Origin of the sequence: Bacteroides sp. 51 (assembly GCF_010500965.1) — a bacterium.
Lineage (GTDB): Bacteria > Bacteroidota > Bacteroidia > Bacteroidales > Bacteroidaceae > Bacteroides.
Map to the genome: position 1 here is coordinate 419,456 of NZ_QVMI01000001.1, position 100,451 is coordinate 519,906.

Consider the following 100,451-nt stretch of genomic DNA (forward strand, 5'->3'; position numbering starts at 1 on the left):
CCGGTGCCGATGTTCCGAAAGCGACAATAGTCAGACCGATAACGATAGAGGGGATTTTGAAACGCTTCGCAGTTGATGCAGCGCCATCAGTAAGTCCGTTGGCTCCAAGTAGTATGAGGACCAATCCTCCCAGCAACAATAATATATCCATATCGATAGTATATATAAAGAATCGCGCAAAGATAATGATTCCAATGATGTTATTTCGAAAATATTATGTATGTTTGACAGATTTATTATATTAAACTGTGTAAACAAGTATTATCCGGAGTTTCTATGTTTATGAGAAAAAGCGTATTACTCGCCACCCTGGCGTTTCTGTTTTTCTACAATAGCCATGCTAACGCACAATTAAGCAACATCATCAATGCCGTTACGGCAAATCGCGACAGCATACACCAAGATACACTTGCCGTATCTAAAGACTCAGTAAAAATCCTCGAGATGCAACAGGCTTTGGAGGAGGCCCGTATCAATGAGATGAATTTGCGTATGGAAATGGAGCAGCTCCGTTTCGCTACGGTGATAACCGACTCGCTGAGAAAAGCCGAAAGTAAACAGCGGATTGATTCTTTACGGAGTATTACCGTAGCAACTCCGGTAGTCGTAGAAGGAGATACATTATATTATATCTATTCCAGACGCGGGGGTGTCTCTCCAAGGGAAAGAGCCGCGAGTGTAACGAAGATGGTATTATCACTTGGGAAGCAATTCTCCCTGAATCCTGATTCTGTTTATATTGAAAGCACAGATATCACTACGGAATTAATGTATAAAGACAAGGTTATCGCTTCCTTTACTGACCTTGATGGCTTATGGGAGAATACAACACGCGATGAACTGGCAAGCGAAAGGCGCCTCATTATTGTAAACAAACTATATGAACTGCAAAAGGAATATGGATTGATGCAATTACTGAAAAGGGTATTCTTTTTTGTCCTGGTTATTGCTATACAAATACTACTTATTTGGGGAACAGTCTGGCTTTACAGACGGGGAAAGTTACAGATACTTCGTTTGAGAGATTCCAGATTAAAGGCTATTTCGATCCGTGATTATGAATTGTTTGATACACAAAAGCAGGTACGTATTCTAACCTTTTTTGCTAATCTGGTAAAATACGTTCTTATTTTTATTCAGCTTATCTTCTCAATACCTATTATCTTTTCCATATTTCCGCAGACTGAAGATTTGGCTTACAAGATCTTCTCATATATATGGAATCCGATTAAGAAAATAGGGATCAGTGTTATTGATTATATTCCTAATTTATTCACGATTATAATAATCTGGCTAGCTATCCGATATCTGGTTAAAGGTGTTGGTTATCTGGCTAATGAGATACAATCGGAGAAGTTAAAGATTAGCGGGTTTTATCCAGACTGGGCGCACCCAACCTATCAGATCGTACGCTTTCTTTTGTATGCGTTTATGATAGCTATGGTATACCAATACCTACCTGGTTCGGACTCGGGTATTTTCCAGGGGGTATCGGTATTTGTCGGGTTGATCGTATCGTTGGGGTCGAGTTCGGTGATCGGTAATATTATGGCGGGACTGGTGATTACTTATATGCGACCGTTCAAGATCGGCGACCGCATTAAGTTGAATGACACAGTGGGTAATGTAATGGAGAAAACGCCGTTTGTTACCCGCATTAAGACTCCGAAGAATGAGATTGTAACGATACCGAATTCATTTATCATGTCTTCGCATACAGTGAACTATAGTTCGTCTGCTCGTGATTATGGGCTGATTATTCATTCGGAGGTGAGTTTTGGTTTCGAGATTCATTGGAAGATTGTACATGATTTGCTTATCGCGGCGGCATTAAAAACGCCTGGTGTTAGCGAAGAGCCTAAACCGTTTGTTCTGGAGACTTCGTTGCATGACTTCTATGTGATGTATCAGATCAATGCGTATATTAAGGATGCCAATAAACTGGCACAGATTTACTCTGATCTCCACCAGAATATTATGGATGGGGCAAATGAAGCGGGAATAGAGTTATTGTCGCCCCATTATTATGCAAAACGGGATGGTAGTGAGACTACGATTCCCAAGGAGTATCAGGAGAAGGAGATTAATAAATAATGATTACCGCTTACATTTAATCAACACTTTCTTATCATCGTTCAGGGTCGTAGCGAAAAGGTAAACTTCTCCTCCGTCTTTTAGTTTTGTGCGTTTGCGCAGTTCGGCTACGGACATGGGGAAGTTGCGGACGGTTATATTGGCTTGGGATAACCCTGCTAGTAGTGTTTTATCTTTGACTGATCCGATAGCAAGAACTTCGAAGCAGCGGCCGGGAAAGTTTTCGACCTTTTGATCTGAGGTATAAAGGTGGCTGTTCCGATGGAGCTTTTTCAATCCGAAACGGGAGGCAACTGCGCGGAATGCTCCGGCTTTCAGGATGGAAGCATTGGGTTCGTATAGGTAGGTTGCTACTTGATTGGTATATGGGGTAATTGCACTTGCTTCTTCATTGTGGGTAAAGGCAAATGTCTGGGTGCCTTTATGGGTGAAATTGACGCAATGAATGGAGGCGTCTTTATCTGCGTTTTCTAGGATCAGCAATAGCTCTTTGCATTCGTTTTGCACGGAGATTACATGTACTTCGGTGGTGTGTTTTAAGGCGCGGAGTGCTAATGAGAGGTCGAGCATGGGGGAGAGCTTGATCATTACCCGGCTGGCTTTGCGGAGTAATAGTTCTTCTAATGCTTCTACATCGGGTTCGCAATCGGATATTAGTACGGTTTTGCCGCCGTGTTCATTGCGGCGGGCGGGGTCAATAAAGATGCAATCTACGGGGGAGGTTTCATTGAGTGCCTCAACGCTGTCTTTGTTTGAAACGATAATATGGTGAAGGCCGAGGAGATTGAAGTTGTGGGTGGCGATATGGCACAACTCTGTTTGGCGTTCGATATAGGTTGCGTATTTGAAGCCGGCGGACAGGAAGGCGCAATCAATGCCGAAGCCTCCGGTAAGGTCGATAAGGGTTTCGCCGCTGAAAAGGCTGGCTTTATATTGGGCGGTTAGCTCGGAGGAGCATTGTTCCAGAGATAGATGCACGGGGTAGATGATGCCTTCGGTTGCGTACCAGGAGGGGATTTTATGCTCGGCAGTTTGTCGCCCGGCAATTTGATTGATGATGAAGGGCATGTCCATCCCGGGGTACTTCTTTGCCTGAAGCGCCAGTGTACGAACATCATCGTGTTGATGATCGCGGATGAATTGGATTGTTTCGGGAGTGAATTGCACGAATAATTACTCTATCAACAATGAGGTATGCGACATATCTCTAACAATAATGCCGTCGTCGAAGACTTCATACGCAAAGATCCAGTCTTTTTCAAATACCGCACATCTATAACCCATTACCCGCCATCTTTTAAAACGACATAAGGGATAATCCGCCTCACCAGCAAGAGATAACAGAAAACCATCTATCCTATCGGTTCTCTTATGTGCAGCTTCTCTCGATAGTTTCAAATCCTCAATAAGGTAATCTCTTAAATCGACAACCTTATTCATAACAGTTTCAGAAACAAGAACCTCACGCATTTTTGTCGAAATATTCATCAATCTGATGATGCAACTCACCAACAAAAGCACTTACCGGAACAGCATTACATTCTGCGGCAGCTTCGCGGAAACTTTTCTTTTTTTCCTCGACAACTGTAGCATAGGGTAGCGTCTTGATATATTCAAGGAGCTGCTTTGCTTGTAGGTTATTGTTATCTTCAATAATGATTGTTGTCATAATCACTTTCGCCATTAGTCTTTCACAAAGATAGAGAGAATAAATAAACTAAATGTATTTTCGGGGGTTAATTTACTGTAACAATAGCCAAGGGGCTTTCACTATTCTATTAGTTTATAATTCCTTTTGGCTACTTCGCGGCTATACAGATTGAAGTGCCACCACTCGCTATGCAAGGCACGGAAGCCGGCGTTGCGCATAACTTCACGCAGGAGTTCACGGTTTTCTTTTTCTTGCTGGGTGATGATGCCATTCTTTACCAATTGGGCTTCGTTGGTGGTGTGCGCTTCAGGTCCCAGGTGATCGACTTCTGTACCCATAGGTAAAGGGATTCCGTCGGCATCAAGAATGCTGAGGTCTACTGCGAGGCCATAGTTGTGCAGGCCGCCGCCGCGGGCGGGGTTGGATACGTATATGTTCTTTGAGGTGCCTTTCACCAGGTTCCACATTTTTCGTTGAGCGGACATGGGACGGGTGGCATCGTATATGATCAGGGTGTAATCGGGGTGTTTTGCTTTCAGGAGCCGCTGGGCTTTCAGCAGGGCTTCTGCAGCTTCGGGGTGCAGATAGGCTTCTGTGAGGTCATCGTACATGATCTCGCCTACGAAGTTATTGGGGGTTGCATAGAGTAGGGAGACGGCGATGGAAGGGTTCAGTTGGGATATGTCGACTAAACCGAGGGAGTCGAAGCGTGCCGCTGTCGCCGACAAGGTGGTGGGAGCCTCATCAGGCACCAAAACGCTAGATGCCTGCTCTTTGTCCGCATGGAAATCTGGCTGCGGCACCTTGCCGCTGCCGCCGCTACATGCCACCAGCAGCAAGGCAGGAAGCAGGAACAACCCGATATACTGTTTTATACCTCTATTCAAAACTTCTCCTTTCTATCAAATTTGCCCTCGGCGGTATAATATTTCCATGTACCTTTGGGTTTGTTTTTGCTATATTTACCTCTCACCCTAAGCGTACCATCTTCATAATACTCGCGGTAACGCCCATGTCGGCGACCATCTTTCACTTCGGATTCGCTTTTCAATGCCCCATCGGGATGGAACTCGCGCAATACATTGCCTTCGAACTTCTCTACATAGAAGCGTTTCAACTCACTCATGAGTTCTTTTTCCGTCTCGGCGTCTTCGTTCATTGCTTTGTCTTCCTTGTCGATTTCGTCTTCCGGTACTTCGGCAACAAGCTCTTTTGCGTAAGGCTTGAAATCCATGATGTAATGCAGGGAAACTTGTTGTTTGTTGCCAACAATCTGCATGGTCCAGTAAGGGAAGGAGTAAAGCACGTCCTGATTGGTTTGCATGTCCTTCCAGGTTTCGGCGCTCACCATCGTTTTCAATTGCGGGAAGAATTTATGGATATCGGTATAGACAAAGGCCGTGGAAGCGGAGTGGAAGTAAGAGTACGCGTTCTTGAATCCCGGATTGTTCTTCAGCAGGTTCTTTTGCTCGTAGTCTTCGATAAAGGAAAGCAGGCTTGAGGATTTGTTGCTGAACACCACATAATCGTCAATATACGTATAGTAGGGTTTCTCGAACTTATCGAACAGTCCACCGAAGAAGAGGCGGAAGAAGCCTTTCATTTCGAGATATTTCACCTCAAAGTCTTTGTAGTTGGTGGTTTTGATCTTTATCGGAGTACGGTTTTTGACTTTCTTTTCGATGAAATCCATCTTCTCGTGGGCGTCTTTGATGCTTTTGGCCCGGATGGCGAGTATCAGTTCCGGTTCGCGCCCAAGCAGTCCCGGCTCGGATTGCGACATGGCGAATTCGCCGGACATCCAGCTCAGGAAGTGTTCTTCGAGGGAGATGCCGAACAGGCTTTCTATCTTCTTGCGGGAGCTTTGATAGGCGTCGTACGTTGTTTTATCGGTTGCGGAGAGGGTGTTTTCGAGCTCTTTCACGAAAGTCACCGGATCGTCGAAGCCGATGTTGGTATAGAAGGCCGTGCGGCCGGACATGATTTCGTGGGCTTTCATCCGGTGCTTGCCCGAGCTTAATAGGGCGGAGACGTAGGGGTCGGCCACTTCTTTACGCATGGTGTAGCCTTTGATCTCCATCTTATCGCGGTCGGTGTTGAAGAAGAGGCCGGCAAAGTCCATTGAGTTGCTGAACATGTCGATGTACTCGTTGCGCCCGCCCAGGTAGATGGACATGAACTGTGGCAGGTTGGCGTAGTTGATGTAGAGCCTGACCAGCCCTTTGCCGGCAACGAGTTTCTCGGCTTCGATGAACGCGTGGTTAAGCCCGATCTTGGGGATTTTGCGGCAATCGATAGAGGCTTGCAGCAGTTGCGATTTGTAGGACATGACGAGGTGATTATCCACAAAAGCCATATAAAGGATGTCGCGGGTTTCGGGGTCGCGCATTTCGTGGATGGTAACGCCGCCGTAGGCGCGTTGGGTAACTTCGCCTCCGGCTAGTTTCAGTACGGTTTCAATCTGGTCTTTGAGCATCTCCATTTTCGAGGCTTTTTGCATGTCGACCACCGCCAGGAAGTCCCACTCGGTGGTGCGCGTTTTGTGGAGGGAGATCAGCATATCGCGCTTGCCGACGAGCGAAAGCAGGGTTTTGTTACTTTGTATAATGGAGTCGACCGACTCGATGGTGGTCGTAATCTCGGCAATGGAGCGGGCTTGCTTCAGGGTTTGCCAGGTTTCGCTTTTGCTGAACCGTCGCCAATCGTTAACCGGGTCGGAGGTTTCGATGATAAACGCGGCGTCTTCGGGCACGAGGTAGATCTGCCGGATGTTGCGGTCGGGCGAGAACAGAACGTACACCGCGTTATATGCCATGTAGCCGGCAACGACCAATACAGCCGTCAACAAAACTCTTCTCACAAACTTCGGATTGAGTTTTCTTCTGGGCTTTCGCGGCGGCTCCGGGTGCTCATTCGTTTCGGGAATAGAGGGCTGTTCCTGGTTTACGGGAACTTGTTCGTGCTCTTGATCTTGTGTGTTAATCTGTTCATCCATAACTCGTTCTTAATTAATTTGAATGCGGAACAAAGGTACAAAAAAAGATATATCGGGCGGTGTGGCCGACGGGTAAAAATGATCCAGTGCCTCAGCGATGTTCATCCACTGGCTGAGGCGGGCTGAGGCACTGGCTCAATCTACCTGAGCCAGTGGATGAATCTGGCTGAGCCAGTGGCTCAATCTCCCTGAAGTTGTGGCTCAAACAGATTAGCATACCGGGTGAAACAGATTCATCTACTGAATAAACCCCATTCGCCCACCGGCTGAGCGAGATTCAGCCTATGGCTCAGCGACATTGACCCACTGCCCGAAGTTTACGAAAGCAGTATTAAATTATACCGCACGCAGGGTATAGATTTATATCTTTTTCGTACCTTTGCACATATTTATATAGCTTAGGATTAAATGAGTCCAGTAAACTTCACTCACATTTTGACACAGGCAGTCGACGAGCTTTCGGATAGCGAGTCATACAAAGGACTGTTCCACCAACATAGAGACGGCGATCCATTGCCCTCTGCATCGGCTCTACGCGAAATCATCGAGCTGGCACGCTCTATACTCTTCCCCGGTTATTTCGGCAATTCAACCGTCAACAGTCGCACCATAAAATACCACATTGGCGTAGATGTTGAGAAGCTCTTCGAGCTGCTTATCGAGCAAATCATGGCAGGGCTGTGCTTTTGTGAGGACGAAGATTGTCAGGAGTGCACCGACTCAAAACGCGATACGGCCACCAAACTGGCTGCCGATTTCATCAGTCGGCTACCCGAGATGCGCCGCATGCTGGCCACAGACGTCGAGGCGGCATACAACGGCGACCCGGCAGCAGAAAGCTACGGCGAGGTAATCAGTTGCTACCCGGCCATTCGCGCCATCAGCAACTACCGCATAGCCCACGAACTGCTGGTATTGGGCGTGCAACTCATTCCGCGGATCATCACCGAAATGGCGCACAGCGAAACCGGTATCGACATACACCCCAGCGCCCAGATCGGATCGCACTTCACGATCGACCACGGAACGGGAGTCGTTATCGGCGCCACCACCATCATCGGCAACAACGTAAAACTATACCAAGGCGTCACACTGGGAGCCAAAAGCTTCCCACTGGACGAAGACGGCAACCCGATCAAAGGCATCATCCGCCACCCGATCATTGAGGACGACGTTATCATCTACTCCAACGCCACCATCCTGGGACGCATCGTCATTGGCAAAGGAGCCACCATCGGAGGCAATATCTGGGTAACCGAAGATGTGCCAGCGGGAGGAAGAGTAGTGCAACAGCCTCACCCCAGCCCTCTCCAAAGGAGAGGGGGCAAGGAAGACAGCTTTGTAAAGTAAAGATCAGAAACTGCTACATAATAAATTAACAAATTCATTATTAATGAGTAAAACAAATAACGAGATAGACGGAAGTAACCCCGCCTCCTTCTCCTTTGGAGAGGGCCGGGGTGAGGCTACAAGTTTTGAAATGATTGCCAAAACCTTCCAGGGACTGGAAGAAGTACTGGCAACGGAACTTATTAACCTGGGGGCCAATGATGTTCAGATAGGACGGCGCATGGTATCTTTCAGCGGAGACAAAGCCATGATGTACAAAGCCAACTTCTGCCTGCGTACAGCCATTCGCATCCTGAAACCCATCAAACACTTCAAGGCCAACAACGCCGACGAGGTTTACGAGCAAATCAAAGCCATCAAGTGGGAAGGCATACTTGATGTCGAAAAAACATTCGCCGTAGACGCCACCGTGTTCAGCGATGAGTTCCGTCACTCCAAGTTCGTTTCGTACAAAGTAAAAGATGCCATCGTCGACTATTTCCGCGACCTGAACGGCAAACGCCCATCCGTCCGTATCAATAAGCCCGACGTATTCCTCAATATCCACATCGCACAGACCACCTGCACGCTGTCACTCGACTCCTCGGGCGAATCCCTTCACCGCCGTGGCTACCGCCAGGAAGCCGTAGAAGCTCCCCTCAACGAAGTGCTCGCAGCAGGCATGATCCTGATGACAGGCTGGAAAGGCGAATGCGACCTGATAGACCCCATGTGTGGCTCGGGAACCATTCCAATCGAAGCCGCCCTCATCGCCCGCAACATCGCTCCGGGCGTATTCCGCAAAGAATTTGCTTTCGAGAAATGGGTAGACTTCGACCAAAACCTCTTCGACTCCATCTACAACGACGATACGCAGGAACGCGATTTTACCCACAAGATATACGGCTACGATAACAACAACCAGGCCAACGAAATTGCCACCCGCAACATCAAAGCCGCTGGGGTATCGAAAGACGTTGTACTGAAACTACAACCCTTCCAGCAATTCGAGAAGCCGGCAGAGAAGTCAGTCATGATCACCAACCCACCCTACGGCGAACGTATATCCACCCGCGACCTGCTCGGACTATACCAAATGATCGGCGAACGCCTGAAACATGCTTTCAGCGGAAACGATGCCTGGATACTGAGCTACCGCGAAGAATGCTTCGAGCAAATCGCCCTGAAACCCAGCGCCAAGATCCCATTGTTCAATGGTGCACTGGAATGCGAGTTCCGCAAGTACGAACTATTTGATGGTAAATACAAAGCCTTTCGGCAAGGTGCCGATTCCAAGTCTCCATCCGGCGAGCGGCGAGAGCAGCGAGGCACTGCGCCCAGCCGGCAAGACGCCGGTGCCAGATCTCCTTACAGGGAAAAACCTGCTGATAACGACCGTCCGAGAAGTTCAAGACCTTACGATAGAGAATCCGGAAAGAGGGAATTCCCTAAGAAAGACTCCGGGAAGAAAGAGTTTCCCGCCAGGAAAGAAGCACCGAAGGGAGAGTTCGTAGAAACCTATCGCGCGGAAAAGCCGCAAACGGGCAAGCGCGAAAGGATAAAGAAAGAGGAGTAAAACGGAAAGGAAAGAAGTATATTTTAGCTCCCACCACCCCGGGGTGGTGGGAGTAGTTCAAATAACACATCAATCAACATAATGAAAACATTCGTAATGACCCTGTGTACAACACTCCTGATGAGTACCCCCGGCGTAGCGCAAAAACCAGCGCCTACGATAAACGACCTCATTCCGGGTGGAGCAACATACCGCTTTGCCGAAAACCTGTATGGTGTACAATGGTGGGGAGATTCCTGTGTTAAACCAGACATCGACCATCTGTTCATTGTGAATACCCGTACCGGGCAACAAAGCCTCATGATCACCCGCGAACAGCTCAATAAAACATTAGAAGCAGAAGGACTACCCAAACTACCATACCTCAACACAGTAGAATTTCCTTGGGCGGATTCCGGCGAAATGCTGATCTTCCTAAAGAAGAAATACATCATCTTTAACCTCAAAGAAAACAAAGCCACCCTTCTGCATACACTCCCCGACAAAGCAGCCAACATTGACTTCTGCAACGAAAACCGTCAGGTAGCCTATACCGTAGACAACAACCTCTACATCGACGACCGCCAGATTACCCAAGAGCCAGACGGCATCATCTGCGGACAATCCGTACACCGCAGCGAGTTCGGCATTAACAAAGGCACATTCTGGAGTCCCAAAGGAAACCTTATGGCATTCTACCGCATGGACGAAAGCATGGTTACCCAATACCCGTTGGTAGATATCACCACCCGCATTGCCGAAGTCAACAACATCCGCTACCCTATGGCAGGCATGACAAGTCACAAGGTAACCGTAGGCATATACGACACCAATACCCAAACCACCATCTACCTGAACGCAGGCGACCCAACCGACCGCTACTTCACCAACATCTCATGGTCGCCCGACGAGAAGTCTGTTTACCTGATAGAACTCAACCGCGATCAGAACCATTCCAAACTTTGCCAATACGATGCAACAACCGGAAGTCTGATGGCCACTCTCATCGAAGAGAAGCATCCCAAATACGTAGAGCCTCAGCACCCCATCACCTTCCTGCCTTGGGATGCCACAAAGTTCATCTACCAAAGCCAGCAAGACGGCTACAACCATCTTTATCTATACAACACCGAAGGAAAGCTGATCAAACAACTCACCTCGGGGGCTTGGTTGGTAAAAGACCTCATCGGTTTCAACAAGAAAAGCAAATGCGCATTCATTCAAACCACAGAGCTTTCGCCACTGCAAAGCAACATCTACCGATTGGACATTCCAAGCGGTAAACGGACACTGTTGGGAACAGATACCGGTGTACACCAAGCTAAACTAAGCCCATCCGGCACGTATTTCATCGACACCTATACAGCACCCGATGTTCCCCGCAGCATCAACATCATTGATACCCAAAAAGGCAAAAGCATCAACCTGCTCACCGCCGAAAACCCATTCAAGGATTTCGAGATGCCAACCATCGAGACAGGAACCATCAAAGCTGCCGACGGCGTAACCGACCTCTACTACCGCATGGTTAAACCCGCCGACTTCGATCCTAACAAAAAGTACCCTACCGTTGTTTATGTATACGGAGGTCCCCACGCCCAGATGATTACCAATGGTTTCCAATACGGTGCCCGCGGATGGGATCTCTACATGCCGACTCAAGGTTTCATCATGTTCACGCTCGACAATCGCGGAAGCAGTAACCGCGGACTGGAATTTGAGAACTGTACATTCCGCAACCTCGGCATTGAAGAATGCAAAGACCAAGTCAAAGGCATTGAATATCTGAAAACCCTTCCTTATATAGATGCCGAACGCATAGGCGTACACGGCTGGAGCTACGGTGGACACATGACCACCGCCCTGTTATTACGCCATCCCGATATATTCAAAGTGGGCGTTGCCGGCGGACCGGTAATCGATTGGAAATATTACGAAATCATGTATGGCGAACGCTATATGGATACCCCGGAAAGCAACCCGGAAGGTTACGAACAAGGAAACCTGAATAATCTGGCAGGAAACCTGAAAGGACACTTGCTCATTATTCACGATGACCATGACGATACTTGCGTACCGCAACACACGCTATCATTTATGAAAGCCTGTGTAGATGCCGGCACATATCCCGATCTGTTTATCTATCCGGGACATAAGCACAACGTCATCGGTCGCGACCGCGTACACCTGCATGAGAAAATAACAAGATACTTTGCGGAAAGATTGCGGTGAACGGTGAGGCGCCGTACCCAGGTTTTAAATGCTGGTAAAAGTAAACAGTTAACAATAAAGAAGAAATATATAAAACAGAATATACAATGAATATTTTACTCCTTGGTTCAGGAGGTCGCGAGCACGCACTAGCCTGGAAAATAGCCCAAAGCCCTAAAGTAGAGAAACTATATATTGCTCCCGGCAATGCCGGAACAGCATCAGTAGGCGAAAACGTAGATATCAAAGCAACCGACTTTGAAGCACTGAAAACCTTCGCCCTCGAAAGAAGCATCGACATGATCGTGGTAGGCCCGGAAGACCCGCTGGTACAAGGAATCTACGACTTCTTCACCGGAGATATCACCACACGCCATATCGCCATTATCGGTCCGTCCGCACAAGGCGCACTATTGGAAGGCAGCAAAGAATTCGCTAAAGAATTCATGCAACGCCACAACATACCAACCGCCCGATACCTGAGCGTAACCAACGAAAATATAGAAGAAGGTTTCGCTTTCCTCGAAACACTCGAAGCCCCATATGTGCTAAAAGCCGACGGACTTTGTGCAGGAAAAGGCGTGCTCATCCTTCCGACGCTTGAAGACGCTAAGTTTGAACTCAAAGCCATGCTCGATGGCATGTTCGGACAAGCAAGCTGCACAGTAGTAATCGAACAATTCCTTAGCGGTATAGAATGCTCTGTATTCGTCCTGACCGATGGTGATAACTACAAAATCCTACCCGTTGCCAAAGACTACAAACGTATCGGCGAGGGCGATACCGGACTGAATACCGGAGGTATGGGAAGCGTAACCCCCGTTCCATTTGCAGACGAAGAGTTCATGCAAAAGGTATGCGAGCGCATTGTGGAACCAACCATCAACGGTCTGAAAGAAGAAGGTATCGTCTACAAAGGCTTCATCTTCCTCGGCCTGATGAATGTAAAAGGCGACCCAATGACCATTGAATACAATGTACGTATGGGCGATCCTGAAACAGAAAGCGTCATGCTCCGCATCGAAAGCGACCTGGTCGAACTATTCGAAGGCGTAAACACCGGCGAACTGAATGAAAAAGAACTAATCATCGACCCACGCACAGCAGCCTGTGTAATCCTGGTAAGCGGTGGTTATCCCGAAAGCTACGAAAAAGGTTATCCCATTACGGGCCTGAACCTGGCCGAAGCATCGGACAGCATCATCTTCCATGCCGGAACCAAAATGAAAGACGGACATGTGGTAACCGACGGAGGACGCGTAATAGCCATCTCTTCGTATGGCGAAAACAAGGAAGAAGCCTTGAAGCAGTGCTATAAGGTGGCCAATATGATCGGGTTCGAAGATAAATATTATCGCAAAGATATTGGGTTCGACCTCTAAACCAACCAACGTTCAGTGAGAGGAAAATACATACAAACAACCATAACAACAGGGAGGCTTACCCTTCCTGTTGCCATACTTATCACCATTGCATGTTGGGTGACGGTTTATTTCCTTGTCCCTGATGTGCCCAAAGAAGACACCACGCATTCTTTCTGGAAGCTACTGGAAAACTTTTCCATTCCCGGTTGGGCAAACAAACTAGCTTGTCTGCTCATTTATGTTGGAATAGGATATCTCCTTATCCAGATGAACAATACCTTTGGGCTGGTTCGGGTAAGGGCATCGGTGCAGACATCTATTTATTTATTGCTTATCGCCGTTTGTCCGCCCTTGCAGCAACTCTGCCCCGGTGATATAGCGACGCTGTTTTTTGTAGTTGCCATCTATTTGCTCTTTAGCACCTATCAGCGGATGCGATCATCAGGATACATATTCCATGCCTTCCTGTTTGTTGGGATCAGCAGCCTGATATTTCCACAGATCACACTGTTAACACCGATTCTATTGATTGGTGCCTTTACCTTCCAGTCGCTTAATATACGTAGTTTCTTTGCCGCTATCATTGGTTGGAGCTTTCCATACTGGTTCCTTTTCGGGCATGCGTACTTCTACGATAACGTGGAGTTGTTCTATGGCCCATTCGTAGAACTGGCAACTTTCTATCCTATAGATTTCACAGCCTTCGGGAACTGGGAGATCGCTATGCTGGGATACACCTTCGTCTTGTTTCTGGTAAGTTCCATCCATTGTTTCGTGCAAAGTTATAAAGACAAGATACGGACACGGGTACACCTGCGCTTCTTTATTCTGTTGAATGTTTGTATTTATATACTCATTGCTCTACAACCCATTCATTGTATGAACCTGCTTCCATTGTTATTGATAGGAGTAAGCATTCTTACAAGCCATATGTTTGTACTAACGAATAGTAAGGCATCGAATGTCTTTTTCGTCAGCACAATCATTGGTTTAATTCTCTTATTCGCCTATAACCTATGGACGCTTTTATAAACTTTCTCATTGAGTGGGGGTATGTCGGTATGTTCCTTTCGGCATTATTGGCCGGGAGTGCCGTACCATTCAGCTCAGAGGCCGTGCTGGCCGCATTGCTTCACCCATCTACAGGATTAAACCCGGTGCTCGTTATCTTATCGGCATCTGTAGGAAACCTGCTGGGAAGCCTGACGTGCTACTGGTTGGGGCATTTGGGAAAGATGGAGTGGCTGGTGAAGTATTTCCACATGAAAGAGGAGAAAATTATTCGCATGCAGAACTACCTGAACGGCCGGAGCGCATTCATGGCTTTCTTTGCGTTCCTACCCATCATAGGTACACTCATTGCCGTGGCCTTGGGGTTCCTGAGAAGTAATATATACGTTGTAAGTATCAGCATGTTTATTGGCAAAGTATTGCGATACATCGCAGTAGCTTATGCTGCCATAGAAGCATACAGTGCCATCGGATAAAGATGATGAAAAGAATTATTGAACATACAGACGACGGAAGTGCAACACTTTATGTTCCGGAAATGAACGAACATTACCACAGTGTAAAAGGCGCACGGACCGAATCACAGCATATCTTCATTGATATGGGTCTGAAACATGTTCAAACCGCACAGCCACATGTACTGGAAATCGGATTCGGCACAGGCTTAAATGCGTACCTGACTCTTCTTGCTGCCAATGAAACCGGAAAGAAAGTACACTATACCGGCCTGGAATTATATCCGTTGGAGTGGGATATGATCGCCGAACTGAATTACAGTGATGATCCGCTCTTCAAGCAAATCCACACCGCAGCATGGGAGGAAGAGGTAGAGATCAGCCCCAACTTTACACTACAAAAAAAGAAAACCGATTTTACGACCATCCATAAGGAAAACCACCCTCACCGCTACGATGTGGTGTATTTCGATGCCTTTGCACCCGAGAAACAACCGGAGATGTGGGAACAGCAACTCTTTAACCACATTTATTCCATTACGAATAGCGGAGGGGTATTGACAACTTATTGCGCCAAAGGAAGCATACGGCGTATGTTACAAGCAGCCGGATTCGTCGTTGAACGTCTGCCTGGTCCTCCGGGAGGCAAACGTGAAATATTAAGAGGCAGCAACGTGCCGCTGCAAAGTATTTAGAACCCTATACCTATAATATAACCGATGTATGAAAACAATAATCAAATTAACTGCCGTATTACTTATTATATCTTTCTCTGCCTGTACCGGACAAAGTAAAAAGGAAACCAAAGAGCGGGTGATTACCGTTACCATTGAACCCCAGCGTTATTTTACCGAGGCAATTGCCGGCGACCGCTTTACCGTTGTCAGTATGGTACCCAAAGGTAGCAGTCCGGAGACATACGATCCTACGCCCAAACAACTTGTCTCACTGGGAGAAAGTGAGGCTTATTTCCGCATCGGACATATTGGCTTTGAAGTGGCATGGATGGAAAGGTTAATGAAGAATGCACCACATACCCAGGTCTTTGACCTATCAAAAGGTATAGAGTTTATCCACGGACCCGGACATGCGCATGGCGACCATTACCATGTAGGAGGGGTAGACCCGCATACATGGAACTCGGCCATCAATGCCAAGATCATGGCAAATAATATCTTCCAGGCTCTATGTACACTCGATAAAGAAAATGAAGCTCACTATCTGGCACGCTACGACTCTCTGGTACATCGCATAGAAAGAACAGACAGTGTCGTGTTCCACATGCTGAAAGAAAATGATGAGGCCGATCATGCCTTTATGATCTACCATCCTGCTCTTTCTTACTTTGCCCGCGACTATGGCTTACATCAGATTTGCATAGAAGAGGGAGGTAAAGAACCATCCCCCGCCCACTTGAAAGAATTGATTGAGATTAGTAAGTTCGAGGATGTACGTGTTATCTTTGTACAACCCGAGTTTGACCAGCGCAATGCTGAGATTATAGCTAAAGAAACCGGAACAAAGATCGTTTCCATCAATCCGTTGTCTTACGACTGGGAGGAGGAGATGATACATATAGCAAAGAGTCTTGTGCCGTAGGGGCGGTTCACGAACCGCCCCTACAGTAAAAACAGTACTTCAATGACTAAACATTGCGAACATACACACCACAGTAACTCCAACTCGAGGCTAGAGCACCGGGATGGGGCTGAGATTCTTCTCTCCCTCCACGGAATCGCCGCTGCATACGATAACAAAACCGTCTTGCACGATATAAACCTCAATATCTACAAGAACGATTTTTTAGGTATCATCGGTCCGAATGGTGGTGGAAAGACTACCCTTATCAAAGTCATCTTAGGTCTGCTGAAACCTACAGCGGGAAGTATGCAATTCTTTGAGAACGGAAAGCCTGTAAACAGCCTGACTATGGGATACCTGCCTCAATATAATAGCATTGATAAGAAATTCCCGATTTCTATAGAGGAAGTCATCCTTTCCGGCCTCAGTTCAAAGAAATCCTTAACCAGCCGATTCACCAAACAGCAAAAGGATAAAGTACAAGATACCATCATCCGCATGGGATTAAAAGGATTAGAGAAGCGAGCCATAGGCCAGTTAAGCGGTGGACAACTTCAAAGAGCTTTACTCGGTCGGGCAATTATCTCCGATCCTCATTTGCTTATTCTTGATGAGCCAAGCACTTACATCGACAAGCAATTCGAAGCACGCCTATACGAATTGCTAACCGAAATAAACAAAGAATGTGCCATTATACTGGTTAGCCATGACATTGGTACGGTACTACAAAATGTAAAATCTATTGCCTGCGTTAATGAAACGCTGGACTATCATCCGGATACCGGCATCACAAGCGAATGGCTTGAAAAGAACTTCCACTGCCCTATAGAGGTGTTAGGACATGGAACAATACCGCACCGGGTGTTGGGTAAGCATGAACATTGATGTATTATCAAAGTTTCTTAATTCCTTATTCTCAACCCTATATTTTTACATTAAAATCGTATCTTTGCGCCCGTATATCGTTTTATGCCAACAAATAAACCCATATAAATGAAACAGTACAAGACCGTAAACACCCTGATGGGTTGGTTTACCTTTCTGATTGCTGCAATAGTTTACTGTATGACAGTAGAACCCACCGCAAGTTTCTGGGACTGCGGAGAGTTTATCACTTCAGCCTATAAACTGGAAGTAGGGCATCCCCCCGGAGCACCTTTCTTCATGCTCACAGCCAACTTCTTTACGCTCTTCACTAATGATACCACCCTGGTAGCCAAAATGGTTAACTACATGAGCGCCCTGATGAGTGCCGCATGTATCCTTTTCCTTTTCTGGAGTATCACCCATCTGGTTAAAAGGCTGGTTGTTGGGGTAACCAACACAACTAATACAGAAGCCGGAGAAGGATTAACTGTTGGAAAGAAAGAAGAAATGTCACTCGGCCAGATGATCACTATTATAGGCTCAGGACTTGTGGGTGCATTGGTATATACATTCAGCGATACATTCTGGTTCAGTGCTGTTGAAGGCGAAGTTTACGCATTCTCATCACTCTTTACCGCCGTGGTATTCTGGCTTATCCTGAAATGGGAAGAAGTAGCCGACCAACCACACTCTGACCGCTGGATTATTTTAATTGCATATCTTACCGGATTAAGTATCGGCGTTCACTTGCTGAACCTACTTTGTTTACCTGCCATTGTACTTGTTTACTACTATAAAAAGAAACCCGATGCCAACCTTAAAGGAAGCCTCCTTGCACTACTAGGTTCGGCTGTACTTGTGGCTGCTGTGCTCTACGGTATTGTACCGGGCGTTGTAAAAGTAGGCGGATGGTTCGAACTACTGTTTGTAAACGGACTAGGCATGTCATTCAACAGTGGTGTTATTATCTATGTCATTGTATTGGCTGCTGCCATTATCTGGGGTGTATACGAAAGTTACAACGAAACCAGCCGTCAGCGAATGAATATTTCTTTCCTTGTAACGGTTGCCTTGCTTGGTATTCCTTTCTATGGACATGGCACAAGCAGTGTAATTATCGGATTACTTGTATTGGGAGCGCTTGCAGCTTATCTGTTCGCTAAGAAAATAAACACTAAATACCAGATCAGTGCACGTACTATGAATACCGCTTTATTGAGTATCATGATGATCATGATCGGGTATTCATCGTATGCACTTATCGTTATCCGTTCCGTAGCCAACACGCCAATGGACCAGAACTCACCAGAAGACATTTTCACACTAGGCGATTATCTGGGACGTGAGCAATACGGAACACGCCCATTGTTCTACGGACAGGCATTCTCTTCGCGTGTTGCCCTTGATGTAAAAGACGGCTACTGCGAACCGCGTCAGACAAGCGAACGGGTGAAATATATCCGCAAAGAAAAGACCAGTCCGGAGGAGAAAGACAGCTATGTAGCCATCCCCGGCCGTGTGGAATATGCTTATGCACAGAACATGCTGTTTCCACGTATGTACAGTAGTGCACATACCGATCAATACCGCAATTGGGTAAATATCACAGGACGGGATGTGCCTTACGACCAATGTGGAGAGATGATCACTGTAAATATCCCCACGCAATGGGAAAACATAAAATTCTTCTTTTCCTACCAACTTGACTTTATGTACTGGCGCTACTTTATGTGGAACTTCGTAGGCCGCCAGAATGATATTCAGGGAAGTGGAGAGATTGAAAACGGTAACTGGATTACAGGAATTAAGTTCATCGACAACTTCCTTGTAGGCGATCAGGACCTGCTTCCACAAGAACTAAGGGAAAACAAAGGCCGAAACGTATTCTTTGGGATACCCCTCTTGCTGGGAATTATTGGCCTTGTTTGGCAGGCTTGCCGCGGGCAAAGAGGTGTTCAGCAGTTCTGGGTGGTATTCTTCCTGTTCTTTATGACAGGTATTGCTATTGTCCTTTACCTGAACCAAACACCGGGACAACCTCGCGAGCGTGACTATGCCTATGCCGGTTCGTTCTATGCCTTTGCCATCTGGATTGGTATGGGTGTAGCCGGAATTGTCCGTTTCTTACAAGATCACTTGAAGATGAAAGAACTCCCTGCGGCTGCCTTAACCTCAGCGCTTTGTGTTCTTGTTCCTATTCAAATGGTCGGACAAACGTGGGACGACCACGACCGCAGCGGACGTTATGTTTGCCGCGACTTCGGACAAAACTATCTGATGTCTCTTCAGGAAACCGGACATCCGATTATCTATACCAATGGTGACAACGATACATTCCCGCTGTGGTACAACCAGGAAACAGAAGGCTTCCGCACAGACGCCCGTACCTGTAACCTGAGCTATTTGCAGACTGACTGGTACATTGACCAGATGAAGCGTCCTGCATACGATTCTCCATCATTGCCCATCACCTGGGACCGTGTAGAATACGTAGAAGGAACAAACGAATACATTCAGGTTCGTCCTGACCTGATGAAACAGGTGGAACAGCTTTATACACAAGCCGATAATAATCCTGAGGTAAACTACGATGTTCGCAAGGAATTTGGTGACAACCCTTACGAGTTGAAGAATATCCTTAAGAATTGGGTACGCTCAGACAAAGAAGGACTTCGTGTTATTCCAACAGACAGTATAGTCGTTAAGGTGGATAAAGAAGCCGTACGCTGTTCGGGAATGACAATACCGGCTGCATTAGGCGATTCTATTCCGGATTATATGCACATCTCACTCAAAGGCAAACGTGTATTATACAAGAGTGAATTGATGATGCTGGAAATGCTTTCGAATGCCAACTGGGAGCGTCCTATCTATATGGCTATCACCGTAGGTTCTGAGAACAGGTTGAATATGGACAAGCATTTCGTACAGGAAGGTCTGGCTTACCGTTTCACCCCGTTCGATACCAAAGCGTTGGGTGCAACTATCGATACTGAAAAGATGTACGACAACCTGATGAACAAGTTCAAGTTTGGCGGTATTGATAAAGAAGGCATATACATTGACGAGAACGTAATGCGCATGTGCTATACGCACCGTCGTGTTTTCATGCAGTTAGTCAGCCAGCTATTGAAAGAAGGTAAGAATGATAAGGCACTAAAAGCGCTTGACTATTGCGAGCAGATGATACCTGCCTCTAATGTTCCTTACGACTTCCAGAACAGTTCGCTGGATATGGCCGAAGCTTACTACAAACTAGGTGAGACAGAAAAAGCAGATAAGATTATCGATGCTTTGGCAAATAAGTCGGTAGAATATACCACATGGTATTTGTCTATGAACGACTATAATATGACCATTTCATCAAGAGAAATACAAACTCATTTTGCCGTGTTGGATGAATGTGTACGCATCATGGAAGACAACAAGTCGTCGCTCCACGAGAACTACTCAAAACGCTTCCAGGAGTTGTACAGTATGTACGTGATGCGCGTTAAGGGCAAACAACCGGCTCAATAGTTATTAGTAAAGCATGTTTATTGAACAACCTTCGATAATACTCCGGGCGTTATACCCGAAAGCTATTTGGCGGATGGACCCTAAGGAGAAAGCTGTTTACCTGACTTTTGACGATGGACCCATCCCGGAAATAACTCCCTGGGTGCTTGATTTATTGGATAAATACGAGATTAAAGCTACCTTCTTTATGGTAGGCGATAATATACGCAAGCACCCTGAAACATTCCGCATGGTGGTTGAACGTGGTCATCGCATAGGAAACCACACCTTCAACCACATACGAGGATTTGAATTTCTGAGTAAGAATTACCTGGCCAATACGGATAAGGCCAATGAAATGATGAAAACGGACCTATTTCGTCCACCTCATGGGCATATGCGCTGGGCACAGTACCATGTGCTTAAGAAGTATTATAAGATTGTGATGTGGGATCTTGTTACCCGCGATTACAGTAAAAGGAAGAATGGTAAACAGGTATTCGAGATTGTGAAGAAATACGTGCGTAATGGCTCCATTATCACATTCCACGATTCGTTGAAAGCCGAGAATAACATGAAGTATGCTTTACCTCGTTCTATTGAATGGTTGAAGGAACAGGGGTATGAATTTAAGCTACTATAATAAAGAGTCTAATCCTCTTCCTGCCCCCTCCGAGGCTGTGTAAAAACTCCCATTCGTCATTGCGAACCGTAGGTGAAGCAATGACGAATGGGAGTTTTTACACAGCTTCCTCCAAAGGGGAGGAATTAAATTCTTATATTAATCTAATCCTATTTAACCGTAACCGTAAGCGGGTTACGTACTTTCTGAGCATATTCCGAAACATATTTGTCCCAGCTTGCAGCGTCTTTGATTGCTGCTTTTTCCCATGCCGAACCAAAGTAATAGATGTAGTCTGATCCTGGTTCATAATCGCTGATAGCAAGTACATGACCATCGGCTCCACCTCTTTCTTTTTCTCTTTCTTCCTGAGAGAAATATACCGCTTTAGCCTCTTTCACTGTACCCGGTACGGCTACACCAACGAAGATCTTTCCGTTACCTGCTGTTGCGTTATCCGTAGGATCTACATAAGTGGTGTATCCATTAGCAGCATCGGCAGCAATTACGGCAGTTCCGTCGGGTTCGTGAAGAACAAGACCCGCAGCAATTTGTACAGGTTCGGTTAAACCCGAGTAAGATACGATAGCTTTATTCAGGTAAGAGCCTGCATCAAGGCTGATTACGCGTGTTTCAATAACGTTAGCATTGTCCTTTACCGTCAATGGGTTATACTGCAATTGCAGAGTAAAACGCAACGGACCGTTGTCAAGGATCTCATATGTTTTGTAGCAGTATGGATATACGATTTGACCATCAACCATCAAAGCAGCTGTACCACCACCTAGTGTTGGGCCTACTTTATAGCAATCCAAACCGTTGCCATGATCGTTGTGATAGGATGTTGCTGCACGCAACTCCTGAGCAGCCTTAGGATCAACTTTCTTCAAGCTGTCGATCTTGGCCAATGTTTCAGGATTCAGTTCCATAGCATAGCGGGCTTCTACAACGGGTTCGGTGGTGTTGTATTTCGTCCACACATCATAGCCGAAAGCTCTCTCACCGTTAGCTTGCAAAGCGGGGCCATAGGTACGGAAAGCAACCACGTCGTTTTCCCATGCAATATCGTCTACACGTTCGGGGTAGTGTCTTCCACAGGCTACAACCGGTACATCGGCAGGAGTTCCGGTTTTAATAGTATAAACAGCCGACTTGCCGGCAGGTACATTGGCCTGGAAGATTATTTTTTCATCAAATGTAATTTGATAAGGGATTTCTGTTCCTTCAGCGTCATTGATAATGATCTGTCCGTCGTTAGGGAGCTGCAATAAGGTTGATACTTCGTCCATAGACACTTCAACCATTTCGTTAGCTCTGTCTAGCGCCATGTCGTTGGTTACAGTTACTGTAACTGTTTTGCTTTCATTACAAGCTGTCATAACGAAAGCGGTCATCAATATAAAAAGAATCTTTTTCATTTGCTTCTTTATTGTAGGGGCGGTTCGTGAACCGCCCACTGTTTAATTTTGACTATATTGGGCGGTTCGCGAACCGCCCCTACAGCTATATCACAGCCTGGATACAGCGGCTTGCCGCACCTGGGTGCAGCGCCTCGCTGCTTAAGGTTGTTTACCGATATAAGCTAAGATACCGCCGTCAACGTATAATACGTGACCATTCACGAAGTTAGAAGCTTCAGAAGCCAGGAACACAGCAGGACCTACCAGGTCTTCCGGATTTCCCCAACGGGCAGCCGGTGTTTTAGCAATGATGAATTGATCGAAGGGGTGACGAGATCCATCGGCTTGTGGTTCTCTCAACGGAGCTGTTTGCGGAGTAGCGATGTAACCCGGGCCAAGGCCGTTACATTGGATGTTGTATTCGCCATATTCAGAAGCAATATTGCGGGTCAACATCTTCAAACCACCTTTAGCGGCAGCGTAAGCCGATACGGTTTCACGTCCCAATTCGCTCATCATAGAGCAGATGTTGATGATTTTACCGCTATTTTGTTTCATCATAGAAGGAAGAACTGCCTTAGCCATGATAAACGGACCATTCAGGTCGATATCAATTACCTGACGGAATTCGGCTGCTTTCATTTCGTGCATAGGGATACGTTTGATGATACCGGCGTTGTTTACCAATATATCAATTACGCCTACTTCTTTTTCAATCTGGGCAATCACAGCGTTCACTTGATCTTCGTTTGTTACGTCACAAACATATCCGTGAGCTTTAATGCCTTCTGCTTCGTAGGCAGCAAGACCTTTATTTACCAAATCCTGATTAATATCGTTGAATACAACTGTTGCGCCTGCTTTAGCAAATCCGCTGGCAATAGCGAGGCCAATACCATAAGAAGCACCTGTTACGAGTGCAATTTTACCTTCTAATGAAAAGTTTGCCATTTTATAAGAGTTAGTGGCTAGTAGCCGGAGCTAGTAGCCAGGTTAATGAATTATTATTATAATAGTAGTTAGAAGTCAGAAGCTAGTAGTTAGGCTATAAACAACAATAAAGAAAATATATAAGACCTGGCTACTTACTTCTAGCTTCTAGCTACTGTTTCTAGCTACTGTAAATCTGTAATAAGCGAGAAGTCCTGATCGCCATAGTCGAGGTTTTCGCCACCCATACCCCAGATGAAAGTATAGTTGTGGGTTGCCGCTGCCGAGTGGATAGACCATTCGGGAGACAGTACAGCCTGGTCGCCCTTCATCCACAGGTGACGGGTTTCGTCTACTTCGCCCATGAAGTGGCATACGGCATGTTCTTCGGGTACTTCAAAGTAGAAGTATGCTTCCATACGGCGTGAGTGTACGTGAGCCGGCATGGTGTTCCATACGCTGCCCGGAGCCAATTCCGTCATACCCATCTGTAGCTGGCATGTAGGCAGTACCTGATTAACCAACATTTTGTTGATGTTACGGTGGTTGGAGCCTTCCAAAGATCCCATCTCTGCAACTACGGCATCGGCTTTCGTTACCTTCTTGTCGGGATAGTTTCTATGGGCGGGAAGCGAGTTGAAGTAAAACTTAGCGGGTTTAGAAGCATCTTTGCTTTCGAAAGTCACTTCTCTGTCGCCCGAACCCAGGTATAGGGCTTCTTTGTAGTCCAACTCGAATACAGCGTCGCCGGCTTTTACTACACCGGCACCTCCTACATTATAAATACCCATTTCGCGACGGGTCAGGAAGAAGGGAGCCTTCAACGGATCAATAGCTTCCAATGACAATGTTTCGCCTACCGGCATAGCACCGCCTACAACCATACGGTCGTACATGGAATATACCATATTTACTTCGTTCTTCGAGAAAACGGTTTCGATAAGGAAGTCTCTACGAATTCGCTTCGTATCATAACTTTTCGCATCTTCGGGATGCGCCGCATAGCGGATTTCATAATTTGTTTTCATAATGCATATAGTTTATTTGTTTCTATCGTTTGCGCACACGGTACAAAAATAATAAAAGAAATGGTTATTTACAATAAAACGGTTGTTATTATCGTTTTATAGAAATTCCCTGCAAACTTTTCAATAGTTTAACACTATATTTACGAACGAAACGAGCGTTATACCTAGCTATAATATCGTTCTATATCCGCATAGGCAAAGACAGGGTTACGGTGGTGCCTCCTCTTAATTTGCTTTCGGCAGTGATTTCTCCTTTAAGCAGGCGTGCAAACTCGCAGGATAGGATCAACCCAATGCCTGTTCCGGATTCATTGTTTGTGCCCAGCGAGGAGTGAGCCGTTCCAAGGTCGAAGACATCATGTATGACTTTTTCGGACATACCGACGCCGTTATCCTGAACAGATATGTAATAGGAGCGATGGTCTTTCCGTATCGAAATCGCCACGCGTCCATGCTCGGGGGTGTATTTAATGGCGTTGTCGAGAAGGTTTCTCAGTATGGCATTCAGCATACTGGTATCTGTACGTATCGGATAGTCGGTCGAGTCATCAAAATGGATGGTAATGTCTTTCAGGTATGCAGCCGAATGGGCCATACGGACGGCGCCGAGAAGGATGGACTTTAGGTTTATCTCCTCGGGCGAAACAACGATTCCGTCTTGCAACCGCGACCATTCGAGCAGGTTCATCAGTAGGTCGTATATCCGGAAGGATGAGGAGTTGATCATTTCGGCGCACTCTTTTATTTTTTTATCATCGCGGCTGTCTACTGCGTGCATTAGCATTTCGCTGAATTCCATAACGACATTAAAAGGATTGCGCAGGTCATGGGCGATGATGGAAAGCAGCTTGTTTTTGGTTTGGTTTGACTCTTCCAGCTTGGCCGTTAATGCCTGGCGCTCGCGCAGGGCGAGGACCATTTTGTTGATGGCATAGGAGAACTCGCCGGAGAAAAATACGCGCTGGTCGTAAACGCCATCTCCGATTTGCTGGATTTGCCAGGTGAGATAGCGCAGTTCGGATTGCAACTGCTTGTATGGGTTAATAAACGGGTTTCTTTCGGGGGTTTCTGTGTTGAGTTTGCCACGAGAAAGATCGAGTATAAACTGATAGCTATCGCTGTATTGGTTGTTTAGCTTGCAAAGTTTATCAGAGAGTTCGTTCAGAAGTGGATTATCCGAAGCCTTCATTTCATCCTTCGAGATCTTCGCCGGCTTATTGCCGGACGAGATCTCATCTACCATCTTTATCAACCGGGTGATTATTTCACTTTCCTCCATAGTTACAAGGGATGAACGTTTATCTTGGATTAATGGTAAACCGGCAGGTTCTTTCGCCTGTAGTCCAGCAATCTATTTCTTTCACAATGAAGTCGCGACCGGTATATACGTGGAATATTCCTTCGATAAATCCTTCGTCATAATCGCAAACGGTGACTCCTTTTATAGGCAGGCCGGAGCAGTCGAGGTCTTCGGATACGGTAACGGTAAATCTGAGGTTTTCGGGGTCGGATTTTTCTACCCTCAATATGCCTATGGACAGATCGACCAGCGCTTTATCGAGCTGGGCAATAAATTTATTCAGAGGCAGAGTGGTGTCGAGCACGTTCTTACAGAATTCGCGACCGGCAAGCCGACCGGCCATTACCAATAGTTCGCGCGTACGTTCATCGCCGTATTCTTTCTCGAGAACGGCTCTCATCGTGTACTGCATCAGGCGGTAAACCGCAACATTTGTTTTGTTTCCAAGATTAGGGCGTCCTTCTGCAATATCGCCCAGTTGGTTCCATGAAAAGTTGTATTCTTCCATTTGTTCTTAGCACTGTTGTTAAGTGGTTAATAGGACTTTGTTTGCTAAAAATAAGACAAATTTTCTCAATTCCAAAGGTAAAGGTGATTTTTAATAGATTGGAGCAAACTTTGAGAGAAGCGATGCACGCCTGCAAGTAGTGTGAGGGTTTGCTTAAAAGACCGTTTGGTTTTCGATAAAGAGGTGGATTTCTTTCGGTCTGAAAGTAGCATTGGTTTTCAAACACCCGGGTCTTTCGGTCAGGAAGACCCGGGTCTTTCACATCCATACACCCGGGTCTTTTGAACTGATACACCCGGGTGTATGCAAGGTTGATCCGGTTGCTTATGACCTCTATAGTAGTTTCTTTGCACAGTTTCTCTTATGGTAGAAGACATAAAAGGTAGTTGTTTTTGCTGCTCACCGCGTGATACTTGTGACATTAGCGTGTGACTTTTGTGCTAAAACAAAGAATCGTTCTCCTCTGAATATCAGCACATTGCATGGCTTTGTGTGATTTGTGACACATCTTTGGAATAAAAATCGCATGTATAGCCGGTAAAGGCAATGTCCGTAGGTCAGAGCGGACGCTCATTATAAGCATAGAGAAGAATTATATCAATAAATGAAAGATATTGCATAATAAATGCAATATTCTTCAATTTATTGTCCCCATTATCATTTTTATATCTATCTTCGCACCAGTTTACCTATTTAGCATTTATAGTACAAAGCAACAAATTTAGACAACTATTTTAATTTATGAGAGCAGTAAAACAAGCATTTATTTGGTGTTTGGGTGGAGTATTATTATGGAGTTTACAGAGCTGTCAGGACAAAGACCTGTACGATAAACCCACCGATCCTGAGAAACCTTCGAAAGAAGACTATTTTGATTTCTCTATCAACAGCGACGTTCAGTTAAACATTGACTACGGATTCAGCAATTATCATGTTGTTTTTGAAGTATACCCGGAGAATCCTCTGACCGAGGACCAATACGGTAATGCCATTAAGACAACCGAAGAACCTTTGCTGCGTGCATACACCGACAACAATGGTAAGTACGACAATGGAATTACAATCCCGGCGTATTTAGAGAATGTATACCTGTATTCGGATTACATCGGAACGATAAGTCCGGTTAAGTTGAGCGTCTCGTCCGATGGCGTGATCAGTTATAATCAAAAAGCCTACATTGCCGGTATGTCATCTGCCGGTACCCGTGGCACGACTGGCAACAACAGATCCTATCCCGATGGTTACCTTGTATTGGGCGACTGGGATGCCAAAGGCCGTCCCGACTATCTGAAAGAAAGCAGATATGATGTGCCCGCTAACTTTGTGAATGCCATCAAAAAGTATTTTGATAATGCCGGCGATGATCCTTATGGTAGTGGATTCCCGGGACTACATCCGCATCTGTTTGGAGCAAATGCCGATATGGATATACATGTAATAAAGGACACCGAAGTTAATCTGGTGATGTTGCACAGTGGTGCTGCTTATCATAATACGGTAGGTTATTATACATACCCAACAAACACTCCGCCTACCAGCCGCGACGATATCAAGAATCCCGTGATTGCTTTCCCACGTATTACCGCAACCTGGCAAACAGGCGATAATACCCCGGGCGCATTCTATGGCGATCAGGTTCAGCTTAAATACTGGAATGCTGCAACCGGTACGTTTGAGAATAAATTCCCTGCCGGTACAAGCATCGGTTGGTTCATTATATCGGATGCGACGAACAATGCCAACAGAAATGTAATGGATAATGTAACTGGTGGTAGCACAAAAGCCACATTCTACTCTACCAGCGCAGATTTTGCATATTACAGTCAGGCAAATGAATTCCTGGTTGGCGACCAATACAAGCAACGCGTAGCAGGGTTATTGTATGATCAGGATACAAAGCACTTGATCTCGTTGACATTTGAAGATCGTATGAGCAAGACCTTAACCAACAACTACTACGACGCAGGATTCTTCGTACATATCGTCGAAGCAAATGCCATCGACCCTCTTCCTGAACTTCCTCCCGGTAACGGTGGCGATGATCCGGTTTACACTTCTTATCGTGGCCGCCTGGCATTCGAAGATATGTGGCCCGAGAAGGGCGACTATGATATGAATGACATGGTTATTGATTACGAAAGCAAGCAATACACCGCTTTCGGTTCCTATAACCTAGTGAAGATTGTAGATACATTTACTCCGATACATAATGGTGCAAAATACACAAACGGATTCGGGTATCAGCTTATGGGACGTTTCACAGAAAATGGAAAACCTGTCGACCGCTTCGTGGAAGCTTCTGCTATTAAATCCATAACCATTGAGCCTAAAGAATATACATCGAAGTTCATGAAGGGTAACACGCTTGAGCCGGGGCAAAGTTCTCCAACGATTGTTCTGTTTGATGACTTGAAAGATGTATTGGCTAAAGGAATTCAATTTACCGTAACGACCGAACTGAGTGGCAATGGTGTTTATGACCGCTATGCAAGACCACCATATAATCCTTTCGTTATTATAGAAACAGGCAATGGCAGAGGACGTGAGGTGCACATGGTTAATTACCCGCCAACATCTTTGGCCGATATGAGCCTCTTTGGAACAAAGAATGATGAGTCTGATCCGGAACAGGGATTATATTATGTATCAAGCCTGGATTATCCTTTCGCCCTTCTATGTCCAAATGGTTTCCGTTGGCCGGTTGAATCTACTCCAATCAGCGAAGCCTATCCAAAGTTCTCAAAATGGGTAGAAAGCAATGGAACTCAAGAACAAAATTGGTATAACTCGCCTACCGCAGGTAAGGTGCAATAATAATCATATGCTAACACACAAAAAAGGTGCTTCCGGAATGGAAGCACCTTTTTCATTCTATCAGAGGTTGATTATTTCGAATACTTACCCCAGTCAATATTTCTCATATCACCTGTTTCATTGAAAACAGCATGCATACCAAGTGCAGCCTGAATGCAATGAGGCGTCTGTCCTTTACCTGCCAGTTTCACATAATCCCAAAGGATTTGCTTGTAGTCAGGATGTGCACAATTCTCGATGATAGCACGTGAACGTTCTACCGGACTCTTTCCGCGCAGGTCGGCGATACCTTGTTCGGTGATAACCACATTTACCGAGTGCTCGTTGTGGTCGTGGTGCGATACCATCGGAACAATAGAACTGATCATGCCACCTTTAGCCACAGAAGGACAAGAGAAGATAGAGATAAAGGCATTGCGGGTGAAATCGCCCGAACCACCAATACCATTCATCATCTTCGTTCCTGTGATATGCGTAGAGTTAATATTACCATAAATATCAGCTTCAATTGCTGTATTCATAGCAATGATTCCCAAACGACGAACGACTTCGGGATTATTAGAGATTTCCGAAGGGCGAAGCACCAACTTGTCGCGGAAGAAGTCCATATCGTTATAGATCTCATCCAAACAACCATTGGTAACGGACAATGAACAAGTACTACCAAACTTGATACGTCCTTCTCTCATCAACTTAATCACTGAGTCTTGAATAACTTCAGTATACATCTCAAAAGCAGGGATCGTCTTATCGCGTCCCAACGCTCCTAATACTGCATTGGCGATATTGCCTACACCCGATTGCAGAGGAAGGAAGGTAGATGGAATAATACCACGTTTCATATCCGCAGCCAGGAAGTTGGCTACATTAATACCGATCTGATCGGTGATAGGATCTGGTTCGGTAAAATCGCGCGCTTCATCACACAGGTTTACTTCTACCACGCCTACAATCTTCTTAGGATCTACCTGAACGTAAGGCTTACCGATGCGGTCGTTGGGTTTATAGATTGGAATTTCGCGACGGTAAGGAGGATCAAGTGGTTCGTACACATCGTGCAATCCCATCATGCTCTTGCTATGCGCGCTGTTTAATTCCACAATAATCTGATCGGCCAGGCGGCAGATAGACGGGCTGATACCCCCGGCGGCAGTCAGGTAGATTTTACCATCTGCTGTCAGTTCGCAAGCCTCAATGATAGCTACGTTTACCTTTCCAAGGAAACCGAAGCGCACTTCCTGAGCCATTTGTGAGAGGTGAATATCGTTGTATGCAATTTCTCCGCTGTTCACCGCCTTGCGGAAATCTCCGTTCGTGGTATAAGGAGCGCGGTAGCGTAGGGCTTTAGCGCGTGACAACACTCCGTCGCAAGAGTCACCTGTCGATGCACCGCTCAGGATGTCAATCTGAAAAGGGTTGCCCTTGGCATGTTCTTCTTCTGCAATTTTAGCAATCTCAGGGGTTACGGCTTTGGGTGTTCCTGCAGGGGTAAATCCGCTAACTCCCACCACATAGCCATGTTTTACAATACTCGCAGCTTCTGCTGCAGTCAAGATTTTAAATGACATAATGATTATAGTATATTTTCGTGATTAGATTATCATTTAATATTTCCTGTTTAGGATCTCGGACCAAATGATGCCCCGTCGCACCTCTTCGGCAGATTCGATATTAAACTCTTGATTGCCACTGGACTCTTCCTGAATAGGCGGTGGCGGTGGTATTTCCGATTTTTGGGTTTGTCTTCGCGGAGTATGTTCTGCGGTCTTTGGAGCAGAAGGGGGTAAGTCATAGTCATAGGAAAGAAATGGCGCAGGATTGGTTCTTTCGTATTCCATATCCTCCATTTCCCTGTCTCTCTGGGGTATATTCATCTTGGGGCGCTGCTGCTTCCCTTCTTCACCGTTGCCAATAGCTTTCCTTACAACAGCGAAGATAATGATACCAATGACGATGAGTACTTGAACAATATCTCCCATACAATTTCGGAATTGATTGCCAAAGATATGGATTTAATCTGATAGAAACTAAGAATATAGCATGAAAAAAGGGCAGCTTCACAGCTCCCCTTAATTTTTTTAACCTAAACCTTAACTATGAAAAAATCTAATGTTTCTTTCATTTCACAAATATGTGAATTATTATAAAAGAGGCAAAATAGTTCTCAAAAAAATATGCACCCCCTTAACATTTATTATATATTTTGTCCCCAAAATGGCCTTTTTAACGGTATTTCTAGCCGGATTTACCCTACTACTATTGCAAAGTGAATATGGTGTCACTGAAGATATTCCATTTTGAAACGATGTAAGTTATGCAGTATTTTGTATTTTTTGCGTTTATTATGTATTGGCAACACCCGAATCTAAATTATAACTAAACTTAAATTGCATTGATTATGAAAACTAACCTATTCTACCTATTCCTGATAACCTCTTTATTGATGGGCTTAAGCGCTTGTGACGACAATGATGAACGGCACAACAAAGAGATGGTCGTAACTATTGCTTCGGAAAAAAAGATATTTGATGGCGATTTTTTGTTTTCGCCTTATTGGGCAAAGGAAGCAGGTGATGATAAATGGAGCGCTATTGATGCTATTGGAGGTTTTGAACATGAAGACGGTTATGAGTGCGTATTGAGAATTTGGCGTGAGAAATGGCACGACGGTGAAGTTGCAGATGCCAGTATATACAGATATAAACTTCTGGAAACTCTGTCTAAGGTAAAGAAAGACTCCGAGAATATTCCTTCTCAACATCTTTTCATTCAAATAGCTTCCCGGAAAACAGGAGATCCCGATATGCCATATTATGCCAGATTGGGCGGGGAGAATTGGAAACCATTTCCCAATATTGAGGGTTTTGTCCATGAAGTAGGGCATGAATACCGTTTGATTATATCCAGAAATTTTCAAGGTAGTGATGCTCCTGCTAAATTCACTTACTCTTATGTGAGCACTAGTGAAGATAAAGAGATAGATACGAGTGGTTTACCTCAATAATTACCTCCGATGCATGGCTTGAAAGCCTTTTTACGCTACTTTTCAGTTTTCTAAAGCATATTTTGCGTTTTTGCGATTATCTTTGTACCCGAATTTAAATCGTAAGAACATGAAGGAATTAGCGGGAGCAGACTTTAAATCTGCAACTGTAGATGACAACAAGAAGTTGTTCATCGAAACCTACGGCTGCCAAATGAATGTGGCTGATAGTGAAGTTATTGCATCGGTTATGCAGATGGCGGGTTATTCGCCGGCAGAACGATTGGAAGATGCCGATGCAGTGTTTCTAAACACCTGTTCCATTCGCGACAACGCGGAACAGAAGATTCTTAATCGCCTGGAGTTCTTCCATGCGATGCGTAAGAAGCGCAAAAAACTGATTGTCGGTGTATTGGGTTGTATGGCCGAGCGTGTGAAGGACGACCTGATCGAACATCACCATGTGGATTTGGTAGTTGGTCCCGATGCCTATCTTACTTTGCCCGAGTTGATTGCTGCTGTTGAGGCTGGCGAAAAGGCGATCAATGTAGCACTGTCTACTACGGAAACTTACCGGGATATAATCCCCTCGCGAATCTGTGGGAATCATATATCGGGTTTTGTATCTATTATGAGGGGTTGCAATAATTTCTGCACCTATTGTATTGTGCCTTACACGCGTGGACGCGAAAGAAGCCGTGATGTGGAAAGCATCCTCAATGAAGTAAAAGACCTGATGTCTAAAGGCTACAAGGAAATAACCTTACTGGGACAAAATGTAAACTCTTATCGCTTTGAAAAGGGCGAGAGCGTAATCACGTTCCCTATGCTGCTACGTACGGTAGCCGAAGCTGCTCCGGGCGTCCGCATTCGCTTTAGTACATCTCACCCAAAAGATATGAGTGATGAGACGATCAAGGTAATTGCTGAAGTGCCTAATGTATGTAAGCACATTCACTTGCCGGTGCAGAGTGGCAGCTCGGAAGTACTGAAGAAGATGAACCGTAAATATACCCGCGAATGGTATTTGGAACGAGTAGATGCTATTCGTCGCATGATTCCGGATTGCGGATTAAGTACAGATATTTTCTCGGGTTTCCACTCCGAAACCGAAGAGGACCACAAGCAGTCTCTCTCCTTGATGGAGATTTGTGGATTTGATTCTGCTTTTATGTTTAAATACTCTGAGCGTCCCGGTACCTATGCATCAAAACATCTGAAAGATGATATACCTGAGGAGGTGAAAGTAGCCCGGTTGAATGAAATTATCGCATTACAAAACCGCCTATCCGCCGAATCGAACAATCGTTGTATTGGAAATGTATATGAGGTATTGGTAGAAGGAACCTCCAAACGCTCGCGCGAACAACTCGTAGGACGAACCGAACAAAACCGTGTGGTGGTGTTCGACCGGGGTAATCACAAAATCGGCGATTATGTCAATGTGAAGATTACCGAGGCCAGTTCGGCTACTCTAAAAGGCGAAGCCTTTTAGAGTAGAAAATTGAAAGTTGAAAGTTGAAAGTGATCCATGCGGCATCGCAACTTTCAACTTTCAACTTTCAATTTTCAACTCTAAAAGACTACCTGTCCGGCATAATAATCCAAAGAATTATATAAATTGGTATTCCTGCGAAGGCAGTGAAGATAGTGAGTAGTGCATACACCAGGCGGGCTATTGTATAATCCATTCCGAAGTACTCGGCAATTCCGCCACATACTCCGGCTATTACTTTGTTCTTCGATTTCACTAATCGTTTCGTCATATTCTTATTGCTATTGGTTTGGCAACAAAAATAGCGATAAATGGAGGCTTCCTACCTTAATATATTATTAAAAGACCTTAAAGAATAATACCTACATCACATTTTATTTGTTTCTTTGCACCATATTTGGGTAAACTGTACCTTGTTTTCGATAACATTTCAGTACTGTAAAGAGAACGAATGGATAAATTCATTGTAAAAGCCTGTCCGCAGTGTAGCGGTACGCACCTAAAGCACGTCATGACTTGTACGGATTTTTATGCTTCAGGCGAGCAGTTCGAGTTACATTCCTGTGAAGATTGTCAGTTTACATTTACCCAAGGGTTTCCTACCGGAGCTGCAATGGATAGATATTATGAAAGCTCCGATTACATTTCCCACTCCGATACCAAAAAAGGAATGATGAACAGTGTTTATCACCGGGTGCGTGCGTACATGCTCGGTAGAAAAGCGCGTTTGGTAGCGAAGGAGGCACGCCGTACTTCCGGTAAATTGCTGGACATAGGTACGGGTACCGGATATTTCGCGTCTACTATGGTAAAGAAGGGCTGGGAAGTTGAGGCTATTGAAAAGAATGCTCAGGCACGGGCGTTCGCCAAAGAAAGATTTGACCTGGATGTGCGGCCGGAAACGGATTTAAGTACTTTTGCGCCAAATACCTTTGATGTAATCACGCTTTGGCATGTAATGGAGCACCTGGAAAACCTGAACGAAACCTGGGACCGGTTATTTGAATTACTGACCGATAAGGGTATCCTGATCATTGCAGTGCCCAACCGTGCATCTTATGATGCCGAAAAGTATGGTGCTAACTGGGCGGCTTATGACGTGCCCAGGCATCTTTGGCATTTTACGCCGGGAACCATTCAACAATTTGGTTCCAAGCATGGTTTTATTATGGCAGAGCGCTATCCGATGCCCTTTGATGCCTTTTACGTATCCATGTTGAGCGAAAAGAACATGAAAAAGGGGTTTACCTTTTTGCGTGGTATGTATGCAGGTATGATGGCTTGGTTCAGCGCATTGGCAAGGAAAGAAAGAAGCAGTTCGATGATTTACGTATTTAGAAAGAAACGCAATGAAAAATAAACAGAGTAACGCGCCTTCTTATTTTGATATGCAATTTATCACCTCAAGTATCAGTACCATGCTGGTGTTGCTGTTGCTTGGGCTTGTGGTGTTCTTTGTGTTGGCGGCGAATAATCTGTCGGTTTATGTGCGTGAGAATCTGACGTTTGCTGTGCTTATCAGCGATGATATGAAGGAGGCTGATATCCTGAATCTGCAAAAGAAGCTCAATAAGGAGGCTTTCGTCAAAGAATCTGTTTATATATCCAAGAAGCAGGCGTTGAAGGAACAGACCGAGGCTATGGGTACTGATCCGCAGGAGTTCTTAGGTTATAATCCTTTTAAGGCGTCTATTGAGATCAGGTTGAACTCTGCGTATGCCAATTCGGATAGTATTGCCAAGATAGAGAAGTTTATTAAACAGAACAATAATATACAAGAAGTGCTGTACCAGAAGGAGTTGATTGATGCGGTGAATGATAATATTCAAGCCATTAGCCTTGTGCTTCTGATCTTAGCACTTGTATTGACGCTTATATCTTTTGCATTGATCAATAATACAATACGCCTGACGATTTATTCCAAGCGTTTCCTGATTCATACCATGAAGTTGGTTGGGGCAAGTTGGGGCTTCATCCGCAAGCCTTTCCTGCAACGGAATATATGGAGTGGGGTATTGGCGGCTATCCTGGCAAACGCTATATTGATGGGTGTTGCCTATTGGTTGGTGTCTTATGAGCCGGAGTTGCTTCGGGTGATTACGCCGGAGGTGATGCTCTATGTTATGATTGCCGTATTGGCATTCGGAATAATTATCACTTTCTTATGTGCTTATATATCAATCAATAGGTACCTGAGGATGAAAGCGAATACATTATATTATATATAGGGTTTTGAGTTTTGAGTTATGAGTTTTGAGTGCCTGCGGTAGACAAACTTATAACCCAAAACTCATAACTCAAAACTTAAAACTTATAACTTAAATGGATAAACAGAAATTCGCCTTTGACAAAACGAACTTTATCCTTCTGGCAATCGGAATGGCGGTTGTTATTCTGGGATTTGTTCTGATGTCGGGCCCTGCATCAACAGAAACTACTTTTGAGCCTGATATTTTTAGTGTACGTAGAATCAAGGTTGCGCCGGCAGTTTGTTTTTTCGGCTTTGTATCTATGATATTTGCCGTATTACGTAAGCCTAAAGCGAAGAATTAAGGATGGAGTGGTTTGAGGCGCTTATCCTTGGGTTGATCCAGGGATTAACGGAATATCTTCCGGTGAGTAGTAGTGGACACCTGGCCATTGGTGCTGCTTTGTTTGGACATACTGGAGAGGAGAATCTGACGTTTGCTGTGGCTGTACACGCGGCTACGGTACTGAGTACGATAGTTGTGCTTTGGAAGGAGATAGAATGGATTGTGAAAGGCGTATTTAAATTCCAGTGGAATGAAGAAATGCGCTACGCGGTGAACATCGTCGTTTCCATGATACCTATCGGTATTGTAGGCGTATTCTTCAAGGATGAAGTGGCGGCTATTTTTGGCGAAGGATTGCTGCTGGTAGGCTGCATGTTGTTACTGACGGCCGTTTTGCTTACTTTCTCTTATTATGCAAAACCCAAACAGAAGGATAAAATATCGGTGAGAGATGCCTTTATAATAGGTCTGTCTCAGGCATTTGCTATCTTTCCGGGGTTGTCCCGTTCGGGCACAACGATTGCTACCGGATTGCTTTTAGGAAACAAGAAAGAAAGCATTGCTCAGTTCTCATTCCTGATGGTGCTTATCCCGATCATGGGCGAGGCGTTGCTGGATTTGATGAAGGGAGGGTTTAGTCCTGCCGAGTCGGGTATTCCAACCTTGTCGCTGGTGATTGGATTCCTTGCGGCTTTTGTTTCGGGTTGCGTGGCTTGCCGTTGGATGATTAATATCGTGAAGAAAGGAAAACTTATATATTTTGCCATTTATTGTGCCATTGCAGGAGCGGTCACAATCGGGCTAACGCTTTTATAAGTTATAAGTTTTGAGTTTGGAGTTTTGAGTTGCCATGCGGTACATTGGCTCATAACGCTAACTCATAACTCAAAACTCATAACTCAAAACTGAATATGAATTTTAAAAAAGGAGAAGTACTTTACTTTGATAAACCGCTGACGTGGACGTCGTTCAATTTGGTGTCTCGTGTGCGGTATCATTTAAGCAGGAAACTGGGAGTAAAGAAGTTGAAGGTTGGTCATGCCGGTACGTTAGACCCCCTGGCAACGGGGGTAATGATTATTTGTACGGGCAAGGCAACCAAACGGATAGAAGAGTTTCAATATCATACCAAAGAGTACGTGGCTACCATACAGCTTGGTGCAACCACGCCATCGTATGATTTGGAGAAAGAGATAGACGCTACCTACCCTACGGAGCATATTACCGAAGAAATGGTGGCAGAGATGTTGAAGAAGTTTATAGGCGAAATCTGGCAAACGCCGCCGGCTTTTTCGGCCTGTAAAGTAGATGGAACCCGCGCCTATGACCTGGCTAGGAAGGGAAAGGAAGTAGACCTGAAACCCAAACTGCTGGTCATCGACGAGATAGAGCTGTTGGAGTGTAATCTGCCGGAGATTAAGATCCGTGTAGTGTGTAGTAAAGGAACCTATATCCGCGCCTTGGCTCGCGATATTGGAGAGGCGCTCGGTAGCGGCGCTCACCTCACCGGACTGATCCGCACCCGTATTGGGGAGATCACACTCGATAAATGTATGGATGTTGACACCTTCCCTGAGTGGTTGGAGCAGCAGACGATTGAAATGGAAGAAGATAAGATTTAAAAAGAAAGAATATGAAACTATCGCAATTCAAGTTTAAACTACCGGAGGATAAGATTGCCCTGCATCCGGCGAAGTACAGAGACGAGTCTCGCTTAATGGTTCTTCATCGCGAAACCGGAGAGATTGAGCACAAAGTGTTTAAGGACATCATGGATTATTTTGATGATAAAGACGTGTTTATCTTCAACGACACCAAGGTATTCCCCGCCCGCCTGTATGGAAACAAAGAAAAAACCGGCGCTCGCATTGAGGTATTCCTGCTTCGTGAGTTGAACGAAGAGCTGCGGTTGTGGGATGTATTGGTTGACCCGGCACGTAAAATCCGTATCGGCAACAAGCTTTACTTTGGCGATGACGATTCGATGGTGGCCGAGGTAATCGACAACACCACCTCGCGCGGTCGTACGCTTCGTTTCTTGTATGATGGTCCGCACGACGAGTTTAAGAAAGCCTTGTATGCGCTGGGCGAAACACCACTGCCGCATACCATCGTTAACCGTCCGGTAGAACCCGAAGATGCCGAACGTTTCCAGTCTATCTTCGCGAAAAACGAAGGCGCTGTAACTGCTCCTACTGCCAGTCTGCACTTTAGCCGCGAACTGCTGAAACGCTTGGAAATCAAAGGTATTAACTTTGCATACGTCACGCTTCATGCTGGTTTGGGTAACTTCCGCGATATTGATGTGGAAGACCTGACCAAGCACAAAATGGACTCCGAACAAATGGTGGTTAACGATGAAGCTGTGCGCATTGTGAACAACGCCAAAGACCTGCGCCGCAATGTTTGCGCCGTTGGAACAACCGTGATGCGTGCCATTGAAAGCACCGTAAGCACCGACGGGCATCTGAAAACTTACGAAGGCTGGACCAATAAGTTCATCTTCCCTCCTTACGATTTCACCGTGGCCAACAGCATGGTGTCTAACTTCCACATGCCACTATCGACCTTGTTGATGATTGTTGCAGCGTTTGGTGGTTACGATCAGGTGATGAACGCATACCAGGTAGCTTTGAAAGAAGATTATCGCTTTGGTACATATGGCGATGCTATGCTTATCGTAAAATAAAAACCGATGGCGAGGGTATATCTTGGACTTGGCACCAATCTGGGCGATAAGGAAAAGAATCTTCGCGAAGCCATACAAAAAATAGAAGAGCGGGTAGGGGATATACATTCCTTATCCGCTTTTTATGCAACCGCACCCTGGGGGTTTGAGTCGGAAAACACTTTCTTGAATGCTGCCGCTTGTGTAGAAACCCTTCTCTCTCCCCGTGAGCTGTTGACCGTAACCCAACAAATAGAACGGGAAATCGGCAGGACTACGAAGTCCGTAAACCACGCCTATGCCGACAGGTTAATTGATGTTGACCTGCTGATGTATGACGATCTGATTATCAATGAACCTGATCTCGTTCTTCCACACCCTTTGATGCACGAACGCCGGTTTGTTATGGAACCGCTTGCAGAAATTGCTCCCGATCTGGTACATCCTGTTTTGACCACCGGCAAAGCACCCGGGTCAAGACCCATCACAATGAGAGAACTGTTTGAAGCTATATAATAGAGCAGTTCCGGGCTATATAGCAGAGCGACTTTGAGAAACTTTCTCATTGTTCGTGAGAAACTTTCTCAGCATGAATGAGGTACTTTCTCAAGATGAATGAGAAACTTTCTCGCCGAACAAATGCTTTGGCTAAACCTGGCGCAATGCCTCGCTGCTTAAAACTCCTTAAATATTGCTCACCTTTATAATATAATCCTTATCTTTGTATCGAAATCGAAATGTGGAAAGATTTGAGTAGCTTGCAACCACAGAAAAAAATGCTAAAACAACATTCCTTTCTGTGCCGTCCGCATATCTCTACTCATTTGACTTCCCGATTATAAAACTTAATTCTCAATTAAATGAGTTATTTATTCACATCCGAATCGGTGTCCGAAGGACACCCCGACAAAGTGGCCGATCAAATATCGGACGCTGTACTGGACGAGCTGTTGGCATACGACCCCAGCTCCAAGGTAGCTTGCGAAACCCTGGTAACTACCGGACAGGTAGTACTGGCTGGAGAAGTGAAATCCGAAGCCTATGTAGACCTCCAAGAAGTAGCCCGCCAAGTAATCAAGCGCATTGGTTACACCAAAGGCGAGTACATGTTCGAAGGAAACTCTTGCGGTGTTTTCTCTGCCATACACGAGCAGAGCGCAGATATTAACCGCGGTGTAGAGCGCAAAGATCCTATGGAACAAGGCGCAGGCGACCAAGGTATGATGTTCGGTTACGCAACCAACGAAACCGAAAACTACATGCCACTCTCACTCGATCTCTCGCACCGCATTCTGCAAGTTCTGGCAGACATCCGCCGCGAAGAAAAAGTGATGACCTATCTGCGTCCCGATGCCAAGAGCCAGGTGACGATCGAATATGACGACAGCGGTAAACCGGTACGTATAGACACCATCGTAGTCTCTACCCAGCACGATGACTTTATCCAACCCGCCGACGATTCGGTAGAAGCCCAGTTGAAAGCAGATGAAGAAATGCTGGCCGTTATCCGCAAAGACGTCATTGACATCCTGATGCCCCGCGTTATTGCTTCAATCAATCACCCCGAAGTATTGGCGTTGTTCAATGATCAGATCACGTACCACGTCAATCCAACCGGCAAATTCGTAATCGGTGGTCCTCACGGCGATACCGGGCTGACCGGCCGTAAAATCATCGTAGATACTTACGGCGGCAAAGGCGCTCATGGCGGTGGAGCTTTCTCGGGCAAAGACCCTAGCAAGGTAGACCGCAGCGCAGCATATGCCGTACGCCATATCGCCAAAAACCTTGTAGCCGCCGGTGTGGCCGACGAGATACTGGTGCAGGTATCATACGCCATCGGCGTAGCCCGCCCTATCAACATCTATGTGAACACCTACGGACGTAGCTGTGTAACATTGAGCGACGGCGATATCGCCCGGAAGATCGAAGAACTATTCGATCTTCGTCCCAAAGCGATCGAAGACCGCTTGAAACTGCGTAACCCGATTTACAGCGAAACAGCTGCCTACGGACACATGGGCCGCGAACCCCGTACCGTAACCAAACGTTTCAGCTCCCGCTATCAGGCAGATAAAGTGCTGGAGGTAGAACTCTTCACCTGGGAAAAACTGGATTATGTAGACAAGGTGAAAGCCGCCTTTGGTTTGTAATCAGCGTAGCTTTACAGCTATTTATTATAGAAAGGCCATACTCCACAAAATGGAAGTCTGGCCTTTCTTCTTTATGAATTTTGAAACACAGATTAACGCAGATTCTCACAGATTATTATATTATCAAATTAATCTGTGAGAATCTGCGTTTCAAAATCAATAATCCTCTTCCTGTTGCGAGAATCCCTAAAGTTTCCGTATTTTTGTACTTCTAAAAACCATACTCCGATGAACAACATACAATCCGTCTGCGTATACTGCGCTTCAAGTACAAAAATAGATAAAGCATACTTCGATGCCGCCGAAGAATTGGGGCACCTTTTAGGCGAAAAACACATTCGTTTAATCAACGGAGCCGGAAGTATGGGTCTGATGCGTACCGTATCTGATGCCACCCTCGCAGCAGGCGGCGAAGTGACCGGTGTTATCCCCCGGTTTATGGTAGAGCAAGGCTGGCAACACAATGGGCTGACCGAACTGATAGAAGTAGAAGACATGCACGAGCGCAAGCAAACAATGGCCACTCTGAGCGATGCTGTTATTGCCCTGCCCGGAGGCATTGGTACGCTCGAAGAACTGCTGGAAATCATTACCTGGAAACAGCTCGGGCTTTACCTGAACCCCATTGTCATTCTCAACATAAACGGCTATTTTGATCTCCTTCTCGATATGCTGGAAAAGGCCATAGACGAAAACTTCATGCGCCGCCAGCATGGCGATATCTGGATGGTGGCAAATACTCCGGCAGACGCCATTGAAGCTATACATAACACACCGGTATGGGATGAATCTATCCGTAAATTTGCGGCAATATGATGAATATTCCTATTCCCTATACCCCGAAAGCTGACGATGGCATTGCAATTATCCTGCTATGCTGCTTCTTCCTTTCCGCTTTTGTGCTGGCAAAGACCAAGAAGTTCCTCTGGCAACAGGGTAATAACTTTATTCTACATAAAGACAGGACCAGCATCTTCTCCTCGTCAACCGCAACTGATGTCCACTATTTGTTATTGTTGGTACTACAAACATGCATTCTTTCGGGGATATGTTTCTTCAATTATTTTGATAATGACAACCCGCTTTTGGTGCAACAAATTCATCCCTATTTGTTACTAGGAACCTACACAGGTGTCTGTCTTGTTTATATTATTTTGAAGTGGTTAATGTACTCCTTTCTGGGGTGGGTTTTCCTTGACCGGGGAGTCACCGACATGTGGCTGGAGTCCTATTCTACTATCATTTACTATCTTGGATTCGCCCTTTTCCCCTTTGTTCTCTTCCTTGTATATTTCGACTTAAACACCGATATAATGGTCATAATCGGCCTCGGTTTCATAATTTTAGCTAAATTATTGATTTTCTACAAATGGTTAAAGTTTTTTTTCAATAATATCTATGGGCTTCTGCTATTAATTTTGTACTTTTGTGCCCTTGAAATTATACCCTGTTTTATATATTATCAGGTGTTGATCAAGATCAATAGTTTATTGTTATTAAAAATTTAGGAAGTTGAAAATTAAAAAAGTACTAGTGTCACAGCCAAAGCCTGCGTCCGAGAAATCTCCTTATTACGATATCGCAGAGAAATACGGAGTAAAAATAAATTTCCGCCCTTTCATTAAGGTTGAGGCTCTTCCTGCAAAAGAGTTCAGACAACAAAAAATCACGATCCTGGATCATACCGCCGTTATCTTTACGTCGCGTCATGCCATTGATCATTTTTTCAATCTGTGTACTGAGATGCGCATTACGATCCCTGAAACCATGAAGTATTTTTGTGTGACAGAGGCAGTGGCGCTTTACATACAGAAGTATGTGCAATATCGCAAACGCAAGATATTCTTCGGGCAAACCGGAAAGATCGAAGATCTGGCTCCAGCTATCACCAAACATAGTGGAGAAACATTCCTGACTCCAATGTCTGATGTGCACAACGACGATGTGAAGAATCTGCTGGACAAGTTGAAGGTGAAACATAACGAAGTGGTTATGTATCGTACCGTAAGCAATGATTTTGGTCAGGACGAAGAATTCGATTATGATATGTTGGTGTTCTTTAGCCCTGCCGGAGTAACATCGCTACAAAAGAATTTCCCCGACTTTGATCAAAAAGATATAAAGATCGGTACTTTCGGATCGACCACTGCACAAGCCGTTCGCGATGCAGGATTACGTCTGGATCTTGAAGCTCCTACCGTACAGGCTCCCTCTATGACAGCCGCGCTCGATATGTTTATTAAGGAAAACAACAAGGAAAAATAAACAAAGAGGTTTAAAAACGAATTAACGGTTAGTGGTTAGCTTGGGAGTTGATTACTAACCGTTTTTTAGTTTTCTCAACGATATGGATAAAAACACGCTGTGTAAAGCCGAACGACTCTGTAGTAAAATACAGATAGAAAAACTGTTTGCCGGTGGATCGAAGTCTTTCTCGGTCTATCCGCTACGTGTAGTATTCATGCCTATGGAAAAGACGGAAGGAAGTTTGGCCTCCATATTAATAAGCGTCCCCAAGAAGCGCTTTAAGCGAGCGGTAAAACGCAACCGTGTGAAACGTCAGATCCGAGAGGCTTATCGTAAGAACAAACATGAACTTCTGCACTTCCTCGATGAGAAAGCGGAGGGAATGGCCGTCGCTTTTATCTATCTGTCCGATGAACTGGTCTTGACGGACGAAATAGAGAAGAAAATGAAAGTACTGCTGGCGCGAATCATAGAGAAGTCAGTATGAAAAGGCTGATATCCTACATATTGCTTGCGCCAATTTACTTCTACCGGGCGTGTATCTCACCTCTTACGCCTCCATCCTGTAGGTTCACTCCTACTTGCTCTCAGTATGCCATAGAAGCGATTAAGAAGCATGGGCCGTTTAAGGGACTCTATTTGGCAGTTCGAAGGATTTTGCGTTGCCATCCCTGGGGTGGCTCAGGCTATGACCCGGTACCCTAAAGGGTAATACTTGTAGGGGCGATTCGCGAACCGTCCAATATACAGGAAACCATTTCCGGGCGCTTCACGATGCGCCCCTACAGCGATATCAAAACTATATGGAATTATTAGATATACATACGCATCATCTTTCAACTGAACCAGGGCAGGCTATACAAAACGTTTTCCCTGCGGACTTTGCACCCCGGCCTAATCAATATTATTCAGTGGGGTATCATCCTTGGTATCTATCTAAAGACGGTTCAGAAGATTGGCAATTATTGAATGAAATCATAGCAAATCCTCAAGTTCTGGCTGTAGGTGAAGCAGGTCTGGATAAAGTAACCGAGGTAGACTATTCAATACAACATATCGCTTTTGAACGGCAAGTCGCAATGGCTATCCAAGTTCATAAACCACTTGTTATCCATTGCGTGCGCAGCTACAACGAGGTTGTGGAACTGAAGAAAGCGCTAAAGCCTACCAACCCTTGGATCATTCATGGTTTCCGTGGAAAGAAAGAACTGGCTAAGCAGTTGACCGATCATGGTATATATCTTTCTTACGGTTTCAAATTCCAGGAAGAAGCCCTTCGTACTACCCCATTGAATATGTTATTCCTGGAAACGGATGAGAGCGATCTGGATATTCATCTCCTATACCAACAGGTTGCCGATCATTTATCTCTTTCTGTCAGTGAATTAACAGAAAGGGTGCAGGAAAACATCAGCAACGTCTTTTTTAGTAACAAGAGTTGCTTGTTCAAATAAAGAGTCGTACTTTTGTACACACCCCTTAAGGGGCATAGTATTTTAATTTAATAATTTAAAAACTCGCAGCGGCACGTTGCCGCTATCATTCGATGAATTTTGTAGAAGAATTAAGATGGAGGGGCATGGTTCAAGACATGATGCCCGGAACTGAAGAGAAGTTACAAAAAGGAATGACTTCCGCTTATGTAGGAATTGACCCTACAGCCGATTCATTACATATCGGCCATTTGGTGAGTGTAATGATGCTAAAGCACTTTCAACGCGCAGGACACCGTCCTATTGCTTTGATCGGTGGTGCTACCGGTATGATTGGTGATCCTTCAATGAAGTCGGCCGAACGTAACTTATTGGACGAAGCAACTCTCCGTCACAACCAGGACAGTATCGGAAAGCAGTTGGCGAAGTTTCTGGACTTTGATTCAGACGCTCCTAACGCCGCTAAGTTGGTGAACAACTACGACTGGATGAAGGGTTATTCCTTCCTGGAATTTATTCGTGACATTGGGAAGCACCTGACCGTCAATTACATGATGGCTAAAGACTCGGTTAAGAAGCGTCTTAGCGGTGAGTCAAGTACTGGACTTTCTTTTACTGAATTTTCTTATCAACTCCTGCAAGGATACGACTACCTGTATTTGTATCAAAACGAAGGTGTACGCCTGCAAATGGGTGGTTCCGATCAATGGGGTAACATTACTACCGGTACGGAATTAATCCGCCGTAAGTTGGGTAGCGAAGCCGAGGCTTATGCGCTGGTATGCCCATTGATCACAAAGGCCGATGGTGGCAAGTTTGGTAAGACAGAAACAGGAAATGTATGGTTAGACCGTCGTTATACTTCTCCATATAAGTTCTATCAATTCTGGTTGAATGTAAGCGATGCCGATGCCGCTAAATATATCCGCATATTCACTGCTTTAAGCCAGGAAGAGATTCAGGCTATTGAAGAAGAACAGGCTGCTGCTCCTCACATGCGTGCTTTGCAGAAGAGACTGGCAAAAGAGATCACCGTAATGGTGCATTCGGTGGAAGATTATGAAGCAGCTGTAGAAGCATCCAATATCCTTTTTGGTAATGCAACTTCTGATGCGTTGAAGAAACTGGACGAAGATACCTTACTGGCAGTATTCGAAGGCGTGCCTCAATTTGAGGTATCAAAAGATGCTTTGGTTGCTGGGATAAAAGCCGTCGACTTGTTCGTTGAAAATGCTGCCGTATTCCCATCGAAAGGTGAGATGCGTAAGCTGGTTCAAGGTGGTGGCGTATCTATGAATAAAGAAAAGCTGGAAGCCTTTGAACAGGTAGTTACAACTGCCGATTTACTAAACGATAAGTATCTGTTAGTGCAAAGAGGCAAGAAAAACTATTATTTGATTATCGCCAAATAAAAAAGTAAGCTAAATATTTGCAAATGTATAGATAGAACCTTATCTTTGCACCGCTTTTTAACGAAAGCGCCATCAGTTTGTCTCATGGTGTAATGGTAGCACAACAGTTTTTGGTTCTGTTTGTCTAGGTTCGAATCCTGGTGAGACAACAAGAAGAAAAGTCCTTAAGAATGAATGTTCTTGAGGACTTTTTTGTTAAACACAAACTGAATTGAAAGAATAATTAATTCTATGCTGCCTTCAATGTCCACCCCCTGCCCCCGCCAGCGGGGGATACCTTGCAGAGACACTGTGTAGCGCAGCCTATCCCCCGCTGGCGGGGGCAGGGGGTGGATGGTTGAGATAACGTATAACCAGACAAAAAGGGTGTGAAACTCTATAAAGGATATTGTTTATACAATGATTAGCAGCCTATTTTTCTACTTGATCCCTTGTTTGAATCATCCTAATCCCATATATTTGTTCATTATTGGTATGGAAAGGGAGACAATGGCATCAGATGAAAATAGAAATAGTTTTGAGGAAGTATATATATCTTATTTCTCAAAAATGAAGCATTTTGCCAGGGAGTATGTGGTTTCTGATGAAGATGCAGAGAATATAGTCCAGGATGTTTTTCTTGAGTTATGGGAGAGGAAAGAGCTGTTGAACATGCCAATAAACCTGATAGCCTACCTTTTTACTGCAATAAAGAACAGATGCATTGATCTGTTGCGTCGTAAAGTTATGATCAGGGAAACTGCCGATAAATTGCAGGAAGAACACCTTCTTACTTTACGAATGAAATATTATTCTTTGGAGGCTTTTGACCAAAATCTTTTCCAGGAAAAAGATATAGAACAAATCCTTTCAGAGGCCATTAATAACCTTCCCGAAAAGTGCAGAGAGATCTTTGTGAAAAGCAAGATTGAGGGCAAGAAACAAAAAGAAATTGCAGCCGAACTAAATGTTTCGATTAACACGATCGAAACGCAAATGGGCATTGCTTATAAAAAGCTTAAAACAGAACTAAAAGACTATCTTCCTCTATTTATCTTCCTCATTAATCTGTAACAGGCAAAAAAACTTTGTTAGCCTTTAGCGGATTTTATCTTCTGATTCGTTTACCTAATAAATATAAGCAGAAGTATGAACGAACGTATTCAACAATACTTTCAGGGCACCCTGAACTCAACCGAAAGACTCGAACTCTTAAAAGAAATTGAGATGGATGATTCATTAAAAGAGCAATTCATTCAATTTCAAAACCTGTATGCGCTTATGCACATTTCTCCCCAGGCAGAGAATAGACTGGAGGGAGAAAAAGGATACAGCCGATTTATAAACAGGAGGAAGAAACATCTGTGGAGTAAACGAATGAAGTCGGTTATGAAATATGCTGCGGTTATTGCTCTGGCCATCTTTTCTACCTATTGGATAACCGATTACCTGTCCGTACAAGAACCTTTGCTGGCAGAAACCAATACGCTTTATGTACCGGCAGGACAACGGGCGCAGATAACCCTTCAGGATGGAACAACGGTATGGCTTAACGCACAGTCAACGATGACTTATCCTTCTCACTTTATGGGAGATGAAAGAAGAGTTTCTATTAGTGGGGAGGCTTATTTCAATGTAGCCAGGAACGAGCGTAACCCATTTATCGTATCTGCATCGGATATAGAAATGAAAGTATTGGGAACCGAGTTTAATGTCTACTGTTATCCGGACGCGGAAGTGATTCAGACGAGCCTCATCAGCGGTTCGGTCAAAGTTTCTAAGCTGAACCAACCCCATTCGGGCGTCATATTGAAACCCAATGAGCAGATCACAATTAAGGGAAATCAGATGCAGGTTAACACCATCAAACAGCAGGATGCCTTTCTTTGGAAAGAAGGTATATATTCTTTCGAAGATGAAAGGTTGGAACAGATCATGAAGAAACTGGAACTATATTATGATGTAACTATCGTTATAAAGAATGAATCTTTGAAGAACCGCAAGTACACCTGTAAGTTCCGTCAGCGCGACAGTATAGATGAGATCCTGGAGATTATTTGTAGAATTCACCGCTTTAAAGTAGTAAGAGACAGAGAAAAGAATATAATAACCATAAGCTAAATGGCCATAAGCAGAGTGGAAACAAAAGAATGTTGAACCTTAAAAACAGATACTATGATAAGAGAAACATGAAGAAAAATATAAAGTAAGCGACAGATGCACCACCATCTGTCGCCGAATGAAAAGTAAACACGAGAATTAATTTAGTATTCACTTTACAAAGCAAAGATATGAAAAAAAAACCTTTGTTAAGACTCTTTGTTGCATCAAATGAATGTGTTAGAGATTATTTTAGAATCATGAAAATATCGCTTTTCCTATTATTTACTTGCGCGTTTCAACTGATGGCTATTACCTCCGAAGCGCAGAATGCAATGATATCGATAAAAACGAACCCTCTCACTGTTGGACAGTTAATATCAGAGATTGAAAAGCAAACCGACTATCTGGTGGTGTACAGCACCCAGGAGGTCGACATCAATCGGAATATCCATGTAAGGAAAACCTCTGATAAAGTCGCAACCTATCTGGATGAAGCATTCAATGAAACCCCTATCGGATATGAGTTCAGGAAAGACTATATCTTGCTCACCACTTCCAAGAATCTTCTCTCGGCCGACAACAGGCAGCAAGTACCCCAAATAACGGGCGTTGTGGTTGATGAAAAAGGCGAGCCTGTTATCGGGGCAAATGTGAGTGTGATAGGCGAGAATGTGGGTTCTATTACGGACCTGAACGGATACTTTGCTCTTCAATCCCAACAGGGCAAGACCTTGCAGGTTTCTTTTATTGGATATGTCACCCAAAAAGTAACGGTCAAAGGTACACAGCTACAGATCGTACTTATAGAAGACAATAAAACGCTGGACGAGGTTGTCGTAGTGGGATATGGTACACAAAAGAAAGTAAACCTTACCGGAGCAGTCGGCATTGTAGCCTCTCATGATCTGACTATTAAGCCGGTGGGACAGACCTCTGCTGCTTTGCAAGGTGTAGTTCCGGGTATGACGATTACACAGCGTTCGGGAGAACCGGGCAATGACAGTGGGTCGATCAGAATCCGTGGTATCGGAACCTTAAGCGATGCTAACCCATTGGTGCTGATTGACGGAATTGAAGGTTCAATCAACAATGTCGATCCGAATACCATTGAATCTATTTCTGTATTAAAGGATGCGGCTTCAGCTTCCATCTATGGTTCGCGTGCGGCAAATGGTGTACTTCTTGTCACTACCAAACGAGGTAAAGAAGGAAAGTTCTCTATCTCTTACAGCAACTACCTGGGATGGCAGGAGCCAACCAATCTGCCCGATCTGGTAGATGCAATAGATTATATGGAACTGTTGAATACGGCTTATAGTAATGTAGGTCGCCAGCCGTTATACAGTGATGAGCTAATTGGCGAATACAGAAAACAGAATGGAGTAAGTTCAGACTTGTATCCGAATACAGACTGGCAGAAGCTGACTCTGACAAAGTCGGGCTTCCAGCAGAATCATTTCCTGAATGTATCGGGCGGAACAGATAGATTAAAGATGTTCACTTCGATTGGATACTTCTCTCAGGATGGTTTAATTGAGAATTCCAGCTTTGACCGCCTCAACATACGCAACAATATGGACTGGCAGCTGACTTCTAAACTGAAAGCCAAGGTAGACCTTCAGTTTACGAACACCAAGAGAATTAACCCGTCTTCGGGTGCAGCAAATATTTTCCAATGGATGAATAGTATCCCTGCCAATCAGATTGCTGTAAACTCCGATGGTAGCTGGGGTGTGGGATGGAGTGGTATAAATCCGGTGGCCCGTGCCAAAGAGGGTGGAGAATCTGTAGGTAAAACAACCTGGGGCAGCGCCAATGCTTCTCTTATTTATTCTCCTTTTTCCTGGCTGACAGGGGAAGTGAACGTAGCACCCAAATACACAGTTACGGGTTCCCATAATCTGACTAAAGCCATTCAGACTTATTTGCCCGATGGTACTCCAAGCTATATGAGTCCGGTGAAAAGTGAACTGACCGATTCCAGCCGCAAAACGCTGAATAATAATGTAAGGGCAACGGTTACGGCAGAAAAGGAATTCGGTAAACACGACTTTAAGGCTCTTCTCGGGGCTTCACAAGAGGAATATAAGTCGGATGTGTTCAGCGCTTACCGGGATTCCATAGATGTGAATTATCCGGTATTGAATACCGGTTCGGCTAAAAACCAAACGGTAAGCGGAAATGCAGAGAAGTGGGTACTTCGCTCATTCTTTGCGAGGGTTAATTATAACTACAAGCAGAAGTATCTGTTTGAGTTCAACGTCAGGCACGATGGTTCATCCCGCTTTGCAAAAGGCAACAAGTGGGCTACCTTCCCTTCCATGTCTGCCGGATGGCGTATATCGGAAGAGAGTTTCATGAAACCCCTGAAAGAATCTTTCCTGGACGATTTAAAGATCAGAGTTTCCTGGGGGAAGCTGGGTAACCAAAGCATTGGCACTACCTACTATCCTTTTACCACTCAAATGGGATTCGGGGTTACGGCCATGGATGGCAATGTGGTTAATACATCCCGCTTCGGTACCATGCCGAACAGCGAGATTAAATGGGAAACCACAGAAACAACCGATGTGGGTCTGGACTTCACGCTTTTCGGTAAATTGAATGTTACAGCCGATTATTATTATAAAAAAACAAGCGATATCCTGTTGAGTCTGCCCATTCCACATACCATAGGGCTAAACCCGCCGATTCAGAATGCCGGAGTTGTAGAAAACAAGGGTTGGGAGCTGAGTATCGGGTATAGAGACAGGATTGGCGATTTCGCTTATAACGTAAATTTCAACCTGAGCGACGTCAAGAATAAGATTCTCGATTATAAAGGACAAGATGAAACCGGCTTCATTGCCAACAGAGAAGGGTACCCCATTGGGTCTTTATACGGATATATAGCCGAAGGTTATTTCCAGAGCGACGATGAGGTGGCGAACGCTCCGAAGCAATTCGGAACGGTTAAAGCCGGTGACATTAAGTATAAGAACATGAACGACGACGACAAGATCGACAGTTCGGACAAGGTTGTTATCGGTAGTACCATTCCGCGTTACACGTTCGGTATGAACCTGGGAGGAAGTTATAAAGGTTTCGATTGCTCCATGTTCTTCCAGGGTGTGGGTAAGGCCGATGGTTATCTGGATGGTGCGGGAATTATTCCGTTTGTAAACGGTGGAGGCGTTGGTGGTACGGTTCTGGAAAGCTTCAAAGATTACTGGACGGAAGATAACCGAAGTGCGGCTTACCCAAGGCTTACGTTTAATGAAACAAACAACAGTCAGAACTCTACTTTCTGGTTGAAGGACGCTTCGTATCTACGCCTGAAGAATCTACAGATAGGATATACTCTTCCTGCTGTTATCACCAAGAAGGCAGGCATCAGCAAGTTGAGAATCTTTGCCAATGGAACAAACCTGTTTACTCTGGATAAGTTCTGGGATGGCTATAATGTAGAATCTCCAATCGGGTCTGTGGTCTTTTATCCCCAGGTAAAGGTTTATAGTTTTGGAGTTGAGGTTAATTTTTAATGTTCTATTTCAATACGTATACAATGAAAAATATTACATACATAATTGCAGGCACCTTGCTGATTTTGATCGCAGCCTGTAGCAGCTTGGATCAATATCCTTTGAATGGTCCGTCATCTGATACCTATTTAACCAATGAGTCGGAATTGAAGGAGGCATTATACGAAATATATGATGCTAATTCCTACGAAGGTCCTAACTCCACCCGAATGGCGCATAATATCGTTCTCGATGCACTTTCCGATATTGGCTTCGAGCGCAACAGCAGTGGTATACCCGCCTTTGTTTTAGGAAATGCCAACCCGAACAACACCTATTCCAGAGATATGTGGAAGTCGGCATACGTAGTAATCAGCCGGTGCAATTATCTGCTTACCAATATGCACCGGGCAGAGAACAATGTAAATCCGAAAACCTATGGGGAGATTGCTGCCCAGGCACGTGTAGTCAGGGCATATACGTACATCACGCTGACTGAGCTTTGGGGCGACGTACCTTTGGTGACTACGATGATCAACCTGTCCGAGTCTATCATGCCGAGAACACCCAAATCGGAAGTTTGCGATTTTATCCTGAAAGAACTGGACGAGGCCGCTGCCGTACTTCCTGATGATTATGCAGGTACCGGGCAGGTATCGGCGTCTACCGCTTTAGCGCTCAAAGCCCGCGCGGCGTTATATAATAAAAGATGGGATGTAGCCATTCAGGCGGCAAAAGCAGTGATGGATATGGGAGTCCATGAACTGCACAACGACTTTGCAGAGTTGTTTATGTATGCCGGCGCCGGTTCTAAAGAAATCCTCTGGTCTTTCCAGTATCTGAAATCGGCAAAGAAAGTGCATGGAACCTGCCGTAATTTTGGTTCCAGGAATGGACAAGGGCACTCCAATAAAGTTCCTTCCCAATCATTGGTCGATGCATACCAGTGTACAGACGGTAAGGATATTGATAAATCGTCCTTGTACGATCCTAAGAAACCGTTTGAGAATAGGGACCCCCGAATGGCATATACGCTGGCGCTTCCCGGTTCAATCTTTATGGGCTATCAGTTCGAAACGCATAAAGACAGCGTAAACTGCTGGAATTATAGAGGAGCAACCCCCACGAGAGTGAAGAATGAAGATGCAACCAATGCGTACGCCACGTTTACCGGATATTGCTGGAGGAAGTATGTTGATCCGCTGGATTATGCCAACCCTGTCGATTCGGAGCTTAACCAAATCGCTATCCGATATGCTGAGGTGCTGTTAATATACGCCGAGGCTAAGATTGAGGCCAATCAGATTGACGAATCTGTATCTGCCGCCATCAATGAGGTAAGACAAAGGCCAACGGTAAACATGCCTGCCCTGCCTTCGGGACTGAATCAGTCGCAACTCCGTTCGGCCGTCCGCAAAGAGCGGTTGTATGAGTTTGCTGGTGAGGGTTTGCGCCTGTTCGACATTCGTCGGTGGAGAATTGCAGAGTATGCAATTAACGGACCTTTCTATGGAAGGGTTCCCAAAGGATATCTGCAATCGGCTCCACAGATTGACGAGAACGGCATACCCGATTATTCGAATGTTCCGAATAAAGATGAGATGCGCGTGGTTGAGGTTCGTAAGTTTGTGAAAGAAGACGACCGCGATTACCTGTGGCCAATACCGGAAAGAGAAATGTCTGCAAACCCTGCACTGGTACAGAACCCGGGTTTCTGAGCTAACCTACCGGGAGTATAAGCGTAAAGGACTTAACTTATACTCCTGTTGTGGTTAACTTAAGCACTTATTAAAGCTCATTTAGTTCGTCCCACAGCTGCGGGACGAATAGCCCCCAATTGAGGGCCGAATAGCCCGCATCTGTGGGACGATCAGCCCGCAGCTGCGGGACGAACTAAATGAATCGCTACAAGAGGTTAATTGCAGCGTAAAAAGTGATAAAGAAAGACGCTTCTTTGCAATAAAGGAACTGTTTCATCCATCGCAAGATACCTGCAATCGTTTTTTAACACCATTATTTTAACTCCAAAAGTATGAAGAAACTGATCTTGTATATACTACTCACCGTAGTATATATCATCCCCTCTGTTGTCCATGCCCAGCAGCCATTGGCGTCGTACATTGACCCATTCATCGGTACATCCAATGACCACGGGCAAACCGACCCGTCGGCCAATGTGCCTTTCGGGATGATAAAACCCGGTCCGGACACCAAACCCGGCGGACAGTCGGGTTACAATTTCCTGGCCGATGCCATCAGCGGGTTTTCACAAACCAGAGTATCCGGTGTGGGCTGTACCGGCGCGGGAGGAAATCTGCGGCTACTTCCTTTTATCGACACCACCGGCGGCATTGAAAAAATAGACAAAAGCACCGAGGTGGCACAAGCCGGATATTACAGTGTAAAGCTAATGAACGGAATAAAGGCAGAGATCACTGCCAGCCGCACGTCTGCTATTTATCATTTTACCTATCCCGCGGCGAAGAAGGCAGGGCTGAGCCTTGACCTCACTTCGGCACTGGCCACGTTTAAGGAAGAAAACCATGAATTCGTCGGCAATAATACCATTCAAGGATGGGTACAGGCCACAAACACCTGCGATATGGGTATGTACACCTTCTACTATCACATAGAAATAAACAAAGACGAAGTAGAAGTTACGGAAGATAACGGACGCGTTTGCTGGAACTTCCCCTCGGGCAAGAACGAAACTGTGATGGTAAAGATTGGATTATCTACAGTTAGCCAACAGCATGCGAAGGAGAATAAAGCGATAGAAATCGGAGGAAAAACCTTCGCTCAGGTAAGAGAAGCCGCCACCGAAAGCTGGGAACAGGCACTCCGTGCCATCCGGGTCGAAACAACGGACGGTGAACTGAAGAAGTCTTTCTATACCCGCATGTACCATGCCTGCCAGACTCCATTCAACATAACCGATTGCGATGCGCAATACCGGGGTAGCGACGGGCGGGTATATTATACAGCCGGAAACTACTACCACGGTTGGTCTATATGGGACACCTTCCGTACCAAAGAACCCCTGATGAGCCTCATTTATCCCGACAAATACAGGGACATGATGTTTTCATTGGCCAAATTGTACCGGCAAGGCAAGGCAGATTGGGCTACGGATACGGAACCATTCCCCACCGTCCGCACGGAACACTCCATCATCCTACTGCTGGATGCGCTCCGGAAGGGGTTAATCAGCAAAGAAACCATCGAACTTGTATTCGACCGGATACTCGCCGAAGCAGAAAATATCCCATTCAATTCTCCCGACAAAATGTTGGAAAGATGTTACGACCTTTGGGCCATATCGCAAATAGCCCGTGAGCTTAACCTACCTGTCGTTGCGCAGAAATTCCTGAATCAGTCCGGAGAGTACCGTCCGGTATGGAATGATAAATTCAAACTCATGGGCCCCTCGGCAGATATTATGCACGGCGATGGCCTATACGAAGGTACCCTGTGGCAGTACCGTTGGTTTGTTCCGCACGATTTAGATTGGCTGATCAATGCCATCGGAAGCAAAGAAAAGACGATAGCCGAACTGGATTATTTCTTTCAGAACCATCTCTTCAATATCGGCAACCAACCCGACATTCATGTTCCGTACCTGTATTACAACCTCGGGCAACCCTGGAAAGCGCAAAAGCTGGTACGGGATATCCTGCTGGAACCAACCGTCAATTGTTACGGTACGCACGACAAATGGAAAAAACCCTACGTCGGTAAAGTATTCAAAACAACCCCCGACGGGTATTTAAAAGAAATGGATGATGATGCCGGAACGATGTCTTCCTGGTTTATCCTGTCATCCATCGGGCTATACCCCGTCTGTTCCGGTACTCCATATTATTGGATATCATCTCCGGTCTTTGACTCGGTAACCATACAATTAAATACCGGAAAGACCTTTCGGATGATAGCCGTAAAGGAATCTGGTGAAGACACATACATACAATCCGCCAGCTTAAATGGAAAAATGATAGAGAACAGTTGGATAAGTTACGAAGAGATCATGGCGGGAGGAGAATTAATAATTCAGTTAGGCGCACACCCAAACAAGGAATGGGGCGCAGAAGTCAGGTTAAATCAATAGGTATTCAGACAATATATAAAATCATTAATTAATTATGAAACGAGTTATCATCATTCTATATGTTATACTTTCTTGTTTTACGTCCTACGCCGGTGAACGGTATGATGTGGTGATCGTTGGAGGTACACCCGGAGGAATTATGACAGCCATATCGGCAGCAAGGGAAGGAAAGAAAATACTTCTCCTGGAACGAACCGCATACATCGGCGGGCTACCGGCAAACGGATTGGGAGCAACCGACTTAGCTACCCGTGGCGCCACTACCGGCTTATTTCAAGAGTTCCTCGATAGGAACCTAAAACATTATACAGATAAATACGGAGCCGGTTCCCAACAAGTTAAAGATTGCAACGGAGGCTTCTATTTTGAACCATCGGTAGCCTATAACACGTTGCAAACCATGCTCAATGAACGCAATGACCTGATTACCGTTCTTACGATGAGGCAGTTTGATTCAGACCCCAGGCATGTACAATTGGAAAACGATAGAATTACGTCCATCCAAATACTGAACCGAAACAATCAGGAAACAGAAACGTACCGGGGTAAGGTCTTTGTCGATGCCACCTACGAGGGAGATCTGGCTGCCGCTGCCGGAGTACGCTTCAGAGTCGGCAGAGAAGGAAAGAGCGAGTTCGATGAACCGGGAGCAGGAAAAGTCTACAAATACTGGGGTGGAAAAGAGCAGGATTGCAGCACCTTTATAGGCGATAATGCCATTCAGGCGTACAACTACCGGTTGTGCCTGACCGACGATCCTTCGAATATGATTCCCATACAAAAGCCTTCCAACTACAACCGGGAAGATTATCAATCATTAATTGAAGATATCTGGACAGGCAGGCATACAGGTGTGCAAATGGAACAGGTAACCCCGGAAATACTTGAGGAAAACCGGAAGCATATAGCAAAGGGCAACCCTACCAAGCTCCCGGGCGACCGATGGGGCATACACAAAATCACCAACATGAAGAGAATGCCCAACGCAAAAACAGATGCAAACAATCAACACCTGTCTTTTGTCTCGACCGATTTGCCCGAAGAGAACTGGCCCTGGCCTACTTCCGGGTGGGAATGGCGAGATAAGTATGCAGAAAGGCTAAAGGAATACACATTGGGCTTGTTGTGGTTTGTACAGAATGATAAAGAACTACCGGCTCATTTCCGTAAGGCCACCCGGAAGTGGGGACTGGCTAAAGATGAATATGCCGATAATGCTAATTTCCCCCGGCAGGTATATGTCAGGGAGGGTCGGCGCTTTGAAGGAGAACACTTCTTTACGGCTCACGATGCATTGCCTGTATCCAGAGGACAAAGACCACCTGTTTACGCTACCAGTATTACAAGTAGCGATTATGCTTTAGACTCCCACGCTGTTCGCAAGCGCGAACCGGGAAAGATTAATCTGGAAGGATTCATTAGCTATGGGGCAGCTCCATACACGGTGCCTTATGGAGTAATCGTTCCTAAAGGAGTTGACAATCTGCTGATCCCGGTTCCGGCTTCCGGTAGTCACATCGGGTTCTCTACTTTACGGATGGAACCATGCTGGATGGCGCTTGGCCAGGCAGCGGGTTTAGCCGCTTCAATAGGCATTGATAAAAACATGAAGATGAAGAATGTGGATGTGTCGCTGATACAAGAAAAGCTGATTGCCCAACATGCCACCCTGATCTACTTCCGCGATCTGCCTGCAAACGACCCGGATTACGCATTAGCCCAATACATGGGCATTCGCGGGTACCTTCCCGAATGGAACGCCCAACTGGATGGTACGGTAGATAAAAAAACAGCCACCTTATGGTCTGCTCTTTCCCGGACGAAGGTTGAGGAAGGGGGAATACGTAGAACTAAACTGCAAGAAATTTATGAGAAGATTAAATAAGATAGTGACGAACATTTCATTATCCCGTATAAGGAGCATGGCAACAGTTCTTCTTTCATCGCTGTTGATATATTCCTGCGCAGTGAATAATTCCGAAGAGGATTTGACGAAGTATGTAGACCCATTTATCGGGAATGCAGATAACGGACATACATTCCCGGGGGCCTGCCTGCCTTTTGGAATGATACAGGCAAGCCCGGAGTCGGGTAACAGAAGCTGGCGGTACTGCTCCGGCTATAATTATGATGATGAGTTTATTTACGGATTTGCCCAAACCCACCTTAACGGAACCGGGGTTCCCGATCTGGGCGATATACTGATGTTTCCTTTCTGCAAGAATACCGGTCAGGATTTTAAAAGCAGATACAACAAAGAAAACCGGAAAGCATCTCCGGGGTATTATGCTGTGGAGTTGACCGATGCCGGTGTAGCTGTGGAACTAACAGCCACCCATCGTACCGCATTCCATAAATACACCTTTCATGGCGATTCTCCGGCACAGGTCTATATAGATTTAACCGGCGGATTAACAGATAAGTCGATCTCTCACCCCCGGACAAGGAAGATATTTGCTTCTCAGGTTGAGATGCCGGACAATAAAACCATAACCGGATTCAACCGGGTAAAAGCATGGGTGGAACGTGATGTTTATTACGCTATACAATTTGACCGGCCCTATACCATCGTTGAGGAAATATCCGGGCAGGATACCAATGCAAAGCAGGTCATCCTTGCGTTTGATATTCAAAAGGGCGAGTCTGTACAGGCAAAGATTGGTTTATCTACCGTGAGCATAGATGGCGCTAAGGCTTCTTTGGAGAAAGAGAACCCCGGGTGGGACTTCGCACAGGTAAAGAAAAAGGCGGCACTGACATGGAATGAGTTACTCTCCCGGGTTCGGGTGCAAGGCACGGAAGAGCAGAAGACGGTGTTTTACACTTCCCTATATCATTTGTACATACAGCCTAATGACATCACAGATACAGACGGGCGGTATAGGGGCGTTAATGATAGCGTTTTCCATGCTGCACGCGGAAGCTATTATTCAACTCTATCGCTGTGGGACACCTATCGGGCAGCTCATCCCCTCTATACCATTCTGACTCCCGAACGAGTAGACGATATGGTTCAGAGTATGCTCGATCATGCTAAAGTGCAAGGCTTTCTACCTATATGGACACTGTGGGGTAAAGAGAATTTCTGTATGATTGGCAATCATGCTATCCCTGTTATGGTTGATGCATACCTGAAAGGATTTACCGGTTTTGATGCCGGAGAAGCTTTCCAGGCTATAAAGAATTCATCAACCACAAGTCACATGAAGTCCAACTGGGAAATATATATGCAATATGGGTACTATCCGTTCGACCTGGTTAAAGAGGAGTCTGTATCGCGTACACTGGAAAGCTGTTACGATGATTATTGTGTGGCACAAATGGCCAAAGCCTTAGGCAAGGAAGATGATTATATTTGTTTTACCAAACGAGCCGGATTCTATAAAAACCTTTTTGATACCGAAACCCGCCTCATGAGAGGCAGAGATAGTAACGGCAACTGGCGGACTCCTTTTCAAACCTTTTCCTTATCCCATGCCGGAACAGCCGGAGGAGATTATACCGAAGGTAACGCCTGGCAATATACCTGGCATGTGCAACATGACATTAACGGCTTGATTGAACTGATGAACGGCAAAGAAAACTTTGTTTCAAAGCTCGATTCATTATTCTTTCTGGATACACGGGCCGAGAACAGAGGGTTCACCGGAGATGTTACCGGACTGATCGGGCAATACGCCCACGGAAATGAGCCCAGCCATCATGTGGCTTATATGTATAGTTATGCGGATAGAAAAGATAAAACCGAGGAACTGATTCGGGAGATATTCGACCGCTTCTACCTGCCCGAACCCGATGGTTTATGTGGAAATGATGACTGTGGGCAGATGTCTGCATGGTATATCTTTTCGGCTATGGGCTTTTATCCTGTCGATCCGATAAGTGGCGAATATGTTTTGGGAGCACCCCAGATAGAGCAAATCACACTTTCATTGCCTGGCAACAAAACGTTTACGGTTGAAGCGAAGAACCTGACGAAGGAAAACAAATATGTAGAGTCTGTAGTGTTGAACGGTAAATCGCTTACGGGATTAACCATTAAACACCAGGATATAATGAATGGTGGCAGTCTTGTCTTTACAATGAAAGGAAAATAAGAACGCTAAATTAATTATAATGAAAATAAGTATTAAAAACCCCAAACTACAGTTCTGGTTGGCTCTGCTTGTATGTACAGTACTATCACAAACTGTAGTTTGCCAATCCCAAAGATTCCGCACCGGTTTTGATTTTGACTGGAAGTTTACCCTCGGCGACCCTCGTAATGCCATGTCTCCGGCGTACAACGATGCCGGATGGACTGAAGTCCAGTTACCGCACGATTGGAGCATATCCTTGCCCGTAGAGAAAAGTAAGGGAGTAAACATGGGCTTCTTCCCCGGAGGAATAGGCTGGTACCGGAAAACCTTTGAAGTTCCGGTCGAATACAAAGGCAAGAAAGTTTCCATTCACTTTGATGGGGTGTACCATCAGAGTGATGTGTACATTAACGGAAAGCATCTGGGCTTTTACCCATACGGGTACATTGGCTTTGAATATGACCTTACGCCTTATTTAAAATACGGCGAGGAGAATACAATTGCTGTACGTGTAAACCATTCGGATTCGCCCTCATCGCGCTGGTATTCCGGTTCCGGCATGTATCGGCACGTATGGCTCACTGTGACCGCCCCGGTGCATATTTCCACATGGGGCACGTACGTTACCACTCCTCATATCGGAGCAAATACGGCCGATGTGCATATCGTTACCTCTATGGAGAACCACTCAAAAGCAATAGCAAACGTAGTTCTTGAAAGTAGGGTTAAGGATGCGACGGGAACAATCCTTGCGTCCACCCGCAATGCCGTAGTTTTGAAGAAGAACGCCTCGCAGGATGTTGAGCAACGTGTACAAATAAATGCACCCATATTATGGTCGGTAGATTCTCCTTATCTATACGCACTGGAATCTGTTGTTTGGTCCGGAGATAAAGTGGTAGATGTGTATCACACTCCATTCGGTGTCCGTTCTTTTAAGTTTGACCCTGATACGGGCTTCTTCCTGAATGGACAACCTTTAAAGATGAAGGGCGTAAACCTGCACCAGGACGCAGGCGCACTGGGCACCGCCGTACCCGACAAAGTATACGAGCGTAGACTAAAAATACTCAAGGCGTACGGATGTAATGCCATCCGGTGCAGCCACAACCCGCCTGGTCCCGAGTTTCTGGACTTGTGCGACCAGTTGGGATTCCTCGTTATCGATGAGGCTTTTGATAAATGGAAAAGCGGATATTATGCACAGTACTTTGACCGGTGGTGGCAAAAGGACCTGGATGGCATGTTGCGACGCGATAGGAATCACCCTTCCATTATTATGTGGAGCGTAGGCAATGAAGTCGTGGAACAAGATTATACCACCACTGAAGGTTGCGACCGGGCTAAGATGTTGCAGGATTATGTACATCGCATCGAACCCACCCGTCCGGTTATGCTTGCCATAGCCCCCGGCAAGCTGGACGAAAGGAACTACAACAAAACGGGCTTCACGGAGGTTATGGACATCGTGGGCTATAACTATCAGGAGCCTTTGTATCTGGACGATAAGAGGGATTTTCCCGGACGGATCATGTTCGGATCGGAGGTCTTTCCTTTCTTCCGGGGGCGGAAAGAGAATATCCGGGGGTACTTCCCTGTTAATCCGTGGTACGATACGGAGAAAGACTTCATATTCGGGCAGTTCATCTGGGCGGGTATTGATTACCTGGGCGAAAGTAGCGGATGGCCAAGCAAGGGTTGGGCAACCAGTCCGTTCAATACCTGCATGTTCGATAAACCCTTTGCTGCCTTCTTCCGTTCGGTTTGGAGCGATGAGCCGGTAGTCAGTATAGCGGTTGTGGACCAGTCGTTGAATATCGACCCGGGGAAAGACCATTGGAGCTGGCCTTTTATGGCATCGCACTGGAATTTCCCGCAGTACAAGGGTCATATCATTCAGGTTCAGACCATAACGAATTGTGATAGTGTGGAATTACTGATTAACAATCAGTCTATGGGGAAGAGGTGCAGAGCTGACTATGCCAATAATACGATCACCTGGTATGTGCCTTACAAGGAAGGCAAGATTGAGGCGAAGGGATATAACGATGGAATGGAGGCAGCGAATTATATGTTGCAAACATCGGGTAAACCTGCCCGGATTGTACTTTCTGCCGACGTCAACCGGTTGAAAAGCGATGGGCAAGATGTATCCCACATTACCATTTGCGTGGTCGATGAAAGGGGTATCCTTGTTCCCGATGCTGATGTGCCACTTACGGTTGAGGTCGAGGGAGAAGGCCGGTTGTTGGGACTTGACAATGGTGATCTGCGGAACCACGAGTCTTATACCGGTAATAAACTGACTACTTATTGGGGCAAAATGCTCGCCATTATTCAATCTTCGCGTTTGCCAGGCAATATCAAAGTCAGCGTAGCAGCCGAGGGGCTAAACAAAGAAGAACTAACTATAAAAGCAAAACACCATGAATAAATACATCTTACTAATTATCATATCTTTTAGTCTGTTACAGGTAAACGCAAACAGATACCCTGCTTCTTTATTCGATATCCGTTCGGATGGAACCACATTGAATACCAATTCCATACAAAAGGCTATTGATTATATACATGAAAAGGGTGGCGGCACGCTGGTATTCAGTGTAGGTCGTTACCTCACGGGCACCCTTTACCTGAAATCTAACGTTACTTTGCACCTGGAAGGTGGTGCCGTACTGTTGGGTTCCACCAATCCTTTCGACTATATAAAAGATACGTATATCGGAAGAACATCCTTACTGTTTGCCGTAAAGCAAGACAACATCGGCATCACCGGTTCGGGTATGATTGATGGGCAGGGGTTTATTACCGCAAACAATCTGGTATCTCTTATCCATCGGAAACTCGTAGACGATCCGCTTAGCCTGGATAGGCCGAATGAGGTAAACCGTCCGCATAACATCTACTTCCGCGAGTGCAGGAATGTACGGATAACAGGGGTGACGCTGAAAGATCCCGCTAGCTGGACACAGGCCTACGACCAGTGCAAGGGGGTGTATATTGATAAAATAACAGTCAACTGCAAATCGTACTGGAACAACGACGGACTGGATATTGTAGACTGCGACAGCGTGGTCATTAAAAACTCCTTCTTCGATGCGGCCGACGATGCTATTTGTTTCAAGTCGCACGAAGTAGGCAAAATGAACCAGAACGTATGGGTAGAGAACTGTGTTACCCGTTCCAGCGCCAGCGCCATCAAGTTTGGTACAGCCTCGAAAGGCGGTTTCCGCAATTTCACGATCAAGAACATAAAGGTGTACGACACTTACCGGTCGGCCATCACCTTTGCCGCTGTCGATGGCGGCACGGTTGAGAATATCCGGGTCGACAGTATCCATGCCGTCAACATAGGCAATGTCCTTTACCTGCGCATAGGCGACCGCTGGAGGCAGGGCAAACAACCTGTCATGCGAAACATCACCATCTCCAATGTATATGCCGAAGTTTCCCCGTCCAAACCCGATGCCGGATACAATTACGAAGGACCCATCGAGCACCTTCCCCGCAACATCTCGCCTGCCGGTATTATCGGTTTGCCCGAGTACCGGATTCAGGATGTCGTTCTGCGCAACATTACGATGAAATACCCGGGAGGTGCCAACCCGCTCTATGCCCGCCGTGGCCTTACACCCGAAGAACTGAACGGCATTCCCGAAATGCGGAAGTCTTATCCGGAGTTTTCTCAGTTTAAAGAGTTGCCCGCCTGGGGACTGTACATCCGCCATGCCGACCGGATTACCTTAGAGAATGTTACGTTTGAGGCCGCAGAAAAAGACTATCGTCCCGCCATCGTAACCGACGATGTAAAAGGTATCACCTTACACCAGACTTCCTTTAGTGAGCCGGGAGCTGCTGCGAAAGAGCAAGTCTTTACCTATAAAACATCATCACTTATCAGAAAATGAACCAGGCTACTTTTCAAATGAAAGTTTCCCACCTCTTCTGACACCCGGGTGTATCATATGGATGGAGTTTATATCAAAAAAACCCCGGAAATCCTCTCTTGGACTTTCCGGGGAGCAACAAAACAACTTTTCGAAGTATTGTGATATCACATCATGAATACTTCATGCTAACACGACAATAAACCGGTCAATCAGAGTCACGGTTTATCTTATAATATTTACGCATCACCACCCGTATAATACGCTGTATGGAATGATGCTTAAGCTTTTCTTCGCCGGTCTTATTCGTCATCCAACTTTAAGCCATATCGCTTGATCAGTCGGCTGATTTCCGGGTCCCTATCCGAACGGAACCATTTAGACTCGTCCAGCTTGCAAGCACTCTTCAGCTCACGAATAGCCTCCTGTTCCTTTTTAAGCCGGCAACAAAGAATGGCCATCAAATAGTGCGTATCTGCATTCTTTCGCAATTGCTTTAACAAGTCGTACGCCTTCTCATCGTAGCCCAAACAAGTCAATGCCAGTGCAGTATTATAATCGGCGTACGAATTCAATAATTGAAGCGCACGTTTATATTCGCGGTTCTTCATCAGGTCGAGCGCCTGGGCATACTCTTTCCGCTGGACGTCCGTGAATCTCGGATTGTCGAGTAGCGAACGTTTGGCCAGTTCATCCATCGAAGAAATCACATAACTCAGTGTATCTATCTGTGTGGTGCTGTAGCGGCTTCCATCGACTGCTACAAAATCTCCTTTCAGCGTCAGGTGCAGGGTATTCAACCCCGAAGTGACCGGATAAGAGGTAGTATACTTATAATTAAAGTTCCACTCGGGAGCGATGGTTGCTGTGTAATGCGCGTCTGGCAGATAAGGCGTAGGCACCATCTCCTTGAAAGCTTCCTCACGGCGGCTATCCCTGATCTCGTTCATCGCAATCTGGTCGTGCAATCGATACTTGGAAGCAATACGTATCGAGTCTGATTTGCCCGGTAGAACAGGCTTAATGTCCTCTTGCTCAATCCCATTCAGATAAAACTCGTGGAATTTCTCCGGTACAACACCAAGTACAATCTGACGTTGTACGGGAGACAAATCAATTATCTTCTGCCGCTCACTCTCATATTCGCGCCTTAATGCCACCGTATCTCCGCCAATAGCTTTATGACGTTTCAAACGGCTAACGTATGCTTTTGCATGTGCATCCAACTCACGGTTCAACTTGGTAGTCACCTGAACGTTGTACTCATCGTATTTCTTTTGCAACTCACTCCGCCATTTCAGGTACTCCTGATACTGGTTAAAACGATTATAGTAGGTGTTAATCTCATCCTTACGGCGGCGTTCCAACTCCTTTTCCGCCGCACGGCGATCAATAAAAGCCGTATCATATCCTGAGGGATCGACAATGCTGGCAATGTATTGGTCGTAACGGGTGTAATCTTCTTCCTGCTTCTTTATAAAATTCTTTCCCCGCAACACCACATCATCCAGTAAAACAAGCGAATCGTTGTGCAACAATTCCGGTGTAAGGCGGATATGATAATTGTCCGAAAGGAATTGTTTGGGAACATGTATGGCAAACTCAACATTGACATGCCCCTCCCTGACGGGAGCAAACCGGGCTTTCGACACTACCGTCACCCCGGAAAGGGCGTAGACATGATTGGTGTCTAGTCGCATAGGAGTATCTTCTACATAAACAGACGTATGCGTATCGTCCGGTTTAGCAGTAGTATACTCTACCTGCTCGCTCAATACATGGGCACCATTAACCGCCTGTGAGGAGCCATCATTCGGATGCGAAATCCGAATACCGCCGCTGGGAAGCAGGAACAGGGCTTCTGTTTGGTGAGTTTGTTGGTGGTAACTGCTGCTACGGCACGAAAACAAACTCCCCAGTAGAAAACATAAAACAATGAAATAACCAGTATATATCGAAATTTTTTTATTCATCTTATTTCTGTGACCTCTACCTGTACATTCATCTTTTCCTTGCACGCTTAACTTCATCAGCACGTTTGGCAGCCAACTCGGATTGATTGTGCGAAGCCTCGCTCACGCCTGCCTGGTGGGCTTGGGAAAGATATTTCTCTGCCTCATCCAAATTTCCCTGAAGCAGATATACCACACCCAGATTGTTCCACACCACCGGTATGTCGCGTACTTTATCCAACAAACGGTATGCCGTATTCAATTCGTTATTCTCTATCAGCAGAGCAGCAGCATTGTTCAATGCAACGGCATCATCTCCGTAATATTTGGGTATGGTTTCAGTAATGATGTGCATATATTCCGGGCTATCCTTACCATAACTCTCGGCCACGCGGTACAGCTCGGCTTGCGACAGATCCTCCGGATTACTCTCAGCCAGCGTCTTGGCCTCAATATTATCATAACTACGCACCGCATAATCAATCTGATATTCCACACGGCGAAGTTCGGGGAAGATATCGCGAAGCAGACGAGAGTAAACACTCAGCCCTTTCAATCGACGTTCTTTCACATCAGGAGCATCATTGCTATCGATAATAGCCAGAATTTCGCTTCGTTGCGGAAGACTCTGGTTGCTCTCGACACGGGTTTTCAGACCCTCCCAGTCTTCGGCAACAGAACGCACGGTAAAGATTCTATCAGAAAGAGCATACCGGTTGCGCATATAATCCTTCAAAGCCACAGCACGTCCCTGCGCCAGACGCTCGTTATTTGTATATCCGCCTTCGGGAGAAGCATAACCTTCAATGAAAAGACCGGTTATCCGGGCATCACTGTTGCCCATCACATCCAGCATCGCCTCATTTATCTTACCTAACTCGACCGGATTACGACGAAAATCTGTCTGAATATTCGTACGGTTCACCTGGAAGTCCAAAAAAGCACTTCCCTGGCGGCTACGTGTTTTGGCCTTATCCTCCGGAGCCACAATAGCCAACAATGGTTTAACGGCATAAGGCTCGCGAGCACTCATGTCCACACGATTGGCCAATGTATAGGTATATAGATGGAGTTCGCCCGCACAATCGTACGCTTCCTGTTTAAGAACCAGTCGTGCATCGTCCATCCACTCCTCATGAGGAATACTGAACGCGTACTCCAACGTATCTCCGGCATACCGGCCTACGTTGATCTGTAAATAAGGCGTTTCGTACTCGGAAAGCCATTTCTCGCTACATATTGCAAACCAGCGCCGGTTCAGGTTTGCCCGCTCTTCACCGGTAAGCTGGATATAAGGAAACACAAATCTGTTCTGATTATCGTCCGTCAGCTCCGGTTCAAAAATCATGAACGAACAAGAAGGAACGGCACGCGAATCAACCTGAAGGCGGAAACGAATATGAATGCTGTCGTTCTCTTCACGAAACTCTTTATGTTCAATATGGAATGCACCGCGAAAATCCTGCGCCAACAAAGACAGACTGCAAAAAAGGAATAGCGATGATAATATAGATAAACGAAATATATTCATGGTGATATTTACTGTTTGACGATTTACGATTGAAGTTACTACTTGATAACATAAATGAGCGAAACGCCCGCCTTAGTCACACCGAAATAATGTTTGTGATTCTTAGCCAGATAATCGCCACAAGTTCTACACTCATATTTTTCGTAACGAAGGTAGGCATAGCCCACTCCGATTGTTGCTTCGATCGACCAACGTTTGGATAGCAACCAGTGGTAACCATAAGATCCGCCGACGCCAGCCAACCAGCCTTCATAACGGTGATCGCGCATTGGCCCACCAAAAGGAAGCCGCCCTACATTGTAATAGGCATAATGAGCATGGGCTCCCAGAAAATGACCATAAAAAGGCTCGCAGAGCCAATAACGCAACTCCGGTTGCACAAGCAAATGCTTCAACTTCCGGTTCTCCGAGAAAGTCCACGGATTATAATTCACGGGGAAATCTAATGTCAGTTTACGATTAAGTTTCACCTCTACTCCCAGGTTGAAAGAGGTGGTAGCGTCGTATAGCAGATTCGTTTTTATACCAAAGCGAGGAGTAGTAGGGACTTTACGACCCTCTGGGTCGTAAATGCTACCCGAAGACTGACTATATAAATAAGGTATAGAAAACAACAAAATAAATAATATAAGTTTAAGCCTTTTTATCATGACTAGCTGTTAATAGTGGATGTATAGAAACCAGTTTCTCTTATCGAACTCATGAGTTGTTTATTTATCGGTCTATGAAGAGTATGTTTTAATTCTATCACTTTCGGAGTGATGGAAAAGAAAAGACAAACAGTGTAACTGCCTAGCATTCAGGAACTCCGAATAACAGAGAGAGAAAGGGTTTTAAAACAGGCGGACACTTTTAAAACAAACATACAACGAGGTGTGCACTTTGCGGGCTAAAACGATGTTATACAATCAGTTATATATATATAACTGAGGATAGCCTGTTTCAAGAACGTGCCAGACATTGAAACACATGAACAACAGGAGGTTATCATGGACACAAGAGAGAGAAATCGCTATCAAAGCGAACGCCAGAAAGGCAACAGTAGTCAACACAAAGAGACTGAGACGCAAGTAAAGATTACAAAAAATCAAAAAGGAGGAATATTCGAACATGACCCTGAGGAACAGGAAATAGCGTTCCTTTGCAAGGGTAGAGTTAAGCTTTCATTCACTAAGGAAAAGGATGAAATAGTAGAAGAGGGAAAGATGATGCTACTCCCATTGGGCGAGCATCTGATTCTAGAAGCGCTGGAAGATACATATATGTGTATATGCAAGCTTAATCCGGAGGTTGCTATTTGCGAATCGCTCAGGATAGAAGTGTTATGCAAATCCATACCACGGGGAGAAAAGCCATTTAAACCGCTGGTTATGAAGGAGCCGATTATCCGGTTCCTCGACTCGCTTATTTTGTGTATCCAGGATAAGTTGATGTGCACTCATTTCTTTCAAATGAAAATGAGTGAGTTGATGTTCCTGCTCAGGGCATATTATCCTAAAGAGGAAATCGCAACGTTTTTCTTCCCGCTATTGGGGGGTGATATGGTTTTTCGTAGTTATGTTTATAAAAATGCTACAGCAATCAGTTCCGTAAAAGAACTGGCAGCAAAAGCCAATATGAGTGAGAGGGGGTTTTTAAAAAGGTTTAAACGAGTCATGGATTGCACGCCGGCTGACTTTATCAATGCACAAAAAACAAAGCAAATACAAAAGGAGTTGCTATATACGCATTTGCCGATCAAAGAGATTAGCGATAAATACGGCTTCTCTAGTGTTCAAGCTTTTACAACGTTTTGCAAGAATAAGCTTAAAAAAACACCGGCCAGAATCCGCAAAGAGAATTGTTTTTCCGAATAAAAACGAAAAGTACGTTGTTAAACTAAAAAAGTGCGTTAATAAGTAATTCATAGGAAGAGATGATGGGTTATCTTTGCAAATGCATCAGGGAGATTGTTTTAATTCCATCACTCCGAAAGTGACAGAGGGAAGAAAAGCGATCTTAAACTACAAATATAGACATTTTTCACAAGAAAGAGGACTGTTTAGGCGACTTTCTTTTTTATCACACTTGAAATCTTATCGCTAAGCAGATCCATACGCGAATCCTCAAAGGAATCCAGGTATGTAATTGTTGTCTTTACATTGGTATGACCAAGAGCTTCACTAATCATCGGAATGCTTACCATCTCATATTTAGCAATAGTGGCCCAGGAGTGGCGGGAGACGTGGGTAGTCACCTTCTTTTTCAGTTCGGCCATACAGCCAAGCGCGTGCAACCGATTGTTCTGAACACGCAACCCCGACTCATATTGGAGACGTTCGCTACCCCGGCGAGGGTCGACAATTGGAAATACATAAGGAGATCCGGTATCTTTTTCCATAAAGTAATCCAAAATACGTTGCATGGATCCGGTGATTTTAACCTGTAGCTGTTGTCTGCTTTTCTTACGGGTATATATGATCTTATTTTCCCGGATCTCATTCTTACGCAGATAGGCCAGATCGACATAAGACATACCGCGCGCATGAAAACAAAACATAAAATACATCAGCGCCTCATGCAGATGAACAGTGTATCCATATCTTCTCTCAAGCGAAAGCCTGGAATTAAGGGATACGGGTGAAGCCCCCATTTCGTCAATAGACTTCTTGTAGTTCTCCAGACGATTGGTCAAAACCAGCTCCAGATCGGCAAGTTTATTCATTTCTTCCTTGCTCAGCGCACGCTTCACGGTAGGAGAAACACCAGTGTATACCTTCTCAAAAGGTTTATCTCCACGGCTGGAAATAATTCCATCCCGAATAGAACGGTTATAAATGGCGCGTATATTGCGCATATAAAAAGAAACCGTATTCAGGAAAAGTCCCCGGGCAATCAGACTCTCCTGATAGGCATTCAGCAAACTTGCAGAGATATCTCCTATACACAGGGGCTTACCTCCATTAAAGCTAATCAGGCTCTTGGTGGCCGAACGATAAGCGCGTGCCGTACGCTGACGGCCTTCCGCAGAAAGCTGGTTACTCACATGCTCGGTATAGGACAGCAGGTCATCGTTTTCAGGAGATCCTTTGAAAGCGCACAGCACATCGTCTACCGTATATTCTGCTCTCGTTTCGAATAACGAAACGATCATCCGCAACCTCGAAAGGTCTTCCCGCATGCAAGCATCAATGTGACTTAAATGAGCCGAACGGGGAGTTCCCGTTGAAGGTAGAACAACTTTACCTAAGGCTGCATTCCATTCGGTAGGGAAAACCGAGTATGTTGTAGACAGGTTTTTGTATTGCCGCTTACAGATTATACGGATAAATAGTTTTCCCTCAACATCCATCCCTTTTGAGGAGGGACGGAAATGAAATTTAAAAGTAAATGACATAGTTTTAAAGTTTAAATTATTACTAAAAAATTACGCCATTTGAGCACAAGCAGGTTTATTTAGTCTACTAACGCAAAGTCCAATTGTTTCTTTTCCAGATTCGCCCGGGCTACCTTTATCGTGATCGCATCCCCCAGGCTATACGTACGGTTCTTACGTCGCCCACGGAGACAATAGTTCTTTTCATCAAACTCATAATAATCGTCGTCAAGGTCGCGGACCGGAATCATTCCTTCACATTTGTTTTCGTTAAGTTCGACATACAGTCCCCACTCTGTTACGCCGGAAATGACGCCATCATATGTCTGCCCTATTTTATCCATCATAAACTCTACTTGTTTATATTTCACGGAAGCCCGTTCGGCATTAGCAGCAATTTGTTCCATTTCCGAGCTGTGCTCGCATAACGCTTCGTATTTTGTTTCGGATACACTACGTCCGCCTTCAAGGTATTTAGACACAAGACGGTGCACCATCATATCGGGGAAACGACGAATGGGCGAAGTGAAATGTGTATAATACTCAAAAGCCAGGCCATAGTGACCGATATTAAATGTTGAATAGCGGGCTTTTTGCATCGCACGGATAGATACAGTCTCTATCAGGTTTTCTTCTTTCTTTCCCTGAATATCATCCAACAGGTGGTTAATGGATTTGGAGACATCTGTCTTCGTGCCGCTTGTACGTATCTTATATCCGAACCGGGCGATGAACTGCGCCAGATTATCCAGCTTTTCCGGATCGGGCAGGTCGTGGATACGGTAAGGAAGAACCTTGGCTTTTTTGTTCTTAGGCACTTTACCTATCTTCTCGGCCACGGTTCTATTGGCCAGCAACATAAACTCTTCGATCAGTTTATTGGCATCTTTAGATACTTTGAAGAATACTCCCAGTGGTTTACCATTCTCATCAATATCGAACTTCACTTCATAGCGATCGAAGTTGATGGCTCCACTGTTAAAGCGCTTCTCGCGCAGCGCTTTGGCGATTTTATCGAGTGCCAGAATTTCTTCGTTGTAATCGCCCTTACCGGTTTCAATCACATCCTGCGCTTCTTCGTATGTAAAACGCCTGTCGGATTTGATTACGGTATGTACTACGCGGGATTTCTTCACTTCGCCTTTTTCTGTAATATCGAATATGACGGAATAGGTGAGCTTTTCTTCATCGGGGCGTAGCGAGCAGATAAAGTTCGACAATCTTTCGGGGAGCATGGGGATGGTGCGGTCTACCAGATACACTGATGTAGCACGCTTTTCGGCTTCACGGTCAATGATACCACCTTCTTTTACGTAATGGGTAACATCGGCTATATGTACGCCAACTTCCCAAAGGCCGTCTTTGAGTGGACGGATGGAAAGTGCATCGTCGAAGTCTTTCGCGTCTTTAGGGTCTATCGTAAAGGTGGTTACTTTACGGAAATCTTCGCGGTTGGCAATATCTTCCTGGGATATTTCGGCCGGAATCTTTTCGGCGGCAGTTTCTACGGCTTTAGGGTATACGTAGGGTAGACCGAATTCGGCGAGGATGGCGTGCATTTCGGTGGTGTTATCGCCTGCTTTGCCAAGTATATCAATGACTTGCCCGATAGGATTCTTTGCTTTGTCGGGCCATTCAACGACTTTCACGATGGCTTTATCGCCGGTTTTGCCGCCTTTAAGTTTTTCTTTAGGAATGAATATATCGTTGGCCAGCGTACGGTTTTCGGTTACCAGGAAGGCGTAGCCTTTGGTTACTTCGAGTGTTCCGACGAATGTATCATTGGCGCGTTCAATGATCTCGATTACTTCTCCTTCCGCATCGCGACTTTTACGTTTAGCATAGAAGGCAATGCGAACTTTATCGTTATTCATGGCATGGGCCGAATTGCGTTCGGCAATAAAGATAGATTCACCTCCGTCTTCGGGGGTAAATGAGTTCTTGCCGTTGCTCTTGCGGTGGAAGGTGCCGACCAACTCCTTGCCACGTCTATTCAAACGATATTTACCCTTATCAACTTCTACGATGTAATCGTCGAGTTGCAATTCGGACAGAATATCTATACAAAGCATTTTCAACGGATGGGTCGTAAGCCGTAGTTCTGAGAAGATATATTTCAGGGTGAGGATTTCGTCGGGTTTGGCCTGGAAGAAGTCTACTAACTTCTCGGCCAGTTGCTTCTTTGTCATTCGCTTGCCAGCCTTCTTTTCTTTCTTTTTTGCCATAACTATGTTTCTTTTAGAATTATTCAGTTCAGGAGTAGTTCTTCCTCTCCTTATATATCTACAAAGAAAGTGAATAATTGTTTATTGAAATAATAATTTATAGTAAATATTAGTCCCTTTTTTTAAAAGAAGAAGAAAAGACAAGCAGAAATCAATATATCTGTTATCTTTGCAAAATATCTTTGGGAGGCAGCATAACTATATTAAGGATAGATGGCAACGAGCATACTAATAACCGGAGCAAGTGGGTTTATTGGCAGTTTTATCGTTCAGGAAGCGTTGAAACGCAAATTCAGTGTCTGGGCCGGAATGCGATCCGGCAGCAGCAAGAAGTATTTGCGCGAACGAAAAATACACTTCCTTGAGTTAGACTTTGCCCACCCCAATGAACTACGCGCCCAACTATCGGGATATAAAGGCACATACAACAAATTCGATTACATCATTCACTGTGCCGGAATCACCAAAGCAAAGAACAAGAAAAGCTTCGACCGGGTAAATTATCTGCAAACGAAGTACTTCATCGACACGCTGATCGACCTGAATATGGTTCCCAAACAATTTATCTACATCAGTTCGTTAAGTGTATTTGGCCCGGTGCACGAGAAAGACTATGCTATGATCAAGGAAACGGATATGCCTGCTCCTAACACCAATTATGGCATGAGCAAATTAAAAGCCGAACTGTACATTCAAGGTCTTCCCGGTTTTCCTTATGTTATCTATCGCCCCACGGGAGTGTACGGTCCACGCGACACGGATTATTACCTGTTGGCGCGCTCAATCAAAAAACATATCGACTTTTCGGCCGGCTTCAAGCGCCAGGACCTGACGTTCATTTACGTAAAAGATATGGTGAATGCCATATTCCTGGGACTGGATAAGAACATCACCCGCCGCACTTATTTCTTATCAGATGGAAATACCTACCAAAGCCGCACGTTCTCCAATCTGATACGGAAAGAATTAGGAAATCCGTTTGTATTTCATATAAAATGTCCGTTATTCATTTTAAAAACCATATCTTTGCTGGCTCAATTTGTATCAAACCGCTTGGGAATGACAAGTACCCTCAATGGTGACAAATACAAAATTATGAAACAAAGAAATTGGCGTTGCGACATTTCTCCTGCCACAGAAGAGCTGGGCTTTACACCTAAATATAGCCTGGAGGAAGGAGTGAAAGAGACAATTGCCTGGTACAAAAGTGAAGGATGGCTCTAGACTTGTTTAAGAAGGTGGAAACCCGGAAAGGGTTGTTCGCCGTAGAGAAGGTTTCGTTAATATACAACCTGCTCACCAGCATTTTAATCTTATTCCTATTCCAGCGGATGGATCATCCGGTGACCATGTTGATCGAGCGGATAGCGATTGCTGCCATGACGTTCTTATTGATTTACCTTTACCGTCTGGCACCCTGCAAACTTACCGGCTTTATACGAATGGCGTTACAGATGGGACTACTGGCCTACTGGTATCCCGATACGTTTGAGTTTAACCGCGTACTGCCGAATCTTGACCATGTGTTTGCCGCGGCGGAACAATGGATGTTTGGCTGTCAGCCCGCCATTATGTTCTCACATTATCTGCCGCAGATATGGGTCAGCGAGCCGCTCAACATGGGATATTTCTTTTATTACCCCATGATATTCGGAGTAGCCATGTTTTATTTCATTTACCGCTACGATTTGTTCGAAAAGCTGGCTTTCGTGCTGGTAACCTGCTTCTTCATTTACTATCTGGTGTATATATTCGTACCTTGTGCGGGTCCTCAGTTTTATTTTCCGGTTATTGGATATGAGAATGTAGAGCAGGGCATCTTCCCTGCCATTGGCGACTATTTCGATAAGAACCCGCAAGTATTACTGGCTCCCGAATATGACCGCGGATTCTTCTACAACCTGGTGAAGGGTTCGCAACAGGTGGGCGAACGCCCCACGGCAGCATTCCCTAGTTCGCATGTGGGCATATCGACCATCCTGATGATTATGGCCTGGCGGGGAAGCCGGAAACTGTTTGCTTGCCTTTTCCCCTTCTACGTATTATTGTGCTGCGCCACGGTTTATATACAGGCACATTACCTGATCGACTCTATTGTAGGATTCGTATCAGCATTTGCATTGTATGTATTGGTAACGAAGATGTTCAAGAGGTGGTTTGCCAAACCGATGTTCAAAGACCAATAAACGAGGAGCACCAAAAAGCCGAAATGGGTTTGTATATATTTTGCACTGCGTGGTTTCTTCCAATGAATCAACGTTCATTTTTTGATGCGACAAAAATAAACTTTTGATTCGACAGAAATATTTTTTTGATGCATCAAAAATTTATTTCTGTCGAATCAAAAAAGCCGAATAACAGAAAGTGCCGCTACAAGCCGTATAAGGGCTCTTTTCTTTTTTTTGCCTTTTTTACCTCGTTTTGACAAATTTGGCACTGATTGTAAAACAAAAGTGATGTTTTTTAGATTCCTGACTCAATTTCATCGAATATCCGGAACAAGTCTTCTACCGACTCTGTGCGCAGCATGGCAATACGGGTTTCGCGGAAGTTGGGGATTCCTTTAAACAAAGGGGTTGCCGCAAGGTGGCGGCGGATATGGATAATACCCCGGCGTTCGTCCAGCCGCGCAACACTGCTCAGCACTTCCTCGCGAAGCACATCCAGGCACCATTTGAAAGATAGAGGGGGGAGTTCTTCGCCCGCTTCCAGATAGTGCTTTACTTCCTTGAATATCCACGGGCGACCGATGCTACCACGGCCAATCATGATGGCATCTACCCCGTACCGGTCGAAACACTCTTTGGCACGTGCCGGACTGGTGATATCTCCATTGCCAATGATAGGTATATGCATCCGCGGGTTATTCTTTACCTCACCGATCAATGTCCAGTCGGCTTCGCCGGTGTACATTTGCGCACGGGTACGGCCGTGAATGGCCAATGCCGCGATGCCGCAATCCTGTAATCGTTCGGCCAGATCGACTATAACCTTACTGTTGGCATCCCAACCCAGGCGGGTTTTTACGGTGACCGGTAGCTGCACGGCATCGACCACGGAACGGGTAATTTCCAGCATCTTCGGGATATTCTGCAACATACCTGCCCCGGCTCCTTTGCCTGCCACCTTTTTTACGGGGCAACCGAAGTTGATATCCAGGATATCGGGCTGGGCTTCTTCGACAATACGCGCCGCCTCGGTCATGGCATCGACTTCCTTGCCGTAGATTTGTATAGCCACAGGACGCTCTTCATCGCAGATATCCAGTTTCTGGCGGGTTTTGTTCACTGCGCGTATCAATGCGTCGCTCGAAACAAATTCCGTATATACCATATCTGCTCCGAAACGCTTGCACATTAAGCGAAATGCGGGGTCGGTCACGTCTTCCATCGGAGCCAGAAAAATCGGGTATTGTCCTAAATCTATATTGCCTATCTTCATATGTGCTGCAAAAGTACAGAAAATAGGCCATTTATTATTATACAGTGAATTGTTTTAGTATCTTTGATTTGTATCTATAAAGTAATATCGCCTTTGTGCCAATGAGCCTTTTAAATAAAAACCTAATTCACTTCATCATAACATTTTTGTTTCTAACCTCGTCTACCCTTTGGGCGTATGGGGCAAAGAATGATTCGCTGGTATATATAGAAGTTGATAAGAAGGTATTCCTTGACCAAGAGAAGTTCTTTTACTTCAAAAAGGATCTGGACCTGACCATGTCTCTCAAAAAGAGGAAGGACGTGAACTCTATAACGGGGGTATTACTGGCAACAACAGACAATAACAACCTCACCTCTACCCTTATTCTGGATTGGGAAAGAGGACGAAACTATACGGATATCGTTCTATTAAGCAGGGAACGGGTTAGTAAATTCACCTTCGAGAACACCGAACTGTTTAATGATTCTGTGGCTACTTCCGTACATTTTTATGCCAACGTAAAACAAGACAGTGCCATGCTGGTACTTGCCGGAGACACGGTCCATATGGGGGGAATGGGCTTTACAATCAAGAACGGGTATAAGTTCTCCGTCCTTCCGATCTTATCTGTTAGTCCGGAACCGAATGTGCTTCCTGTATTGACGATACAACAAATCAATATATCTGTGGCCAAACGTTCTTTCTTCGAATCGACGTGGTATTGGTATGTATTGATTATTGTGGTAGACCTGCTCATCTTCCTGTGGATACATCTGCGAAGAAAAAGGAAGAAGAAGCTCATTGCCGAAAGAACGACGGCGTATGCCGAAGGAAGAAGCGAGAATCAGCTTCAACAAATAGAACTACCGCACAAAAGTGCGATTTACCTCTTCGGGAACTTCCAGGTATATGATAAGGATGGCGAGGATATTACCAAACGGTTCTCTCCGCTGCTGAAGGAGATGTTGACCGTGCTTATCATTCACTCCTCCCAGAAGGGTATTTCGTCGGATAAGTTAAATGAGTTGTTCTGGTTCGACAAAGACCGGGTCAGTGCAAAGAACAACCGGGCGGTAAATATCGGGAAGTTACGTTCATTATTGAATTTGGTGGGAGACTTTGAATTATCTAATGATACGGGGTATTGGCTCTTTGATTCCAATACTATCTTCACGGATTATATCCAGTTCTCCAAACGATTCTTTAATGCAGATATCCTTCAAAAGGAGGATGTTGAAATGCTCATGGCACTCAGCAAACGAGGCAATCTGTTGCCCGACACGGACTACGCCTGGCTGGATAGTTATAAATCAAACATCTCAAATCTGGTATTGGATCATTTCTGGAAGTATGCCAACTCTCTCAACTTCGAGAAGGCAGCCGAGCTTATTATTGATATTGCCGACCGCATTCTTCTGTTTGAACACATCAACGAGCAAGCGCTTTACCTGAAATGCAAAGCGCTGAGTCTATCGGGACGTCACTCTTCTGCCAAGAAAGTTTATGATAAATTCCGCTTGGATTATGAAGCGGTATATGGTGTGCCTTTCCGCACTGCATTTACTACTCTGCTGGAAAAAACTAGCTGGGATTAAGCAGCAAGGTGCTGCTGCCAAGTCTTCTCCTTTCCTCACCACCTAATGTTACATAACCGAATAAAATGACGGTTTTGCATTGGGCGGTTCGCGAACCGCCCCTACAGTAATCAATACAGGAAACCTGCTGCGGCGGTGGTCATCTTTATAAATTCGTGAGCCACATTAGGTGTTTCCTGTTTCTCCCAATTCAACGCATAGCCTTTTGATGCTTTAATCTTAGAAACTTCATTCCAATAATACAGTCCGCGGGCATAGCGGTATAACCCCTGGGCATCGGCACCGGCCGTATGATTCAGGCTGGCGTCATTGGGGTTGGTATCGGCAGTACCCAGATGCAGGATTAATTCTTTGCCGAAGAATGTCCTTACTCCTGCTTCCGTAGCCGGAGAATTCTTTAACCCATAGGGATAATCGACCGTAAAATCAGGAACGGTATACCACCCGGCATTGGCTGCAACACCACGATGTACCCTGTTATTGGGTTTAAACGTCATAAAGCGATGTACAAATTGCGCACCTGCCGAGTGCCCAAACATATCATACTGCTGTTGCCGGTTGCCGGTTTCCGATTTGATATAATCAAAGAGGGGTTCAATAACGGAGAATGTCCACGATGCCTCGGCCAGAAGTGTACCGCCCGAAAACATGCCACCTTCAATGTATTGGGAGCTTGAATAGGTGTCGGATGGGAATTCCAATGCAAAAACCATGATTTGCTTTTGTTTGGCGATATTGATCCATGCAGCCAGATAATCATTTGCATTTCGTCCGGTACCGGGAAAGACCATGAGTACGGGCATGTCTTTCATAGCCGTTTCGGAAGGAATATAGAAATGGATCTTCACCGGTTTGTTCTTTAAAGGTTCGTATCCGGTATATTCAACTATGCCCTGACCGGGGCGCAACGAGTCGGTAATGACCTCGTTGTCTTTATCATCATCACTCCAGCATCCGGCGAGGAAGATAGATAGGATGAGGATAGACAGTATTTGATATTTCATAAATCAACAAGATTAAATAGAACAGCGGTTCTGAGAAACTTTCTCATCTGCTTTGAGAAAGTTTCTCAGAACCGGCTAGAATACTACATGGAGAGTCAATTCGCCAATAAACTCCTTATTCGCCGTATCCAGCTTAGGGAACTTGGTGTACGATCCCGCCAGTTGCACTTTAAAGCGATTATCAATGAGATACTTGGAGATACCGGCTTTGTATGACTCGGCTTTATTTATCAATGCCGTTTTATCACTCCATTCGGGTTTCACGTACGAGTAGCGCACATCTACCGCCCAGTTTGATGGGAACAGGTATCCGGCCTGAACATTAAATCCATCGCCCAGTATCAGGTAATCGGCAATTTGCTTAGGCACCAATTGCGCATTGGTTGCGGGGCGGGTGTATAAACCATCAAGTCCGTCGGCAGTTGCGTTGAAATATTCGGCAAGGAAAGTAAAGCCGTTATATTTCATCATTAAATCAATGGATAATTCCCGGTAATCCGGATAATCTTCCTTTCCGTCTTTATCGTACATCACAACATTACCGTGACCTTTACCGATTGGATCGCTTACACCTACATTGTAACTATATGCCCCACCAATGGCCAGCTTCAGTTTCTTTTCGCGGGCAAAGTCTGTATCAGTCAACTCATTTCCCGGCGAGAAGAAGCCCAAAGGATAGAATGAAGCGCGACCGCTATACTTAAATCCACCTAAATCATAATCAAGCGAAGAGCTTCCGAAAGAGTTACGACCATCTCCACTGGTCACAGAGCCGCCCACTTCAAGGCCAACGGGACCTAGCGGGAAACGGGTTTCAAGAAATACACCCAGTTCGCGTCCGCTAGTGAAGAACACCTGATCCATATAGCTGCGATCGCCAAGCGCCAGGGAAGTATCTTTAAACAACATAGAACGTGGACCGGACAATGATTGTTTCTGACCGGCAGTAACCGTCAGCCATTCGGTAGGATGGTAAGCCAACCAAGCATCCAACAAAGGATAAGAGTCGGCGAAATCGAATTGGGTAAAGAAACTCAGTTTATTGTTGAGGAACTTACCTCCGATGTTTAAATAAGCCCGGCGAATATCAAAGCGAGTCTCCGAGTCCTGGCCTTTAATATCTATATACTGGCCGTCCAGTTGTACATATCCACCGATATTAATAACCTGCTCACCACCATTCAGGGAGATGTTAAGTCCTTTACCAAACTCCATGTCGATGGAATTATTATTCTTTTGGGCATAACTGCTTGATACGATACTGGCAGCTAATAATATAAATAGTATCTTTTTCATAATCTATCTTTGTTTTTTAGTTTTTACTTCGCTCTGTAAATAGGTATTTCTTCATTAAGTACGGCCTTCACCACCCGGTAGTTAACAAAACCATTGGCCGATTCCGGTTCCAGCAATACGGTCGCCGCCCGTACAAAGGGCTGGGTGGTATCTACCCGCCACGTTCCGGCAGGAAGACGAACCTCTCTCTCCGAAAGGGTTGTTTTAACCGTTACCGGATATACACCGCCCACCTGTTCGCCATCTTCTTTCAAGGAAGTTACCGTATAAGCCTCAACTGCAACAGTCGTTTCGTTTTCCAGAACAGCAACCTCAATGCCCATTTGCTTGAGTTTTTCCACTGCGTTTGTCTCCGAAGGCAATAAATAATAAGCCGGGGGCAATGGACGGGTCATTGTTACGGTAAAATCTTCCGCTACACGGGCAGGCACATCAAAAGTGACCAGCTTGTTCCTGATGATATCTATAAAAGTGAAAGACATCTCCTTTCGTCCGGAAGTAAAGCTGACTGCAATGTCATCGCGCTTGGCCTGGCTTTCGGCCAGTACATTACGTAAGCGTTCCTCATTCTTCAGCGCTGTTTCTGCAAAGCTCAACGCCAACAGGTAAGCGGTATACGTGCGACGTTTCATTGACACCCGGTCCAGTTTAAGTCCACGGATCTCAAACAAAACAGATACCGTATTTTTCAATGCCATAGCACTACTGGTTGAACGGGGAGATGCTCCACCGACATTGAAATACACCTCGCCAAAGTCCTTCCGTGAAGTATAATACGTATGGTGAGTCAGTCCGTTTTTATCCAGTTCGGCCTTCGCTTCGGTCAGGAAGAGGTCGTTTACCAGATCGCGAAGTACTTCCGGCACATTCGGATTGCTGCTATACAGGAACATTACGTCCCACGGGGTAGATATAATATCACTTGTAATCTGCGAGAAGTCACTGCGGATGGAGTGATATTCGTGAAAGTCAAGGGCGATATGCGGATGAATCCGGCCCACTACGTTGTTCAGGACAACCGCTTCGGGCGTATCAAGCTTACTCTGGTCGCGGTTTAAATCAATACCGTTAGCGGTTACCCGTCGCGAACTCTCGGCGCCATCGGGGTTGACCATCGGCATGATATAGAAATCGGCTTTATCAAGCAAGGCGTTAACTTCCGGAGCCTCGGCCAATTGGCGGATCATATAAAGTACGCCTTCCGTTCCGGCGGGTTCGTCGCCATGCACACGGGCATAATAGAATATACGCAGTTTGTCTGCCCCGTCACTCTTACGGCTTACGGTAACCAACGGAATATCCCGTCCGCGCTGACTCTTCCCTACTGTCTCCATACGGATCAGTTCGGGATGCTCCGCTATGCGAGCCTCAAGGAATTCGTACATTTCCTTGTAGGTAGTATATCCACTCTTCTTCTTAAAGACGGGTATATCCATTTCCACATCCGGTTCCGGGAAGAACTTCTCCGTCACCTTCTTGGGTTGCTGAGCCAATGCGGTAAACAGCCCACAAACGGAAAGGATTACGAATAGAACAAATATCTTTTTCATAACGATCTCTGTATAATGTTAGAAAGCAATCTGCATCATGATATTGAATGTCTTTTCATATCCATCCGAAGTCGTATCCCTATGGGTGCGGACTTCGCCATCGGTCTTCACCAATCCGAAAGTAGCCTGTATTTTAGCGGCATAAGATTTAGTGAGATACTTCGATACGGACAGCTCATATACATCGTTACGGGCATAGTAGAGCGTATTGTTCATATACGAGTATTTATCCGGATTGATATGGGTGTAGCGTGCATCGACCGACCAGAAACTACGGAACATATATCCGCCTTGCAGGTTGAAGGCCGACCCGAGGTTCATGCGGTTCTTGATATAAGCCTCCACATCCTGCACACCGTCGACTTCGAAGTTAGGCGTAGTCGACCCATCGTTACGAACCCGTTGCGTAATAGACGACGACACATGCGCCCAGGACTTAGCAAACTCACCGATAAAACTCCAACCTCTGTATTTAAAGATGAAATCGGCCACAAACTTGGAGTAATCGGGAAGTGCGTAATTACCATCATCGTCCATATAAAGAATACTTCCACTGTCTCTACCACCACGACGGTCGCTCGTTCCATTGCTATAACTATATGCCCCACCGATAAGCAACTTAGGAGAAAGTTCATAAACCATATCTCCCTGACGCGTTTCGCCAGACATGCGGAATAATCCGAACGGCAGGTAATTCAGCCGGCCACCTACCTTCATGCCGCCATAGCGTTTTCCTTTACTCATTGCCCCGTTGCCGTCGGTCAATGCCAGAGACGGACGCAGGTATCCTTTTCCACCTACACGGTAAGTACCTTCGGCGAAAAGCCCCACCTCACGCACAGTACCATAGATGGAAGAAAGTTTGCTTCGCTCATTAAGCTGCAAGGTATTAGAACTCATTAAGAGTTCGCGGTTATCGGTCGGGGTATTGCGCTGGCCGAAAGTGATAGCCAGTTTATTATTTCCCCACGGACGGTATTGAACCCAAGCATCCTGAAGCATGGAGGCTCCCTCGGAATCGGCTTCGCTACCTTTTACGAAATCCAGCCCTATACGATAGCGTATCTTATCGTTAAGCACCTGTCCGTTCAAGCGGATACGGGCACGGCGCATACGCCAACGGGTGTACATATCATCATCGCCCGGATATTTCTGGACGAACATATTGGTTTGCACATATCCGTTGATATTTATTCCGTAACTATTATCGCGGGAGGAGAAGCGAACACCGTCTCCCATTCTGTATTTATTAATAACGGCTTGCCCCCGGGTATTTGCCTCGGACAGGGATTCCGTAAACTCGTCATATTCAATATCGTCATCAATCTGTGCACGCACCTGCGTGTAGGCGGACAACAAGAATATGGTTAGAAATATGATTGTCTTTTTCATTGGTTCTTGAAGTTTAATTTTACATCTCATTCAAAATTCCCTTTCTTCACTACACTACCCTCGGCCATCATAACCGTTCCCCGTGATATAACGGATTGTAGGTTGTAGGCTTCATCAAACAGACAGAAATCGGCATCGAATCCGGGTTTCAGCTTTCCTTTGCCTTTCAACTTCATTGCTTTGGCAGGGTTCTCGGTGGTTAGTTTGAATGCATCTTCGGCATTCATGCCACCTTCGCCAATTAGTTTGACGGTTTGTAGTAGATTCAGGTGAAGCGGTGCCAGTGTATAGGTGTCTATTCCTTTTTCAGGGTCTATCTTCCGCACTCCGGCATTGCCATCGCTACTAAAGGTCATTTTCTCAACAGGAACCCCTTTTTCTATGGCAAGCAAAATCGCTTTATAGGGATCTGTGAACTTGGTTCCTCCGGTAGATACATCTATCATCCCACCCAACCGGGCAAACTCAATGGCCTGATCGAACAATGCCTCGTAACGGATCGTGTGCGTTGGCGAGATGTAAGGGATCAGCGTAGGATACTGACGGGCTATCTCCAATAAAGGCTCCATTCCACCGGGCAATGCACCTAAATGAATGTGCATCACTCCCCCCTTGCCGGATGTAAAACCGCCCAGGCGAACCTGGTTGATGATCCGCAATAGCTCAGTCTGGGTTGGGAATGAACTGCGATCATCGCTAATGGCAATCTTACACCCGATGACCGGATCAACATAAATGAGGTCTTCCGCAATGGAGTTGGTCAGCGTAGGCGTAGGCAGTCCGTAAAAACCGGTCAGCATATAGGCCGATAGCCCGTTCATGCGTAAAGACATGGTTTTAGCATAGAGCTGTGGGAGTTGCTTTACAAAACCATCGGTTCCCAACAGTCCCACTACGGTAGTTGTTCCGCAGGCAACAAGGCTGGTTACGGGCACTTCGGGAGCCAGCGAGAAAAAGCCGGTTTGTCCGCCACCACCAATCACATGTACATGCATGTCGATCAACCCGGGAGTAATGATAGCTCCGTTGGCTTCGATGATTTCGGTCTGCAATCCGTTTACGTGGAGATTGCTATCTATTACTGCGATCTTTTCTCCTGCAACCAGAATATCTACAGGAGCAGCCGAGGCAGTATAAGGGCGTGCATTTCTTATTATTTTAAACATAGCATTTACTGGTTAAAAGGCATAATTATAAATCAGCATAAACAGCAGGGTTCCTCCTAATGGTATCAGGTTTCGTTTAGCCAGATCCATCGGCGATACACCGGCAACATCGGCAATGGCAATAATCACCCCGGCAATGGGCGATGTGGCACGACCCATACTGGAAGAAAGTTGCATCGGAAGAATCATATCCACCGGAGCCATACCAAACTTCTGGGCAATACCCGGAATCAAAGGTCCAAACGAGAAGAACGATGCATTTCCGCTACCCATCAACATGGCGGCAAGGAAGATGATGATCGTAATAAATATACCGATGAATGCACCCGATAGGCCCATGTGCGTAGAACCTTCGACCAATGCGTCGATAAAGCCCAGGCCGATAAGACCTTTAGAGAATATTTCGGCAGCTACGATCAGCGTAATTACACTGGTAAACATCTTACCCATACCATCCCAGAATGCTTTTATCCCGGCAAAGACCACTTTCAAGCTCCTCGAACGGATCAGTTCAAAAGCTAAAGCCACGAACAGAGAGGCAAACATGGCAGTTGTTGTATCCAGGTCGATAGGCGGATTAAATAGTTGAATGTATTTAGAGAACACGATCAACAAAACCAATGGTAGAACAGGCAAAACAGCATATATCAATGGTGCTTCTGCTTTAAAGTTCTCTTTCATCTTCACCGGTTCACTTTCGACCGGCGCTTTTTCCTTGTCCTTCTTGTCATAATACCGATTAGTAAAGTAATATAGCAACATCAACAATAGGGTCATCGGAATGGCCATGAGGAGCTGATGCTCTACGAAATAAAACACATTGTTCATCTCTGCCAGTTCGGAGGCTTTGGCTGTGTTGGCTGAGCCAGGGCCCATATCGAACACGGTACATGCCGAGATTACCGAGGCCGCCGTCAAGCGGGTTACTCCCAGGTTTACCAACACCGGAAGGATGGAGGCGGAGAGCAGTAGCCCCAAACCTGCCGCACTCGGAGTACAGATAAACAGCATCTGACCGATAGGTACAATCGAACAAGCTGCCAGATAAGGGTACTTCCGCAGAAGAGATAGGGGCTGCATGGAAACATAGACCAGCGTATCGCTTGCTTTGATATGTTTCATGTAGGACACATACCCCCCAATCGTCATAATCATCAATCCTACGCGAACAAGGTTACCGGAGAAGGTTTCTTTCACCGTTTTGAACAGGTCGAAAGTGACCGACCCCGTAGGTTCGCTTAAGGATAGAGAGGTTAGTCCCATAAATAAGCTGATAGTCAACATCATGATACCTGTCAACAAGAGTACACCTTGCGGATTATACTTCTTATACAGCCAGTAGGCGGTAAGGATGATGAACTGAACAGCGATTATTGCTCCAATATATATCATATAAGTTATGAGTTTTGAATTATAAGTTATAAGTTTCCATGCGGATAAGTGTTAAGTTTTGAGGTTTTGAGACTTTGAGTTTTTATTTTTTTGAGTCTTTAAGTTCATCCGCATGGAAACTTAAAACTCAAAACTCATAACTCAAAACTTATTCACTAACCAGGCCGTCTTTAGTCGTTAACTGATTAAACAAAGCAGCAGGTACGGTATAGGTAACTGTGTTGCCATCTACTTTATTGTTCTTCATATTAAGAACTTTCATATCGGCATATGTAGTTGGAAGTTTAAAATCTGCCGGAACAATTTCATTGGCGCTCAGATTTACATTTACCAGCCTTGTATTATTGGTAAGGTTGGCAGCTTTCAATCTCCCGAGACTTGCTTTGGTTGAACCTTGAATATCCAGATCGGTCAGTTTGGTATTAGCAGTGACATCAAGAGCAGAAAGACCGGCTGTACGTACCACCAAAGAAGTAAGTTCGGTCAAGGTAGTCAACTTCAAAGGTTCTGTGAATTCATTGGATGTAGCAGTAAGCGAGGTGATGCTTGTAAAGAACTGCAATCCGTCGGCATTAGCAATCTTAGCATCGGCAGTTGGCACATTTGCATTCGTTAGTTTGGTAATGAAGGCTGCCGCTTTACTAATATTTAAAGTCGTGGCAGTTGCTGCAATAGCTTTATTAATATAGATTTTGTTATCAGTGTATTTGAAAGCGGCACCTTCGGGAAGTTTGGTGTCGTCGGTTGCAACTTCTGTCAGGTAAACCAGATATTCGGCAAAAGCAAGGTCGGGAACCTGAAAGTAATCTGCTTGTGGCTTCGGACCTGTGTAACTTGGATCTGCATTATCTGTTACACCGTTTTTCATCGTCAGTTGAGCATAAAGATCGACTGGGATTTCGAAAGGAGCATCGGGATTATTCAGTAAATCAATTTCTTTCAGGTTAGCATAAGAAGCCGGGAGTTTAAGACCTTCGGTGGTAATCTTATGGTCTTTCAGGTAGATGTGCTCAAGGGCAGAACAATTAGTCAGATCAATAGCAGTCAGCCAACGGTTGTCCGGTGCATCTTCAAGTGTACTTGCTCCGTAACGCAATCTTTTCATAGATGCAGGCACAATCAGTTCATTAGCATAATTGGAATTCATCTCCAGGTTTTCAAGAGAGGTAAGTGCGCTAAGATCAAGTTTGCCCACAATGGCATTGGAAGTCAGTTTTAGTTCCAACGCTCCGGTAAAGTGCTGGATACCATCGAGGTTTACGATCTTCTGTGCTGCTGTTGCCACACCGGCACCTTCGAGTTTGGTGATCTGTGTAGCATTTTTTACCAAATACACATAAGTAGCCGTTGCCGCTATCTTCTTATCAATATAATATTTGCCGTCTTTCTTTAGTGCCGTTCCCGCAGGAAGAGCATTTGTTTCGGTAGCAGCCAATTCACTATTATATATAAGATAATCGGCAAAGGCTATATCTGTTATTTCATACAGTTCATCCGGATCGGGATCACTACCTTCAGGCCAATCTACATCATTTGTGGAACATGAGGTGGCAGTGAAAACTAATATAAGTCCCAACAGCCCGTAAAGCATTCGTTTATTCATACTATCAGCGTTTAAAATTAATAATTGTTTAAAGCGAATATAGACCCCTGAGGTAAATAAAGGGGTTAATAGAGGCTATAACAATCAGATTAATGCGCATATTTTTATTAAAAAAGGGTGTTTTTATCCTATCATATCTCTTTTTTCTATAACTTGCCACCGTTTTTGAGAGATACCGATTCACAAAAATAACAGAATATGGCATCTTTCGTTTGTTTATTGAAGATGATGATACAAGATTTTGAAATAATGGCTCCCGTAGGCTCGCGCGAATCACTTGCAGCCGCTATACAGGGAGGAGCCGACTCCATTTACTTCGGTATAGAGAACTTGAATATGCGCGCACGTTCATCTAATAGTTTCACGGTGGACGACTTGCGCGAAATCGCACAAATATGCGATGAACACGGAATAAAAAGCTATCTCACCGTAAACACGATCATTTACGATAACGACCTGGCGTTGATGCGCACCATCATATCGGCAGCCAAAGAAGCCGGTATATCGGCCATTATCGCAGCAGATGTAGCGGTGATGAGCTATGCCCGGCAGATTGGTCAGGAAGTACACCTCTCCACCCAGCTTAATATATCTAATGTAGAGGCATTGAAATTCTATGCCCAGTTTGCCGATGTGGTTGTACTTGCCCGTGAACTGAACCTGGACCAGGTAGGAGAGATTTATCGTCAGATTAAAGAAGAAAACATCTGTGGTCCCGGCGGAGAACTTATCCGTATAGAGATGTTCTGTCACGGAGCGCTTTGTATGGCAGTATCCGGCAAATGCTATTTGTCTTTGCACGAGATGGATAACTCTGCGAACAGGGGAGCATGCATGCAGGTGTGCCGTCGTGCATATACGGTACGCGATAAAGAAACGGATATCGAACTGGAGGTAGACAATCAGTATATCATGTCGCCCAAAGACCTGAAAACGATTCATTTTATGAACAAGATGATCGACGCCGGAGTTAGGGTATTCAAGATAGAAGGTCGTGCCCGTGGACCGGAATATGTACGCACCGTGGTAGAATGTTACAAACAGGCCATCGGGGCTTGTGTTGATGGCACATTTACCGAGGAAAAGATCGCTGTCTGGGACGAACGACTGAAGACCGTATTTAACCGTGGATTCTGGAACGGTTATTATCTGGGACAACGCCTGGGCGAATGGAGCAGCAACTATGGCTCGGAAGCCACCGAACGGAAAGTATATGTAGGTAAAGGCATCAAATACTTCAATAACATCGGCGTAGCCGAATTCCTGGTAGAAGCCGCCGAACTCTCCGTGGGAGAAAAACTGCTGATAACAGGTCCAACCACAGGCGCCGTATTCGCCACTCTTGATGAAGCCCGTGTAGACCTGAAACCCGTGCAAACCGTACACAAAGGCGAACGCTTCTCCATGAAGCTGGATAAAATACGCCCAAGCGATAAACTATATAAACTGGTACAAGCCGACGAACTCAAAAAGAAATAACGACATCCATATGAGCAAATACATCTACGAACTCACATTAAAAGTACGCGACTACGAATGCGACCTGCAAGGCATCGTCAACAATGCCAATTATCAACATTATCTGGAACATACCCGCCACGAATTCCTTTCCTCCATCGGAGTGAGCTTTGCCGAACTCCATGCGCAAGGCGTAGACCCTGTGGTTGCCCGGATAAATATGGCCTTCAAGGTATCATTAACAAGCGGAGACGAATTTGTGTCCAAGCTCTACATAAAGAAGGAGGGAATTCGTTATACCTTTTATCAGGATATATTCCGTAAAAGCGACAATAAGCTCTCCGTTAAGGCCACCGTAGACACGGTCTGCGTAGTAGGCGGACGGTTAACTACCAGCGAGTTATTCGATAAAGCTTTCGCTCCATACATTACAGAATGAGCGACGTAGAACAAATCTACGCCATTGCCCTGACGCAAGTTCCGGGCATCGGTGTAGTCTGGGGCAGGAACCTGATGAATGCCATGGGAAGTGCTGTCGATGTCTTTCAGAGACGGCAGGAAATACCCAGTGTATTACCCGGAGCCACCCAGCGCGTAGTAGATGCACTGAATTGTCCGCAAGCCATAGCCCGTGCAGAAAGAGAATACGAGTTTATACAGAAAAACCGAATCCAGTGCCTCACGATAAACGACGAAGCTTACCCTTCGCGCCTGCGTGAGTGCGATGACGCACCGATTGTTCTCTATTTCAAAGGAAACACCAACCTGAACGCTACCCGTATCATTAATATGGTGGGCACTCGCAATGCAACTGATTATGGCAAGCAAATCTGCTTGCGGTTCCTGCAAGACTTAAAAGAACTGTGTCCCGACGTCCTTGTGGTAAGCGGGCTGGCGTATGGCATTGACATCCACGCCCACCGTGCCGCATTACAGTACGACTTCGGAACTGTAGGCGTATTGGCTCACGGATTAGATCGCATTTACCCTGCCACACACCGAAAAACAGCTGTGGAGATGCTGGACAAAGGCGGATTGCTGACCGAATTCATCACCGAAACCACCCCCGATCGTTATAACTTCGTTAGTCGCAACCGCATTGTTGCCGGTATGAGTGATGCGACTATTGTTGTGGAATCGGCTTCAAAAGGTGGCTCGTTGATTACTGCTGATCTGGCGCAGGGCTATCACCGCGATTGCTTTGCCTTTCCGGGAAGATACATGGATACTCAATCGCAAGGTTGCAACCAACTTATACAAGACAATAAAGCAGCGCTTATCCAATCAGCAGAAGACTTTGTGAAAATGATGTGCTGGGATGCAAGTAAACAGAATCCTAAAACAGAGAATGTGCAACGGCTTCTTTTCCCCGACTTGTCGGAAGAGGAAAGCAAAATAGTCAGTTTACTCGCAAACAGTGAGCCTATACACATTAATAATTTAGTTATAACTACCGATATCCCTGTACACCGGATGAATGCATTGCTCTTTGAGCTTGAGATGAAAGGGATTATACGTGTGCAGGCCGGGAATCTATATCAGCTTGTTTAAAGGGTTTGTGCTTTTTTGATTGGTTATGAGTATTTCTAATTAACGTGAATTCAATATAAAAATCATCCATCTAATCTATCTGTAAGGCTGAAAGCCTGTTAGATTTAGCCTAGGGTCAGGGAGCGGAGCGAACGCAGCCCTAGGGCGGTGAGCCACCGCGGGCAAAGAGCTCTGTAAGAGCGGTATACAAGACAAATATCTTTATATATCGTGCTTTCAGCACTCCTCGTTATGGACCTTTTTAACCTGGGGCTGCGGTCGCTCCGCTCCCTGACCCCAGGCTAAATCTAACAGGCTTTCAGCCTTACAGATACATCTTTTTACTTTATCTCTTATATAGAACTCACGTTAATTTCCAATCCGTTTTATGCTAACACTATTGTCCCCATTAAGATATGCCCCGCTGATTTCTCAGGTTTTCCAATCTCCCCATACAGTTTTATCCCTCAAACAGTATGGGGAGATAAAGTATGAAAAAATTTATCAGGACGTTAATACTTTATAGAGGGTTCTATTCCTTTCTAGGGATCAAGCAAAAAGTAGGTTGTCAGCGAATAAAGCACTGTTTTGCTGAGATTCAGGCAGTACTTCAATGTCCCCCAGCTATAGACTAAGTCTTCTTCAACCATAGGCAAAATCTCCTTCAACCGATAGGGTAATGTAATGCATGTAGTAGATCAATCTGATTTACCCGATACATCAGCTAGATTCATCCAGTGTGCCAGTCAGATTCATCCAGTGCATCAGCTCGGCTCAGGCAGTGGATAAACACCACTGAGACAGTGCATCTTTGCTCCAAGAAAAAAGCCGTTCTTATTCTTCATAATCATATTATAAAATCTTCTAATTGATTAGGATTTATTTTTAATTTATTCTCTCTGCATTTCTTTTCCAACATAATGGAAGGATGTAGATAAGAGTCTTGAAAGGAAAGATTCGAATCAGAATTTAAGTTTTGATCCGATTTTCAATATAAACCTTTGGTGAATTATTTATTGGGAATACCTCAAATATAATTATTTTGCCTTGATATTCATTATCGGTTTGATAAAATCTATTATGGTTGCCGTATCCTTTATTGCTTCCATAATCACATTTTTGTCTTTATAGGCCATCGGTGACTCGTCAAGAGTCGATTTACAGACTGAGGTGGAATAGATTCCTTCCATTTCTTTCGAGAACTCTTCCATATCCAGCGTTTTCAAAGCTTTATTTCTGGCTAAAACACGTCCGGCACCATGTGGGGCTGAACAGTTCCAGTCTTCATTACTTTTCCCCTCACAGATAAGTATTCCATCGCGCATATTGAATGGTATTACCATTTTCTCACCTTTATAAGAACGGATTGCACCTTTTCGGATAATCCAGTCGGTAGTGTCTATAAAGTTATGCATGGAATATACAGAATCTACAGCATGATATTCTTCTCCCAAGTCCTTAAAGATAGCTTGCGACATCACCTTGTGATTGAACCGGGCATAGGTTTGTGCTATGACCATATCCACAAGGTAATTGTACATATCATCACCTTCGAGCATATACTCCTTCTTGTCGACTTTATATTTTTTTGCCAGCTCTTCCAGTTTCCCCGGAATATCGCTCGTTGGCTGGGTATTCCTGGTTATTTGCTTGAATTCATCAAAATATTCCTGAGTCAATCCTCTTTGTGCAAGCATTTTTTTGGCATGGTAATTGCAAACCTTCAACCCGAAATTACGTGATCCGGAATGGATAGTCAGATAATGTGAGCCATCGGCAGCTGATTCCCCCACTTCAATGAAATGGTTTCCACCACCTAAAGTCCCAACGGAATAATAGAATGTATCTTCATTGATACCAATCTTCTTACACAACGCGGTGATATATTCCTTATTTATTATTATGGAGGTTTTCTCTTCGACAAAACGTTTTGCCCATTCCTTTTGGAATGTTGCAAGATTTGTATTTACCGATTCGAAGTACGATTCTACCCACCAATCATTAAATGTTTTCGCTTTCTTGATATTCATTCCCATAGGAATAGAACGTCTGATGGCATGGTCAAGTATTGGCAAGCGGCCTGCCTCAATGCGTTTGTTTAATTTATGAGCCGTGACTGAGCAACCAATGTCCACACCTATATAATTAGGATTCACCATTTTCGTCATCGGCATGGTAAAACCTATAACGATTCCTTTACCCACATGTGTATCAGGCATAATACGGACCTTTACCCCTTCGGATATTTCATTATTCAGGATATTCCGAACCAACTCAATAGCCTCTGCTTCAACATCATCAATGAAGATCTTGCAGTCCTGATTGTATTTTCCTTTTAATTCTATCATAATATTTTCTTTTATTTGAAAAACGAAGCTACAAGCGGAGAAAGCTCGTGCAGGATTCGAACCTGCGGTGGCCACTTGAACGAAGTAACTCTCTCCTACGGCATTCGTCTATATGAAAAACAGAAGTAACAAGCGAGAAAAGAAGCGGGGCATAGCATTGCCGGAGTCGAACCGGATAGTCTCGTCGATTTTACGACCTCACTATTCCTCCCCTAAAGAGCTGCGAAGTATCTTTTCTCTACGACATTCTGTTTTATTTCTTATTAAAAAAACAAGGCGACAAGCGAAAAGAGACTATATTCCTGCTCTACCAACTGAGCTACATTCCTTGAAGGAATGGCAGGAATCGAACCCGCGACCTGGGCAGTAAGAGTGCGAAGTAACTCTCTTCTACGGCACTTGTTTTATTTTAGTTTTCAATAGGATAAAGAAACTTTGCGAAGTGACATGCGCACAAGGTCTTTTGGAATTTACAGTTCGAAGTATCCCTATACTACGACATCCGCAAAGTTTCTATCTGTTACAATTCTATTTTCCGTATCTCATCCAATGCATCGCCGCCACGGTCTATGGCCGCTATGATATCGAATACTTTATCCGACCATCCCGCTATCAGGTACACGTCTTCACGGGTAATATCCAACGGTGTAGTTCCGTGTCCGGCCAAGTCGAACAAATATAGCTTACTCCCTGGCGATATTTTTTTATAATCGTTCCACAAATTGGCTATCTTGTTATTGTTTCGGTTGTTCCACAATTGGCAGTCGGTAAACATCATCACCTTGTCCACATGAGTATTGCTTTTCAAGAGATCTTCTATTACCAGGTAACCATTGGTTGCGTAACCCACTTCACCTTCACGTTGGTAGAAAGCTTCTACATTGGACAATATACCTTTGGTTGGAACGTTTATCACTTTCCATTTGTCACCGAACATACCTGTCATAGCATTCTTGCAGCGTGATTTCAACAACATGGCCAGCATCAAACCGATATCGTAAGACAGTATTTTGCTTTTAGGTGACACCGGACTTTGCATGGAACCCGATACGTCACAAGCTATTAATACATTGGTGTCTTCGTTAAATCCGGCTATGTTTTCAGCAGATATGACAACAGCCTGTTCCAGCGCGTCCATTATACTGCTTGCATACGCCGATTTCACTTTCGACATTTCACGATAAGCGGCGAGAAATCGGAATGGCAATTGTTTCGAATGGCGTACAGCTTCAGTATTTGATAATGTCTCACATACTCTTGCTATATGCTGCTGGGATACTCCAGCTTCCAATATATTGCGCAAGTTACGCATTAATGCCATATAACCGATTTTACGGCTGTCTATCAATTCTTCCCATTTCATGCGGAATGCAACTTCTTTTTCTTTATCGGAAGCAAACTTTGTTTGTCCCAGTGCTGAAAGTTCAGTTTCCCATGTATATGGAGTTTCCAATTCGTTGTTTACTATCTTGTTGAACAAAGCCTGTTGTGTTTCATCTTTCGCTTTCGGGTGAACAAGGAACAATGCATCGCGCAGTTTTACTTCCGCCTCGCGGTTGTATTTAGCAAATTGGTATTCGTCGAAACGATTGAATGCATTTTGCAAACCTGCCTGAAGCTGCTTTGACAAACGGTTCAGTTTCTTAGTATCTCTACGTCCATTCGCCAACTGGTAATATGCCAGCAACTCCATTATTTCATCGGCACGCTGTACGATACCCGACACCATTTTGCATACAGTTGAATCTCCCTGGTGTACCTTCGCCAGTTCTACAGCCAATACTAATGGTACGGAGCGCATATTCATCTTTTGGCGGGCATATACGGCCAACTGTGCTACAAATAGCGGATCACACTTAACGATCAGTTTACGCAATGTTTCAACTCTTGATTCTGCACTTTCGTAATACTTGTCACTCAACGAAGAGGTAACGGTAGCAGTGTACAATTGCCACTCCGGTGATAGACGATAGGCTTGTTCACCTTCGTGGTTCATCACTTTGTTTTTTCCTTTTGTTGTAAAATTGAATTTCATAACGACACTCTTTTAATTGGTTGACATTACAAAGATTCAAACACGGTTGCGCAGTGTTTTTGCGTAATTGAAATTATTTTTAGTATTTTTGAAAAAAAGACTGATGGATGAATACAATAGAAGCTAAAATTGATAAATGTGATTATAATGATAAATGGTTTTTCTTGAACTATTGTATTGATAATTATTGGTTAGACGAAAAATTGGATACGTTATATCCTAACAAATGTCCAATATTGATGTGTCCAGATGATTTTGATTTTTCTTGTACACTAATTGTAGCAGAGATAGAAAATTATAGTTCTTTTATCCGATGGAAGCAAATAGGAATTGATAAAGGAAGCAAATGGTATGATACAGAAATGAGATATGATATCGAGTGGTTTTTTGATTTTCAGCCTTTGAATTTTGAATTCGACGATTATAAGAAGATGATACAGAAATTTAGGAAACAATATCAATTAGATAAAATAGAAGATAAACTCAATCATGCCAGTAAACCGTAACGCCTTAATCCGCTATAAAACGATAGATACCTGCCTACGCAACAAATACCGGCAGTGGACTCTCGAAGATCTTATAGATGCCTGCTCTGATGCCTTATATGAATATGAAGGGATAGACAAGGGCATCAGTCGACGTACCGTACAGATGGATATACAAATGATGCGCAGTGAAAAGTTAGGCTACAATGCACCCATTGTTGTTTATGACAACAAATACTATAAATACGAAGAGGAAGATTACAGCATCACAAATACCCCGTTATCTGAACAAGATTTGAAGACCATGTCGGAAGCGGTAGAAGTTCTTCGCCAGTTCAAAGGATTCTCTTACTTTTCGGGTATGGGTGATATTGTCAGCAGACTCGAAGATCATGTGACATCAGCCCGGCAAAAGACAATTCCTGTTATTGATTTCGAGAAAAATGAGAATCTCAAAGGATTAGACTTTCTTGATATCATTTATCATGCTATCGTAAACAAGCGGGTTCTGAATATCAAATACCGTTCATTTAAGGCACGCTCTGCCAATACGTTTATCTTTTATCCCTATTTGTTAAAAGAATACCGTAACCGCTGGTTTGTGTTCGGACGGCGTAAAAACTCCCTGGTCAATCTGGCATTAGATCGCATACATACAATAGAAATAGTCGAAAAAGAAAAGTATATTGAAAATAATTTATTTGACCCTCAGACCTTTTTCGATGATCTGGTTGGTGTAACCAAGAATGTGGGTATGAAACCCGAAGTTGTCCGCTTCCGGGTAGATAAGCAAAATGCGCCTTATGTACAGACCAAACCATTTCATAAAAGCCAAAGGCACATCGAAACCGGGGAAGATGGTTCGATGGTTTTTGAGCTGGAAGTTGTTATCAATCAGGAACTACAACGTGAGTTCTTTGGCTTTGTAGATACGATCAGAATATTATCCCCACAATCGTTAGTCGATTTTATGCAGTGGAAATATAAGTTGGCAAGAGAGAGGTATGAAAGATGAAATTTACCAGTCCCTATGTTCATCCATCACTTCATAAATATGTTGTGAGGGTATCTTATAGTCAGTTTCTACTACTTCTGTCTGAACGGCTTCCAGGATGATTTCGAAAGCAGCACATATATCCTCACGTTCCTCCGTTTCGATAAAGTTGGTACGTCCATCCAGTTTATTGAATGCTATGACATATTCTTTTGCTATCTCATCCAGTTTTGCTGATAGTTTATCGACATCCTTATCTGTAGTAAATATGTGTGCTGCCAATAATGCTGAGCGTCTGGTATCCCGGTAAATCTGTGCTGCTTTTTTAGCCTTTCCCCGTGGTACAAACTCACTGCCGTCCCAATGACGTAACGGGTTGTCAAGATTTTCGGCCAACCATTCGGGCTTTCTCAGTTTTCGTACGTCCAGTTCGATAATTTTGCCTCTAAACAGTTTCTTGATGTGTTGGCCTGCTTCCTGAGGAATACTTTCAACCCATAATGTTTTTAGCTTTGGCCATGCTGCGGGTTGGGGAAATTCTTCGCCCACGAAGCCGAAAACATCTTCTATCAACAAACTTTTTAGTTCCGGTAACTTTGCCAGGGAACCAATATGGGTGATATTTCCCGGCTTTCCGATAATACGCAGCCAGGTCAGGTGGGGATAATACGCATGAACTGGCGTCAGGTCTGTATCTTCAACAAAATGTAAAGCCAATGCATTCAATTGAAGTATGCCCAGGTTCGGAATTATATTATCTTGTTTCTTGACGTTGATGTGTAGTGTCAACTTATGTCCATTATCGGGTGCGGTGACTTTTAGATTGGAATGCAGTTTGCCATTTAGGGTGAGTGTACGGCAAGATTGGGGAAGTTTAATCTGTTTCAGGCTTTCGTCCCAAAGTGTGATTTCCCGCAGATGGGTACGGCTAAGATCTAACTCTTGCTGTCCATGTCCGGTCCAGTCGAGCTTTGAAGCCGTCCAACGGGTTTCGAGAAATGGAACTAATTGAGGATAGTATTTAGTTGCTACGAATGTATAGGCGGCGGGGAGTCTAGCCAGATCTTTGGAATAATCCGTCATGGCAGAGAGTAGTTCATCGTCTATATGTTGCCAGCTACGACGACACTTAACGCCTGACACCTCAATCTCGGTAGTATCTGATAGTGCGTTCTTGAAGTTATTCCGGGCCTGTTCCGGTATCTTTTGCCATTCAAGTTCATCTATAAAGTCATGTCCTGTTGGCCAGCCTCCATAGACATTACACTCGCCGGTTACCAGTAGCGGTATATTCCCGACATAGACAGCCTCTTCGGGTAATTTCCCGGAATCCGAATGGCAGTAGTCCATCGAATTGTTCCAGAACCACCTCCGGCGTATCAAGGGAGCCATTAGTTTTATATCACTTTCGTCAGGTAGTTTCTCTGCAAAATAGTCTAACAGCAGATGTACTATCGTACCTTTTTTAATCTCAATAATCTGATAAGCGAAATATTTATGCGTGGTAGGCTCTTGATTGCAATATATATCACCCGGTTTTATCGTGACATCTTTCATTGTTGTGGACTTATATCTTTTATCTAAACTTTTCCCATTGAGGTATTGCTTCTATGCGTCCTCCATTATCAGTCGTGTGTTCTTCAAGTGAATTTGCTTTAGACTGAACACACAGATAAACCATGGGGTCTTCGGAAGTATTGCATAAACCCCTGATGCCTTTTGGAGCAACTCTTATAACACTACCTTCTTTTATTGGAAAGCAATCACCGTCTACTTGATAATAGCCGGCTCCTTTGAGTATAATGTAAGTTTCTTCATCTTTATTGTGAAAATGGAAATATCCCAATTCAGCTTTAGGAGGTATAGTGGTAAATGAGATTTCCGTTCCTGTGGAATTTGTTGGCTCTTTAAGAAAAACTTTCCCTTTGACCTCTTTCCCTGTTTTGGGATGAATGAAAGAATAGTTAACTAATTCGTCCAGGTTCCCTATATCTATAGCTGTATAATTGTTGTTTTCTGATATTTTTTCAATTTGTTTCATAATATCCTCCTTATCTTATGGTATTAAATGAAATAACAAAAATACAAGATATACATGAATTTGCAATTTTCTTTGATTGCAAAAAACTTCTTAATAGTGAATCCTACAATCATTTATTCTATATGCTATCCTCTATTTCAAAATGTTCTCAGACGTGAAGCTATCGGAAATCCAAGCATCCATATATCGCAATCTTATCAGATGAATTTCTTAATATCAAAATTCTCCAATGTTTGTTTTGACTTCCTTCTTGATAACGGATTATACACCTCATCCAGACAATCCCTCATCAAATTTTCTACATTATCCTGATTGCTCACCTGATGGGTAAAGAATTCATAAAGATCTGTCTCTTTAATTGTATGCATGGTCTTAGCAGCATCTATAATCTGCTGTTCATTGTCCGTCTGAACAGTCAGTGTATAACAACCTCTGTCTATGATACCCTTAAAGCCTCAATCCCATGGTGTAGATTGTGGGATTTTTATTTAGGATGCTTTTCCTGCACAATATAAAGATGTTCATAACGATCAAGCAAGTTCAAGCCTCCGGTTCTCTCCAAAATCTTCTTTGAATATTTTGGGAGAAAACTTGCATGATCTATTCGCATCTTATTTTTTGTGCTTGGAAAAGTACCCAATTTGAGAATGATTGCAAATTTATTATATTTGATGAGGTTTTACCAATAAAATAAAAATATGGCACAGAAAAGTAACCCTAACAGGATAAGAGGGGTCAATCTGAAAGGTAGGTTGCTAATTATTGTATCGTTACTATGTGGTTGGGATGCCCTAGGCATCCCAGTGGTTTGCCTAGGGCATCTCACTGGGATGGCACCGACCTTTTTTAAGACTAAAACAAAGAGATTATTTAAGTATTCAACCTAGTTTTCTACTTGGCCCCTTCTGCTTTAATCGTTAACATCTTAACCTTAGTTTGGGGTAAACAATAGGTCAACAACGATGATAATTCTACTGATTCTACCCCAATTTTGATGGAATAGTGATAAGGCTTTAATGAAAAAGCTGCTATGAATTTCTTCATAACAGCTTGATCTGCTTGCAATTACAGCTTTCTTTGAGGTGGGCCATCTTGGGCTTGAACCAAGGACCTCCAGATTATGAGTCCATTACAATCGAAAAATAAGTATTTCTATATATTTCTATATATTTTCGTAACTGGTGTAATATCAGACCTTTATAGTGTCATATTTAGCCACCTGTTTGGAACTGTCCTGTATTTATTTTTATCCTTGTACCTAATCTGTGTTCATTCTGTGTTCATGCCTGTGTTCAGGTTTGGATTTAGAATTATAGTCTGGGGATTGGTACTTGATTGTTTAATCATTAAAAAATAATATGGTATGTTTAATAGTATAAAGGACGATATTACCATCGCAACAATTTTAGATAAGAGGAGTCCGGCAGTAAATGATGAATGGCCGGTAAGAATTAGAGTTACTCGTGCCCGGGTAAGAAAATACTTTCCGACAGGGATTAAATGCTCGGAAACGGTATGGGAAAAACTGAAAAATACAAAAGCAAAAGTATTGATTGATATCAGAGATCAAATAGAGAACTCTTACAATATCATTAAATCTCATGTTTTTGAATTACAATCCAAGGACAACTTCACTTTCGATAACCTAAAGCGAAGTTTATTACATTATAGTGGAGAATCTATTAATACACTTCTCGAACAGAAGATTGCAGAACTAAAGAAATCGGGACAGATTGGGACTAAAGAATCTTACGAGAATACTTTATCTAATATAAGAAGGTATAGAGGTAATAATATACCTATAGAAAATATAACGTTAGAATGGTTGAAAGAATATGAAGAAATTCTCCTGGATGGAAGAAGCGTGGCTACCGTGGGAATAAACATGAGAAATATACGAACTATGATGAATATTGCAAAAGAAGCTGGTTTAATAAAAGCACAACAATATCCTTTCGGTAAAAACAAATTTGAAATAAAAACATCAGAAGGTCGCAAAAAGGCTATTAACTTGGAACAAATTAAGAGAATTGCAAATTTCTCCTGTGATGATCCGTAAGCATTCGGTTAACCCCGTCTTTCTTTGTATTTTCTATTGATTTTCTTTCAAAACCTCCTAAAACATTCGGAGCTCTTTTGTAGACCTTCAGAGATTTTCTGCATTCCAGTTATGTGGTAATAACTCAGCCAGATCTTTCGTGTAGTCCTTATCATAAGCATGTATATTGCTGAGTACATATACGAGCCATTTTCTGTAATCCACTTTTGCCGCCTTGCAACATCCC

General features: G+C 44.7%; 81 protein-coding genes and 1 tRNA gene (1 of these 82 cut by a window edge). 50 read left to right on the plus strand and 32 right to left on the minus strand.

Going from position 1 to position 100,451, the window contains the following annotated elements:
- On the minus strand, positions 1-151 hold the 5' end (the start) of the coding sequence (locus D0T87_RS01445; RefSeq protein WP_163172098.1) for a calcium/sodium antiporter. It extends 809 nt beyond the left edge of the window; only the first 151 of its 960 coding nucleotides appear in the window; it begins with the start codon at positions 149-151; the stop codon falls past the left edge of the window.
- Positions 152-282: 131 nt separating this feature from the next.
- Between D0T87_RS01445 and D0T87_RS01450 the strand changes: the two genes are divergently transcribed.
- Entirely contained in the window at positions 283-2,094 is a 1,812-nt protein-coding gene (locus D0T87_RS01450; RefSeq protein WP_163172287.1) for a mechanosensitive ion channel family protein, read from the plus strand.
- A gap of 3 nt (positions 2,095-2,097) precedes the next feature.
- Here D0T87_RS01450 and D0T87_RS01455 read toward each other — a convergent pair whose 3' ends face one another.
- The 5 genes from D0T87_RS01455 to D0T87_RS01475 all read right to left on the minus strand — a co-directional run bounded on the left by D0T87_RS01455 (position 2,098) and on the right by D0T87_RS01475 (position 6,740).
- Positions 2,098-3,261, minus strand: a complete 1,164-nt coding sequence (locus D0T87_RS01455) for a class I SAM-dependent methyltransferase (RefSeq protein ID WP_163172100.1) — start codon at positions 3,259-3,261, stop codon at positions 2,098-2,100.
- A gap of 6 nt (positions 3,262-3,267) precedes the next feature.
- Positions 3,268-3,534 carry a hypothetical protein gene (locus tag D0T87_RS01460; protein ID WP_239063408.1) on the minus strand — a complete coding sequence of 89 codons (267 nt, stop codon included), beginning with the start codon at positions 3,532-3,534 and terminating at the stop codon, positions 3,268-3,270.
- Positions 3,535-3,556: 22 nt separating this feature from the next.
- The gene (locus D0T87_RS01465; protein WP_163172104.1) at positions 3,557-3,763 is read right to left on the minus strand and encodes a hypothetical protein; all 207 of its coding nucleotides are present in this window, start codon (positions 3,761-3,763) and stop codon (positions 3,557-3,559) included.
- 101 nt (positions 3,764-3,864) lie between these two features.
- Positions 3,865-4,500 carry a M15 family metallopeptidase gene (locus D0T87_RS01470; protein WP_239063418.1) on the minus strand — a complete coding sequence of 212 codons (636 nt, stop codon included), beginning with the start codon at positions 4,498-4,500 and terminating at the stop codon, positions 3,865-3,867.
- 128 nt (positions 4,501-4,628) lie between these two features.
- Positions 4,629-6,740 carry a DUF3352 domain-containing protein gene (locus D0T87_RS01475; RefSeq protein ID WP_163172106.1) on the minus strand — a complete coding sequence of 704 codons (2,112 nt, stop codon included), beginning with the start codon at positions 6,738-6,740 and terminating at the stop codon, positions 4,629-4,631.
- Positions 6,741-7,148: 408 nt separating this feature from the next.
- On the opposite strand from D0T87_RS01475, the gene D0T87_RS01480 reads away from it, so the two are divergent.
- The 11 genes from D0T87_RS01480 to D0T87_RS01530 all read left to right on the plus strand — a co-directional run bounded on the left by D0T87_RS01480 (position 7,149) and on the right by D0T87_RS01530 (position 21,254).
- Complete coding sequence (locus D0T87_RS01480; RefSeq protein WP_163172108.1) at positions 7,149-8,090, plus strand: serine O-acetyltransferase; 942 nt, start codon at positions 7,149-7,151, stop codon at positions 8,088-8,090.
- Between the two features lie 130 nt (positions 8,091-8,220).
- Positions 8,221-9,645: a class I SAM-dependent RNA methyltransferase gene (locus D0T87_RS01485; protein ID WP_163172291.1), complete on the plus strand. Its 1,425-nt coding sequence runs from the start codon at positions 8,221-8,223 to the stop codon at positions 9,643-9,645.
- An 81-nt stretch (positions 9,646-9,726) separates the two neighbouring features.
- Positions 9,727-11,856, plus strand: a complete 2,130-nt coding sequence (locus D0T87_RS01490) for a S9 family peptidase (RefSeq protein ID WP_163172110.1) — start codon at positions 9,727-9,729, stop codon at positions 11,854-11,856.
- A gap of 86 nt (positions 11,857-11,942) precedes the next feature.
- The gene (gene purD, locus D0T87_RS01495; RefSeq protein WP_163172112.1) at positions 11,943-13,217 is read left to right on the plus strand and encodes a phosphoribosylamine--glycine ligase; all 1,275 of its coding nucleotides are present in this window, start codon (positions 11,943-11,945) and stop codon (positions 13,215-13,217) included.
- Between the two features lie 15 nt (positions 13,218-13,232).
- Positions 13,233-14,231, plus strand: coding sequence for a hypothetical protein (locus tag D0T87_RS01500; RefSeq protein WP_163172114.1), 999 nt, complete (start codon positions 13,233-13,235; stop codon positions 14,229-14,231).
- Positions 14,216-14,686, plus strand: coding sequence for a YqaA family protein (locus D0T87_RS01505; RefSeq protein WP_163172116.1), 471 nt, complete (start codon positions 14,216-14,218; stop codon positions 14,684-14,686). The genes D0T87_RS01500 and D0T87_RS01505 overlap by 16 nt, the downstream gene beginning before the upstream one ends.
- Before the next feature lie 5 nt (positions 14,687-14,691).
- Complete coding sequence (gene mnmD, locus D0T87_RS01510) at positions 14,692-15,360, plus strand: tRNA (5-methylaminomethyl-2-thiouridine)(34)-methyltransferase MnmD (protein WP_163172293.1); 669 nt, start codon at positions 14,692-14,694, stop codon at positions 15,358-15,360.
- Positions 15,361-15,388: 28 nt separating this feature from the next.
- Complete coding sequence (locus D0T87_RS01515; protein ID WP_163172118.1) at positions 15,389-16,264, plus strand: metal ABC transporter solute-binding protein, Zn/Mn family; 876 nt, start codon at positions 15,389-15,391, stop codon at positions 16,262-16,264.
- Between the two features lie 42 nt (positions 16,265-16,306).
- Positions 16,307-17,131, plus strand: a complete 825-nt coding sequence (locus D0T87_RS01520; protein WP_163172120.1) for a metal ABC transporter ATP-binding protein — start codon at positions 16,307-16,309, stop codon at positions 17,129-17,131.
- Positions 17,132-17,239: 108 nt separating this feature from the next.
- A complete protein-coding gene (locus tag D0T87_RS01525) occupies positions 17,240-20,632 on the plus strand; it encodes a DUF2723 domain-containing protein (protein WP_163172122.1) in 3,393 nt (1,130 codons plus the stop codon).
- A 13-nt stretch (positions 20,633-20,645) separates the two neighbouring features.
- Positions 20,646-21,254 (plus strand): polysaccharide deacetylase family protein, encoded by a 609-nt coding sequence (locus D0T87_RS01530; RefSeq protein WP_163172124.1) that lies wholly within the window; start codon positions 20,646-20,648, stop codon positions 21,252-21,254.
- Positions 21,255-21,403: 149 nt separating this feature from the next.
- Here the strand turns inward: D0T87_RS01530 and D0T87_RS01535 are convergent, their stop codons facing one another.
- The 5 genes from D0T87_RS01535 to D0T87_RS01555 form a co-directional block, all read right to left on the minus strand.
- The gene (locus D0T87_RS01535) at positions 21,404-22,651 is read right to left on the minus strand and encodes a DUF4861 domain-containing protein (protein WP_163172126.1); all 1,248 of its coding nucleotides are present in this window, start codon (positions 22,649-22,651) and stop codon (positions 21,404-21,406) included.
- 141 nt (positions 22,652-22,792) lie between these two features.
- Positions 22,793-23,584: a gluconate 5-dehydrogenase gene (locus tag D0T87_RS01540; protein ID WP_163172128.1), complete on the minus strand. Its 792-nt coding sequence runs from the start codon at positions 23,582-23,584 to the stop codon at positions 22,793-22,795.
- A 164-nt stretch (positions 23,585-23,748) separates the two neighbouring features.
- Complete coding sequence (kduI, locus tag D0T87_RS01545) at positions 23,749-24,591, minus strand: 5-dehydro-4-deoxy-D-glucuronate isomerase (RefSeq protein WP_163172129.1); 843 nt, start codon at positions 24,589-24,591, stop codon at positions 23,749-23,751.
- Between the two features lie 181 nt (positions 24,592-24,772).
- Positions 24,773-25,870, minus strand: a complete 1,098-nt coding sequence (locus D0T87_RS01550) for a sensor histidine kinase KdpD (RefSeq protein WP_163172131.1) — start codon at positions 25,868-25,870, stop codon at positions 24,773-24,775.
- A gap of 19 nt (positions 25,871-25,889) precedes the next feature.
- Complete coding sequence (locus tag D0T87_RS01555; RefSeq protein WP_163172133.1) at positions 25,890-26,399, minus strand: V4R domain-containing protein; 510 nt, start codon at positions 26,397-26,399, stop codon at positions 25,890-25,892.
- A 741-nt stretch (positions 26,400-27,140) separates the two neighbouring features.
- On the opposite strand from D0T87_RS01555, the gene D0T87_RS01560 reads away from it, so the two are divergent.
- The gene (locus D0T87_RS01560; protein WP_163172135.1) at positions 27,141-29,213 is read left to right on the plus strand and encodes an LruC domain-containing protein; all 2,073 of its coding nucleotides are present in this window, start codon (positions 27,141-27,143) and stop codon (positions 29,211-29,213) included.
- Between the two features lie 71 nt (positions 29,214-29,284).
- Here the strand turns inward: D0T87_RS01560 and D0T87_RS01565 are convergent, their stop codons facing one another.
- Together D0T87_RS01565 and D0T87_RS01570 are read right to left on the minus strand one after the other, a co-directional pair.
- A complete protein-coding gene (locus D0T87_RS01565; protein ID WP_163172144.1) occupies positions 29,285-30,781 on the minus strand; it encodes an acetyl-CoA hydrolase/transferase family protein in 1,497 nt (498 codons plus the stop codon).
- 36 nt (positions 30,782-30,817) lie between these two features.
- Positions 30,818-31,192, minus strand: coding sequence for a hypothetical protein (locus D0T87_RS01570; RefSeq protein ID WP_163171591.1), 375 nt, complete (start codon positions 31,190-31,192; stop codon positions 30,818-30,820).
- Between the two features lie 419 nt (positions 31,193-31,611).
- Here D0T87_RS01570 and D0T87_RS01575 point away from each other — a divergent pair, with 419 nt between their 5' ends.
- Together D0T87_RS01575 and miaB are read left to right on the plus strand one after the other, a co-directional pair.
- Entirely contained in the window at positions 31,612-32,217 is a 606-nt protein-coding gene (locus tag D0T87_RS01575; protein WP_163172146.1) for a DUF4377 domain-containing protein, read from the plus strand.
- A 109-nt stretch (positions 32,218-32,326) separates the two neighbouring features.
- The gene (gene miaB / locus D0T87_RS01580) at positions 32,327-33,691 is read left to right on the plus strand and encodes a tRNA (N6-isopentenyl adenosine(37)-C2)-methylthiotransferase MiaB (protein WP_163172148.1); all 1,365 of its coding nucleotides are present in this window, start codon (positions 32,327-32,329) and stop codon (positions 33,689-33,691) included.
- Positions 33,692-33,779: 88 nt separating this feature from the next.
- On the opposite strand, the gene D0T87_RS01585 is transcribed toward miaB, so the two are convergent.
- The gene (locus tag D0T87_RS01585; RefSeq protein WP_163172150.1) at positions 33,780-33,962 is read right to left on the minus strand and encodes a PspC domain-containing protein; all 183 of its coding nucleotides are present in this window, start codon (positions 33,960-33,962) and stop codon (positions 33,780-33,782) included.
- A gap of 180 nt (positions 33,963-34,142) precedes the next feature.
- Here D0T87_RS01585 and D0T87_RS01590 point away from each other — a divergent pair, with 180 nt between their 5' ends.
- The 25 genes from D0T87_RS01590 to D0T87_RS01710 all read left to right on the plus strand — a co-directional run bounded on the left by D0T87_RS01590 (position 34,143) and on the right by D0T87_RS01710 (position 63,812).
- Positions 34,143-35,051 (plus strand): bifunctional 2-polyprenyl-6-hydroxyphenol methylase/3-demethylubiquinol 3-O-methyltransferase UbiG, encoded by a 909-nt coding sequence (locus D0T87_RS01590; protein WP_163172152.1) that lies wholly within the window; start codon positions 34,143-34,145, stop codon positions 35,049-35,051.
- The gene (locus D0T87_RS01595) at positions 35,041-35,919 is read left to right on the plus strand and encodes an ABC transporter permease (RefSeq protein ID WP_163172154.1); all 879 of its coding nucleotides are present in this window, start codon (positions 35,041-35,043) and stop codon (positions 35,917-35,919) included. Before D0T87_RS01590 ends, D0T87_RS01595 begins: the two co-directional genes overlap by 11 nt.
- A gap of 94 nt (positions 35,920-36,013) precedes the next feature.
- The gene (locus tag D0T87_RS01600) at positions 36,014-36,244 is read left to right on the plus strand and encodes a DUF3098 domain-containing protein (RefSeq protein WP_163172156.1); all 231 of its coding nucleotides are present in this window, start codon (positions 36,014-36,016) and stop codon (positions 36,242-36,244) included.
- Between the two features lie 2 nt (positions 36,245-36,246).
- Positions 36,247-37,041 (plus strand): undecaprenyl-diphosphate phosphatase, encoded by a 795-nt coding sequence (locus D0T87_RS01605; RefSeq protein WP_163172158.1) that lies wholly within the window; start codon positions 36,247-36,249, stop codon positions 37,039-37,041.
- 95 nt (positions 37,042-37,136) lie between these two features.
- Complete coding sequence (truB, locus tag D0T87_RS01610) at positions 37,137-37,847, plus strand: tRNA pseudouridine(55) synthase TruB (RefSeq protein ID WP_163172160.1); 711 nt, start codon at positions 37,137-37,139, stop codon at positions 37,845-37,847.
- A gap of 11 nt (positions 37,848-37,858) precedes the next feature.
- Positions 37,859-38,914, plus strand: a complete 1,056-nt coding sequence (queA, locus tag D0T87_RS01615) for a tRNA preQ1(34) S-adenosylmethionine ribosyltransferase-isomerase QueA (protein WP_163172162.1) — start codon at positions 37,859-37,861, stop codon at positions 38,912-38,914.
- A 6-nt stretch (positions 38,915-38,920) separates the two neighbouring features.
- Positions 38,921-39,409 (plus strand): 2-amino-4-hydroxy-6-hydroxymethyldihydropteridine diphosphokinase, encoded by a 489-nt coding sequence (folK, locus tag D0T87_RS01620; protein WP_163172164.1) that lies wholly within the window; start codon positions 38,921-38,923, stop codon positions 39,407-39,409.
- 344 nt (positions 39,410-39,753) lie between these two features.
- Positions 39,754-41,046, plus strand: coding sequence for a methionine adenosyltransferase (gene metK / locus D0T87_RS01625; protein WP_163172166.1), 1,293 nt, complete (start codon positions 39,754-39,756; stop codon positions 41,044-41,046).
- A 228-nt stretch (positions 41,047-41,274) separates the two neighbouring features.
- Positions 41,275-41,862 carry a TIGR00730 family Rossman fold protein gene (locus D0T87_RS01630; protein ID WP_163172168.1) on the plus strand — a complete coding sequence of 196 codons (588 nt, stop codon included), beginning with the start codon at positions 41,275-41,277 and terminating at the stop codon, positions 41,860-41,862.
- Positions 41,859-42,554, plus strand: coding sequence for a DUF4271 domain-containing protein (locus D0T87_RS01635; protein WP_163172170.1), 696 nt, complete (start codon positions 41,859-41,861; stop codon positions 42,552-42,554). The genes D0T87_RS01630 and D0T87_RS01635 overlap by 4 nt, the downstream gene beginning before the upstream one ends.
- A 4-nt stretch (positions 42,555-42,558) precedes the next feature.
- A complete protein-coding gene (locus tag D0T87_RS01640) occupies positions 42,559-43,311 on the plus strand; it encodes a uroporphyrinogen-III synthase (RefSeq protein WP_163172172.1) in 753 nt (250 codons plus the stop codon).
- Between the two features lie 82 nt (positions 43,312-43,393).
- Positions 43,394-43,780 (plus strand): ribonuclease P protein component, encoded by a 387-nt coding sequence (rnpA, locus tag D0T87_RS01645; protein ID WP_163172174.1) that lies wholly within the window; start codon positions 43,394-43,396, stop codon positions 43,778-43,780.
- The gene (yidD, locus tag D0T87_RS01650) at positions 43,777-43,998 is read left to right on the plus strand and encodes a membrane protein insertion efficiency factor YidD (protein ID WP_163172176.1); all 222 of its coding nucleotides are present in this window, start codon (positions 43,777-43,779) and stop codon (positions 43,996-43,998) included. Before rnpA ends, yidD begins: the two co-directional genes overlap by 4 nt.
- 98 nt (positions 43,999-44,096) lie before the next feature.
- Entirely contained in the window at positions 44,097-44,747 is a 651-nt protein-coding gene (locus D0T87_RS01655; RefSeq protein WP_163172178.1) for a TatD family hydrolase, read from the plus strand.
- Between the two features lie 92 nt (positions 44,748-44,839).
- Positions 44,840-46,138, plus strand: coding sequence for a tyrosine--tRNA ligase (gene tyrS / locus D0T87_RS01660; RefSeq protein ID WP_163172180.1), 1,299 nt, complete (start codon positions 44,840-44,842; stop codon positions 46,136-46,138).
- 78 nt (positions 46,139-46,216) lie between these two features.
- A tRNA-Gln gene (locus tag D0T87_RS01665) sits at positions 46,217-46,287 on the plus strand.
- A 325-nt stretch (positions 46,288-46,612) separates the two neighbouring features.
- The gene (locus D0T87_RS01670; protein WP_239063409.1) at positions 46,613-47,191 is read left to right on the plus strand and encodes an RNA polymerase sigma-70 factor; all 579 of its coding nucleotides are present in this window, start codon (positions 46,613-46,615) and stop codon (positions 47,189-47,191) included.
- A gap of 75 nt (positions 47,192-47,266) precedes the next feature.
- Positions 47,267-48,238, plus strand: coding sequence for a FecR family protein (locus D0T87_RS01675; RefSeq protein ID WP_163172182.1), 972 nt, complete (start codon positions 47,267-47,269; stop codon positions 48,236-48,238).
- Positions 48,239-48,477: 239 nt separating this feature from the next.
- Positions 48,478-51,741 carry a TonB-dependent receptor gene (locus D0T87_RS01680; RefSeq protein ID WP_163172184.1) on the plus strand — a complete coding sequence of 1,088 codons (3,264 nt, stop codon included), beginning with the start codon at positions 48,478-48,480 and terminating at the stop codon, positions 51,739-51,741.
- A 23-nt stretch (positions 51,742-51,764) separates the two neighbouring features.
- A complete protein-coding gene (locus D0T87_RS01685) occupies positions 51,765-53,438 on the plus strand; it encodes a RagB/SusD family nutrient uptake outer membrane protein (RefSeq protein ID WP_163172186.1) in 1,674 nt (557 codons plus the stop codon).
- Between the two features lie 314 nt (positions 53,439-53,752).
- A complete protein-coding gene (locus D0T87_RS01690) occupies positions 53,753-55,825 on the plus strand; it encodes a glycoside hydrolase domain-containing protein (RefSeq protein WP_239063410.1) in 2,073 nt (690 codons plus the stop codon).
- A gap of 34 nt (positions 55,826-55,859) precedes the next feature.
- Positions 55,860-57,710: an FAD-dependent oxidoreductase gene (locus D0T87_RS01695; protein ID WP_163172188.1), complete on the plus strand. Its 1,851-nt coding sequence runs from the start codon at positions 55,860-55,862 to the stop codon at positions 57,708-57,710.
- The gene (locus D0T87_RS01700; protein WP_239063411.1) at positions 57,694-59,922 is read left to right on the plus strand and encodes a GH92 family glycosyl hydrolase; all 2,229 of its coding nucleotides are present in this window, start codon (positions 57,694-57,696) and stop codon (positions 59,920-59,922) included. Before D0T87_RS01695 ends, D0T87_RS01700 begins: the two co-directional genes overlap by 17 nt.
- A 19-nt stretch (positions 59,923-59,941) precedes the next feature.
- Positions 59,942-62,338, plus strand: a complete 2,397-nt coding sequence (locus D0T87_RS01705; protein ID WP_163172190.1) for a glycoside hydrolase family 2 TIM barrel-domain containing protein — start codon at positions 59,942-59,944, stop codon at positions 62,336-62,338.
- Positions 62,331-63,812 carry a glycoside hydrolase family 28 protein gene (locus D0T87_RS01710; protein ID WP_163172192.1) on the plus strand — a complete coding sequence of 494 codons (1,482 nt, stop codon included), beginning with the start codon at positions 62,331-62,333 and terminating at the stop codon, positions 63,810-63,812. The genes D0T87_RS01705 and D0T87_RS01710 overlap by 8 nt, the downstream gene beginning before the upstream one ends.
- Positions 63,813-64,093: 281 nt before the next feature.
- Here the strand turns inward: D0T87_RS01710 and D0T87_RS01715 are convergent, their stop codons facing one another.
- The 3 genes from D0T87_RS01715 to D0T87_RS01725 are packed head-to-tail and all read right to left on the minus strand — an operon-like array spanning position 64,094 to position 67,924.
- Positions 64,094-65,764 carry a type IV pilus biogenesis/stability protein PilW gene (locus D0T87_RS01715; protein ID WP_163172194.1) on the minus strand — a complete coding sequence of 557 codons (1,671 nt, stop codon included), beginning with the start codon at positions 65,762-65,764 and terminating at the stop codon, positions 64,094-64,096.
- A gap of 28 nt (positions 65,765-65,792) precedes the next feature.
- Positions 65,793-67,274, minus strand: coding sequence for a tetratricopeptide repeat protein (locus D0T87_RS01720; protein ID WP_163172196.1), 1,482 nt, complete (start codon positions 67,272-67,274; stop codon positions 65,793-65,795).
- Positions 67,275-67,312: 38 nt separating this feature from the next.
- Entirely contained in the window at positions 67,313-67,924 is a 612-nt protein-coding gene (locus tag D0T87_RS01725; RefSeq protein ID WP_163172198.1) for a DUF3575 domain-containing protein, read from the minus strand.
- A 339-nt stretch (positions 67,925-68,263) separates the two neighbouring features.
- Here D0T87_RS01725 and D0T87_RS01730 point away from each other — a divergent pair, with 339 nt between their 5' ends.
- On the plus strand, positions 68,264-69,130 hold the full coding sequence (locus D0T87_RS01730; RefSeq protein ID WP_163172200.1) for an AraC family transcriptional regulator: 867 nt from the start codon (positions 68,264-68,266) through the stop codon (positions 69,128-69,130).
- Between the two features lie 185 nt (positions 69,131-69,315).
- On the opposite strand, the gene D0T87_RS01735 is transcribed toward D0T87_RS01730, so the two are convergent.
- On the minus strand, positions 69,316-70,650 hold the full coding sequence (locus tag D0T87_RS01735; RefSeq protein ID WP_163172202.1) for a site-specific integrase: 1,335 nt from the start codon (positions 70,648-70,650) through the stop codon (positions 69,316-69,318).
- 59 nt (positions 70,651-70,709) lie between these two features.
- Positions 70,710-72,854 carry a ribonuclease R gene (gene rnr / locus D0T87_RS01740; RefSeq protein WP_163172204.1) on the minus strand — a complete coding sequence of 715 codons (2,145 nt, stop codon included), beginning with the start codon at positions 72,852-72,854 and terminating at the stop codon, positions 70,710-70,712.
- Positions 72,855-73,067: 213 nt separating this feature from the next.
- Here rnr and D0T87_RS01745 point away from each other — a divergent pair, with 213 nt between their 5' ends.
- Complete coding sequence (locus D0T87_RS01745) at positions 73,068-74,078, plus strand: NAD(P)-dependent oxidoreductase (RefSeq protein ID WP_163172206.1); 1,011 nt, start codon at positions 73,068-73,070, stop codon at positions 74,076-74,078.
- Positions 74,069-75,040, plus strand: a complete 972-nt coding sequence (locus tag D0T87_RS01750) for a phosphatase PAP2 family protein (RefSeq protein ID WP_163172208.1) — start codon at positions 74,069-74,071, stop codon at positions 75,038-75,040. Before D0T87_RS01745 ends, D0T87_RS01750 begins: the two co-directional genes overlap by 10 nt.
- A 277-nt stretch (positions 75,041-75,317) precedes the next feature.
- Here the strand turns inward: D0T87_RS01750 and dusB are convergent, their stop codons facing one another.
- On the minus strand, positions 75,318-76,295 hold the full coding sequence (gene dusB / locus D0T87_RS01755) for a tRNA dihydrouridine synthase DusB (protein WP_163172210.1): 978 nt from the start codon (positions 76,293-76,295) through the stop codon (positions 75,318-75,320).
- Between the two features lie 146 nt (positions 76,296-76,441).
- Between dusB and D0T87_RS01760 the strand changes: the two genes are divergently transcribed.
- Entirely contained in the window at positions 76,442-77,872 is a 1,431-nt protein-coding gene (locus D0T87_RS01760) for a hypothetical protein (protein WP_163172212.1), read from the plus strand.
- A gap of 110 nt (positions 77,873-77,982) precedes the next feature.
- Here D0T87_RS01760 and D0T87_RS01765 read toward each other — a convergent pair whose 3' ends face one another.
- The 7 genes from D0T87_RS01765 to D0T87_RS01795 all read right to left on the minus strand — a co-directional run bounded on the left by D0T87_RS01765 (position 77,983) and on the right by D0T87_RS01795 (position 87,275).
- Positions 77,983-78,876: a hypothetical protein gene (locus tag D0T87_RS01765; protein WP_163172214.1), complete on the minus strand. Its 894-nt coding sequence runs from the start codon at positions 78,874-78,876 to the stop codon at positions 77,983-77,985.
- A 75-nt stretch (positions 78,877-78,951) separates the two neighbouring features.
- Positions 78,952-80,172 (minus strand): porin, encoded by a 1,221-nt coding sequence (locus tag D0T87_RS01770; protein WP_163172215.1) that lies wholly within the window; start codon positions 80,170-80,172, stop codon positions 78,952-78,954.
- Positions 80,173-80,195: 23 nt separating this feature from the next.
- Positions 80,196-81,722 carry a M14 family metallocarboxypeptidase gene (locus D0T87_RS01775; protein WP_163172217.1) on the minus strand — a complete coding sequence of 509 codons (1,527 nt, stop codon included), beginning with the start codon at positions 81,720-81,722 and terminating at the stop codon, positions 80,196-80,198.
- A gap of 18 nt (positions 81,723-81,740) precedes the next feature.
- Positions 81,741-83,114: a porin gene (locus D0T87_RS01780; RefSeq protein ID WP_163172219.1), complete on the minus strand. Its 1,374-nt coding sequence runs from the start codon at positions 83,112-83,114 to the stop codon at positions 81,741-81,743.
- Between the two features lie 26 nt (positions 83,115-83,140).
- The gene (locus D0T87_RS01785) at positions 83,141-84,280 is read right to left on the minus strand and encodes an amidohydrolase family protein (RefSeq protein WP_163172221.1); all 1,140 of its coding nucleotides are present in this window, start codon (positions 84,278-84,280) and stop codon (positions 83,141-83,143) included.
- 12 nt (positions 84,281-84,292) lie between these two features.
- On the minus strand, positions 84,293-85,672 hold the full coding sequence (dcuC, locus tag D0T87_RS01790) for a C4-dicarboxylate transporter DcuC (protein WP_163172223.1): 1,380 nt from the start codon (positions 85,670-85,672) through the stop codon (positions 84,293-84,295).
- 148 nt (positions 85,673-85,820) lie between these two features.
- Complete coding sequence (locus D0T87_RS01795; protein WP_163172225.1) at positions 85,821-87,275, minus strand: leucine Rich Repeat; 1,455 nt, start codon at positions 87,273-87,275, stop codon at positions 85,821-85,823.
- A 225-nt stretch (positions 87,276-87,500) separates the two neighbouring features.
- On the opposite strand from D0T87_RS01795, the gene D0T87_RS01800 reads away from it, so the two are divergent.
- Genes D0T87_RS01800 through dprA form a run of 3 tightly spaced genes read left to right on the plus strand, consistent with a single transcriptional unit; the run spans position 87,501 to position 90,284 of the window.
- On the plus strand, positions 87,501-88,754 hold the full coding sequence (locus D0T87_RS01800; RefSeq protein ID WP_163172300.1) for a peptidase U32 family protein: 1,254 nt from the start codon (positions 87,501-87,503) through the stop codon (positions 88,752-88,754).
- 10 nt (positions 88,755-88,764) lie between these two features.
- Complete coding sequence (locus D0T87_RS01805; protein WP_163172227.1) at positions 88,765-89,172, plus strand: thioesterase family protein; 408 nt, start codon at positions 88,765-88,767, stop codon at positions 89,170-89,172.
- Entirely contained in the window at positions 89,169-90,284 is a 1,116-nt protein-coding gene (dprA, locus tag D0T87_RS01810; RefSeq protein WP_163172229.1) for a DNA-processing protein DprA, read from the plus strand. The genes D0T87_RS01805 and dprA overlap by 4 nt, the downstream gene beginning before the upstream one ends.
- A gap of 1,016 nt (positions 90,285-91,300) precedes the next feature.
- Here dprA and D0T87_RS01815 read toward each other — a convergent pair.
- Together D0T87_RS01815 and D0T87_RS01820 are read right to left on the minus strand one after the other, a co-directional pair.
- On the minus strand, positions 91,301-92,611 hold the full coding sequence (locus tag D0T87_RS01815) for an RtcB family protein (RefSeq protein WP_163172231.1): 1,311 nt from the start codon (positions 92,609-92,611) through the stop codon (positions 91,301-91,303).
- Positions 92,612-93,131: 520 nt separating this feature from the next.
- Entirely contained in the window at positions 93,132-94,646 is a 1,515-nt protein-coding gene (locus tag D0T87_RS01820) for a TROVE domain-containing protein (protein ID WP_163172233.1), read from the minus strand.
- A gap of 107 nt (positions 94,647-94,753) precedes the next feature.
- Between D0T87_RS01820 and D0T87_RS01825 the strand changes: the two genes are divergently transcribed.
- The gene (locus D0T87_RS01825; protein ID WP_163172235.1) at positions 94,754-95,152 is read left to right on the plus strand and encodes a hypothetical protein; all 399 of its coding nucleotides are present in this window, start codon (positions 94,754-94,756) and stop codon (positions 95,150-95,152) included.
- Positions 95,136-96,146: a YafY family protein gene (locus D0T87_RS01830; RefSeq protein ID WP_163172237.1), complete on the plus strand. Its 1,011-nt coding sequence runs from the start codon at positions 95,136-95,138 to the stop codon at positions 96,144-96,146. Before D0T87_RS01825 ends, D0T87_RS01830 begins: the two co-directional genes overlap by 17 nt.
- Positions 96,147-96,149: 3 nt before the next feature.
- Here D0T87_RS01830 and D0T87_RS01835 read toward each other — a convergent pair whose 3' ends face one another.
- The 3 genes from D0T87_RS01835 to D0T87_RS01845 form a co-directional block, all read right to left on the minus strand.
- Positions 96,150-97,682: a hypothetical protein gene (locus tag D0T87_RS01835; protein ID WP_163172238.1), complete on the minus strand. Its 1,533-nt coding sequence runs from the start codon at positions 97,680-97,682 to the stop codon at positions 96,150-96,152.
- A 19-nt stretch (positions 97,683-97,701) separates the two neighbouring features.
- Positions 97,702-98,166 carry a cupin domain-containing protein gene (locus D0T87_RS01840; protein WP_163172240.1) on the minus strand — a complete coding sequence of 155 codons (465 nt, stop codon included), beginning with the start codon at positions 98,164-98,166 and terminating at the stop codon, positions 97,702-97,704.
- A 197-nt stretch (positions 98,167-98,363) separates the two neighbouring features.
- Positions 98,364-98,609, minus strand: coding sequence for a DUF4122 family protein (locus D0T87_RS01845; protein ID WP_370526806.1), 246 nt, complete (start codon positions 98,607-98,609; stop codon positions 98,364-98,366).
- 920 nt (positions 98,610-99,529) lie between these two features.
- Here D0T87_RS01845 and D0T87_RS01850 point away from each other — a divergent pair.
- The gene (locus D0T87_RS01850) at positions 99,530-100,225 is read left to right on the plus strand and encodes a phage integrase SAM-like domain and Arm DNA-binding domain-containing protein (protein WP_163172244.1); all 696 of its coding nucleotides are present in this window, start codon (positions 99,530-99,532) and stop codon (positions 100,223-100,225) included.
- Positions 100,226-100,451 lie beyond the last annotated feature (226 nt).

Bases quoted from the DNA above. Each gene is read 5' to 3' on its own strand.
- D0T87_RS01450 (WP_163172287.1), top strand. From the start codon at position 283: ATGAGAAAAAGCGTATTACTCGCCACCCTGGCGTTTCTGTTTTTCTAC.
- D0T87_RS01460 (WP_239063408.1), bottom strand. From the start codon at position 3,534: ATGAATAAGGTTGTCGATTTAAGAGATTACCTTATTGAGGATTTGAAA.
- D0T87_RS01465 (WP_163172104.1), bottom strand. From the start codon at position 3,763: ATGACAACAATCATTATTGAAGATAACAATAACCTACAAGCAAAGCAG.
- D0T87_RS01475 (WP_163172106.1), bottom strand. From the start codon at position 6,740: ATGGATGAACAGATTAACACACAAGATCAAGAGCACGAACAAGTTCCC.
- D0T87_RS01480 (WP_163172108.1), top strand. From the start codon at position 7,149: ATGAGTCCAGTAAACTTCACTCACATTTTGACACAGGCAGTCGACGAG.
- D0T87_RS01485 (WP_163172291.1), top strand. From the start codon at position 8,221: ATGATTGCCAAAACCTTCCAGGGACTGGAAGAAGTACTGGCAACGGAA.
- D0T87_RS01490 (WP_163172110.1), top strand. From the start codon at position 9,727: ATGAAAACATTCGTAATGACCCTGTGTACAACACTCCTGATGAGTACC.
- purD (WP_163172112.1), top strand. From the start codon at position 11,943: ATGAATATTTTACTCCTTGGTTCAGGAGGTCGCGAGCACGCACTAGCC.
- D0T87_RS01505 (WP_163172116.1), top strand. From the start codon at position 14,216: ATGGACGCTTTTATAAACTTTCTCATTGAGTGGGGGTATGTCGGTATG.
- mnmD (WP_163172293.1), top strand. From the start codon at position 14,692: ATGAAAAGAATTATTGAACATACAGACGACGGAAGTGCAACACTTTAT.
- D0T87_RS01515 (WP_163172118.1), top strand. From the start codon at position 15,389: ATGAAAACAATAATCAAATTAACTGCCGTATTACTTATTATATCTTTC.
- D0T87_RS01520 (WP_163172120.1), top strand. From the start codon at position 16,307: ATGACTAAACATTGCGAACATACACACCACAGTAACTCCAACTCGAGG.
- D0T87_RS01525 (WP_163172122.1), top strand. From the start codon at position 17,240: ATGAAACAGTACAAGACCGTAAACACCCTGATGGGTTGGTTTACCTTT.
- D0T87_RS01530 (WP_163172124.1), top strand. From the start codon at position 20,646: ATGTTTATTGAACAACCTTCGATAATACTCCGGGCGTTATACCCGAAA.
- D0T87_RS01535 (WP_163172126.1), bottom strand. From the start codon at position 22,651: ATGAAAAAGATTCTTTTTATATTGATGACCGCTTTCGTTATGACAGCT.
- D0T87_RS01540 (WP_163172128.1), bottom strand. From the start codon at position 23,584: ATGGCAAACTTTTCATTAGAAGGTAAAATTGCACTCGTAACAGGTGCT.
- kduI (WP_163172129.1), bottom strand. From the start codon at position 24,591: ATGAAAACAAATTATGAAATCCGCTATGCGGCGCATCCCGAAGATGCG.
- D0T87_RS01550 (WP_163172131.1), bottom strand. From the start codon at position 25,870: ATGGAGGAAAGTGAAATAATCACCCGGTTGATAAAGATGGTAGATGAG.
- D0T87_RS01555 (WP_163172133.1), bottom strand. From the start codon at position 26,399: ATGGAAGAATACAACTTTTCATGGAACCAACTGGGCGATATTGCAGAA.
- D0T87_RS01560 (WP_163172135.1), top strand. From the start codon at position 27,141: ATGAGAGCAGTAAAACAAGCATTTATTTGGTGTTTGGGTGGAGTATTA.
- D0T87_RS01565 (WP_163172144.1), bottom strand. From the start codon at position 30,781: ATGTCATTTAAAATCTTGACTGCAGCAGAAGCTGCGAGTATTGTAAAA.
- D0T87_RS01570 (WP_163171591.1), bottom strand. From the start codon at position 31,192: ATGGGAGATATTGTTCAAGTACTCATCGTCATTGGTATCATTATCTTC.
- D0T87_RS01575 (WP_163172146.1), top strand. From the start codon at position 31,612: ATGAAAACTAACCTATTCTACCTATTCCTGATAACCTCTTTATTGATG.
- miaB (WP_163172148.1), top strand. From the start codon at position 32,327: ATGAAGGAATTAGCGGGAGCAGACTTTAAATCTGCAACTGTAGATGAC.
- D0T87_RS01585 (WP_163172150.1), bottom strand. From the start codon at position 33,962: ATGACGAAACGATTAGTGAAATCGAAGAACAAAGTAATAGCCGGAGTA.
- D0T87_RS01590 (WP_163172152.1), top strand. From the start codon at position 34,143: ATGGATAAATTCATTGTAAAAGCCTGTCCGCAGTGTAGCGGTACGCAC.
- D0T87_RS01595 (WP_163172154.1), top strand. From the start codon at position 35,041: ATGAAAAATAAACAGAGTAACGCGCCTTCTTATTTTGATATGCAATTT.
- D0T87_RS01600 (WP_163172156.1), top strand. From the start codon at position 36,014: ATGGATAAACAGAAATTCGCCTTTGACAAAACGAACTTTATCCTTCTG.
- D0T87_RS01605 (WP_163172158.1), top strand. From the start codon at position 36,247: ATGGAGTGGTTTGAGGCGCTTATCCTTGGGTTGATCCAGGGATTAACG.
- truB (WP_163172160.1), top strand. From the start codon at position 37,137: ATGAATTTTAAAAAAGGAGAAGTACTTTACTTTGATAAACCGCTGACG.
- queA (WP_163172162.1), top strand. From the start codon at position 37,859: ATGAAACTATCGCAATTCAAGTTTAAACTACCGGAGGATAAGATTGCC.
- folK (WP_163172164.1), top strand. From the start codon at position 38,921: ATGGCGAGGGTATATCTTGGACTTGGCACCAATCTGGGCGATAAGGAA.
- metK (WP_163172166.1), top strand. From the start codon at position 39,754: ATGAGTTATTTATTCACATCCGAATCGGTGTCCGAAGGACACCCCGAC.
- D0T87_RS01630 (WP_163172168.1), top strand. From the start codon at position 41,275: ATGAACAACATACAATCCGTCTGCGTATACTGCGCTTCAAGTACAAAA.
- D0T87_RS01635 (WP_163172170.1), top strand. From the start codon at position 41,859: ATGATGAATATTCCTATTCCCTATACCCCGAAAGCTGACGATGGCATT.
- rnpA (WP_163172174.1), top strand. From the start codon at position 43,394: ATGGATAAAAACACGCTGTGTAAAGCCGAACGACTCTGTAGTAAAATA.
- yidD (WP_163172176.1), top strand. From the start codon at position 43,777: ATGAAAAGGCTGATATCCTACATATTGCTTGCGCCAATTTACTTCTAC.
- D0T87_RS01655 (WP_163172178.1), top strand. From the start codon at position 44,097: ATGGAATTATTAGATATACATACGCATCATCTTTCAACTGAACCAGGG.
- tyrS (WP_163172180.1), top strand. From the start codon at position 44,840: ATGAATTTTGTAGAAGAATTAAGATGGAGGGGCATGGTTCAAGACATG.
- D0T87_RS01670 (WP_239063409.1), top strand. From the start codon at position 46,613: ATGGAAAGGGAGACAATGGCATCAGATGAAAATAGAAATAGTTTTGAG.
- D0T87_RS01675 (WP_163172182.1), top strand. From the start codon at position 47,267: ATGAACGAACGTATTCAACAATACTTTCAGGGCACCCTGAACTCAACC.
- D0T87_RS01680 (WP_163172184.1), top strand. From the start codon at position 48,478: ATGAAAATATCGCTTTTCCTATTATTTACTTGCGCGTTTCAACTGATG.
- D0T87_RS01685 (WP_163172186.1), top strand. From the start codon at position 51,765: ATGAAAAATATTACATACATAATTGCAGGCACCTTGCTGATTTTGATC.
- D0T87_RS01690 (WP_239063410.1), top strand. From the start codon at position 53,753: ATGAAGAAACTGATCTTGTATATACTACTCACCGTAGTATATATCATC.
- D0T87_RS01695 (WP_163172188.1), top strand. From the start codon at position 55,860: ATGAAACGAGTTATCATCATTCTATATGTTATACTTTCTTGTTTTACG.
- D0T87_RS01700 (WP_239063411.1), top strand. From the start codon at position 57,694: ATGAGAAGATTAAATAAGATAGTGACGAACATTTCATTATCCCGTATA.
- D0T87_RS01705 (WP_163172190.1), top strand. From the start codon at position 59,942: ATGAAAATAAGTATTAAAAACCCCAAACTACAGTTCTGGTTGGCTCTG.
- D0T87_RS01710 (WP_163172192.1), top strand. From the start codon at position 62,331: ATGAATAAATACATCTTACTAATTATCATATCTTTTAGTCTGTTACAG.
- D0T87_RS01715 (WP_163172194.1), bottom strand. From the start codon at position 65,764: ATGAATAAAAAAATTTCGATATATACTGGTTATTTCATTGTTTTATGT.
- D0T87_RS01720 (WP_163172196.1), bottom strand. From the start codon at position 67,274: ATGAATATATTTCGTTTATCTATATTATCATCGCTATTCCTTTTTTGC.
- D0T87_RS01725 (WP_163172198.1), bottom strand. From the start codon at position 67,924: ATGATAAAAAGGCTTAAACTTATATTATTTATTTTGTTGTTTTCTATA.
- D0T87_RS01730 (WP_163172200.1), top strand. From the start codon at position 68,264: ATGGACACAAGAGAGAGAAATCGCTATCAAAGCGAACGCCAGAAAGGC.
- D0T87_RS01735 (WP_163172202.1), bottom strand. From the start codon at position 70,650: ATGTCATTTACTTTTAAATTTCATTTCCGTCCCTCCTCAAAAGGGATG.
- rnr (WP_163172204.1), bottom strand. From the start codon at position 72,854: ATGGCAAAAAAGAAAGAAAAGAAGGCTGGCAAGCGAATGACAAAGAAG.
- D0T87_RS01745 (WP_163172206.1), top strand. From the start codon at position 73,068: ATGGCAACGAGCATACTAATAACCGGAGCAAGTGGGTTTATTGGCAGT.
- D0T87_RS01750 (WP_163172208.1), top strand. From the start codon at position 74,069: ATGGCTCTAGACTTGTTTAAGAAGGTGGAAACCCGGAAAGGGTTGTTC.
- dusB (WP_163172210.1), bottom strand. From the start codon at position 76,295: ATGAAGATAGGCAATATAGATTTAGGACAATACCCGATTTTTCTGGCT.
- D0T87_RS01765 (WP_163172214.1), bottom strand. From the start codon at position 78,876: ATGAAATATCAAATACTGTCTATCCTCATCCTATCTATCTTCCTCGCC.
- D0T87_RS01770 (WP_163172215.1), bottom strand. From the start codon at position 80,172: ATGAAAAAGATACTATTTATATTATTAGCTGCCAGTATCGTATCAAGC.
- D0T87_RS01775 (WP_163172217.1), bottom strand. From the start codon at position 81,722: ATGAAAAAGATATTTGTTCTATTCGTAATCCTTTCCGTTTGTGGGCTG.
- D0T87_RS01780 (WP_163172219.1), bottom strand. From the start codon at position 83,114: ATGAAAAAGACAATCATATTTCTAACCATATTCTTGTTGTCCGCCTAC.
- D0T87_RS01785 (WP_163172221.1), bottom strand. From the start codon at position 84,280: ATGTTTAAAATAATAAGAAATGCACGCCCTTATACTGCCTCGGCTGCT.
- dcuC (WP_163172223.1), bottom strand. From the start codon at position 85,672: ATGATATATATTGGAGCAATAATCGCTGTTCAGTTCATCATCCTTACC.
- D0T87_RS01795 (WP_163172225.1), bottom strand. From the start codon at position 87,275: ATGAATAAACGAATGCTTTACGGGCTGTTGGGACTTATATTAGTTTTC.
- D0T87_RS01800 (WP_163172300.1), top strand. From the start codon at position 87,501: ATGATGATACAAGATTTTGAAATAATGGCTCCCGTAGGCTCGCGCGAA.
- D0T87_RS01805 (WP_163172227.1), top strand. From the start codon at position 88,765: ATGAGCAAATACATCTACGAACTCACATTAAAAGTACGCGACTACGAA.
- dprA (WP_163172229.1), top strand. From the start codon at position 89,169: ATGAGCGACGTAGAACAAATCTACGCCATTGCCCTGACGCAAGTTCCG.
- D0T87_RS01815 (WP_163172231.1), bottom strand. From the start codon at position 92,611: ATGATAGAATTAAAAGGAAAATACAATCAGGACTGCAAGATCTTCATT.
- D0T87_RS01820 (WP_163172233.1), bottom strand. From the start codon at position 94,646: ATGAAATTCAATTTTACAACAAAAGGAAAAAACAAAGTGATGAACCAC.
- D0T87_RS01825 (WP_163172235.1), top strand. From the start codon at position 94,754: ATGAATACAATAGAAGCTAAAATTGATAAATGTGATTATAATGATAAA.
- D0T87_RS01830 (WP_163172237.1), top strand. From the start codon at position 95,136: ATGCCAGTAAACCGTAACGCCTTAATCCGCTATAAAACGATAGATACC.
- D0T87_RS01835 (WP_163172238.1), bottom strand. From the start codon at position 97,682: ATGAAAGATGTCACGATAAAACCGGGTGATATATATTGCAATCAAGAG.
- D0T87_RS01840 (WP_163172240.1), bottom strand. From the start codon at position 98,166: ATGAAACAAATTGAAAAAATATCAGAAAACAACAATTATACAGCTATA.
- D0T87_RS01850 (WP_163172244.1), top strand. From the start codon at position 99,530: ATGTTTAATAGTATAAAGGACGATATTACCATCGCAACAATTTTAGAT.